Here is a 115,343-nt window from a genome sequence, read left to right on the forward strand (position 1 = left end):
GAATCGCATCACGCGGCGACGATACACTGGTGTATCGAAGCTGGGTACCCCGGGGTCACAAGTGTGGCGGGGGTGACGCCTGCGCTCCGCGGTCCGGTTCAGGAGGGCAGGTCCACCACCCAGGCCCGTCGGCGGAGGCCGGCCGGGTCCCAGCGCGAGAGCACGTCCGCCGCGGTGCGACAGCCCGTGAGCCCGAGCGAGTCCCCGATCCGCTCCACCACGTCTGCCGCGCTCTCGCCGCGCGCCAGACGGTCCCTCAGCGTCACCGCCCCGTCGCGCTTGGCCAGGCGCGCACCGGCCGTGTTCAGCGCCAGCGGGACGTGCGCGTAGGACGGCTCGGCCAGCCCCAGCAGTGCGGCGAGATGGGCCTGTCGTGGAGCGGAGCTGAGCAGGTCGTCGCCGCGGACCACCTGGTCCACACCCGCCGCCGCGTCGTCGACCACGACGGCGAGGTTGTAGGCGACCACGCCGTCGCCGCGGCGCAGCACGAGATCGTCGACCGCGCCGATGACCTCCCCGGCCCACAGGTCCTGCACCCGCCAGGAGCCCACCTCGGCCCGCAGGCGCAGCGCCGGCTCGCGGCGCAGCTGCCGCATCCGCTCGCGTCCCGCCTCGCGCTCGGCGGGGGAGAGGTCGCGGCAGGTGCCGGGATACGCGCCGGGCGGGGCGTGCGGGGCGCTCGGCGCCTCGAGGATCTCGCGCCGGGTGCAGTAGCACTCGTAGACGAGGCCGCGCTCGCCGAGCGCGGTGATCGCGGCGGCGTGCTCCTCGCCTCGCTCCGACTGGTGCACGACCTCTCCGTCCCAGTCCAGGCCCAGGGCCGCGAGGTCCTCGAGCTGACGCTCCGCGGCGCCCTCCTGGACCCGGTCCAGGTCCTCGATGCGCAGATGGAAGGCGCGCCCGGTGCGCCGAGCGAGGGCCCAGGCGAGCAGCGCGGTGCGGAGGTTCCCCAGGTGCAGGTCGCCGCTCGGGGACGGGGCGTAGCGGCCCGCTCCGGGGTCGGGCGTGGCAGCGGGCATGGGCGTCAGTCTAGGGAGCCCGGGGCCGACGGGGGCAGCAGCAGGAGCACGTCGCCCTGCCTGCCGCCGGGCACCGGGCGCTCGGGAGGTGCGGGCCGGAAGCCGAGCCGTGCGGCGAGCGCGAGGGAGGGCTGGTTGGTGCCCGCCGTGATCGCGACGATCTCGGGAGGGCCGGAGGCATCGGGTCGGGCCTGTGCGAGCACCGCGCGCATCGCCTCGGTCGCGATGCCGAGCCCGGTCGCGGCGGGGGAGAGGCGCCAGTAGGCGCTGAGCACGGGGGGCTGGTCGCCCTCCCCGTCCGAGAGCGGGACGAGGCCCACCACGCCCAGCAGCCCGACCGGCAGGTCGGCACCGCCATCGCCCGCCGGGTCCTGCTGCGCCCGGACCGTGAGATGTCCGAGGCCGTGCCGTGCCCAGCTCTCCCGCCACTGCGCGAGCACCCAGCGCATCTGCGCCGGATCGGTCAGCGGCTCGGTCGAGTCCTCGGCGAAGGCGCGCGGGTCCGAGTGCAGGGCGAACAGATCGGCCTCGTCGGTCTCGGAGACCGGGGCGAGCCGCAGCCGCTCCGTCAGGAGCCCGGCCGGCCCGGTGCACGCAGTCCAGTCCATCAGCGGCTCATCCTCGGGCTCGCACGAGTCGCCCCGGGACGGAACTCGTTCCTCGGGGCCTGGACCCTGGGGGATGTGCGAACGGCGCGGCCCCCGGGCATGCGTACGGCGCGGCCCCCGCCGTCCGAGGACGGGAGGGCCGCGCCGTGCTGCACCGGGGCCGGGAGGCTCAGGCGTCGCCGCGGTGGCTGCCGCGCTTCTCCTCGTCGGCCGAGGAGGCCTCGGGATCCGAGTCGACCTTGACCTCCTTGGGCTCCACGTCGGAGGAGCGGTCCTCGCCCTTCAGGGCGGAGGCGACGTCGCCGGCGTCGGCCGAGCCGACGGTGTCCGAGACGGTCGAGGAGTCCGAGTCGGTGCCGGCGGAGGCCGGGTAGTGCGCGCGGGCGAAGTCCGCCGGCGGGGCCCACGGATCCTCCACCGGGCGGGTCTTCTGCCAGGCGATGTAGCCCGCGGCGGCACCGGCCGCGGCCAGGCCCAGGATGAGCAGCACCTTGCCGGCGCGGCCCTTCTTCTGCGGGGTCGGCTCGACGATGGCGGCGCGGATGTCGCCCTGGCCCTTGTCGAACTCCTTGCGCGCCGCCTCGACGGCGGCCTTGAGCACCGTGCCGGTGGTCTCGGCGGTCTTGCGCGCGCGGGGGAGGTAGTCGTCCTCGAGGTCGTGGCGGAGCTTGTCCGCCCGGGGGCCGAGGTTCTGGGACAGCTTGTCGCCCTGCTCGCGCAGCTTCTGCTGCGCCTCGGGGACGTACTGGTCGTACAGGTCGGTCGCCTTGGAGCGCGCCTCGCGGGCGCCCTCGGACACCACCGGGCCCACCTGGGCGGCGAGCTTCTGCAGCTCGTCGACGGCCTTCTGGGCGTTCTGGCTGGTCGCGCCGGCGGCCTCGTCGAGGGCCTTCGAGGCCTTCTTGGAAGCCTTCTTCGAGGCCTTCTTCGCCTCGCGCTTCGTCGTGAGCGCCATGGGGTTTCCCCTTTCGGTCGAATCCGTCGGGTCGGGCCGACGGTGGTCCCTGGGCCGGAGCAGTCGAGGGCTGCCGCGGACCCGTGTGGCACAACTCTAACGCGATCGCTCCGGGACGCTCACAGCCGATGCGGAGGTGTTGACGGCGCGCGCGAGGGTCCCTGACGCACGCGGACCGCGGGCGAGCCGCGTCCTGCGCCGGGACGGGCGGGCTGGGCGGTCTGTGCGAGGATTGCGCCATGTTCGCAACTCTTCACACCAACCACGGGGACATCCGCGTCGAGCTGTTCCCCCACCACGCCCCCAAGACCGTCGAGAACTTCGTGGGCCTCGCCGAGGGCACCAAGGAGTTCACCGATCCGGAGTCCGGCGAGAAGGTCACCCGCCCGTTCTACGACGGCGTCGTCTTCCACCGCATCATCTCCGGCTTCATGATCCAGGGCGGCGACCCGCTGGGCACCGGCACCGGCGGCCCCGGCTACACCTTCGACGACGAGATCTCGGAGAAGAACTTCAACGAGCCCTACGTCCTGGCCATGGCCAACGCGGGCAAGCGCCGCAACGCCCTGACCGGCCGTCCCTCGGGCACCAACGGCTCGCAGTTCTTCATCACCGTGGGCCCCACCCCGCACCTGCAGGGCAAGCACACCGTGTTCGGCGAGGTCGCCGACGAGGACTCGAAGAAGGTCGTCGACGAGATCGCCGCGGTCAAGACCGACATGCGCGACCGTCCCCTCGAGGACGTCGTCATCGAGAAGGTCTCGATCGAGAAGTGACCCCGCGGGTGCGCCGAGCACCCCGCGCACGACGCCGCCGGCGTCGCCGTCCCGAGCGGCGACCCGGCGGCGTCGTGCTGTCCGGGCAGGAAGCGGTCCGCCCGTCGGGCGGACCCCCTACGCTCGCTCCATGACACCGCGACACCTCGCCGGCGCCCGGATCCTCGCCCAGGGGCTCGCCGGTGCTCCCCGCACCGACAGCCCCGTCGAGGCCGCGCGTGCCTTCGCGGCGAGCCAGGGCCAGGACCTGCCGGGAGTCCTCTCCTCCCTCGCCCTGCGCAGCGGCGGACGGATCGAGCCCGTCCTGGCCGCGCTCGATGACGGGCAGATCGTGCGCGGCTATCCGATGCGCGGCACGGTCTTCGCGGTCGCCGCCGACACCCTCGCCTGGCTCACCGAGCTGTGCGCCGACGGCCCGCTGCGCGCCGCGATCGCGCGCCGAGGCCGGCTGGGCCTCGACGAGGCGCAGGTCGAACGCGCCCGGGAGGTGCTCGAGGTGGCCGCCGCTCCGCACTCCCGCCGAGGCGGCCGCGGGATCCTGCGCGCCGAGCTGCGCGCGGCGTGGGAGGAGGCGGGCCTCGCCTGGGAGGGAGGGCGCGGCTACCACCTGCTCGCCGAGCTGATCACGATGGGCCACGCCTGCTACGGACCGTGGCGCGAGGGGGAGACCGCCGTGGTGCTCGCCCGCACCTGGCTCCCGACCGGCACCGACCTCGACGGAGCCTTCAACGGCGACCGCACCGCCGCCGCGACCGAGCTCGCCCGGCGCTACTTCACCTCCCGCGGCCCGGCGGGGGAGCGGGACCTCGCCTGGTTCTCGAAGCTGCCCCTCGGCCTCCTGCGCGAGGCGCTGCCGCAGGTGGAGGCCGAGCTCGAGAGCGGCTTCGCGGACGCCGACGGCAGGCTCCACAGCACCGCCGAGGCCGCCCGCGGCGGGGACGGCGAACGCCTGTTCTGGCGGCCGGGCCTGCTCGAGGACTACGCAGCGGCGGAGACGGAGTCGATGAAGGAGCTGCTGCTGCCCGGCTTCGACGAGCTCGTGCTCGGCTACCGCGATCGGCTCTACCTGATGGACGCGGCGCGCCACCGCGCGATCACGCCGGGCAACAACGGCGTCTTCCGCCGCACCGCGCTGCGCCGCGGCGAGGTGGTGGGGACCTGGGCGCCCGCCGGGTCCGGGAAGCGGCGCCACCTCGAGCTGACCGCCCTGCGCCCCGTGAGCGAAGCCCAGCGGCACCGCTTCGACCGGCTCTTCGAGGCCTTCCCCGTCCCGCGCTGATCCTGCCCGGCCCCGGTCGCGCGGAACTCGCCGCCGCGCTCCGTGCCGCCCCGCCGCCCGCGAACGCCCCGGCCCGGCCCAGGCGCCCATGGTGGAATGAGGCCCATGGACAGACCCAGCTACGGCTACAGCGCCGCCGACGCCCCTCCGCCGCAGGGCCCGACGGGCGGACCGTCCGAGCAGCCGGTGTGCCCGCGGCACCCCGACCGGGTGAGCTACGTGCGGTGCAAGCGCTGCGACCGCCCCGCCTGCCCCGACTGCCAGCGTCCCACCGACGTGGGCGTGCTCTGCGTGGACTGCGAGCGGGAGCTCGCCCGACAGCAGGCCTCGACCCGGCCCCGCACCGCCATGGGCGGACGCATGGGCCGCGGCGCCCCCGTGGTCACCTACACGCTGATCGCGCTGAACGTCCTGGTCTTCGTGGGGCAGACCCTCGCCCCGCAGATCGTCGAGCAGCTGGGGATCTTCGCCCCCTTCCGCGCCCTGGCGATGCCGTGGACCTTCCTCACCGCGGGCTTCCTCCACGGCGGCGTGCTCCACCTCGCGCTGAACATGTACGCGCTGTGGATCATGGGGCAGTACCTCGAGCGCACCCTCGGCCCCGCGCGCTACGCGGCCCTGTTCCTGGTCTCCGTGCTCGGCGGCCACACCGCGGTGTACGTCATCGCCGACCCGATGGGGTACTCCTGGCTCACCGGCACCGTCGGCGCGAGCGGCGGCGTGTTCGGGCTGTTCGCCGCGGCGTTCATCGTGGGCCGACGCATGGGCGGGCAGGTCGCCCAGATCGGCGTGCTCATCGCGCTGAACCTGCTGATCACCTTCACCGTCCCGAACATCTCCTGGCAGGGGCACCTGGGCGGGCTCGTGCTCGGCGCGGCGCTCACCGCCGGGATGTACGCGCTGCGCCCGAAGGCGAGTCCCGGCGCGGACCGGCAGGCCCTCGCCCGCCGTTCCGCGCTCGTGCACGGCGCGCTCGTCGTGGCCGCCGTGCTCCTGTGCGCGGTGCTCGTGGCGGTCAAGACCCTCCTCGTGCTGGGCGGCTGAGCCCCGAGCCGCCGTCGAGGGGCCCCGACGGCGCAGGAGGGTGCACGAGGCTCGCTGACTCGCCGAGGGACTCCGGTGGAGCTGAGCTGAGCGGGGCGGGCGCGCGGCTCGCCGGGTCGCCACGGGGAACTACACCGATGTGGTTTTCCCCAGCTGTGGACGGCGATGTGCATAACCCGCCCCCGGGTTGGGGACGACGCGCTCTGACTGTGGACAACTGCCGAAGCGCTGTGGACGGACGGTGGGGACGGAGGGCCCCGATACACCCTCCTCGAGCCCCGCGCATCGGTTCCCAGCGGCCGGTTACGGCGCGTGACACCCCGCGCATGAGTGGAATGTCCGATTCGCCGCTCTGCGGTGCGAGCTTGTGACCTGCAGCGATGCGGAGATTCTCGCGTGCTTCCGGGGGATCGTCGCACTGTGGACCGAGCGAACCGGCGAGAGGTCCGGGATGTCGTCGACACGCCCGGGACGACGCTCGCACGTGCGGAACTACAAGACTGTCATTCTCCACCGATGTGGAGAACATTGTGGATAACTCGGTTGTGGGCGTGGACGAGCGGGATGTGGACGGCCTGCCGGGCGTGAGTTTCCACCGGGTCACAGGCGGGGCGGGGCGTGACGAGCGCACGGCGCTCGGGCGCGGAGGGGGACCTGGCCGCGGTCAGTGCTCGGCACCGCCGGGCAGGCGCGCGTCGGCGGTCGTCGTGAGCGCCACCTCGACCATCCGCGCCAGCGCACGGGCGGCGGTGGGGGCGTCGATGACGTCGGCCGCGGGCACGTGCACGAACCCTCCCCGGATTCCCTCGAGCGCCGGCTCGGTCGCGAGCAGGTGCTGCAGGGCGTAGAACACGTCGTTGCAGACGTAGGTGCCGGCGGTCTGGGAGACCGCGGCCGGCACCCCGTCGGCCGCGAGCGCCGCGACCATCGCCTTGATCGGCAGGGTGGAGAAGCGGCCGACGGGAGCACCGGGCACCACCGGCTCATCCACCGGGCTCGCCCCCGCGTTGTCCGGGATCCGTGCATCGCGGAGGTTGATCGCGACCCGCTCCGGGGTGATCGCCGAGCGCCCCGCCGCGAGGCCGACGGCGACCACGAGCGAGGGGCGCAGCGCCCGCACCGCCTCCGCCAGCAGCGCCGAGCCGGCGCCGAACTCCACCGGCAGCTCGACCGCCTCCGCATCGACGCCGCGGGCGACCAGGGCCGGGACGGACTCCCGCACCGCCTCCCAGGACTCGTTGAGCTCGGCCCCGTCGAAGGGGGCGAATCCGCTCAGCAGCACATCGATGCTCATGGCCGCACAGCCTATGCAGGCCCGAGGCGCGCGCGGGGTGTCCAGCGGCAGGCGGGCGCCGGACGCAGCGGGTGACCGGCTGACGGGCATGGATGCGCTGGCTACCCTTGCCCGATGAGCACACGTCCCAGCCCGCAGACCCCCGCCGCCCTGCCCTCGCTCGGCGAGCTGTTCCCGCCCCTCGGCCTCGTCGTCCGCGCCGGGGAGCTCACCCTGCGACCGCTCGCCGACCAGGACCTGCCCGAGTACGCGGCGCTGATCCGTCGGCCGATCTTCGAGGACCCGGACTCCCCGCAGGTGTTCCCCTGGTACCGCGCCGAACCGGAGGTGCGCGTGCGTGAGGCGCTGCGCTTCCAGTGGCGGCTGCGCTGCGGCATCAGCCCGGAGTCGTGGACCCTGCCCTTCGGGGTGTGGGCGGGCGGGCGACTGATCGGCGCCCAGGACGTCTCCGCCGTGCGCTTCGCCGAGCGTCGCACCGTCACCTCGGGCTCCTGGCTGACCCTCGACGCCCACGGCAACGGCTGCGGGAAGCTCATGCGCCAGGCGATGCTCGTGCTCGCCTTCGACCACCTCGGCGCACTGCGGGCGGAGTCCGCCGCCGTGATCGGCAATGCGCCCTCGTACGGGGTCTCCCGCGCCTGCGGCTACGTCGACAACGGCACCGAGATCTCCACGATGCCCGGCTCGAACGAGGAGCAGCAGCGCTTCCTGGTCACCCCCGAGCTCTTCCGCCGGCCCGATGTGCCGGTGGACGTCGAGGGGCTCACGCCGGCGCTGCGGGAGATGCTCGGCGCCTGAGGGGGCGTCCCTCAGGTGCTCGCGCCGTGGTGGCGGGCGTAGCGCCGCGGCGTCTCGCCCACGTGCTCCTTGAACACACGCCCGAAGGCGCTCACGTTCGCGTAGCCCACCCGGGCGGCGACCGCCGGGATGCCGATGCCCTCGCGCAGCAGGCGGGTCGCGGCCAGCATCCGGCCCGTGATCCGCCACTGGTGCAGCGTCATGCCGGTCTCCTGCAGGAACGCCCGCTCGAGGGTGCGATAGGAGACGTGCACGCTCGCGGCGAGGACCTGGGCGGTGCGGGGATCCGCGGGGTTCCGCCGCAGCGCCTCGGCGATGCTCCGCGCCGGCTCGCTCACCGGCAGCGGCAGGGCGGAGCGGGACCGGATCAGGTCCATGAGCTGCGCCTCGAGCTGCTCGCGCGCCTCCGGGGTGCAGATGATCGAGGTCTGGTACTGCACCGACAGCATCAGCAGCGGGCGCAGCTCCTCGGGGATCGGCAGCACCGTGCAGCCCGCGGCGGGGGAGCGCGTGGCGGCGGCATCGAACAGGAGCGGCAGCACCACGGAGTCCGTGCGCACCGCGAGGGAGTGCACCACCCCGGCCGGGATCCAGCAGGCGGAGCCCGCGGGGAGCATCACGATCTCCCCGTCCAGCACCAGATCGGCCGCCCCGTGCACCTGCCACAGCAGCAGATGCTCGGCCTCGTGCATGCGGGCCCGCACCGACACGGCCGGGGCTCGCACCATGGCCGGTACGGGCCGCGCGGGGGCAGGGGGAGCGGCCGGGGCCGAGGGGCGGCTGCGGACAGCGGTGGCGGACGGCGGGGTCACCGGGTCCTCCTGACAGGGATCGGGCGCGGGCCGGGACCGCCCGCGCGGGAGCGCCCACCGTCCGGAACGCGAGGATCGTCAGGATCGGCACCGAAGGCGACCGGATCTGCACAGCCGGAGAGGTTAGGCATGCCTAATCTACTCGGTCGGGGCCGGATCCCACCGCCCCGTCCCGCCTGCCGATCATCGGCGCTGTTCCCCCGAGGTGCCCCCACCGTGACCGCCATCCCCCGCCATCGTCCCGTCGGCCCGCACATCAGCCGCGCCGCCTTCCTCGCCGCAGGCGGCCTCGCCGGGATGCTGACCCTGGTGGCCTGCTCGGGCGTCTCCGGCGGCGAGAGCGCCTCCGACGGGGGCGGCAGGTCCGACGGCACTGCGGCCGAGGGCGAGCTGCCCGCCGCCGAGGGCGCCACCAGCTACCCGCTCGCGCTCACCACCGCCTGGGGCGAGACCGAGCTGCCCGAGCGCCCGGTGCGCATCGCGGCCGTGAGCCCCACCGGGCGCGACAGCGAGCTGCTCGGCCTGCTCGGCATCACCCCGGTGATCGCCCCGGAGACGGTCGAGCGCGCGATCTGGACCCTCGAGGCCCTGCCCGGCGAGATCCCCGAGATCTTCCCCGCCGACAGCGAGGGCATCACCCCGTACGAGACCGTCGCCGCGGCGGAGCCCGATCTCATCGTCGTGTTCGGCAAGAGCCTCTCCGGCGAGTTCGAGCAGCTCTCCGCGATCGCGCCGGTGCTCGCGGCGAGCAGCGACGACGCCGCGCTCGAGGCGGACTGGCACACAGAGCTCGCCGCGCTCGGGGAGGCCCTGGACCTCTCCTCCGCAGCGGAGAGGGCGATCGCGGAGCACGGCAGCTGGTTCGAGACCGCTCGCGAGGAGAACCCCGGGTTCGAGGGGCTCACCGCGACCTACGCGGTCCAGTACGCCGAGGAGTGGGGGCTGGCGTACTTCTCGACGACCGGCTCCGATGCGGAGCAGATCTTCCTCGACCTCGGCTTCTCCCCGAACCCCCTCGCGGAGCAGTTCGTGGACGACGACCTCGTCAGCGCCGAGCTGATCTCCCAGCTCGACGCCGACGTGCTGGTCATCGCGAACAACACCGAGGACGAGACGGAGTTCGAGCGCCTCCTGACCGACCAGGAGCTGTTCGGGAAGCTCCAGGCCGCACGGGACGGCCATGTCGCCGTCCTGCACATGTCCGACGACGGCTACCGCTTCGACGGCGAGGAGCACACGGGGAACCTCGCCTGGGCGCTCGCCCAGGGCGGACCGCTCGGCAAGCAGTGGGCCGCCGAGCAGCTGATCCCGATCCTGCGCACGACGCTCGCGCGCTGACCCCGCCGCACCGCACCACGCTCCGCCGCGTCCGACCTCGACGTCCCCTCGCCCCCACCGGAAGGACATGCCCATGACCGCGTCCTCGCTGCCCGTCCCCTCCGCACGACGCCTGCGCCCCTCCCGCGCCGCATTCCTCGCCGGCGGCGGCCTCGCCGTGCTCGGCGCGCTCGTCGCCTGCTCGGACGGCGATGCGGGCGGGTCCGGGGGAGGATCCGACAGCGGCGGGGACGCACAGGTCGAGGGGGAGGGCACGACCGCGTACCCCCTCACCCTCGTCAGCCCCCTACGGCGAGACCGTCCTCGACGGGGTGCCCCAGCGGATCGCGGTGGTCGGCGGGCTCGGGGATCTCGAGACCGTGGTCGCCCTGGGCCTCGCGCCCGTGCTGACCCCCTGGACCGTCGAGGACATGGGCTGGCTGGTGGGTCGTGAGGAGCAGATGGCGCGGGCCGAGAAGATCGACGTCTGGGCCGACGCCTTCCCCTACGAGGTGCTCGCCGCCGCCGAGCCGGACCTCATCGTCGCCCAGACGCTCGATGCCGTGGGCGACCGCTTCGAGCGGCTCTCCGCGATCGCGCCCGTGCTCGTCCGCGACTCCGAGGAGGAGTACGGGCAGACCTCCAAGGACTGGCGAGCCCTGGTGCGCAGCCTGGCCGTCGCCGTGGACCGGGCCGCGGCCGGCGAGCAGGTCATCGCCGACGCCGAGCAGCACATCTCCGACGTCGCCGCGGCTCACCCCGAGTACGAGGGGCGCACTGTCTCGATCCTCATCAACCGCGGTCAGGAGTACGGCATCGAGCTGGTCAACCTCGCCGGCACCACCACCGAGGAGCTGCTCACCACCCTCGGCTTCGCCCCGCATCCGCACGCGGACGAGGTCACCGAGGCGCTGAGCCTGGAGAACCTCAGCCTCGCCGATGCCGACGTGCTGGTCATCCACCAGCACGGCGGCGAGGACGATCCGGAGGTCGCCGCCGAATGGCTCGAGTCCAGCGATCTCTACCAGCGCCTCGAGGCGGTGCAGGCAGGGGTCGTCGGCCACACCGACGTCGAGAGCACCTACGGCTGGTGCCTGCCCTGGGGGCTGAGCTGGCCGGACCCGCTGGGCCTGCCCTACATCGTCGACCAGCTCGAGTCCGTCCTCGACGGGGTCCTCGAGGCATGAGCGCGCGCGACCGGCTCGCCCGGCAGATGCCGGAGCCCATCCGTCCATGACCGCCCCCGCTCCCGCCTCCGCGGCGACGACCGCCACCGCGAGCGCCACGACACCCGCACCCGGCCGGCCCCCGCGCCTGCGCCGTGCCCTGGGCCTGCTCGCGGTGATCGCCGGGCTCGCCGTGACGTCCCTGGCGAGCTTCATGATCGGCGCGAACCCGCTGCCGCTGGACGCGGTGTGGTCCGGGCTCTGGCGGCCCGACGGCTCCGAGGCCTCGATCATCGTGCACACCCTCCGGATCCCGCGCACCGTCGTCGGCATCCTGGTCGGCGCCGCGTTCGGGGTGTCGGGCGCCGTGATCCAGGCCCTCACCCGCAACCCGCTCGCGGACCCGGGGATCCTGGGCGTGAACGCCGGGGCCGGCTTCGCCGTCACCCTCGGGGTGGGGCTGCTGGGCATCTCCGGCATCACCGGCTACATCTGGCTCGCCTTCCTCGGCGCGGCCGGGGCGACCGTGCTGGTGTTCATGATCGGCTCCGCGGGTCGCGGCAGCGCCTCCCCGGTCACCCTCGTGCTCGCCGGGGTCGCGCTCGGCGCGGTGCTGACGGGCTTCTCGACCTTCCTCACCCTCATCGACCCCGACACCTTCGACGCGCTGCGGAACTGGGGCGTCGGCTCCATCGCCCGCACCGGCCTCGCCGACACGATGCAGGTGGTCCCCTTCCTCATGGGCTGCTGCTCGCCCTGCTGCTCTCGGGATCCCTCAACGCGATCGCGCTCGGCGACGACCTCGCCGCCGCCCTCGGCACCAGCATCCTGCGCACGCGCATGCTCGGCGTGCTCGCCGTGACCCTGCTCGCCGGGGCCGGCACCGCCCTGACCGGCGGAATCGGCTTCATCGGCCTGATGGTCCCGCACGTCGTGCGCTGGATCGTCGGCCCCGACCAGCGCTGGATCATCGCGTACTCGGCGCTCACGGCGCCGGTGATCGTGCTCGCGGCCGACGTCCTCGGCCGCGTCCTCGGCCGCCCGGGCGAGATCGAGGTGGGGATCATGACCGCCGTGATCGGCGCACCGGTGCTGATCGCGCTCGTGCGACGCAGGAGGGCGAGCGGTCTGTGACCACCGAGAAGCGTGCCCCGCGGACCGAGGAGGGGCGGGTGGACCTCGGCTACCCCTCCCTCACCCTGCGCACCCCGCTGCTGTCCCAGCGGATGCCGCTGAGGCTCGTGCTGCTCTCGGCCGCGCTGCTGCTCGGCGCGGCGGCGGTCGCGACCGCGGCGATCACCTTCGGGGACTTCCCGCTCACCGTCGGCGACGTGCTCGGCGCCTTCACCGGCGCCGCCGAGCGCTTCCACCGGGTGATCGTGCTCGAGTGGCGCTCCCCGGTCGCGCTCGCCGCGGTGGTGTTCGGCGCGCTGCTCGGCATCGGCGGGGCGATCTTCCAGTCCCTGACCCGCAATCCGCTGGGCTCGCCCGACGTGATCGGCTTCGACGCCGGCTCCTACACCGCGGTGGTGGTGACGATCCTGCTCGTCGGCGCGACCAGCTACTGGGCGATCGCGGCCGCCGCGCTGCTGGGCGGCCTGCTCACCGCCACGGCGGTGTACCTCCTCGCCCATCGGCAGGGCATCTCGGGCTTCCGCCTGATCATCGTGGGGATCGGGGTCTCGGCGCTGCTGGGCTCGCTCAACACCTATCTCATCACCCGTGCGGAGCTCGCCGACGCCATGACCGTCGGCTTCTGGGGCGCCGGCTCGATCGCCCGCGTCTCCTGGGGCTCGATGACGCCCTCCCTCGCGATCGCGGCCGTGATCGTGGTGGCCGCCGTGCTGCTGCACCCCGCGCTGCGCGCCCTGGAGCTCGGGGACGACGCCGCGATCACCCAGGGCACCAGTCCCCACCGCGCGCGCCTCGCGCTGCTGGTGACCGGGGTGGCGACCGTCGCGCTGGTCACCGCCGCCGCAGGACCGATCGGCTTCATCGCGCTGGTCGCCCCGCAGCTCGCCCGACGCCTCACCCGCTCCCCGGGGGTGAGCCTGCTGTCCTCCGCCGCGATGGGGGCCGCCCTGCTCGCCGCCGCCCACCTGCTGTCCCTGCTGATCGCGCAGGCGTACCGCCCCGTGCCCGTCGGGCTGATCACCGTGTGCCTGGGCGGGATCTACCTGATCCACCTGCTGATCCGCGAGTCCCGCGCCCAGTACGGAGGCCCCCGATGACCCGTGCCCTGCCCTCCTCCGGAGCGCGAGTGCGCACCGAGGACGTCACCATCGGCTACGACCGAAGGATCATCTCCCGCCACCTCGACGTGGAGATCCCGGACCGCTCCTTCACCGCGATCATCGGCCCCAACGGCTGCGGGAAGTCCACGCTGCTGCGGGCGCTCGCGCGCGTGCTCACCCCCGTCGAGGGACGGGTGCTGCTGGACGGGAAGGCGATCGGCGCCTACCGCTCCAAGGAGGTCGCGCGCCGGCTGGGCCTGCTCCCGCAGACCTCGCTCGCCCCCGATGGGATCCGCGTGGCGGACCTCGTCTCCCGCGGCCGCGCCCCGCACCAGTCGCTGATCCAGCAGTGGCGCGAGAGCGACGAGACGGCCGTGGCCAGCGCGCTCGAGGCCACCCGGCTCACGGAGCTGTCGGGCCGGCTGGTCGACGAGCTCTCCGGAGGGCAGCGCCAGCGGGTGTGGGTCGCGATGCTGCTCGCCCAGCAGACCCCGATCATGCTGCTGGACGAGCCGACGACCTTCCTGGACATCGCCCACCAGTACGAGCTGATGGAGCTGCTGCGCACCCTCCACGAGGAGGGGAAGACCGTGGTCACGGTGCTGCACGACCTCAACCAGGCCGCCCGCTACGCCGACGAGCTGATCGTGATGCGCGACGGCGAGGTGGTGGCCACCGGTGCACCGGTCGAGGTGGTCACCGCCGAGATGATCCAGGAGGTGTTCGGTCTGCGCGCCCTGGTGGTCCCCGATCCCGTCACCGGCACCCCCGCCGTCGTCCCCCTGGATCCCTGCACCGCGGCACCCGCTCCGGCGGAGCCGACCTGATCCGTCCCGACCCCGTCCCGTCCACCACCCCCGAACCGCCCCTCAGGAGGACCCCATGGCACGCAGCCTGCGACCGCTCGACGTCTACCCGATCACCGTCCGCGAGCTGGAGGTGCTGCGCGTCGCCGACGTCACCTCGGGCATGCGCCGCGTGACTCTCGGCGGCGAGCAGCTGCGCGCCCACATCGCCGCCAACGGCTTCCCCGTCAACGCCTTCCGCTCCGACGCCTTCGACGACGAGGGCAAGCTGATCCTGCACCACCCCGAGGCGCCCGAGCCCGTCGCGCCCACCCAGGCCGACGGCGTGCTGAACTGGCCCCGCGCCCACCCCCACCTGCTGTTCCGCACCTACACGGTGCGCCGCTGGGACCCGACGGCCGGGGAGCACGGCGAGGTCGACCTCGACTTCGTGCGCCACGGCGTGGGCCCGGCGACCCGCTGGGCGTATCGCGTCCAGCCGGGGGAGCGCGTGCACTGGGCCGGCCCGAAGTCCTCCGCCCCGCATCCCCAGGGCGTGGACTGGACCCTCGTGGCCGGGGACGAGACCGCCCTGCCCGCGATCGGCCGCTGGCTCGAGGAATGGCCCGCCGGCGCACGCGGCCAGGTGTTCATCGAGGTCGCCGACAAGGAGCACGTGCAGGAGCTCGTGGTCCCGCGCGGGGTGGAGGTGACCTGGTTCAGCCGCGACGGCGCCGAGGCCGGCACCACCAGCACCCTCTTCGATGCGATCCGGGCCGCGGACTGGTGGGAGGGGAAGGTCTTCGCCTGGGTCGCCGGGGAGACCCTCACCCTCGTGCCGATCCGTCGCTGGCTGCGGCGCGAGAAGGGCCTGCCCAAGGAGCAGGTCGAGGTCACCGGCTACTGGCGCCGCCAGGAGGTCGCCGTCGACGACGCCACGGGCGAGCAGGACCTCGAGGCCACCGAGGACCGCGGCGAGCAGTTCCACGAGCTCTCCGAGCTGCTGCCCGGCGTCGCCCTGCGCGTCGCGGCCACCGTCGGCCTCGCGGGAGCCTTCGACGGCGGGGCCCGCACGATCACCGAGCTCGCCGAGGCCAGCGGCGCCGACCGGGCCGGGCTCGGCAAGCTCGTGCGCTATCTCGAGGCGATCGGGATCATCGAGCGGGACGAGGACGAGCGGCACCGGCTCACGGACCTCGGGCGCGAGCTCGAGGACGACCACGTCGAGGAGCACCTCGACCTCGAGGGCCACGACGCGCTCGCCGAGATCGCGGGGCTGGCGTCGTTGCTCGATGCCGTGCGCGGCACCGGCACCTCCGAGGTCGCCGCTGCCGCCCGCTCCCGCCTGCACCGCGATCCGGCGCTGCGCCGGGCCCGGCTCGAGGACGAGGCCGAGGTGGCCGGCTACGTCGCCGGCGCCCTCGCCCAGTCTCCGGCGATCGCCGGCCTGGAGCGGGTGCTCGTGACCGGGCAGGGCGCGAGCACCGTCGCCCATGCGCTCACCTCCGCGCACGTCCGGCTGCAGGCGCGGATCCTCGCCGCCCCGGAGGAGGCGGAGGTGCACCGCGAGCTCGCACGGACCCTCGAGCGCACCGACGTGGTCGAGGGGCGGCTCGAGGCTGAGGACCGGATCGAGGCCGGCGGAGCCGAGGCCGTGCTGCTCGTCGAGCACCTCGCCCGCCTGGGCGACGACGCGGCGACCGAGGCGCTGCGCACCGCGGCCGGTGCGCTCCCCGCGGGAGGCCGGGTCCTCGTCCTCACCGAGCTGCTCGAGCCCGAGCTCGCCCACGAGCACGACTACGAGCAGGACCTGCTCGATTTCGCCCTCCACGGCGGCGGGATGCGCACCCACGAGGAGAACCTGGCCCTGTTCGCGCAGGCCGGTCTCCCCGTGCCGGAGCGCTCCACCGTCGGGTGGGGCCTGACGGTGTACCGCGCAGCGGTGCGCTGAGAGGAGCCAGGGGTGGTGCGGAGAAGACGGTCGGCGGGGGAGTCGGCCGCAGGACCGGCGGGGGAGCCGGTCCCGGGGACGGCGGGGGCCGGGGAGCCGCAGGGGCCGCAGCGCCGTCACGGTCTGCTGGACCCTCCGGCCTCCCCGCCGCTCGATCGCCCGCTGCACGTGGACCCGAGCTGGTCCCCGGCACGGCTGAGCGCGCAGATCGTCCGCAGCGCCCTGCGCTTCGTCGCACCGGGCTCCGCGCTGCTGATCCTCTACAACACCGCGCTCATGCTGCAGCCGGTGGTGATCGGTCGCCTCGTCGACGAGGTGATCGCCCCCGCCGCGGCGGGCACCGGTCTCAGCGCCCTCGCCGAGACCCTCGCACTGTGGGCCGCAGCGCTCGCGGGCCTGTATCTCGCGATGAACATCGGCTACCGCTTCGGCGGGCGCATGGGCTGGTTCGGGGTGCAGCGCTCCCACTACGAGCTGTCCCGCACGGTGCTCGAACGGCTCCTGGACGAGCGCGGCACCGCCGACCCGGCCCGGGCGCCGGGGGCGCTGCTGTCGATCGCGACGGCCGACGTGCACCGCGCCTGCCTCGTGCTGTACGCGACGATCTACCCGCCCGGCGAGGTCGTCGGCCTCGTCCTCGCGGCCGGCCTGTTGGTGGCGGTGCACCCCGCGCTCGGGATCGGCACGATCCTGGCCCTGCCGCTGGTGCTGCTGCTGATGCACCTCGCCGCCCGTCCGCTGCGACGGCGCAGCCTCGCCGAGCAGGAGGGGATGGCCGACGCCGCCGCAGCCGCCGCGGACCTCATGGGCGGCTACCGGGTGCTGAGAGGGCTGCACGCCCAGTCCGTCGCTGCGGACCGCTACCGGGCGGTGAGCCGCTCGACCCTGCGCGCGACCCTCGCGGCCCGCTCCGCCCAGGCGGCCTTCACCGGGCTCAGCACCGCCGCCGCCCAGCTGTTCGCGGTGCTCGTGGCCGTGGCCGCGGCGCTGATGGCCTTCGCGGGCACGATCACCCCGGGGCAGCTGGTCACCGTCGCCGGGATCGCCGTGAACCTGGTGCGCCCGCTGGATGCGCTCGTGGGCACCCTCGGATCGCTCTGGGCGATCTCGCAGGCCTCGGCCCGCCGATTGCTGGATCTGCTCGCCGTCCCGCCGCACCCGGCCGCGCTCGGCCACGTCCAGGGCGCGGGTCCCGATCGGGAGGCGGCCGACGGGACGGGGGCCACGACGGGGTCGCGCGGCACCGGGCTCGTGTTCGAGGACCTGCAGCTCCCCAGCGGGAGCCGGCTGACCGGCCAGATCGGCCCCGACGAGCTGGTGGTGCTGGACCTGCCACGCGAGGACCGCGCCGCGCTGCGGGACCTGCTGACCCTCCACGCCGTCCCCGACCACGGGGCAGTGCGCGCGGGCGGGGAGCGGCTGCATCGCTGGCGACCCTCGGCGCTGCGCCGGCACCTGCTCGTCGCGCCCTCGGTCCCGGGCCTGTTCACGGGCACCGTCCTCGAGAACGTGCGCGCCACCGGCGAGGATCCCGTCCCTCCCGAGCGTGCACGGGCCGCGCTCGAGCTCGCGGCGCTGGCCGGCCACGAGCTGCCCGTCGGGGAGCGGACCGCGATCGGCGACGGCGGCTGGGAGCTCTCGGGAGGGCAGCGACAGCGCCTCGGCCTCGCCCGCGCCGTCGCGGCGGACCCCGCGGTGCTCGTGCTCATCGACCCCACCACCTCCGTCGACGCGGTCACCGAGGCGCGCATCGCCCACGCCCTGCAGGCGGGCCGGACCGGGCGCGCCACCCTCGTGATGAGCTCCTCGCCCGTCTACCGCGCCGTCGCCGACCGCGTCCTCACCCCCGCACCCGCACAAGGACTGAGCACATGACATCGCCTGCCACGTCCGCGAGCGCGACGCTGCCGGTCGCCTCGGGCCGCACCGTCGCCCGCCACCTGTGGGCGCACCTGCGGGGGCGGCGCCTGCACCTGGCCGGGATCCTGGGGCTGTTCCTGCTCGAGTCCGCGACCGCGATCGTCTTCCCGCTGGTGATCGGCTGGTTCGTCGACACCGTGCTCGACGGCGGCCTGAACGGCGAGGGGATCCCGCCCGCGTTCGTGCTGCAGGCGGGGCTGCTGGTCGCGGCGGCGCTCGCCGCCGGACTGCTGGCATGGGCCGGAGCGGTGTCCCTCGCGCGCCTCGCCGAGACCGTCATCGCCGAGCTGCGGGAAGCGTTCGTCGACGCGGCGCTGCGCCTGCCCCGAGCCCGCATCGAGGCGGCCGGGACCGGGGACGTGGTCACCCGCGCCGGGGACGACATCGCCCAGATCTCGGAGACCCTCCCCGAGGTGCTGCCCCGCATCGCGGTCTCGGTGTTCACGCTCGTGCTCGTGGGGGCGAGCCTGCTCTCCCTGGACCTGCGCTATCTCGCGGTCATCGCGCTCACCCTGCCCTTCTACGCGCACACCCTGCGCTGGTACCTGCGCACCGCCCCGCCCGTCTACGCCGCCGGACGCCGGGCCGAGTCACGCCGCGGCGCCGAGGTGCTCGCCACCCTGACGCAGCTGCCCACCGTGACCGCGCACCGGCTCGAACTGCGGCAGCTGCGCCGCACCGAGGCCGCCACCTGGCAGACCGTGCGCTGGTCGATGCGCTCCCGGATCGTGCAGAACCGTCTCTTCGGCCGGCTGAACCTCATCGAGGCGCTCGGCCTCGGCGCCGTCCTCGCCCTCGGCATCGCGCTCGCCGTCACCTCGCAGGGCAGCCCCGGCGCGGTCACCGCCGCGACGATCCTGTACCTGCGCGCGATGGGGCCGCTCGCCGGGCTGCTCATGGTGATGGACGATCTGCAGGCGGCGCTCGCCTCGCTCGGACGCGTCATCGGTATCGGCGAGAGCCCTTCCGCAGGGACGCCCGGGCGCGGCGGCTCTCCCGCGGGAACGCCGCCGTCGACCGGTCGTCCGGAGATCGACCCGTCCCCGTCGGACTCCCTGGTCGCGCTCGAGGGCGTCGGCTTCTCCTACGACGGCCGCGCCCCCGTGCTCGAGGGCGTCGACCTGCACCTGCGGGAGGGGGAGCGCGTGGCCGTGGTGGGCGAGACCGGCTCGGGGAAGTCGACACTCGCCGCGCTCATCGCCGGAGTGCACCGCGCCGGGGCGGGGCAGGTGCACCGCGGCGTGCGTGAGGAGCGGATCATGACCGCCGCCCAGGAATCCCATCTCTTCGACGGGAGCGTGCGCGCGAACCTCACCCTCGCCGCCCCGGACGCGAGCGACGAGCAGCTGCGCGCCGCCCTGGACCGGCTCGGCGGCGCCGAGCTGCTCGACGAGCTGCCCGACGGGCTGGACACCGCCGTCGGACCCGGCGGTCACCCGCTGGGGCCCGCGGCCGTGCAGCATCTCGCGCTGTGCCGGCTCGATCTCGCCGATCCCGCGCTGATCGTCCTGGACGAGGCCACGGCCCACGGGGACGGGGACCGGGGCCTGGACGTCGCCGCCTCCGCACTGGTCCGGGACCGGTCCGCGCTCGTCATCGCGCACCGGCTCTCCCAAGCCGTGGAGTGCGACCGGATCCTCGTGATGGAGTCGGGCCGGATCGTCGAGAGCGGCACGCCCGAGGAGCTCATCGCCGCGGGCGGAGCCTTCGCTCGTCTGTGGGAGGCGTGGAGCGCAGGGCGACATCCGCTCCCCCTGGACACGGCGCGAGCAGCGACTCAGCCGAGCAGCGACTGATCGCAGGGGGCGTCGTCGGTCTCGACCTGCGCGCTCCACCAGAGGCGCAGCGTGGCCCGGCCCGGCCGGGACTCGATCACCACCCGCATCGCGCCGCCCTGGTCGTCCCTGGCCACGAGGCTCTCCATGGGCGCCGGGTCGTCGTCCTCGGAGGCGAGCGGAGCGAAGTCGTGCTGCGTGAGCACCGAGTCCGCGACCTCGGTGACCTGCTCGGCCGTCGGGGCGCCCGGGCCCTGGTCTCCCAGGAGGTCCGAGCTCTCGAACGTGGCGCCGACGACCCTGCACCCCGCGGAGTCCGCGCCGACCTGGGGAGCGTTCTCGTCCGAGGTGAGCGGCGCGACCTGCTCCCCGAGGGCGTCGGCGACCTCCTCCGCGATCGCGGGGTACCTCTCCGCGGCTGCTGGAGCGGTCAGAGCCTCGCCGCCGCAGCCGGCGAGCGCCAGGAGAAGGCCGAGGCCGAGGCCGGCGCGCGCCAGGCGGCGAGGACGCAATGCCCGTGCGGTCGTCCTGGCCATCTCGATACCCCCGGATCGGCTCCCCTGTCCACAGGGGAGAAGTGCCCATGGCGCGGGCGGTGGCTCCGCCGTAGTCTCGCCGCACAGAACTCTACAGACGGCGGAGACCGTTCGCGATGCGATGGGGATGACGGGGAGAAGCATGTTCCTGGGGGCGGTCACGGGCACGATGCGGGATCACGCAGCCGTGCTGCGGCGGGGAGCGGTCGGCATCGATGAGCTGTCGCGATCTGTGGGGACCGCCGTGGAAGCGGTCGAGTGGATCGGATCGGACCGTGAACGCTTCGGCGAGCGTGCGGTCGCGGCTGTCGACCTTCTCGTCGACTGCGCGAGGCAGCTGGAGACGCTTGCCGATGGGCTCGCTGCCGAGGCCGATCAGCAGGATGCCGCCTCGGAGCACGATGCTGCGGTGACGGGCAGGGCGTCTCACGGCAGCGAAGCGCGGGACCAGGACGATCCGTCGATCCTGCCTGACATGGCGGAACCCGAGCCGTACGACGCCGCGGAAGGGGACGCCGAGGAGAACATCGGCTCCCGAGGCGTGGAGCAGGGAAGGATCGGCGACTGCTGGTTCCTCGCCGCCCTGATGGGCATCGCCGAGAGGGATCCCGACTACATCCGCGAGCACCTGTGGAAGAACGGCGACGGCAGCTGGACCGTCAGGATGTACAAGGACGGGGAGCCCGTGGAGATCATCGTCGACTCCGAGTTCTCGGCCGATGCCGCCAACCACCGAGTGCCGGTGCGGGACGAGAACGGCGAGGTGATGCTCGACGACGACGGAGTGCCGATCATGGAGTCGGTCTCGGGTGGATGGCCCGCCATCTACGAGAAGGCGGCCGTCGAGCACCGCAGCCGCTACGGCGATCCCGACTACGAGCACATCGAAACGGGGTGGGGCGACGAGGGATACGAGATGCTCACCCCGAACGGGTCCGAGAAGACGGGCGAGGCGAGTTTCGAGGAGATCCAGGAGCGTCTGGACAGGGGGCCCGTGAGCGTGGCCAGCGAGCATCCCGAGGACGCGAAGCTCTACCCGTGGTGGGAAGGGGCGATCGACGACAGCACCGTCGTGCCGCGTCATGAGTACAACGTCGCCGGCTTCGTCCCGGCAGGGGAGGAGGCTCCGGACGGGAGCGTGTCGACGGAGGACCGGATCCACCTCGAGAACCCCTGGGGACCTGACGGGGGCACCTATGACGGAGTCGAGCGGTCAGGAGATCTCTACCTGACGGAGACGCAGTACAAGGACAGCTTCCGCAATGTCTCCTCCGTGGAGATGGAGGGATGAGCATGGCAGTCGAGGAGATCACCCTCTCCCAGGGGTCGCAGTGGCGCATCGGCGAGGTGCGCGTCGGCATCGTCCGCGTGGGCGTGTACGAGGAGTCCGACGCCGCGGAGCTCCTGCTCCGCGACGGCTCGGAAGTTCATCATGCCCTCGTGACCGTCGACGGGCGGGAGGAGGAGTTCGCGGGCTGGACGTTCTCGCTTCTCTGGACCGTTCGACCGGTGGATCGCACTGAGCGCGAGACGGTCCGGCTCAGGGCCCGTCGCAGCGACTACCACTGGGCGGGGTGATGGGCGCTCAGCAGAAGGCGGTCGTGGTGGTGCTGCGGACGTAGCCCTTCGAGGCCTTCTTCCGCACGCCCTTGTACTTGCAGGACTCCAGCAGCTTGCCCTTGTCGTTGTAGAGCCGCGCCGTGTCGCCGGTGTTGTTCCAGATGTAGCTGGACTTGTTCCAGTACTTGGTCTTCGTGGTGTTCTTGCCCTTGCCGGAGCGGATCGTGAGGGTCTTGCCGGGGGCGAGCTTCGTGCCCTTGGGGAAGGTGAACTTCTGCGGGCCGTTGTCGCGGATGACGTAGCCGGTCAGCGTGAGGGTCTTCTTCCCGGTGTTCTTGACCTGGATGTACTCCTTCACATATCCGGAGTTCTTCGCGTGGTCCTTGCCCGGCGGGTCGTAGTACACCTTCACGATGTCCAACGGCTTCTTCACCGCGGCCTCCGCGGCCGGAGGCGCGATCGCGAGCGGAATGGCGACGACGAGCGCGGCGAGCAGCAGGGCCAGGAATCGGGCGCGCGAGTACAGGTGCAGGTTCATGATGACCTCTGAGGAGCACAGGGATCCGCGGGTGACTGCCGACTCTCGTCGGCTCTCCTCAGGATCGGGTCCGATGGGGATGAGGGGAATATAGCCCGCCCCCGCCCCGACGGGTAGAGATTCCCGACACCTGCCCGGCGGTGTGCGTCACAACCCGGTCACGACCGTGCCGTCCCAGGTCAGCGCCGGGACCGAAGTCCCGGCGCCGAGTCGCTACATCGACTCCTGCCACGCCTGGTACAGCGCGGCGAAGCGGCCGCCCGCGGCGACGAGCTCCGTCGGCGAGCCGTCCTCGACCACCTTCCCGTCGTGCACCACGAGCACGCGGTCGGCGATCATCACGGTGGTCAGCCGGTGGGCGATGATCAGCGAGGTGCGGCGGCCGAGGAGCTTGGTCAGCCCCTCCTGCACCATCCGCTCGGAGGGGATGTCCAGCGAGCTGGTCGCCTCGTCGAGGATCAGCACCCGCGGATCGGCGAGGAAGGCGCGCGCGAAGGAGATCAGCTGACGCTGTCCCGCGCTGACCCGGCCGCCGCGCTTGTTCACGTCGGTGTCGTAGCCGTAGGGGAGCTTCTCGATGAACTCGTCGGCCCCGATCGCGCGGGCCGCCGCCTCGATCTCCTCACGGCTCGCGCCGGGCCTGCCCAGCGCGATGTTGTCCGCGACGGTGCCCGAGAACAGATACGCCTCCTGCGTGACCATGACGATGTTGCGGGTGAGGTCCTCCATGGAGATGTCCCGCAGGTCCACGCCGTCGAGCCTGACCGCGCCCTCGGTCGCGTCGTAGAAGCGGGCGATGAGCTTCGCGACCGTGGACTTCCCGGCCCCCGTCTGTCCCACCAGCGCGATCGTCTGACCGGCGGGGATGTGGAGGTCCATCGGCTGCAGCACGAGCGGCCCGTCCTCGGTGTACCGGAAGGACACGTCCTCGAAGTCGACCTGGCCGTCCGAGGCCGGCAGCGGCGTCGGCTCCGGCGACTCCTTGACATGGGGCTGGACGGCCAGGAGGTTCGCGATCTTCTCGAGCGCCGCGACCGCGGACTGGAAGGCGTTGTAGAAGTTCGCGATCTCGTCGACCGGCTGGAAGAAGCGCCGGGAGTAGAGCACCAGCGCGACCAGCACGCCCACCTGCAGATCGCCGTGCAGCACCCGGAAGCCGCCGACGACGAGCACCGCGGCGATGGTGACGTTGGCGAGCACGCGCAGCGCCGGCTGGTAGATGCCGAACACGTTGATCGAGCGCATCGACGCGTCGCGGTAGTCCTGGGCGAGGCGATCGAACTCGGCCTGGTTGCGGTCCTCCTTGCGGAAGGCCTTCACGGCGCGGATCCCGGCCAGTGCCTCCACGAAGTGCACGATCAGCCGCGCCGAATGGGTGCGGATCGCGCGGTACTCGATGCTCGAGCGCTTCTGGAACCACACCGTCAGCACCACGCACGGGATCAGCATCAGCAGCATGACCAGGCCCGTCACCGGGTCCATCCCCACGATCAGCACGATCGTGAAGACCATCGACAGCGAGGCGCCGACCATCACGTTCACGCCCGAGTCCAGCAGCTCCCGCAACGCCTCCATGTCGGAGGTCTGCCGCGAGACGATGCGGCCGGAGGTGTAGGACTCGTGGAACTCGAGGTCCTGCTTCTGGGTGAAGCGGAAGACCTTCCGCCGCAGCGCCAGCAGCATCCGCTGGCCGACGACGACGGACTGGCGCACGTACCCGAAGGTCAGAACGCCGCCGACGATCGCGGCGCCGACGGCGAGGACCGCCGCCTGGAAGGCCGGCCACGGATCCCCCTCCAGCAGGGAGGGAAGGCCGTGGTCGATGCCCCAGGCGATGATCGCCGGGCCCGCGACGACGGCGAGCTGGGCCACCACGACCATCACGGCCATGATCGCGAACTGGCCCTTGACCGGGGCGATCAGCTCGCCCAGCAGGGCGAAGGAGCGCTTGCGGGAGGCCTTGGCCTCCGCGGGGGTGAGGGCTCCGCCGCCGTCGGCGTCGTCGCGGTCGGTGGGTGCGGTGGTGGTCATCGGCCCTCCTCCTGGATGGCGCGCAGCTCGAGCTCTCCGGTGAGCGTCTCGATGTCCTGGTCGCGGCGGCGCTCCTCCTCCTGGTTCGCGATCACCCAGCGGTAACGGGCGGAGCGCGCCATCAGCTCGGTGTGGGTGCCGACGGCGACCACCCGCCCCTCGTCCAGCAGCGCGACCCGGTCGGCGAGAGCGACGGTCGAGGTGCGGTGGGCGACGATCAGGGTGGTGGTGCCCTCGAGCACCTCCCGCAGGCGCGCGGTGACGGTCTCCTCGGTCTTGGTGTCGAGGGCGGAGAGGGGATCGTCCAGCAGCAGCACGGCCGGCTTCGCGGCGATCGCACGGGCGAGCGCGAGGCGCTGGCGCTGCCCGCCCGACAGGCTCATGCCCTCCTCGCCGATCCGGGTGTCGACCCCGTCGGGCAGCTCGTAGGCGTAGGTCGCATCGGCCGTGCGCAGCGCGAGATGCAGCAGCTCGTCGGCCTGCTCCTCGGCGAGCGCGGGGTCGGCGCCCAGCAGCACGTTGTCCCGCACGGAGTCGGAGAACAGCGTCGCGTCCTCGAAGGCGACGGCGGTGAGGGTGCGCAGCGTGGTGAGGTCCATGTCGCGGATGTCGACGCCGTCGATCATGATCGTGCCCGAGTCGATGTCGTACAGGCGTGGCACCAGCTGCAGCAGCGTGGACTTCCCGCTGCCGGTGACGCCCACCAGCGCCATCGTCTCGCCGGGGCGGATGTCCAGATCCACCCCGTCGAGCACGTCGCCGACGTGGTCCGGGGCGTCGGCGTAGCGGAAGTGCACATCGCTCAGGTACACGGCCCCGGTCGCGGCGGCGGGGTCGACGGGGACCGGATCGGCGGGGGAGACGATCGTGTTCTCGGTGTCCATCACCTCGTAGTGGCGGTCCAGCGCCGTGGAGGCGTTCACGGCCTGGCCCAGCAGCATGCCGAGCATCCGCACGGGGCCGACGACGAGCGTCGCGGTCGCGAAGTAGGAGGCCAGCTGGCCGGTGGTGATGTTCCCGCTCGCGGTCAGGTGCAGCCCCACCAGCAGCGCCACGCCGAGCGCGGCCTCGGGGAGCATGAACATGAACATGTCGAAGCGGGCGATGGCGGTCGCCTTGCGCACCTCGGTGCGGCGCAGCTCCTCGGCCTGCTCGGTGAAGCCCTGCAGCGCGGTGGGGCCGCGGCCGAACGCCTTCAGCACCCGGATGCCCTGCACGGACTGCTCGATGGTGGTGGCCAGATCGCCGTTCTGGTCCTGCGAGAGACGGGAGAGGACGGAGAACGAGCGGTTGAAGCGGTAGGCGATGACGGTGACGGGGACCGCGGCGACGAAGAAGATCAGCGCCAGGACCGCGCTGGAGCGGATCAGCAGCGTCATGCCCACGATGATCGTCACCGCGTTGGTGACCGCCATGATCATGCCGAACGCGATCCAGCGGCGGATCTGGTTGATGTCGCTCATCATGCGCGAGAGCAGCTGGCCCGAGCCCCAGCCGTCGTGGAAGGTGACGGGCAGGTGCTGGACCTTCTCGTAGAAGCTCACGCGGATCTGCTTCTCGACGGTGGTCGAGGGAGCGACGGCGAAGGTGCGGCGCAGCCAGATCAGGGTGGCCTCGACGATGCCGAGGCCCAGCACGATCGCGCCGCCGGTCCAGATGGTGATGGCGGTGGCGTCGCTGCCGAGCCGGTTGACGATGAACTCGAGGACCTGCGGGATCATCAGCGCCACGATCGACGCGGTCATGGCGCTGAGCAGGCCGAGGAAGAGGCGGATTCGGATGGGGCGGACCGTCTGCCAGAGGCGGCTCATGGTGCCGAGCATGGGGAAAGGGATCCTCAGGGGTGTGCGGCCCCGGCGGTCGGGGACAAGGACGAGGACTTAGCCTAGTCAACTATCCCGACGGACGACAGCGGATTATGCGCTTTCCGGCGTGGCGTCCCCGCCCCACGGCGAGCCCATCCCATGAGAGGTGTCGGAATGCGGGGCCATTCCGACACCTCTCATCGGACGGGCTCCGGAGGAGCGGACGAGGCTCAGCTCTCGCCGTCGGCCGGGACCCAGTCGCTGTAGGCGGCGTCGGAGAGCAGGGCCGAGGCGGCCGCGGAGGCGGCGGTGACCGTGAGCACCGCCGGCCAGGCCCCGATCTTCTTCGCGAGCGGGTGCGAGAGACCGAAGCCGAGCACGTAGGTGGCGCCGAGCACGGCCGTGGTGGCGGGGCCGCGGCGGGCCAGCCAGGTGCGCCCCGCGTAGATCCCGGCGGCGGCGAGCACCACGCCGCCGAGCGGGCGGATCCCCGTCTCGCGCGCGGTCAGCCAGCCGCCGATCAGCCCAGCGGCGACGACGGGGGCGGTCTTCACGGACTCGGCGGGCTTGATCGCGATGCTCATGGGGCGAGCCTACGACGCGCGACTCGCCGGCGGCTGGGACCGTCGCGGGGCCGCTGCTCAGCGCACCACGGCGATGCCGTGCGCCGGCACGGTCCCGTCCGGCGCAGGGCCGACGGCGTCGAGCATGTCCGCGCCGCTGACCGCCTCGAGCACCTCGCCCGGTGCGGGCCGCGCCTCGTCGCCGAGGTTCAGCACGAGGACGAGCGGGGCGGGGCGCTCGCCGTCGACGGCGGCCGCGCCGTCGTCGGCCGACGGGGTCAGCAGGATCTGCGCCCACGTGTTGGTCAGCGTCGCCTCGTCCACGGCGACGGACGCGGTGGTGAGCCACCGCTCGCGGCGGCGCAGGGAGAGCAGCCGGCGGTGGACCTCGAGGATCCTCCCCGCCGCCTCGGGGGCGAGCAGCTGCAGGGAGCGCGGGGCGCTGCCGCCGGCGTCGGATGCCTCGTGCGCGGCGACCACCTCCTCCGGCGATCCGGGGAACCAGGGGCGGATCGCGTCGTCGCCGCCCGCGCGGTCCTCCTTCACGCCGACGGCCCCGAACTCGTCCCCGGCGTAGAGCGCGGGGATGCCGGGCAGCAGCGCGAGCAGGCCGATCGCGGCGGCGAGATCCCGCCCGTCGGCCAGCTGGGAGGCGATGCGGGTGGTGTCGTGGTTGCCCACGAAGGTCAGCGGCAGGGCGCCGGCGCCCGCGACCCGGAAAAGATCGAGGAAGCCCTGGTGGCGGCCGAGCGCGTGGGCGAGCTCGAAGAGGTTCTTCTCGCGCAGCGAGGACCAGATCGCCTTCCACAGCTCGTACTGGGTGATCGAGTCCGCGCCGGAGGCGGCGGCGACGGCGGGGTAGTCGCCGTGGATCACCTCGCCCAGCAGCCACGCCTCGGGGTGCGCGGCGCGGACCCGCTCGAGGATCGGCGCCCAGGCCTCGGCGCCCGCGGCGTACATCGCATCCAGCCGCCACCCGTCGGCCCCGCGCTCGAGCCAGCGGCCCATGATCTCCACGACCCGGTCCTGGACGACGGGATCGGCGAGATCCACCTCGACCAGGTCGTCGTTGCCCTCGAAGCCGTAGGGGCTGGTCCCCGACCAGCGGATCCGGTCGCCCTCCTCGGTGCCGGGGCCGGCGGCGACGGCGCGCCGCGCGGTGGGGTGGAGGCGGGAGATGTGGTTGAAGACGCCGTCGAGGACCACCCGGATCCCGCGTTCGCGGCAGGCCGCGACGAGCGCGTCGAAGTCCGCCTCGTCGCCGAGGCGCGGGTCGAGCCGACGGTGCTCGAGGGTGTCGTAGCCGTGGGAGACCGAGTCGAAGACCGGGTTCAGCAGCAGCACGTTCGCGCCGAGGGAGACGAGGTGGTCGAGCCAGCCGTCCAGCCGGGGGAGGCGGTGGACCACGTTCTCCCCGTCGGCCCCGCCGTACCCCTCGCCGGTGAGGTCCTCGCGGTGCCGTGGCGCGCCGCAGAAGCCCAGCGGGTACACCTGCCAGCAGATCGCGTCGCGGATCCAGGCGGGGGCGGCGGGAGCGGTGGGGGCGGTCTCGGTCATGCCGCCATCGTAGGCATCCGCCCTGCGCCCTGCGCCCTGCGCCCTGCCGGCCCTGCGGCCCCGCGGCCCCGCGGCCTGCCGGCCCCGCGGCCCGCCGGCCGCGAAGATCTGCTGCCGCCACGACTCATGTGCGGGCCGACGTGAGTCGTGGCGGCACAGAAGGCGTCGAGACGGGTGCGATGCTGGGATCCCGACGATCGAGGAGAGACATGATCCGCCTGCGCACCGACTTCTTCGCCGAATCCCTCGGCATGGGCACCTCGATGGTGGTGCTGATGCCCCAGGCCGCCTCCGGGATCGGCATGGAGGGCGCCGACGCGCCGGGCACGGGGACGTCGGTCGATGGTCCCGCCGTGCCCGTGCTCTACCTCCTGCACGGGCTCAGCGACGACTGCACCATCTGGGAGCGCCGCACCTCGATCGAGCGCTACGCGACCGAGAAGGGGATCGCCGTGGTGATGCCCGAGGTGCGCCGCTCCTTCTACACCGACGAGGCGGTGGGCGAGGCGTACTGGACCTTCGTCGCCGAGGAGCTGCCGCAGCTGGTCGCGGGCACCTTCCGCGTCTCCACCGCCCGGGAGGACACCTTCGTCGCGGGCCTGTCGATGGGCGGCTTCGGCGCGTTCAAGCTGGCGCTGAACCATCCGGAGCGTTTCGCGGCCGCCGCGAGCCTGTCCGGGGCGGTCGACCTCACCTCGATGGATCTCGACTGGACCGGCACCCTCGCCCAGCGTGTCTGGGACGGGCGCGAGATCGCCGACACCGCCGACGACCTCCTCGGCCTGCTCGGCCGGCGCGACCCCGCCGAGCTGCCGGCTCTGTTCCTGGACTGCGGCACCGAGGACCAGCTCATCACCCAGAACGAACGCTTCCTCGCCGCGGCCGAGGATGCGGGGGTCGACGTCACCTCCCGCCTCCGCCCCGGCGCGCACACCTGGGACTTCTGGGACGAGGGCGTCCAGGACGTGCTGGACTGGCTGCCCATCCGGGGCTGAGGCGGGGTGCTCCGGGCGGAGCAGTCGACCATCGCAGGGAGATGACGAATATGCCTGCCGGGGTGGAGCGGACGCCGACGGCTCGAGCCGTCAACCCACCCGGGCCCCGGACGTCCCGTCGGTCGCAGCGCACGGTGCGGCAGGATGGGCGGACGATCATCGGCCGGCATCGCCGTCGGCCGCCGCGCACCGAGGGGATCCCATGGCCGTCTTCGCCGTCCAGTACACCTACACCGACGACGCCCAGCGGGTGGCGACGTTCCGGCCCGAGCATCGCGAGCACCTCGCCGAGCTGCATCGCGAGGGCACGCTGCTGCTGTCCGGGCCGCTGGACGACGGGTCCACGGCGCTGCTGATCGTGGTCGCGGACTCGGCCGAGGACGCCCTCGCGAAGCTCGACGGGGACCCCTTCAAGCGCGAGCGGGTGATCGTGGACCGCTCCGCCCGCGAGTGGACCGTCGTGATCGGCGAGATCCCCGGCGCCTGATCCGGCCGGCCCGCCGAGCGGTCAGGGGCGCGGGTCGCCCGGTTCTCCGTCGGCCGGGAAGTCCGGTGCCGCGCCGTCGCCGGGCGAGCCGGGCCGACGCGCCTCATCCTGGAAGGCGAAGAGCTCGCTCACGTTGTCGATGTGCGCGGCGTCCTCGCCCTGGAGCGCGAGGGGGAGCATCCGCTCGCCGCCATAGCGAGTCAGCAGCTCGTGCGCCGCAGGATCCTTGAACACGTTCACCCACACCAGGTCCTCGCGCGGGCTGCGGATCGCCGCCTGCAGACGGGCCGAGCCCGGATCGCCCGGCGCCCACAGCACGATCGTCACGTGCTTCCCGGCGGCCTCCCGTGCCCGGGCCTGCGCCGCGGCGAGCGGAACATGGGGGCCGGAGCGCAGCGGACTCGTCCAGTACGCCATGAACAGGCTGAACACGCCGATCGCCAGAGCGGCGAGGTGCTGGTCGACCTGGACGAACAGCAATGCCGCCAGCGCTCCTCCGAGCAGCATCAGCGCCGGGCGGAGCCATGCCCGCGCGGGGACGCGGGGCTTCGAGGCAGGAGCGGTGCTGGTCACCCGACCAGGGTACGGCCGCCAGCCGGGCAAGGTGATCTGCACGAAGAGGCGTCCAGCGGCACGCGCTGGAGCTGAGCGTCGCGGCGTGCCGCTGGACGCCCCCTTGTGCAGGCGACCTTCACTGCGGAGGGAAGGTCGCCCGCAGTGAAGCGGGGCGTCGACGCGGAGGTGGCGCGTCAGATCATCGCGGCGGTGGCGAGTCGCTCGGTGGTCTGGGCGACCAGGGCGTCCTTCAGTGCGGCGACGGCCGGGATCGACAGCGCACCACGACGGTTGATCAGCCCGATCATGCGGTCGTCCAGGTCGGGCAGGTGCCGCACGACGAGGTCGTCCCGGGGCGGCGCCGCCTCGAGGGTCGTCTCCGGCATCAGCGCGACGCCGCCGCCGTGGGTGATCAGGCGCTGCACCACGATCGTGTCGTCGGTCGAGTGGCGCACGTGCGGCGTGAACCCGGCTCGACGCGCGCTCGAGAGCAGGTTCGCCCGGCACCGCTCGCAGCCCGCGATCCACGGCTCCTCGGCGAGGTCGCCGAGCGTGAGATCCGGATCCTGGGCGCGGGGATGGCCCGCCGGGAGCACCACCATCACGCGGTCCTCCACCAGCGGGGTCCATTCCAGAGCGCCTTCGTCGCCGATGTCGCTGCACGGATAGCGGAACACCAGCGCGAGATCGAGCTCGCCCTCGCGCACGGCCGGGACCGCGTCCGGCGGCTCGAGCTCGTCGAAGGTCACGTCGAGCTCCGGGGCCGTCTCGGTCAGGCGCGCGAGCACCGGGGGCAGCAGCACCGCCGCGGCCGACGGGAAGGTCCCGAACTTCACGGTCCCGCGGCGCAGGGCGGTGATGTCGGCGAGCTCCTCCTCCGCGGCGTGCAGCTGCGCGGCGATCGCCTCGGCGTGCAGCGCGAGCCGCGAGCCGGCCTCCGTGGGCGAGATGCCGGAGGAGGAGCGCAGCAGCAGCTGCGTGCCCACCTCCTTCTCGAGCGCGGCGAGGTGCTGGGAGACGGCGGGCTGGGTCCAGCCCAGCTCGCGCGCACCGGCGCCGATCGAGCCGTTGCGCACCACGGTCCGGAAGATGAGCAGCCTGCGGGGGTCCATGACGTCCATGGTAGTCGCCGGTGGCAAGCCTGACTTATGACTTCGCGCTCGGCGATCAGCGAGGTGCGCGTCGCGGGGTGGTGGGGCGCGGGGCGCGGGGCGTGAGGCGCGGCGGGGCGCGGGGCGTGAGGTCGGCGGGGCGCGGCGGCTGTGGGGTCGGCGGGGCGCGGGCAGTTACCCGGGGGTATCCAGTGTGGAGTGTCGGAAAGAGCAGACATTCCAGCACTTCTCATGGGATACCCCCGGGTAACCGGGCTGCGCCGGGCAGCGGGCCCCGCCGCGCTGCGGACCCCGCCGGGCTGCGGACCCCGCCGTGCTGCCCGGCCACACTGGGCTGCCCAGCCCGCCCCCGCTCAGACCGGGGGGAGGCCCAGGTTCTCGCGCAGCGTCGAGCCGGCGTACTCGGTCGGGTAGACGCCCCGCTCCTGCAGGCGCGGGATCAGGTGGTCGACGATGTCGTCGAGCCCCGAGGGGATCAGCCACGGGGTGATGTTCAGCCCGTCGATCGCCCCGAGCCGCGCGAACTCCACCAGACGGTCGGCGACCGCGTCGTAGCTGCCGGTGAAGGCGCCGCGGCGCGAGCCCGACTTCGCACGGGCGAACTCCAGGATCGACTGACCCTTCTGCGCGGCCTCCTCGCGCCACTGTCGGGTGAGCTCCTCCGCCTTGGCGAACTGGAAGCCGCTGCCGCGGGTCACGCCGGACTCCACGACCTCCGGGGGCACGTCCGGCAGCGGGCCCTCCGGATCGAACTCGGAGAGGTCCCGCCCCCAGTACTGCTCGAGCAGGGCGATGGCCTGCTCGGGGCCGATCTGCAGGTCGCGGACCCAGCGGATCTTCTCCTCGGCCTCGGCCTCGGTGGGTGCGAGCACGATCTCGGCGCCCGGCAGGATCTTGACGCTGCCCGGGTCGCGGCCCGCGGCGACGGTGCGCTCGACGATGCTGCGACGGAACTCGACCGCCGCGGCGAGGGATCCGTGGGGGGAGAAGATGACGTCGGCCGTGCGGGCGGCGAAGTCCTGCCCGGCGGGGGAGGCCCCGGCCTGGAAGAGCACGGGCCGACCCTGTGCGGAGCGGGGCAGGTCGCCCTGCGCGCGCACCGAGTAGTGGGCACCGTCGTGCGCGACCTGCTCACCGCGCCAGTACTGCTCGGCGACCTGCACGAACGCCTCTGCGTGGGTGTAGCGGTCGGCGTGGTCGAGATAGCCGCCGCGGCGGAAGTTCTCCCCGGTCCAGGCGTTGTCGGTGGTGACGATGTTCCAGCCGGCGCGGCCCGCGGAGAGCAGGTCCAGGGTCTGCAGGCGCCGCGCGAGGTCGACGGGGTCGTTGTAGGTGGTGTTCTGCGTGGCGACCAGGCCGATGTCCTTCGTCACCGCGGCGAGGGCGGCGAGCAGGGTCTGCGCGTCGGGCCGCCCGGCGACGTCGAGCTCGAAGGGCACACCGCGGTGCTCGCGCAGCCGCAGCCCCTCCCCGAGGAAGAAGGCCGCGAACTTCCCGCGCTCGGCGGTGCGGATGAGCGTCTCGAAGGATTCCCAGGCGACCTGGTCGCCGCTGGAGGGCAGGCGCCAGATCGTCGAGGAGTTCACCCCCTGGAAGAACACGCCGAAGGCGAGCTGCCCGGTGGGGGTGTGCTCGGGGTGGATGGGGTGCTCGTCGGGGCCGGTGACGAGCTCCGCGGCCTCGGGCGAGAGCCCGGACTCGGCGAGGGTGGGGAACTGGGCGGTGGTCATGCGGACTCCTCGCGGGTGAGACGGGCGCGGTCGGCGCGCCGGGCGGGATCGAGGTCGAAGGGGGCCTCGGGCAGGCCCAGCAGCTCGCGGAGGGTGCGGCCGGGGGCGGACGTGCCGGAGACGAGATCGCGGGCGCGCAGCTCGGCGGCCAGCTCGCGGGCGGTGCCCAGCGGGTCGGCCTCGAGGTCCAGCCCCACCAGGCGCACCAGTCGCACGACGGTCGACGCGGAGCCCGTCGCCCCTTCGTCACGGGCCGAGGCGATCCGGGCGGCGAGCTGCTCGGCGCGGGCGCCGCCGGAGACGTCGAGGTCCAGCACTCGTCCGTCGACCAGCTCGGTGCTCGCGCGCTCGCCGACGGCCCCGCGGTCGGTGTCCGCGACGAGCACGGGCAGCAGGCCCTGCGGGGAGCGGGGTGTGATCGCGGGGCCGCGCACGGAAAAGGTCTCCGCCTCGACGTCGGCGTACTGCAGGCGCGAGGCGTCGACGTACACACCGCGCTCGGTGTCGCGCACCACGGCGTCCGGGGCCCAGGAGTCCCACACGCGGCGCGCGGCCACGAGCACGTCGGCCGCCTCGCGCGCGGTCGCCTCCAGCCCCAGCAGGTCCCGGCCCACCGCGGCGGCGGCCGACGGGTCGGTCTCCGCCTGCAGCAGCCACCCGGCCCGGCCGTGGCTGATGTGATCCAGGCTCATCAGCTGCGTGGCCAGGTGGAACGGCTCGACGTAGACCGCGTCGGTGCGCGGCAGCAGGCCGAGCCCGCGGGTCAGCGGGGCGAGGTGCGCGGCGACGTGGATCGGATGGAGCCCGCCGTCGCTGAGGGTCAGCGCGCCGATCCCGGCCTCCTCGAGCCCGCGGGCGAGCGGGGCGAGGCCGTCCAGCAGCGGCGGCGCGGTGACGAGGTCCACCGCGAGGACGGGCAGGACGCCTGCTCCTGCGTCCCCGGTCGGGGAGGTGCCGGGCGCGGCGCCCGCTCGGGTGCTCTCGAAGGTCGGGGCGGTGGTGCTCACGGGTTCTCCTGGGTGTGGGCTCGGGATTCGGTCAGGGCTTCCTCGGACAGCTGCCAGCGCTCGAGGACCTGGGCGTAGGTGCCGTCGGCGATCAGGGCGTTCAGCGCGGCGGCGTAGGGCTCGGCGAGCCCGCTGCCGGCGGGGAAGGTGCCGGCCACGAGGGTCTCGTCGGGCCAGCCGGCGTTGATGCGTCCCTGCAGCTCGACGTCATCGCGACGGGAGGCGACGAAGCTCAGCGAGGCGAAGGGGGCGATGTAGCCGTCCACCCGGCCGGAGCCGAGGGCGAGGAGGGTGTCGGCCTCGGTGGAGTAGTTCTTCAGCTCCGCCGGCTCCTTCCCGGCCGCCTCGAGCTCGGCGTTCCAGTCGATGAGGATCCGCTCCTGGTTGGTCGCGGCGCCGACGGCGATGATCTTCCCGGAGAGGGACTCAGCGTCCTCGAGCCAGCCCTCCGCCCCCTTCTTCACGAGGAAGGACATGAACGCGGCGCGATAGGAGGCGAAGTCGAACTTCTGCAGCCGCTCGGCGTTGATGCCGACGTTCGCGTGGACCACGTCGAACTCCCCGGCCTCGAGCTTGAGCGGCCAGTTCTCCCAGGTGGTGAGCTTCAGCTCGAACTCCAGTCCGAGCTTGTCGGCGACGATCCGGGCGATGTCGATCTCGGAGCCGATGTAGGTCTGGTTGTCGTCGGCCAGGAACGACAGCGGTGCCGAGGAGGTGCCGTTGATGCCCACGCGCAGCACGCCGGACTCGGCGATCTCGGCCGGCAGCAGCGCGGCGACCTCCTCGTCGGCCTCGGCGCGGATCGGCTCCTGGGTGCCGGAGGTGTCGATCGCGGGGGCGCCGCCGCCGTCGGAGGCCGCGGAGCCGGTGCCGGAGTCGGAGTCGGCGGCCGCACCGGTCGCGGCGGGCACGGGATCGGAGCAGGCGGCGAGCAGCCCGAGCGGCAGCAGCAGACCGCCCGCGGCGACCGTGCGACGGGAGGGGCGGAGCCGGTGCGGTGCGGACGCGGGGGCCGACGGGACACCGGGCGGGGCGGAGAGGTGACGGGTCATCGGAGGTCCTCCGGGGAGTGGGAGCGGGGGTGGTCTGCGGGAGATGCGTCAGGACCAGCGGGGCCGCTGGGGTCGGCGGGTCCGGCAGGCTCTGCGTCGACGGGCGCGTCGGCGCCGGTGCGGACCCGCTGCAGGAAGGTGCGGGTGCGCTCATGGGCGGGGTGGTCGATGACCTGGGCGGGCGGGCCCTGTTCGACGATCCGTCCCTGGTCCATGAACACGACCGTGTCGGCCACGTCGCGGGCGAAGGAGATCTCGTGGGTCACGATCACGAGGGTGGTCCCGGCGCTGGCCAGGGAGCGGATCACCGAGAGCACCTCCTCGACCAGCTCGGGGTCCAGGGCGCTGGTGGGCTCGTCGAAGAGCAGCACCTTCGGGCGCAGCGCGAGAGCGCGGGCGATCGCGACGCGCTGCTGCTGGCCCCCGGAGAGCTGGCGCGGGTAGGCGCCCTCCTTCTCGGAGAGCCCCACCAGCGCGAGCAGCTCGCGGGCCTGTGCCTCGGCCTCCTTCCGGTTCACGCCGAGGGCGCGACGGGGCGCTTCGGCCACGTTCGCGAGCGCGGTCATGTGGGCGAAGAGGTTGAAGCTCTGGAACACCATCCCGATCGCGGTGCGCTGGCGCAGCACCTCGGGCTCGCGCAGCTCGTGCAGCAGGTCGCCGTCGCGCCGGTAGCCGATCACCTCGCCGTCCACGCTGATCAGGCCGCTGGTGACGGGTTCGAGGTGGTTGATCGCGCGCAGCAGGGTGGACTTGCCCGAGCCCGAGGGGCCCAGGATCACGGTCACCTCGCCGGGCTCGATCGTGAGGTCGATCCCGCGCAGCACCTCGAGGTCGCCGAAGGCCTTGTGCACGCCGCGGATCTCGACGAGGCCGCCGCGGGAGGGGGCGTCGGCCGACGGGAGGGTCGCGCCGGCCGACGGAGCGGCCGCGCCGGGCGCGCCCGCTCTCGCCGGGGTGCGACGGAGCAGGGAGGTCAGGGGGCTCATGCGGGGGCTCCTGCGGTGACGGGGCGGCGGCCGAAACGGGCGCGGAGTCGCTGCAGCGGGGTGGGCGGCAGAGTGCGCACCGCGCCCTTGGAGTAGTGGCGCTCGATGTAGTACTGCCCGATCGACAGCGCCGAGGTGATCACGACGTACCAGACCGTGGCGACCAGCAGCATCGGCAGCACCTGCTGGGTGCGGCCGTAGATCAGCTGCACCGTGAAGAACAGCTCGGCGTGCGCGAGGACGTACACGATCGAGGTGCCCTTGACCAGGCCGATGATCTCGTTGAACGCGGTGGGCAGGATCGCGCGCATCGCCTGGGGCAGCACGATCCGCAGCGAGCGGTCGCGGGCGGGGATGCCGAGCGCGCTCGCGGCTTCGAGCTGCCCCTGGTCGACCGAGAGGATCCCGCCGCGGATGAGCTCGGCGGCGTAGGCGGCCTGGTGCAGGCCCAGGCCCAGGATCGCGGCGAGCATCGGGGTCATCAGGTCGCTGGTGCGCGTGTCGACGAGGGTCACGTCGGTCAGCGGCACCCCGAGCGTGATGCGCTCGTAGAGGTAGCCGAGGTTGTACCACAGCAGCAGCTGCACCAGCAGCGGCGTGGAGCGGAAGATCCAGGAGAACGTCCAGCTCACGCTCGAGATCAAGGACGACTTCGATAGGCGCATGAGGGCGAGCACGAGGCCCAGGCCGAAGCCGAGGGCGCCCGCGAGGACGGTGAGCTTCAGCGTCTCCAGCAGGCCGCGGATGATCGACTCCGCGAAGAACCACTGCGCCACGACGCCCCACTCCCAGCGCGGGTTGGTCACGAAGGACCACAGCACTGCGGCGGCGAGCAGGCCCACCAGGACCGCGAGCACGATCCTGCCCGGGTGCCGGGCGGGGACCACCCTCAGGCGGGCCAGCTCCTCGTCGCTCACGACGCCGAGGGAGGCGCGGGCTCCGCGACCGGGCCGGTCGCCGTCGGAGGGCGCCCCCTCGGGGGCGTCGAGCGGAGCGGTCCCGGGCGGGCACGACATGACGTCGGCCCCCGAGGCGGCGCCGGATGCCGGGGCGCGGCGGGCGGAGTCGTGGGTGACGACGGAGGAGGTCATGGTGTGCCTTCCGTGACGGAACGTGAACCGCAGGGCGGTCGAGGCTTGCGAGCCCCGACGCTATAAGCGACTCTAATGAAGATGCAAGGTGGCGACTATGACCCGTCATCCTGTGACACAGAAGCACCTCAGAAGGGATCCGCACGGATGAACTCCCGGCACAGCGCACAGTCCGCCACCGGCGCGGACGTCGCCTCCCGCGACGTCCCCAGCCGCCTGGTGATGGTCGGCGGCGGGCCGCGCGCGATCGGCGTGCTCGAGCGGCTCGGCGCGAACGCCTCCCTGCCCGGCACGGCCGACCGCCTCGCCGCCGCGCCCTTGCAGGTGGACGTGATCGATCCGCACATGCCCGGCGCCGGCCGCATCTGGCGCGCCGAGGAGAGCCCGCTGCTGCTGATGAACTCCCGCGCCGCCGACGTCTCGATCTTCACCGACGAGACCGTCGAGGCCGACGGGCCCGTCGTCGCCGGTCCGTCGCTGGCCGAATGGGCCGACGGGATCCGCCGCGGCACCATCGCCGCGCCCACCGCGGGCACCGCCCGCCTCGCCGAGATCCACGCGCTGCAGCCCACCGACTTCGCCTCCCGCCGCGTCCAGGCCCTCTACCTCGAGTGGTTCTTCGGGCAGGTCCTCGCGGCGCTGCCCGGCACGGTCTCGGTGACCGTGCACCGCACCACGGCGACCGCGGTGCGCGCGCTCGGCGGGGACGCCTGGCAGATCGAGCTCGAGGACCGCGCCCCGCTCACCGCCGACCTGCTGCTGCTCGCCGCCGGCCACACCGACGCCCGCCCCTCCGCGGCGCGTCACGAGCTGGCCTCCTTCGCCCGTCGTCACGGCGGCACCTATCTCGCCCCCTCCCAGGCCTCCGACGCGCAGCTCGACCTGCTCGGCGGCGGTCAGGACGTGATCGTGCGCGGCATGGGGCTCGCCTTCGTGGACCTCATGGCGCTGCTGACCGAAGGGCGTGGCGGGCGCTTCGTGCCCTCCGACGGGACCGGCGAGACGGCGGCGCCCGGGCGCCTGGACTACCTCCCCTCCGGGCGCGAGCCGCGGCTCTGGGTCGGCTCCCGCCGCGGTGTGCCGTACCACTCGAAGGTGCGCGACGAGGGAGCCCCGACCGGCCTGACCGAGCTCGTGCACGTCACCGCCGAGAACCTCCGCGCCCGCGAGGACGAGCACGGCCTGCTCGACTTCCGCGCCGACGTGGTGCCGCTGATCGCCGCCGAGATCGCCCACCAGGTCCCGGGCGCCCCCGCTCCGCAGCCCGGGGAGGAGCCGCTGGCCTGGCTCGACGAGCCTCTCGCCGGCCTCGGCGCGACGGTCCTGCCGCAGTACGCCGAGCAGGCGACGCGCGACGCCGTCGTCGGCCACATCGAGGCGGACCTGCGCGAGCGCACCGAGGGTGACGTCACCGCCGCCCGCACCCTGTTCCAGCTGCTGCTGCGCCTGCACGGCGTGCTCGTGGACCAGCTGCCCGCCACCCGCCTCCGCGGCGGCGCGGCCAGCGGCTACCCCCGCTGGTGGCACTCGCTGTTCAGCTTCGTCGACTCCGGCCCGCCGCCGCACCGCCTGCACCAGCTGCTCGCCCTCGAGCGCGCCGGCGTGGTCAGCTTCCTCGGCCCCGGCGTCTCGATCACGGCCGACGAGGAGGCCGGACGCTTCCGTGCCCGCGGCGCCACCGGGATCGAGATCACCGCCGACGCCCTCGTCGACGCCTTCCTGCCCGAGCCGTCCCTGGCCGAGTCGACCAACCCGCTGCTGCGCGACCTCGTCGCCGGCGATGCCGAGGCAGCCGGCGGGCGGGAGGCCGTGGGTCGGGAGTCCGCCTCCTCGCCCGGGACACTCGACGTCGACGCGCGCCACCGGGTGCTCGGCCCCGACGGGACCCCGCGCGAGCGGCTGTGGGCCGTCGGCCCCTGGACCTCCGAGCTGCCCATCGGCGCCTTCGCCCGCCCGCGCACCAACGCGCCCTGCCACCGCCGCAACGACGCCCTCGCCCGCGATCTGCTCGAGGCGGCGCTGAGCCGGCGCGCGGCCCGGCCCGAGGCCGGGGACGCTGCGGCCGCGCCCGTCGACACCCTGCCTGCCGTGCCGGTCGACGCCCTGCCCGTCCGCCGTCCCACGGACCTCGCCGTGCGCGTCCCGCACAGCCCGCGGCTCGGCCTGCTCGGCCCGGGCAAGATCGGCTCCGCCCTCACCCGCGCGGCGCTGCGTCGCGGGCTCGAGGTCTCCATCACCGGTCGGGCCGCCCCGACCGAGCTCGCCGCGAAGCTCCCCGGTGCACGCCCCGTCGGGCTCCCCGAGCTGGTCGCGAGCAGCGACGTCGTCGCCGTGACCGTGCCGCTGCATGTCGCGCTCTCCCTCGATCCGGGCACCCTGCACGGCACCGTCGTGATGGATGCGACCAATCCCTGGGGCGAGGCCGACGCAGCGGCCGTCGACGCCGTCCGCGCCGAGCTCGGCGACCACGCCGGCGAGCTGTCCACGAGCGAGCTGCTCGCCGCGCGTCTGCCCGGCGCGCACGTGGTGAAGACGCTGAATCACATCGGCTATCACGATGTCGAGGAGCTCGGCCGCGACCAGGGCGACCCGTCCCGGCGGGCGATCGCGCTCGCGGCCGACGACGACCGGGCCGCGGAGCTCGTCGGCGCCCTGCTGCACCGCATCGGCTACGAGCCCGTGCACCTCGGTGCGCTCGCCGAGGGTCGCGACCTCGAGCCCGGGGAGGCGCTGTTCAGCGGCTGGAGCACCAGCGAGGAGCTCGGCCTGCGCCGCGCCTCCCAGGTCCGCGCGGCCTGAGGGGCGCGCGATGTGAGGCGCGCGGGCACGCCGGCGGCCCGCTGCACACGCCGGTTACCCCTAGGTATCCAGTGTGGAGTGCTGGAATGGCGAGCTGTTCCGGCACCCCACACTGGATACCGGTGGGTAACGCGAGCGCGGGAGAGGCGCAGACGGTTCACGCCTCGATGCTGCGTCGGGCCCGCTCCACGTGCGAGCGGGCGTGTTCGAGCGCGCTGTCGAAGTCGACGAAGAGGTGCTTGTGGTGGCGCAGCGCGGCGAGCACGCCGACGCGTCGGAAGAGCGGCTCGTGCACGGTCTGCACCCCCTTGATCAGCACCGTCACCCCGCGTCGTTCGAGGCCGCGGACGATCTCGGCGAGGACCTGAGCGCCGCTGGCGTCGACCCGTTCGAGGCGGGCGAGGCGCAGGATCACGACCGTCGGCCGGCCCACGTCCATCACGGTCTCGAACACCCGCTCGGCCGAGACGAAGAACAGCGGCCCCTGGAAGCGGACCGCGACGATCGCGTCGTCGAGCTCGCTGGGCTCGTCGGCCTCGATCCGCTCGAGGCTCACGCCGGTCGAGCGGGAGGCGGCGCGCAGCGCGACCACCGCGGCGAGCACCACCCCGATCAGCACCGCCCAGATCAGGTCGAAGGACACCGTGATCAGCGCCGTGACCGCGAAGATCCAGGCGTCCGAGCGGGTCGAGGTCATGATCGAGCGCACGGTCGCGACCCGCACCATCCGGATCGCGGTCATGAACAGCACCCCGGCGAGCGCCGCGAGCGGGATCATCCCCACCACTCCGGCGGCGACGTAGACGACGGCGAGCAGCACCAGCGCGTGCACGATCGAGGCCAGGCGCGTGCGGGCCCCGGCCCGGATCGAGACCGAGGTGCGGGCGATCGCACCGGTCGCGGGCATCCCGCCGAACATCGACGCGCCGATCGAGGCGATGCCCTGGCCCACCAGCTCCCGGTCCGGGTCGAAGGCGCCGGTATCGGCCATGGAGCCGGCCACGCGCGCCGAGAGCAGCGACTCGATCGCCGCGAGCGCTGCGACGGTGGCTGCGGCCGGGAGCAGCACGGTCAGCAGCTCCGGGTCGATCGTGGGCAGGGACGGCGCGGGCAGCGAGGCGGGGATCGCGCCGATCGTGGCCAGCGGCGTCGGCAGCAGCGCGGCGAGCACCGCGACGACGCCGATCCCGATGAGCGAGCCGGGCACCGAGGGGTGGATCCGCGGGGCGAGCACCATCACCGCGGCGACGATCAGCACCGCGCCGACCGCCCACGCCAGGTGCGCGGCGTCGGCCCGGGCCAGCGACTGCACCGCCGCGATCAGCGCGTTCGAGCTCAGCTCGCCCGGGGCGGCCGGGGAGGCGGAGGTGATCTGGGGGACCTGCTGCAGGAAGATGATGCAGGCGATGCCGAGGGTGAACCCCTCGATCACCGGCCAGGGGATGATCGAGACGACCTTCCCCAGTCGCAGCAGCCCGGTGACCAGCACGATGACTCCGGCGAGCAGGGTCACGGCGGCGATCGCGCCGACGCCGTAGTTCGCGACGATCGGCACCAGCACCACGACCATCGCGCCGGTGGGCCCGGAGACCTGCACGTTCGAGCCGCCGAACACGGCCGCGAGCAGCCCGGCGACGATCGCGGTGATCAGGCCCTGCTCGGCGGTGAGCCCGGAGCTGACGCCGAAGCCGAGAGCGAGCGGGAGCGCGACGATGCCCACGGTCACGCCGGCGAGGAGGTCTTTCCGCCAGGTCTTCGGCGTGAGGCGGTAGTCCTCGCGCGCGGGCCAGAGGTCGCGGGAGCGCACGAGCGCCCGTCGGGCCCGCTGCGCGAGCGACGGGGTGGGCACCGCGGCCGACGGGGGAGCGGTCGGGGCGGGGCTCAACCGTGCACCCCCTGGATCTCTGGGAGGGACCGGGCCTCGGAGAGGCGATCGGTGTCCTCGCTGAGCATCGTCAGCAGCAGGGCGCGCGCGACGGCGAGCAGCTCGCGGATCCGGGGATCGGCGAGGCGGTAGAAGACATGGCTGCCGCGACGCTCGGAGACCACGAGGTGGTGCCGGCGCAGCACGGACAGGTGCTGGGAGAGGTGGGAGGCCTCGAGCTCGGTCTCGGCCTGGAGGGCGGAGACCGGCAGCTCCGGGGAGTCCGAGAGCAGCTCGAGCAGACGGATGCGGACCGGGTGAGCGAGGCCCTTGAAGAGGTTCGCCTTGACCTCGTAGAGGGGACGCTGAGACTGGGATAGCGGCATGATGAAATCATCATATGGGGCGTGGTCAGGGAAGTCACGGCGTCGATCGCAGCAGCTGCACCCCGGTGGACGGGGTCGGGGACGGGCTCAGGTGTGCCGGGCGCGCCCCGTCGAGGAGTGCATGACCTCGCCGGACAGGAGCGAGAGCCCGAGCAGGACGATCGCGAGGACGAGATACGTCCAGGTGTCCACCGCGTTCAGCGGCAGGAAGTTCGCCATCGACGTCGGAGCGACGAGCAGGCCGAAGATCCACAGCACCGCGCAGAGACCGCCGGCCAGCCGCAGGTACATCCGCGCCGAGAGGGAGGACCTCACCATCGCGACGCAGGCCCCGCCTAGGAGCAGGTGGATGACGTTGTGCAGCACGGAGACCTGGAAGATCCCCAGCACCATCGCCTCCGAGCCGTAGCCCATCTCGAGCGAGTTGAAGTTCTGCGTCAGCCCGGGGAAGAACCCGGCGAAGCCGATCGCGAGAAAGAACATCCCGCTGATGGTCGCGGCCCATCGCACCGGAGAGCGTTCGAGGTGGTCGTCCGCCCGCGTCAGCGGCGGGTTGAGGTGGTCGTCGATGAGCATGTCGGTTCCTCCGTTCGCCAGCTCCTCCAAGGAGCGTGGACGGGCCTGTCGGCACGGTGCTCGCACCGACCGCACGGCAGAGGGGCGGGGATTCCGCTCGACGTCGTGGCTCTCAGGTTACGCCCACCCCGTAGAGGGCGGAAGGGGGCCGACGGGGCGGGCGGAGGGTCAGGCCCCGGCGGCGCGGGCGACCTCGTCGGCGAGCACCACGTCCGCGAGGCCCGAGCCGAGGTTCTGGGCGACGACCAGCCCGTCCGGACGGCCTGCGCGCAGCAGGTCGCCGGTCGCGCAGGTCGCCCGGGGGTAGCCCTCGCCGTGCTTGAGGGGGCGCAGAGACTCGAACTGCTCGACGTCGTCGGCCACGACCGTGCCGGTGCGGGAGATCGCTGCCCCCGCGACCGCGGCGTAGTCGATCGGCAGCAGCGTCACGTCGGCCGGGACCTCCCCGGGAGCGAGCTCGAGGCCGCGCAGGCCCACGGGCAGGCCGCTGATCACGACGCCCGCGCCGGCGAGCGCACGACCACGATCCGCAGTGATGCGCAGCTCGAGATCGGGCACGTGCGCGGCGCACCAGGCGGCGAGCTCCTCGAGCGCCTCCTGCCGTCTGCCCCAGACGGTCAGCGGCCCCCGGCCGAGCGCCGCGATCATGCGGGCGTGCGAGCGGGCCTGCACGCCCGTCCCCAGAAAGGTGATCGGCCGGTCGTCGAGGGCGAGGGAGGCGCCGGTGACCGCGGCGGTGCGCTGGGCGGTGAGCTCGGCGGCGTCCATCGTGGCGCGCGTCGATCCGTCGGCCGCGGAGAGCACCATGAGCCCGCCGATCATCTCCTTGCCGTGCTCGCGGTTCGAGGGCGTGACCGTCACCCACTTCATGCCGAGCAGGCCGCGCTCCGGCCACGCGGCGGGCATCGCGTTCGCGAACCCGCCCTCCTCGTGGGAGACCTGGGACTTCGGTGTCACCGAGGCGGAGCCGTCGGCGAGGGCGAGCAGCGTCTCGCGCATCAGCGCGGCCTGCTCGGTCGGGGTGGGGAGGAGGGTGCTGACCTGGGCGTCGTCGAGATGGATCACGCGGCGACGGTATCCCGGGGCGCCCGGGGGACGGGAGGGGCGGGGCGGTGCGGGTGTTCGGGGCCTCGGCGAGACCGGAATGCGGTGCCGGGCGACGGGTGTGCCGGAGATGTCTACTCTGGGAGGATGATGAATCGGTGGGGGAGCGGCGAGAGCGGCCCGGGCGGCGAACCGTCCTGGCTGGGCGGCAAGGACCGCGGAGGCCAGGGCGCGGTGCCCGGCTCCGGGAGCGACGGGCAGGACGGCGCGGGGGCGGGCCGCAACGATCCGCTCCCGAACGGCGAGAGCGGATGGTCCTCGGACTTCGGCCCGGGCAGCTCCGGTCGGCGGGCTGACCAGGACTTCGGCCCCTCCTCGAGTCCGAGCGACGCCCCGCAGCACACCGGGCCGCGCTTCGGGAGCTTCGGCGAGGATGGCACCGCCGACGGCTCCGACCGTGGGCGAGGGCCCGACGGCCAGGACTCCTCGAGCGCGCCGACGCTGAGGCAGGTCCTCGGCGGCGTGCTGCCGATGATCGTCTTCGTCATCGTGGCGGTGGCGTTCTTCCGCGCGGACTTCAACCTCTGGTGGGTCGCCTTCGTGATCATCCTGCCGACGATCCGGCGCTTCAGCAGGATGTTCGGCGGCAACCGTCGGCGGTAGCGCTCAGAGCCCGGCTCACAGGGCGAGGCGGTACTCGGAGCCGTCGGCCGAACGCTCCAGCACCCCGGCGTCGACCGCATCGCGGCGCACCAGCGCGACGTCGGCCGCGAACATCGCGATCGCGGCGTTCAGCTCCGGCTCGCTGAGGCGTCGCTCCCGGCCGACCCGCTCGAAGACCAGGCGCGCGATCCGGCCGCTGACCTCGCGGGACTCCTCGGTCTTCACCGGGATCCCATCGAGCCGCGGCACCTCGAGGATCGCCCGGTCCGAGCGCATCAGTGCGAGGGACTCCGAGATCCGGCGCAGCGCCTGGACGTCGACATCGCCGTCGCTGCTGAGCCAGTCCAGGCGTGAGAGCGGGCCGTCCGTCGGCGGCTTCTCCGCGGCCTGATGCGTCTCAGCGTTGTCCCCGGCCAGCAGCTGCCCGAGTCCGCGGCGGAGCTTCGGCGCGGCGAGCAGGGAGAAGAGCATGCGGGCGTGGCCGAGCTCGGCCGCGTGATCAGGGACGACGGACATCAGGACTCCTTCGGGCGGGTGGCCTCCAGGGTCGCATGGCGCGGTGTGATGTCCCGGACAGATCCTCGTTCCGGGGTCGATGCTCGTCACTGGGAGGTGATGCTTCCATTTCTGGGTGTGTTTCGTCGGGGAGGGCGATGTCGGTGGTCATGGGCGTGTTCGACGGTTCACGGAGCGGTCGACGGGCGGCCGGGCTCGGCAGCGGTCCGCAGCGGGGGAGGGGCCTGGCGCTGGTGCTCGGCGCCGTGCTCGCGGGGAGCCTGCTCGCCGGCTGCGATGACGGCAGCGGCACCGGCACGGTGGTGCGGGTCGTCGACGGCGACACCCTCGTCGCCGTGATCGCCGGGGAGGAGACGACGGTTCGCCTGCTGAACATCGACACCCCGGAGACCAAGCACCCGGACCTGCCCGTGCAGTGCCTCGGCCCCGAGGCGACGGAGTTCCTCGCCGAGCGTCTGCCCGCCGGGACCGAGATCGAGCTCGAGTACGACGAGGAGCGACTGGATCGCTACGACCGGACCCTCGCCGGGGTGTACGAGTCGGGATCCCTGGTCAACGCGGAGATCGCCGCCGAGGGTCTCGGCGTGCCGGTCTACTTCGAACCCAACGACCGCTTCCTGCCCGAGGTCGAGGAGGCCGCCGCGACGGCCGAGGCCGAGGGGCTCGGACTGTTCTCGGCCGCGATCGAGTGCACCGTCCCCGCACAGATCAAGCAGCTCGGCGCCGCGGCAGATCAGATTCCTGCGGCCGTCGACGGCGACCCGGCCGACGCGCTCGCCGAGGCGACGGCGCTGGTCGAGGATGCGGAGTCGCTCGTCGAGTCGCTCGAGGCGGAGATGCTCGGGACCGGCACGAATGCGGTGCTGGCGCTGCCGCTCGCCGTGACGTTCGCCGACGGTCAGCGCGAGGCCGCCGAGGAGGTGCGCGGCCGGGCCGTCGAGGGCCGCGACCGGCTCCAGGGGCTCAAGGACGACTGGGACGAGGAGCAGGAGCGGCTGCGCGAGGAGCAGGAGCGCCTCGAGCGCGAGCAGCGGGAGCGGGAGGAGCGCGAACGGCTCGAGCGCGAGGAGCGCGAACGCGAGGAGGAGGAGCAGCAGGAGCGCGAGGAGCGCGAGGAGCGGGAGAGGCGCGAGCGGGAGGCTGCTCCGGCGGCGACGGATCAGGGCGGATCGGAGCGGAGCAATGGGTCGAGTTCGAGCTCCGGGTCAGGATCGGGCTCGGAGAAGGAGAGCTCCGGCGGCACGGGCGGAAGGGCTTCGGGTGGAGCCGGCCAGGGCGGCTCCGGTGGCGAGAAGTCGGGGTCCGGTGGCGGGAAGTCCGGGTCGGGCGGCTCCGGCGGCGGATCGTCCAGCTGCGTGCCCTATGGCCCGGAGATCTCCTACTCGGACGACGGCGGCTACACGGGCAAGCGCTACGGCATGCCCGGAGGCAAGACCTTCCGCAAGTGCCGCTGACGGACGCAGGACCCGGCGGGGCGCTCGTCGCCCCTGGGGGAGCGCGTGGTGGATGCCGAGCGACGGGGCAGGACGGATCGCGCTGCGGTCGATCAGCGTCCGCACCCCGTCTCGTCAGAAGTCCCAGTCGTCGTCGCTGGTGTGCTCGGCCTTGCCGATGACGTAGCTGGAGCCGGAGCCGCTGAAGAAGTCATGGTTCTCGTCGGAGCCGGGGGCGAGGGCAGCAAGGATCTCGGGGCGGACCGTCGTCTCGTCGGCGGTGAAGCGTGCTGGGTAGCCGAGATTCATGAGGGCCTTGTTCGCGTTGTAGCGCACGAAGGCGGAGACGTCCTCCAGGAGCCCGAGGGGCTCGTAGAGCTCCCCGGAGTACTCGAGCTCGAGCTGGTAGAGCTCGTCCAGCAGGACGTACGTGAATCCTTCCATCTCGTCGCGGCGGTCCGGGTGTGCCTCGAGGCCCCGCTGGTACTTGTAGCCCGAGTAGTAGCCGTGCACGGCCTTGTCGCGCAGGATGAGTCGGATCATGTCGGCGGTGTTGGTCAGGGTGGCGCGCACGGAGAAGTGCAGCGGCAGGTAGAAACCTGCGTACAGCAGCAGGCTGGAGAGGAGGGTGGAGGAGACCTTCCGCTTCAAGGGGTCGGGCCCGTAGTAGTGCTGCAGCACCTTCTTGCATCGTGCCTGCAGCAGGTCGTTGCCGATGGCCCACCGGTAGGCCTCGTCGATCTCCCGGGTGCTGGTCAGCGTCGAGAACACCGATGAGTACGAGCGTGCATGCACGGACTGCATGAAGGCGATGTTGGTGTAGACGGCCTCTTCGTGCTCGGTGCGAGCGTCCTGGATCTGGCAGATCTCCCCGACGGTCGCCTGCACGGTGTCGAGCATGGTGAGTCCGGTGAAGACTCGCATGGTGAGCGTGCGCTCATGCGGTGCGAGCGCCTGCCAGGCCGACTGGTCGTTGGACAGCGGCACCTTCTCGGGCAGCCAGAAGTTGGCGGTCAGCCGGTTCCAGATCTCGAGGTCCTTCTCGTCCTCCACGCGGTTCCAGTTGATGGGGCGCAGCCGGGCGGTGGGCTGGTGCCGGTACCCGGGAGGCGTGATGGAGCCTCGGTCGGTCGGGATCGTGCTGGTCATGCGGTTCTGCTCCTCATGTCGTTCATGTCGTTCATGTCGTTCCTGCCGTTCGTGTCGCTCGTCGGGCCTGCCATCTCCGTCGGTGCCTCCGGTGTCGACGGCGCTGCTCGCCTCCAGAAGAGGTCGAGCCCCGCATTCACCCGTTCCACGTCGCGCCGGGTGCCCAGGAGCTCGAAGCGATAGAGCTCGGGCACGGCGCACTTGCGGGAGATGACGGGACCGGCGAGGCAGTAGTGCTCGCCGAAGTTGGTGTTCCCTGCGGTGATCACGCCGCGGAGCAGCCCTCTGTTCACCGGGTCGTTCAGGAAGGCGATCACCTGCTTCGGCACGGCCCCGGCGTGCTCCCCACCGCCGTACGTCGGGACGACCAGGACGAACGGGCGGCACACGCGGATCATCCCCTCGAGCCGAGGGCGGAGCGGGATCCGCACCGCGGGACGGTCCAGGCGCTCGATGAAGCGCAGCGTGTTCTCCGAGACGCTCGAGAAGAACACGAGGTCCGGTGATTCCTCCGGTGTCAGTTCTCGTGGTGCATGCCCGGGCGATGGGCGCTGGGCAGTCATGCTCGTGAGCTCCTCCTTCGTTCGTGGCGGTGGTGATGGCAGAACTCCCCAGAATGACTAGATGTTGTGTCCTCGGACTCTGGGGCCACTACATGTACTGATATCAGGGCTTGCGGCTCGCAGTGGTGAGCCACGCCGACGTTAGAAGTTCGGCGTGGCGAACTACCAGACCGATGTGACCGGGACGACTGCTTCGCCGCAGTCCTCAGCGCTGCCTCGTCCGCTCCGTGATCGGGATACGCCTCCCCTGCGTGGCCGACGCCTCGTCGTCACCCAGGGGTGCCCTGACAGGTCCTCCCACCTCGGGGTGGCGTGGGCGAGCATGGTGCCGTCGGGCCCGCAGGGTCCTGCCGGGCGAGCATCGCCCGCACCATCACCGCAGGAGGAGGACCTCATGGAGTACGTGAAGCTGGGCCGCACCGGGCTGGACGTCTCACGGCTGTGCCTGGGCACGATGGGCTTCGGAAACGCAGAGCGCTGGATCCATCCGTGGGTGCTCGAGGAGGACGACTCCCGTCCCGTGATCAAGCACGCCCTGGACGCGGGCATCAACTTCTTCGACACCGCCAACGTCTACTCGATCGGCCGCAGCGAGGAGATCGTGGGCAAGGCCCTGGTCGACTACGCGAACCGCGAGGAGATCGTGCTGGCCACCAAGGTGCACGGCCAGATGCACGAGGGCCCCAACGGCGGCGGGCTCTCCCGCAAGTCGATCCTCGCCGAGGCGGAGGCGAGCCTGCGCCGGCTCGGCACCGACTACATCGACCTGTACATCATCCACCGCTGGGACCACACCGTCCCGATCGAGGAGACGATGCGGACGCTGGACGACCTGGTCCGCTCCGGGAAGGTCCGCTACATCGGGGCGTCGGCCATGTTCGCCTGGCAGTTCCTGCAGGCTCAGCACGTCGCCGAGGTGAACGGCTGGACGAAGTTCGTCTCGATGCAGAACCACTACAACCTCCTCTACCGCGAGGAGGAGCGCGAGATGATGCCGCTGCTGCGCGAGCTCGGCGTCGCCTCGACGCCGTACAGTCCGCTCGCCGCGGGCCGGCTCACCCGCGACTGGGACGCGGACACCGAGCGTGCCCGCACGGACCGGACCGCGAAGTCGAAGTACGACGCCACCGAGGACACCGACCGCGCGATCGTCGAGCAGGTTGCGAGGATCGCGCAGGATCGGGGCGTGGAGCGGGTGCACGTGGCGCTGGCCTGGCTGCTCGCGAAGGACCCCGTCGTCTCCCCGATCATCGGCGCGACCAAGACCTCGCACATCGACGGTGCGCTCGGTGCGCTCGACCTCGAGCTCACGGCCGACGAGATCGCCGCGCTCGAGGCGCCGTACGTCCCGCACAGGGTCGTGGGCGCGCTCGCGCCGGGCGAGTCGACCCTCGGCGAGGGAGGCAAGAGCCGCTGAGCCCGAACCTCAGGGGGCTCTCGGACCTGCCCTGTGGTGTCAGGTCCTGCCATTCCATACGGGCTATAAAGCGAGTCCTCGTCCCGTCCCTCCTTCACGAGGGGCAGGGGCGAGGCCGCGCCGTGAGGTCAGCGCCGCACCGAGGGTTTATCCCTTCGCCGCAGTGTGACGACAGCCGCCGCCACATAGAGCGCACCGGCCACTGCTATTGCTGCACCGAGCAACGGATTCCCAGGCACTGAAATATCGCCGAGGGGGATATCCGCGAAGATGAGCGCAATGCCGGCCAATGTGACTGCGGCACCCGCGATCATCTTCTGGATGCATCGCGATCGAAATGCTCCATAAGTGCTCGGCGCGAAGTGACCTTTCTCGGGGGATCTTGGCGGACTGCGTAGATCCGCTGAAGGACCGGGTGCAGGTGATCAGAGTCCGCAGGCCATCAGGCCACCGACTCCGCTTGCTGCGAGGGCGAAATCCTTGATCTCCTGCTCGGCGGTCCGACCTGCGATTCCGCGAGCACCCATGAAGATCCGCGCGACAGTGCGGGCACCGTACTTGGCGACGAGCCCGCCGAGGCGGACGGCGAGGTTCGCGAGGCGCACCGTGGGGAAGACGGTCTGTGCAGCGAACCATGCGATCGCGGCGATGCACGCGGCGACGTTCGTGGCGCCAGCAGGCTGGATTTGGGGCGAATCGGCCTTCACGGCGGTGTCGATCTCGGCGGACGACGCGTTCAGCTCCTTCAGCTTCGGCTCTTCGAGGGTGAAACCCACTCGCTGGCCATTCGCCGCGCAGCATCCGCTCCATCTCGCGGTAGTGGGTCTCGGGGCCGACGGCGGCGAGGGCGGAAGGGAGGCGCATCTGCGGGGAAGGTGCGTCGGGGCTGGTGCGGCAGGCATGGACGGGAGGCTATCGGCGCCGCGGTGACGGGGCACGAGGATATCCGGCACGCGGGGGCAGTCGGGAAGGAGGCAGCGGTCAGCGCGTCGACGGCGCCACGGCCGACGGGATCCGCACCCGGATCTCGAGCGTCGCCGCGACCGGATCGTGCACGGCGGAGACCGTGCCGCCGAGCCCGGCGACCAGCACCTGCACGATCGAGAGGCCGAGTCCGCTGGTGCGTCCCGAGCGGGAGGCGTCGGCCGTGAAGAAGCGGTCGAACAGGCGCGAGGTGTCGATCTCGGCGCCCGGCGAGACCCCGTTGCGGAACCGCAGCTCCATCCCCGTGCCCACCCCCGCGACCTCGACGGCGAGCGTGCCGCGGCCGTGCTGGACGGCGTTGCGGGCCAGGTTCTGCACGATGCGGGTGAGCATCTCCCGGTCGGTGGCGAGCACGAGACCCGTCGGTGGGTCGAGCTCCACCTCGAGGCCCGCGCCCTCGATCTCGCCCGTCATCCCCAGCAGCACCTCGCCCACCAGCAGACCGACGTCCAGCGAATCGATCTCCTGGCGCGGCTCGACGTCCAGCAGGTACGCGTACTCGTACAGCCGGTCCACGAGCGCGCCGAGCTCGACGGTCTGCCGGTGCGCGGCGGCGAGGCGCTCGCGCTGGACGGCGTCCAGCTCGGTGCGCTCCAGCAGCTGCAGATAGCCGCGCACCGACGTCAGCGGGGTGCGCAGGTCGTGGGAGACGTCCGCGATGAAGGAGCGGATGCGGCGCTCCTCGGCGCGGGTGCGCGTCGAGGCCTGACGCGCCCGCTCCACGGTCTCGTTGACCCGGGCGGTGAGCAGCTCGAGCTGCGGGACCACGAGCGCGAGGGTCACGGCCGACGGGGCCTCCTGCCCGGCGCGCTGCTCGAGCCGGCGCCGCACCGCGCTGATCTGCCGCAGCACCACCACGAGATATCCGAAGGTCGCCGCCCACAGCACGGCCAGGACCACGAGCAGGACCGTCATCGGGCCTCCCGGAGTCGGCGGGGCGGGTCCGGCCATGATCGCAGACCTGCTCCTCGCGTCTCAGCCCGCGTCGGTCCTCACTTCACGTCGGCCCGGCGGAACAGCAGCCAGGCCAGCAGACCCATCAGGGCGATGAACACGAGCGAGACCGCGACGGTGCCGAGGAGCTCGCCGCCGGTGGACTCGAGCGAGGGCAGGTGCTCGGAGGAGAACGGGGTCAGGCGCACGAGCGGCGCGAGCCCGTCCACGTCGGCCGCGGTCGTGCCGATCAGGTCCGCGAGGAAGCCCCACACGAAGCCGATCGCCATCACCACCAGCGGCCTCCGCAGACGGAACGCGAGCGGGAGGCACACGGCGAGCTTCGCCGTCAGCAGCACCGCCGCGGTCACGGTCACGGCGAGGACCGACCGGACGTCCGACCCGGTCAGCTCGACGCCGGAGGCGAGCATCTGCGAGAACGAGGTCGGGACCGCGGGCGCGAACTGCGCTCCCGTGGCCAGGCCGATCAGCGTCGCGATCCCGTAGGGCAGCGACAGCGCGGTCACCGCGGCGGCGGTGATCAGCGTCTTCGCGCCGACGAAGGCGCCGCGGCCGGAGGCGAGCAGGGAGTTGTGCACGGACTTCGTCTCGAAGGGCTGGGCGACGAGCGCCCCGAACAGCAGCGGACCCATCAGCGAGACCATCAGCACGTCGCTGAGCACCTGCACGCCGCTGGCCGCTTCGGGGCCGAGGTCGCCGGCCGCGAGACTGTGCTGCAGCACGGTGTACAGCGCCGCGGCGAGCAGGCTGGCCGCGAGGCAGATCAGGACGGGGCCGCTGTGGCGGATGGCGTAGAGGTCCCCGCGCAGCTGGTTGATCATGATCTCTCTCCTCCGACGACGGACAGGAAGAACGATTCGAGGCTCTCGCCCTCGCGGGCCAGGCGCGTGGGCCACACGTCCGCGGCGACGAGGGCGCGCAGCACCTCCTCGGCCTTCTCGGCGTGGTGGGGCAGGCGCACCCTCCCGCCGGGCATGACGCGGGGCTCGGCCTCCGGCCAGGTCTCCTCGATCGCGGTGAGCAGGGCGGCGGTGTCCGAAGCTGCGACCTCGAGGTACTGCTGGGTCTGCGCCTCGAGCTCGTCGAGGGTGAGGGTCAGGCGCAGCTCCCCGGACTCGACGATGAGGTAGTCGGTGGCGGTCTGGAACAGCTCGGGCAGGTTGTGGCTCGAGATCAGCACGGTCATGCCGCGCTCCTCGGCCAGCGAGCGGACCAGGCGCCGCACCTCGACCACGCCCTGCGGGTCCAGGCCGTTGACGGGCTCGTCGAGGATCAGCAGCTCGGGGTCGGCGATCAGGGCGAGCGCGATCCCGAGGCGCTGGCGCATGCCGAGGGAGAAGTCGCGGACCTTCTTCCGGGCGGTGCCGGCGAGGCCCACGAGCTCGAGCAGGCGCTCCTCGACGCCGGGATCGGGCACGCCCCGCAGCAGCCGGTGCAGGTGCATGTTCTGCCGCGCGGTCATCCCGCCGTGCAGTGACGGGGACTCGATGAGGGTGCCGATCCGGGCGAGGTCCTCGGTGCGGGGCTGCTCGGTGCCGGAGCCGAACAGCTCGATGCTGCCCGAGCTCGGGACCGACAGCCCCGAGATCAGACGCATCAGCGTGGTCTTCCCGGCGCCGTTCCGGCCGATCAGTCCGTAGATCCGGCCGCGCTCGAGACGGATGCTCATCGCCTGCACCGCGGCGTGCTCGCCGTAGCGCTTGGTGAGGTCCCGGGTTCTCAGGACGGTCTCGCTCATGCCGGGCTCCCTTCTGTCTCGTCGTGTCGAGGACGACGCTACGGAGCAGAGGTCGAGCAGAGGTGGGGCGCGGGCGCGGAGAGGTCAGGAAAGTGTGGGGATCCGGCCGCGGCGGCGATCCCGCTCAGAGCGCCCGCAGCCGGTACCCCAGCCCCCACACGGTCTCGATCGGGTCCAGATCCGGCGCGGCCTCGCGCAGCTTCGTGCGCAGGTTCGAGACGTGGGTCTTCACCGCCGCGTCGTCGCCAACGAACGGCTCCTCCCACACCGCCTCGTAGATCCGGGGCCGGGAGAACACCTGCCCGGGGGAGGCCAGCAGCAGGTGCAGCAGCCGCAGCTCCGTCGCGGTGAGCGCGACCTCGACGCCGTCGAGGTGGACGCGCGCGGTGCCGGGATCGAGCGTGAGGGGCCCGTGCGCGAGCGGCTCGGGCGCCGAGGCGGCCGACGGGCCGGAGCGCCGCAGCAGCGCCTCGATCCGGGCGGTGAGCTCGGCGAGGTCGAAGGGCTTGGTGACGTAGTCGTCGGCGCCCAGGCGCAGCATGTCGACCTTCGTGTACACGGCGTCCTTCGCCGACAGCACCAGCACCGGCAGGTCGCCGCCGCGGCGGATCTCGGCCAGGAGCACGGAGCCGTCGACGTGGGGGAGCATCAGGTCCAGCACCACCAGGTCGACGTCTGCGGCGGCGCCGCCCGGGGCGAGGTCCCGACGGGCGGCGAGCCCGTCGGCGGCGGTGAGGACCGCGTGGCCCTCGCCGCGCAGGGTCTCGGCGAGCAGGGCGCGGACGTCAGAGGAGTCCTCGACCACGAGGAGGCGGGCCATGGGCAGCTCCGAGCGGATGGCGACGGTCGGCGCGGATGCGCGCCGAGGGGCGCCGTCACCGTACCCCGGCCGCATCGCTGGCCGCGCTGTGCGGCGGGGTGCCGGCCGTTGCCGGGCGACGCGACGGAGCCGTCGGCGCTGGGCTAGGATTCATGACATCGACGCTGGTGAGCAGGGAGAAAGAACGTGACGACGCCGATCATGGCGCAGGGCGCCCAGGGGGAACGATGAGCACGGCGACCATGGTGCTGGCGATCCTCGCGGGGATCCTGTGGTTCGCCACGATCATCTCGATCTACATCACGAACGTCACCGTGAAGCCGGGCGGGATCCCGCGCTGGGTGATCGTGCTGGGGGCGGTGGCGCTGCTCGTCTCGATCCTCGTCCCGATCACGGCGCTCTGAGGCGCTGAACAGCAACAGCGCGCGAGTGCTCAGCCGCCCAGCTCGAGGACCCGGATCGCGAGCTGCACCCGGTTCGTGACCTGCAGCTTCTGGTAGAGGCGCCCCAGGTGGGTCTTCACCGTCGCGACCGACATGAACAGGCTCTCGCCGATCTCCTGATTCGCCAGACCCTTCGCGACCAGGTGCGCGACCTCCCACTCCCGCTCGGTGATGCCCTCCGGCGCGGGCGCGGAGGACGCAGTCCCCGGCCCTGCGGCCGGGAGCACCGGCTCGCCGCCGTCGGCCGCGAGCCGCACCAGGCGGCGCAGCACCTCGGCCGAGAAGCGGGGACGGTCCGCGGCGGCGTCGAGCACCGCCTCGACCACCTCCTCGGGCGGGGAGTCCTTGAGCAGGAAGCCCGCCGCCCCTCCCCGCAGCGCCTCGAGCAGGAACTCGTCGGTGTCGAAGGCGGTCAGCATCACCACCCGTGCTCTGTCGCCCCGCTCGCGCAGCGCGGCCAGCGTCTCGAGCCCGGTCATCCGCGGCATGCGGACGTCCAGCAGCACCACCTCGGGGGCGAGCGCCGTGATCTGCTCGAGGGCGTCCAGGCCGTCGCGGGCCTCGCCCACCACCTCGATGCCGCGCGCCCCGTCGAGCATGAGCCGCAGCCCCGAGCGCATCAGCGCCTCGTCGTCCACGAGCAGCACGCGGATGCGTCCGGCGCCGGCCCCGTCGGCCGCGTCGGTCCTGATGCTCGCCCCTGCGCCGTCGTTCACCATGGCATCCATGCTTCCAGCTCGAAGGCGTGCCCGGTGCGCGACCAGCGGGCGCTGCCGCCCAGCAGCCGGGCTCGCTCCTCGACGCCCACGAGCCCGTGCCCGGTCGAGAGCACCGTCTGCGCCGGCGCGCGCTCAGCGTCCGCGCCGGTCAGCGGATTGCGGACGGTGAGGACCACCTGCTCCTCCCGGCGGGCGAGGACCACGGAGACCGGGGCCCCGGGGGAGTGCTTGGCGGCGTTGGCCAGCCCCTCGGTGAGGATCCGGGCGAGGGCGACGACGGTGCCGCGGCCGAGCTGCTGGAGCTCCTCCGGGGTGAGGCCCGCGAGCTCGAGATCGACCTGCTGCCCGCCCTCGCGCGCCCGCTCGATCGTCTCCTGCAGGGTGGGCAGGCTCGCGAGCGGAGCGGCGTCGGCCGTGGTGCGCAGTGCGACCAGCACCTCCCGCAGCTCCCGGTTGGCCTGCTGGGCGGCGTCGCGCACCGTCGTCGCGGTGCGGCGCAGCGTCTCGGGGTCGAGGTCCTCGCGGTAGGCGATGGCACCGGCGTGCATCGCGATCGCGGAGAGGTGGTGGGAGACGCTGTCGTGCATGTCGCGGGCCAGCGCCGCCCGCTCCTCCGCCCGCACCCGTGCGGCCTCGGCGTCCCGGCCCAGTCGCAGCGCGTCGGCCTCGCGCTGGGCCGAGGCGCGCTCGCGGTCCGCGGAGGCGCGCTCCCGCTCGGCCGACGCCGCCCGCTCCCGCAGCGTCCGGATCAGCTCATGACGGGTGCCGACCACGCGCCCCACCAGCAGCGGCACCAGGGCGAGGGCGAGCATCACCCCGAGCGTGGCGAAGTACAGGCGGGGGTCGCTCGTGCCGCGCAGGCGGGAGTCCAGGCTCGACCACCCGGCGACCACGGCGGTCAGCAGGATCAGCGCCGCCGCGTCCAGCAGCAGCCGGCGGTGCAGCCCGATCCGGTACAGCGCGATCACGGCGGCCGGCAGGCTCCATGCGCTCAGGCCGCCCGCCGCGACGATCACCAGGTGCACCGCGGCCTGCGCACGTCCCGGGCGCTGGAACCGCAGCGGGCCGATCGCGAGGCTCAGCACCAGCCCGACCAGGGCATCGCCTCCCGACAGGGTGAGCAGCCCCGCCGGCGGGTCGTCGTCGAACTCGAGCAGCAGGTCGCCGAGCGCGACGAGGAAGATGAACAGCCCGATCCCCAAGCAGAGCAGAGACTGCCCGGCGGCGATCGCCCAGGCTCGCGCGCTGCGCACCGAGGGCGCCGAGGCTCCCGCGGGCAGGGCGGGACCGGCATGCGGGGACGCCTCCGCCGTCGGGGAGGCGCCGACGGGAAAGGAGGGGCCCGGGGCCGGGGAGGTGCTCATGGTGACTCAGCCTAGGGACGCGGGCAGGGCCGCGGATCGGCCGGACGGGCGAGGCCGCGCGGTCGATGCCGGAGCGCCCGGGTGTCGACCCTCACGGCGCTCCCGGGCGGCCCGCTCTACAGTGGAGTGGCCATGTGCCGACTCCTCGCCCTGCATTCCGACCAGCCCATCACCGCCGACTTCTGGCTCCTGGACGCGCCCTACTCCCTGCTCCGCCAGTCCCGCTTCAACGCCGACGGGACCGGGCTGGGCTGGATCGACGAGCACGGCACGCCGCAGGTCGCCAAGAAGCCCGTCGCCGCCTACGCCTCCGAGCGCTTCGGCCGGATCGCGACCGCGCTGCGCTCCCGCGCGATGATCGCGCACGTGAGGCTGTCCTCCGGCACGGGGCACTGCGAGGAGAACACCCACCCCTTCCTGCAGGACGGGATCCTCAGCGCCCACAACGGGGTGCTCGAGGTGACCGACCAGATGCGCCGCCGGGTGCGGGAGCTCGGCGCCGCGCACCACGTGCAGGGCACCACCGACAGCGAGTGGATGGCCGCGCTGATCACCGGCGAGGTCGCCGCGCACGACGGGGACCTGCGCGACGGGGTCGTCGCCGCGCTCGACTGGATCGCGCGGAACGTCCCGGTGTACTCGGTGAACGTGCTGGTGCTGAAGGGCGAGGAGCTGATCGCGGTGCGTCTGCCCGCCACCAACGAGCTGTGGGTGCTCGAACGGGAGGCCGCCGCGGCGCAGCCCCGAGAGGCGCTCGAGCAGTCCTCGGCGACGCTCCGCACCCGCAGCGAGGACCTCGCCGGCATCGGCTCGGTGGTGATCGCGAGCGAGCCGATGGACGACGACCCCGCCTGGCGCCTCATGGACTCCGGCGAGCTGCTGCACCTCACGACCGACGGGGCCATCACGAGCGAGCGGCCCTTCGGAGCGCTCGCCCAGCCCCTCGCGCTCGAGGACCTCGGCCTCTCCGCCGCCGCGTCCCAGGCCCACGCCGCCCAGGACCGCGCGCAGCAGGAGCGTCGCCGCCGACTCGCCGAGCGCGCCGCATGAGCACCGACCCCGCAGGCACGCCCGACGCCGCGAGCACGCTCGACAGCATCCCGGCGACGCCCTACCACCGCCTGGCGACGCTCCGCCCCGCCTGGGCCCGTCCCTCCAAGGCGCTGCTCAGCCTCGGCGCGGCCTTCCTCGCCTACATGGTGCTGAGCTCCGTGGTGCTGGTCCTGGCGGTGCTGATGCTCGCGGTGCTGCCCGGCGTGAACAGCGCGGGAGGCGTCACCAGCGGAGACCCCACCAGCCCGCTCGACGTCGGCCTCGCCCTGGTCATGGGCGCGATGTGGCTGCCGGCCGGCATCGTCGGCGTGCGCGTGGGCGGCTGGCGACCGCTCGGCACCGCCTGGTCGGTCGCGGCGAGGCTGCGCCGGGACCGCGCCCCGCTGCTCGCCGGCGTCGGGGCCGGGCTCGTCACGGTCGTCGTCGCCGCGCTCGCCGGGGTGCTCAGCGGCGGGGCCGACGCCACGGCCGCCGCCGACGCGGCGTCCGCAGTGACCGGACCGGCCGCGTCGATGCCGCAGCTGCTTCTCGTGGTGCTGCTGGTCGTGGTCCTGGCGCCGCTGCAGGCGGTCGGGCTCGAGCTCGCGCTGCGCGGCGTGGTGCTGCAGGCCGTCGGCACCTGGCTGCGCAGCCCCGTCCTGCCCGTCCTCGCCGGGACTGCGGTGATGCTCGTCGGCCGAGAGCTCACCGCGGCCGTCGTGCTGCCCGCGCTGGCCCTCGGACTGTGCGCCGGGGTCCTCGCCTGGAAGTCCGGCGGGCTCGAGCTGCCGATCGCCCTGGCCGCCATGGCCACCGTCGGCGCGCATCTCGTCGCCGCGCTCGGTGCCGGCACCGGCGCGGGAGCCGGCGCCGGTGCGCTCGGCGCAGCGGTCGCCGCCCCGGGCACCTCCGCCGCGGCGCTGGCCGCCCCGGCCGCCGCAGCGCCGGAGGCCGCACTCGCCGGGGGGATCGGTGCCGCGATCGCGCTGCTGCTGGTCACCGCGGCGCTGAGCCTCTGGATCGGCCGACGGGCGGGCGTGCGGCTGCTCGAGCCCGTCACCCGCCCCGCCGGGGAGGACGTTCCCGCTCACGTGCACGTCTGAGCGAGCGGGCGGGCAGTGTCCAGCACGTCTGCCCGCCCGCGCCGTGTCGTCGCCAGGCCCATAGCGACAAGAGGTGGCTATTTGGCCACCTCTTGTCGCTATGAGCCCGGCGGCGACGAGCGGGACGGCGGCAGCGGCGCGGGCGAGTCGCTGGCGCACCGCCCTCACGCCCGGATCGCGTCTATCACCCGGATGCGGGTCGCGATGAGGGCGGGCAGCGCACCGGCCAGGACCCCCACCAGCGTCGCCGCGCCGAGGCCCACCAGCACCGCGTCCACGGGGAACGGCGGCACGTCCACCAGGCCGATCCGCTGGAACGCCGAGGTCACGAAGGGTGCCTTGACCAGGGCGACCGCGGCCGTGACCCCGACGGCGCCGGCGAGCACGGTCGCGACCACCGACTCCATCAGCACGCCCACGAAGATCCGCCCGCCGGTCGCGCCGTAGGAGCGGCGGATCCCGATCTCCCGCACCCGGAACCGCACGGTGACCAGGGAGATGTTCACCAGACCCAGCGCGCCCAGCAGCAGGATCACCAGCGCCACGCCGATCACCGCCCAGGCGAGGGCCTCGAAGCCGAGGTCGTCAGCGCTCATCGACCCGACCTGCACGTCGAAGGACCCGGCCGGGGTGTTCGACAGCGCGCTGGCGAGGCGGGAGCGGATCTCGTCGGCCTGCTCCGGCGGGACCCACACCTGGTAGTCCGAGGTCCAGGCCGCCTCCGTCCGGCCGGGCAGCGAGGCGAGCGAGGAGGCGTGGATGAAGGCGGTCGGCCCCCAGTCCAGATCGGGATCCGCGGGCAGCACCCCCACCACGACCGCCTGCTCGGCCTCCGCCGCACCGCTCGGGCCGTAGACGGTCACGGGCTCGCGACCCAGCTCGGGGCTGCCCAGCTGCTCGTACAGCACCTGGTTCACCACCAGAGCGGGGGAGAGGCGGCGGGCGTCGGAATCGGCGAGCCAGCGACCCTGCTCCACGCGGGTGCGGAAGATCGTCGCATAGGACGGATCCACGCCGGTGAGCTCGGTGGTGACGACCCCCTGGTGGGTCTGCAGCCGCAGCGAGTCGTAGACGCGGCGGGTGCGCTGGTCGATGCCGAGCCGGTCGACCTGCTCGAGCACGGCCTCGTCCTGCTGCGCGGGCTCGCCCCCGGACGCGGGCGCCATCGGCATGATCATCAACGTCGTGTCCCGCCCGCCCCAGGTCTCGCTGGACTGGGTGAGGGAGCTGGTGAGCATCCCGCCGCCGCCCATCACCGCGGTCAGCGCGAAGACGGAGAACGCCACGCCGATCAGCGAGAGCAGGATCCGGCCCTTGTGGACGCGCAGCTCACCGTAGGCCTCGACGATCGAGGCGAGCAGCGCGGTCATCGCACCGCCTCGCGTCCGGCGCGGATCCCGCCGGTCGCCGCGAGAGCGTCGCGGGCCCCGGCGTCGCCGATGTCGTGGAGCACCCCGTCGTCCAGCAGGAAGGAGCGCCGCGAGAGCGCTGCGACCTGCAGGTCGTGGGTGATGGTCACGAGCGCCGCCGCGGAGTCGCGGGCGATCTCGTCCAGCAGCGCCATCACCGCCTCGCCGGTGGTGACGTCGAGGGCGCCGGTGGGCTCGTCGGCGAGGATCAGGCGGGGCCGACGCACCAGTGCCCGCGCCACCGCGACCCGCTGCTGCTCGCCGCCGGAGAGGCGCGAGGGGAGCTGATCGGCGCGGTCGGCCAGACCCACCCGGTCCAGCATCTCCCGCGCGAGCCGTTCGCGGCGCCAGAACTGCCCGGCGGTCCCGTACATCAGCGGCATCATCACGTTCTCGAGCGCGGTGCGTCCGTCGAGCAGGTTGAACTGCTGGAACACGAAGCCGATCGAGGCACCGCGCAGCCGGGCCCGGCGCCGCTCCCCGAGGCGGGAGACGTCCCTCCCGTCGAAGAGCAGCTCCCCGCCGCTCTGCCGGTCGATGAGCCCCAGCAGGTTCAGCAGGGTCGTCTTGCCCGAGCCGGAGCGGCCCACGATCGCGACATGGTCGCCGGCCTCCACGCTCAGGTCCACGCCGCGCAGGATGTGCAGGTCCTCGCCGGAGGGCAGGCGCACGGAGCGGCGCAGGTCGCGCAGCTCGAGCAGGGCGTCGCTCACCAGGCCATCCCCTCGTCCTGGTTCGGCGCGTCGACGCCGGGCACGAACTCGAGGATCTCCTGGCCCTCCTCGAGCCCGTCGGTGATCTCGACCCTGCCGTCCTGGCGCAGGCCCAGCTCCACCTCGGCCGGGGCCGGCTCGCCGGTCTCCTCGTCCAGCACGTACACGGTGCCGGTGCTCGCCTCGCCCTCGACCGCCGTGGTGGGCACGGTGAGCACGTCGCTGCGGGAGCCGAGCGCGACGGACACCGCGACCTCGAGCCCGGGCACGACCTTCACGTCTGCGGGGACGGGGCAGGTCAGCTGCGCGAGGGAAGTGCCGCCGCCGGTCTCGGCGGGTTCCCCTTCGTCGTAGAGGCCCTCCTCGGCCGGGTCCACGGGCGCCTCGGCGGCAGGCTGCTCGTCCCCAGTGCCGGGCTCGTCCTCGTCGATGCTCGGGGCGGTGCAGGCGACGGGGTCCTGCGTGGTGGGCACCGTCGCGGTCGCCTCGAGCTCGACGTCCAGCAGGGACAGCTGCTGCTCGGGGGTGAGACCGGCGCGGATCGAGTACGTGCCGGGGGAGAGGGTCGCGACGACGTCGCCCTCGGTCAGCTCGTCCTGCTCCTGCACCTCCATGTCGGTGAGGGTGCCGCTCGCAGAGGCCACGAGATCCACGTAGCGGTACTCGGTCGCGGTGCTCGTCGGCGCGGGCTGCTGCGCGGCGGCGTCCGCACCGTCCGCACCGGCTGCCGGTTCCGCCGCGGTCTCCGGCAGCGGATCGGGCTCGACCGGATAGCGCACCTGCAGCACCCGCTCGCCCTCGGTCACCGTGTCCCCGTCGTGGCGCCAGATCCTGTCGACCTCTCCGCTGGTGGTCGCCTTCAGCGGGGCGCCCTCGTCGGCCTCGACCGTGCCGGACAGCTCGAGGGTGGAGGAGATGTCCCCGCTCTCGGCGGCGACCAGCGCGTACTCGTCGAACTCGGCGCCGGGGATGACCGGATCCTGCGTCGCGCTCGCATCGGCGGAGGGGAAGAACGCCATCTTCACCAGCGCCAGGGCGATCACGCCCAGCAGAAGCATCCAGATCACGGGGACGACAAAACGGCGCAGGACGGCCATCGGCGGCCTTTCGGGGAAGTCGGCGCGGGCCGAACAGGGCGGTGGATGGCGCGGCCGGGAGATCGCGCGAGGACCCTCCCGGGCGCCCCTGACGCGGCGCCCCCTGCGCGCCCAGGACATTCCATCACGCCAGGCGGCCCTGTGACAGCTGTCGTCCATGCTCGGGCGAGGGCTGGACGGTAGCGTCATGCCCATGAGCGAGAAGGCCTCACGAGTTCCCGACCCCCTCCTCCTGCTGCCGCTGCGCCAGCGGATCACCGAGCAGCGCCTCGGCGTGCGGGCCCTGCACCTGCACCGCGAGGGTCACGAGGAGCTCTCCCACCGCTTCGTGGAGGACACCGCCGAGAACGTCTACTCCGTCTCCAAGACCGTCACCGCGCTCGCCGTCGGCATCGCGCAGGCCGAGGGGCTGCTGGACGTCGAGGACCTGCTGGTCGACCACCTGCCCGCCCCCGCCGGCGGGTACGGGCACGGTGTGGACGGGGTGCGTCTGCGGCACCTGCTGACCATGACCTCCGGCTCCCCGGTGCTGGGCTTCCTCGACGCCGAGCGGGAGCACGAGGACCTCGCCGCCCATATCCTCGGCACCGATCTCGTCGCCGCGCCGGGCGAGCGGTGGGAGTACTCCAACGGCTCGATCTTCCTGCTCTCGCGCGTGATCGGCGAGCGCACCGGGCAGACGCTGCGCGACTGGCTGCTGCCGCGCCTGTTCGCGCCGCTGGGGATCCTGAACCCGCAGTGGTTCACGACCCGCGACGGACACACCTGGGGCGCGACCGGCCTGCACCTCAAGAGCGGTCAGCTCGCCCGGATCGGCCGGCTCCTCCTGCGGCGCGGCGCGCACGACGGGGCGCAGCTGGTGCCCGCGGAGTGGATCGACGCGATGCACGCCGGCACCTCCTGGGTCCCGACGGGGGACGCGGAGCCCGAGGCCGCCCGCTACGGCTACGGGGTGTGGGACTGCACGGCCGACGGCGCCTGGCGGGCCGACGGCGCCTACGGCCAGTTCCTGCTGGTCCTGCCCGAGCAGGAGGCGGTCCTGACCATCACGTCCCACCTCGAGGGACGCCCCGGCGCGGAGATCCTCCGCGCCGTGTGGCAGGAGCTGCTGCCGCTGCTGTGAGAGGCGGGGCCTCGACAGCGGTAGGTTCTACCCATGGATCCCTCCGTGTTCGTGAACATCGCCCTGGTGCTGCTCTTCGTGCTGATCGGCGGCGTGTTCGCAGGCACCGAGATGGCGATCGTGAACCTCCGCGAGTCGCAGATCGACCAGCTCGAGGAGAGCGGGGACCGCGGCGCGAGGACCGCCGAGATGGTCCGCGACCCGAACCAGTTCCTCTCCGCCGTGCAGATCGGCGTGACCGTCGCCGGGTTCCTCTCCTCCGCCTACGGCGCCTCCACCATCGCGCCCTCGGTGGTGCCGCTGCTGACGAACCTGGGCCTGCCCGAGCGCACCGCCGGCACCGCCGCGCTGATCGGGATGACGCTGGTCATCGCCTATCTCTCCCTTGTCTTCGGCGAGCTCGTGCCCAAGCGCCTCGCGATGCAGAACGCGCTGGGGATGACGAGGATCGTCGGCCCGCCGCTGCAGCTGTTCGGGCAGCTGATGCGCCCGGTGATCTGGCTGCTGTCCGTCTCGACGAACCTCGTGGTGCGGCTGCTGGGCGGTGACCCGAGCGCGAACCGCGAGGCGGTCTCCGCCGAGGAGATCAAGGCGATGGTCCGCGACTCCGACGCGCTGGACCAGGCCGAGTCGCGGGTGCTCGCCGACGTCTTCGACGCCTCCGAGCGCACCGTCGTGGAGGTCATGCAGCCCCGCCACCAGGTGCACTTCCTGGACGGGCAGCAGAGCGTCGCCGAGACCCGTGCGGAGATCCGCGACACCGGCTTCTCCCGCTACCCGGTCACCGGCGAGGACCTCGACGACGTGCTCGGCTTCGTGCACGTGCGCGACATGCTGCTGGTCGAGGACCCGGAGGCGACGCGCATGGCCGAGCTGGTGCGCCCGATCGAGCACATCCCCGGCACCGTCCAGGTGCTCTCGGCGCTGAACCGGATGCGAGCCCACGCCCAGCAGATCGCCGTGGTGGTGGACGAGTACGGCGGCACCGACGGGATCGTCACCCTCGAGGACCTGCTCGAGGAGCTGGTCGGTGAGATCTACGACGAGTTCGACGCCGACACCTGGCCCGCCCCCGGCGGTCTGGACAGCATCCTGAACGCCGACGGCACCGTCGAGGGCGGCCTCATCCTGCAGGAGTTCGAGGCCGCGACCGGCATCGCCCTGCCGGACACGGGCGGCTACGAGACCGTGGGCGGCTTCCTCATGGCGTCGCTGGGCCGCATCCCCGAGGCCGGCGACGTCGTCGCGATCGACGGCGGCACCCTCGAGGTGGTCGAGGTCGACGAGCGCCGCGTGCAGACGGTGCGCTTCACCCCGGTGCGGCCCGCCGGCAGCGGGGCGATGGCCGAGGAGGACGCCGCGAGCAGCTGAAGGTGCTCTGCAGATGGGGGAGACTCAGCCGGCGCCGAGGTCCTCCACCCGGAGGTCGTCGAGGGTGAGGTTCGCCTGGCGGCCGCCGCCGAGCTTCTCCACCCCGATCCAGGTGACGTCCGCGTCCTCCGGGGCGGTGAACTCGAGCACGGCCTGCTCGGTGGCGCGCGCCTCGGGCAGGTCCTGGGTCTGCACGATCCCCGAGCTCAGCTCCCCGTCGGCAGCATCCTCACCCACCACGTCTTCACCCACCACGAGCCGGTACGTGTCCGCGAAGGCGGTCTGGTGGTCGACCGTGACCCGGTAGCGGTGCCCCGGCGTGAACGGCATCGAGGCCTGCGTGGTGCGCAGGATCAGCCCCTCGTTCTCCTCGTTCGCCATCAGCGACCAGTCGCCGTGCAGCACGTTGTCGGTGAGCTTGCCGCCCTCGACGGCCTTGCCGTCCTGGTCCACGCCGTACCAGCCCTGCTGGGAGTACGGCTCGTGCCGCTCCTGCAGCTGGGTGCGGGCGTCGCCGCCGATGTTGTCCTCCCCGGTGACGAAGGGCCAGTAGCCGACATCCACGTGCTCGAAGTCGGTGAACAGCACCGTCTCCTCGGTCTCGGCGGGATCGGCCGACGGGGTGAAGGGCACCACGCGCACGTCGTCCACGCGCACCTCCGCCTCGCCCTTCCCGGCCGAGATCGCGAGCTCGACCGGCTTCCCGGTCGACTCGAAGGTCACGCGCACGCGCTGGAAGTGCCGCCCGTGCTTGGTGTCCGAGGCGGTCGCGTTGATCGCCGTGGAGGCGGTGACGGTGCTCGCCACGCCCCGGCCCTCGGCCTCCTGGTGCTCGACGGGGGTGACGCCGCCGCCGGTCGCGGAGACGGTGACCTCGCGGGTCTGGCCCGGCTCGATCTCGACCCACGCCCAGGCGGACCAGGTGCCCGCGGGGAGGTGGCGCGAGGGGCGCGCGGGATCGTGCAGGTGCTGCGCGATCGACGCGGCACCGGGACCCTCGAGCACGGCCTGGCGGCCCCGGAACTCGTCGGTCTCCACCGACGCCTTCCCCTGCACCCGCCACTCGTCCAGCGTGCCGGAGTAGAAGCCGGGGTCGGCGACCGAGGTGCCGAGGCCCCAGTCCGGTTCCACCGGCTCCGGCAGGGCGTCGGCCGGGTGCAGCACGTAGGCGCTGCCGGCCTCGGCCTCGAGGGTGACCTGCCCGTCGACGACGGGGATCCGCTGCTCGTCCACCCGGCCGTCGTCGGTCAGGCGGTGCATGACCAGCTCGGACTGGTCCGACCAGCGATCGGTGAGGGTCCAGGTGGTGGTGCCGCCCTCGGGGTTCCAGTGGTAGAGCCGCTGACCGCCGAGGGCGCCGCCCGCCGCGGGCTCCTCGTCCTCGCCCCAGGGCAGCAGGTAGGCGCCGTCCTCGTAGACGGTCGCGCCATCCGTCGTGATGGTGCGGTCGGTGGGGATCTCGGTGCCGGAGACGGCGGTGACCGGGGAGGTGACCTCGGTGCCGTCGGCCAGCAGGATCCGACCCTCGGCGCCGTCCGTCGCCGGGGTCCAGGAGACGATGTCGGAGCGCTGCAGGAACTTGGTGGGCAGGTTCCGCTCCCACACCGTCTCGAAGAACGCGTTCGCGTCCTGCTGCCCCGACCAGCCCTCGAACTCCTGCACGTTCGCGTTCGACAGCAGCGGGTCCGGGTTCCACACATCCTTGCGGGAGTTGTCCAGGAACCGGATCACCTGCGAGTTCAGGCCCTTGTTGCTCGAGCCGCCGTAGTTCTCGTCGTTCGCCCAGTGGGACCACACGGAGCTGCGGGGCATCTTGTCCGCCCACTCGGTGGAGACCGTCCAGCCCTGCGCCTCGAGCTCGGTCGACAGCCGCTGCCCCTCCCAGCCGTTGGGGTAGTACACGTCCACGTACAGGAAGCTGAGGTTCTCCGGGGCCTCGTCGCGGAAGTCCTGGAAGCGCTCCAGCACCGCGCCGGTGCCGAGGTCCTTCGGACCGTCGATCATGTAGGACTGGTTCATCCAGCCCCAGCCCGGCTCGATCGGGGAGCGCAGCAGGTCCTCGGAGAAGGCATGCGCCTCGGAGTAGGACTCCGTCGCGTTCACGTGCACGCCGAAGGTCGCGTTCCAGTCCTCGCCCTCGGTGACCAGGGTGTCGAGGTCCTCCTTGCCGCCGGCGCGCTCGTTGTAGTGCCCGGCGTAGTCCGGATGGGCGGCGTCGTGGCCCTCGGCCTGGTAGCCCTTGAGCATCACGGACTGCCCCAGGCCGTCGGTCGCCTGGGCGATCCGCTTGGTGTCGTCCAGGGTGCGCAGGAAGGGGTGCGTGGCCTGGGAGACGATGTTGAACGGGATCCGCTTGATCACGTCGGTGCTGACCCGCTCGGCGCCGTTGATCGGCTCGGCGATGTCCCGGGCCGCGATCGCGGCGTCCTGCCAGTCCAGCGACCCGTCGCCGTTCGCGTCGGCCGCGAGGCGCACCCGCACGAAGGGATCCTCGTCCGGGCCGATGCCCTGGTCGGCGGTGGAGCCGCGCACCACGAAGGTGCCGGGGGAGACGGTGCCGTAGATCGCGCCGTCGCCCTGGGCGAGGGTCGCGACGTAGCGGGAGTTGTCGTTCTGGACGCGGCCGGCGGTCTCGCCGCCGGCGGTGTTGTCCTCGACCGCGTTCGTCTCGAAGCCGGCGGCGAGCTCCGCCCCGGCCAGCAGCGCCGCATGCGCCCGGTCGGTGACGGCGGTGCCGGGCTGCTGGGAGGCGAGATCGTAGAACTGGTCGCCGCTGACCGTGCGGTCCACGCTCAGGTCCGCGGCGACCAGCTGCGCGCCGGGCTCGGTGCCGTTGGCGGAGGCGAGGTCCAGGCGCGGCACGGCGATGCGGTGCACCGCCCCGTCGGGGTCGACGACGTCGGTCAGCCGCCAGGTGAACGCGCCGTCCTCGACCGAGAGCACTGCGTCCAGCGACACCCCGGGCAGGGAGGGGGCGGTCAGGTGGTAGGTCGCCGAGGCGCCGTCGGCGGAGACCTCGGGGGCGGAGACCTCCACGTCCCGGGCCACCTCGTCGATCTCGAGGCTCGTGAGGGCGGCGCCGTAGCGGCCGGCGAGGCTCGCCCCGCCGAGCGTGTAGTCCACGACCTGCGGGAAGTCGGGGTGCAGGCGCACGGAGAGGTCGCCGTCGGTGATCTCGACGGCACCCTCCGGCGGGTCCACCACGATCGGGTCCGGATCCGCCGGCTCGCCGACGACGTCCACGTTCAGCTCGGCGAGGGAGGCGACCTCCTCGGGCGGGGAGGTGACCGGGTCGTCGGCGCGGCCGCCCCAGGAGCTCAGCCACACCACCTTCAGGCAGCTCGCCTCGACGGGCTCGTCCAGGGTGACCACTCGCTCGGTCGTCGCCTCGGCGAGCTCCCCGCCGAAGGAGCCCTCCGCGACCTTCTCGAAGGCGTCGTCGGCGCATTCGGCGTCGGTCGAGGCGTGGATCTCGTAGTCGCCGATGCGGCCGGAGCCGCTGGAGTCCTGGCGCGGCTGGAGCCGCACCCGCGCCATCTCGACGGGCTCGTCGGCGAGCTGCACCGAGAGGTGGTGGGGGAGGGGATCCTTCCCGTCGCTCCAGGCCGTGTGCCAGATCGTGTCGGGGGAGCCGTCGAGCACGTTCGCGGGGACCTGCTCGCCCTCGACGGAGTCCGCCTCGACGATGCTCATCCCTGACTGCGGCAGCGGAACGGTGCTCACCGGCTCGGCGGAGGCGGGACCGATCAGCGCGGGCGCGAGCAGCGCGAGCGGGGCGATCAGCGCGCCGACGCCGAGGGAGCCGAGCAGCCGCGTCCCCCGCGAGCGGCGGGGGCTGTCGGAGCGGGAGGAGGAGCGGTGCGGGCTGCGCGCGGGGGAGCGGTCGCGCAGACCGGCGACCGTAGATCGATTAACTCGCGGAGCGTGCGGAGGGTGGGCCTGATGAGGGGACATCGTTGCCTTCCGGCGGCGGTGCGGGGGACGGGCGGGTCGGCCCCGGCTCCACGACGAGCCGGCCGGTCGACCGCATGTGACCCACACCCTAGCGGGGTCGGCCGCTGCGCAGGGCAGAACCGGGAAAGGGGACTCTCTGCGCCGTCTCCCGTGCCCCGCACAGGACTAGTGTGGAGACGACGGGCGCCGCGCCCCGTGCGCCGGCGCCCTCCCGATGAGCCACACCAGGAGGCATCACATGGCCCGCACAAGCTTCGCCCAGCTCCTCGTCACCCAGCTCCGCGATCTCGGCGTCGAGCGCATCTACGGGGTGGTCGGCGACTCGCTGAACCCCGTCGTCGACGCCGTGCGCACCACCGACGGGATCGAGTGGGTGCACGTGCGCAACGAGGAGGCCGGCGCCTTCGCCGCGGGCGCCGAGGCGCGGCTGACCGGGAAGCTCGCCGTGTGCGCCGGCTCCTGCGGACCCGGCAACACCCACATGATCCAGGGGCTCTACGACGCGCACCGCGACGGCGCCCCCGTGCTCGCCATCGCCTCCCACATCCCCTCCGCCAAGATCGGCACCGGCTTCTTCCAGGAGACCCATCCCGAGCGGCTGTTCCAGGAGTGCTCCCACTTCTGCGAGATGGTCAACTCCGGTGCCCACGGCGCGACGATGCTGCACATCGCGATCCAGACCGCGATCGCGAAGAGCGGCGTGTCGGTGCTCGTGCTGCCCGGCGACGTCGCCGACCAGGAGGTCGACGGCCCGCTCACCCGCGATCTCGCGACCGAGCTCGGCGCGGTCCAGCCCGCCGCCGGGCCCGTGGGTCGACTCGCCGAGCTGATCGACGAGGCCGACACCGTGATGCTGTTCGTCGGCGCGGGCGTGCGCGGTGCCCGCGAGGAGGTGCTCGCGCTCGCCGAACGCGTCAAGGCGCCGATCGGCCACGCCTTCGGCGGCAAGGAGTGGATCCAGTACGACAACCCCTACGACGTGGGGATGAGCGGACTGCTCGGCTACGGCGCCTGCTACGACGCGATGCAGGAGGCGGACCTCGTGATCCTGCTGGGCACCGACTTCCCCTACAGCGAGTTCCTGCCCCGCGAGGACGGCAGGAGCGCCCGCAGGATCGTGCAGATCGACGCCGACGCCTCCCGCCTGGGCCGGCGCGTGGGCCTCGACCTCGCCGTGCACGGCGACGTGGCCCTCACCCTCCAGGCGGTGCTGCCGCTGCTGAGCTCCACCAAGGGCCACCGCTACCTGCACCGCCAGCTGAAGGCCCATCACAAGGCGCTCTCCGGCGCCGTTGCCGCCTACACGAAGAACGTCGAGCGGATGAAGCCCATCCACCCCGAGTTCGTCGCCGCGACACTCGACGAGCTCGCCGACGACGACGCCGTGTTCACCGTGGACACCGGCATGTGCAATGTGTGGGGCGCCCGCTACATCACCCCCAACGGGAAGCGGCGCGTGTTCGGGTCCTGGCACCACGGCACCATGGCCAACGCCCTCCCGCAGGCGATCGGCGCGTCGAAGGCCTTCCCGGAGAGGCAGGTGATCTCCATGAGCGGCGACGGCGGGCTCGGCATGCTGATGGGGGAGCTGCTCACCGTGAAGCTCCACGACCTGAACACCAAGATCCTCGTGTTCAACAACTCGAGCCTGGGAATGGTGAAGCTCGAGATGCTGGTCGAGGGCCTGCCCGACCACGGCACCGACCACGAGGCGGTGGACTACGCCGCGATCGCCGAGGGCGTGGGCATCGGCGCGGTGCGCATCACCGAGCCGAAGAAGCTCAGGAAGCAGCTCGCCGCCGCGCTCGCGACCCCCGGCCCGATGCTCATCGACGTGGTCACCAACCCCGACGCCCTCTCCATGCCGCCGAAGATCACCGCCCAGCAGATCCGCGGCTTCGCCACCGCCTCGACGAAGATCGTCCTCGGCGGCGGCGTGGGGAAGATGCTCGACATGGCCGCGAGCAACCTGCGCAACATGCCGCGGTGACGGCGGGCCGGCACCGCACCCGGCGACGGCACCGCAGGCCTCCCGAGATGTGCTCCCGCACGTCTCCCCTTGGGCGAGTCCCGCGTGTGGAATGCTGAGCGCCGGATTCCATCGGCCGACGTGGAGGATTGCACCATGGCGTTGATTCATCCGCACAGCCTCGAGCGCTGGCAGGAATGGCGTGACACGCGCCGGCCCGCTGCGGCGCTGCGCGGCGCCGCATCCCGGCTGCTGCGACGCCCGGACCCCGCGCAGGCCGCCGCGCCCGGATTCACACTGCACACCCGCGAGGGGACAGGGACCTCCCGTGTCCTCCTCGGGATCGACGCCGCGGGGCCGACGGGACAGGAGAGCCTGCTGGCGGTGCTGCCCTACCTCCACGGCACCGTGGAGGTGCTCACTCCGGCGGATCTCGACCTCTCGCTGCCGGGCGATGCGGACTGGACGCACCATCCCGTGATCGAGCCGAGGGCCGCGCTCGCCGGGCGAGGCATCACGGCAGTGCTCACGACCGGCTGGGAGCACCCGGTGGGACGCGAGGTCCACGCCTGGGCCATGCGCGCCGACGTGCCCAACGCCGTCCTCCAGGACGGGACGGTCACCCCGTTCAGCGCCCCTCTGCCCCCGCGCACGACCCTGCTGGCCTGGACCGAGGCCGACGGGGAGTTCCGCCGCTCGGGTCGGCGAGAGATCGAGGTTCGCGCTGTCGGGTCCCAGCGGCTCTGGGAGGCCTCGCACGGCGACCCGGTCGAGGACGTCGACCCGGAGGCGACGCCGCTGTTCCTGGGCGAGCTCGCCGCGGTCGAGCTCCCCCGGCGACTCGCGGCCTCCGCCGCGCACTCCTTCTGCCGCTCCACCGGCGCTCGCTACCAGCCGGGCCCCGCGGACGGCGACCGGCTCTCGCGCGCCACGCACTCCCTCCTGCGCCGGCGCGGGATCACCGTCCAGGACCCGCCCCTCGCCCCGAGCGAGTTCCGCGGCCCCGTCGTCTCGATCATGTCCGCCGACCTCCTCGAGGCGGCGGTGCGCGGGCTGCCCGCGTGGGTGCACTGTCCCCACGCCCCGGACTGGCTCCACGAGTACTGGGAGCGCTACGGCCTGCGCCCCCACGGCGCGCCGGCGACCGCTGCGCCGCCGATCGGGGCGGACGAGCCCGCACGGCTGATCGCGCAGATCCTCGAGGGCGACGCCTGAGCATGCTCGAGCTGGCCGGGCACCCGCAGCACTACGACTGGGGCTCGACGACCGCGATCCCCGAGCTCCTGGGCCGCGCGGCCGACGGCACACCCTGGGCGGAGCTCTGGTTCGGAGCCCACCCGCTCGGCCCAGCGACCGTGCCCGACGGCACCCGCCTGGACGATCTGATCGCCTCGGCCCCGCTCGAGATGCTGGGGGAGGGGGTGGGTCGAGCCTTCCAGGAGCGGCTCCCCTTCCTCCTGAAGGTGATCTCGGCGGAGAGGCCTCTGTCGCTGCAGGTCCACCCCACCCGGGAGGAGGCGCTGGAGTCCTTCGCGGCGGAGAACGCGGCCGGGATCCCCGTGGACTCCCCCCGGCGCACCTTCCGCGACCCGAACCACAAGCCGGAGCTGCTGTACGCGCTCACCGGTTTCACGGCGCTGTGCGGCTTCCGCACGCCCCGACGGGCGGCGGTCATCGTCGAGGGGCTCGGCACCGACCTGACCGATCGGCTGCACCGGCTGCTGGTCGCGAACCCCACCGCCCACGGGATGCGGGCGGCGTTCCGCACGCTGGTCTCCACGTCGATGCGCCCCTCCGAGGCCGAGGTGGCTGAGGTGGTCGCGGCCTGCCGGGCACGTTCCGAGGCGGGCTCCTCGCCCTCGCCCCGCATCGACGCCTTCCTCTCCCTGCTCGCCGAGCACCATCCAGGCGACCCGGGCGTGGTGGCCGCGCTGCTCCTGAACCCCGTGACGCTGCGGCCGGGCGAGTCGCTGTTCATCCCGGCCGGGGCCCTGCACGCCTATCTGCACGGGACGGGACTGGAGGTCATGGCCTCCGGGGACAACGTGCTGCGTGCCGGCCTGACCTCGAAGACGGTCCACGCGGACGAGGTGCTGCAGAGCGTGAGCGTCACGGCGGCGCCCCCGCTCCGGGTCGCCCCCGAACGACAGAGCGCGGCGTCTGTCGCCTACTACGCGCCCGTGGACGACTTCGAGCTCGCGATCACGCAGCTGTCCGGCGACGGCGCGCCGTCCGGGCACGCCCAGCCGGTGCCCGTGCCGGGGACCGGGCCGAGGATCCTGCTCGGGCTCGAGGGGGAGCTCGTCCTGACGACGGCCTCGGGCACGCATCCGCTGCGGCCGGGCCGTGCCGTCTTCGTCCCGGCCGCGGACGGTGCGCTCCAGGCCCAGGGCAGAGGCAGGTTCGCGCAGGCGAGCGTGCCCTGAGCCGTACCCGCGCGGGGCCTGCGCGGAGCTCAGTCGACCTGCGCGGGCAGCTCCCCGCCGGCCCGTGCCTCCGCCAGCTGCTCCCGGATCTCCTCCACGAACTCGATCACGGCGGTGCCACCGGCCACGGGGCCGCCGGCGAGCTGCCCGTCGGCCCCCAGCAGCACCGCGCTCGGGGCGCTCCTCCCGCCGAGCACGGTGCGGGCGGTGAACTGCGGATCGTGCAGCGCGTGTCCCTGGACCCGGTCGGTGGTGCGCTCGCGCAGCTGGTCCAGCGGGCGGGAGAACACGAAGCGCACCTGGAGGGTGTCCTCGAGCGCGCCGATCCACTCCTCCGCGTGGTCCAGCACCCGCTCGCAGGGCCCGCAGCCCTCGGAGACGAAGATCAGCAGCGCCGCCCGATGCGCGGTGAGCTGGGTGAGGGTGATCAGCCGCCCGTCCGTCTGCTGCAGCACCGCCGCCGGGATCGGGGTGCGCTCGTAGTCCAGCAGCTCGTCCTCGGCGTCCGCGCCCTCGTCGGGGGCGGTGGTCGTGGCGGGGGAGGGGGCGGAGGAACCGCTGCCGGCCGCCTCCTCGTCGGCCGCTTCGTCGGCGGAGCTGCCGCCGATCGTCAGCGCTGTCAGCACGATCGTGATCAGCAGGGCCGCGCCGAAGCTCACGATCGTCAGCGGCGCCTGCACCAGCACCGTCGTCATGATGCCGCTGCCGGCCGCGACGACCGTGAGCAGCCCCAGCGCGCTCAGCACGATGTTCCGCCCCAGCGTGGCGCGGGAGACGGTGGGGGAGGCGAGGGTGCCGAAGCACGAGCAGCGCACCTGCTCCTCGAAGGTCAGCGCCCGGGCGATGATCACGAGATAGGCGAGCATCAGCAGCGCCGCCAGAGCGGCGAGCAGCACCTGGATCGGCGGCGCCGGGAGCCACAGCCCGAGCGCGAGCACGATCTCCGCCACGGGCAGGACCGAGGCGACCGAGGCGTGCATCGTCGGCAGCGGTAGGCGCAGCGAGCGCATCGCATCCTGCGTGCCCTCGCGCGCACCGAGCTTCGCGAGCCCGGAGATCAGCAGGGTGATCGACAGCAGGATCGGTGCCGCCAGCAGCACAGCCATCGTGGAGCCTCTCCCGCCGGCCCGGCCCTCGGGACGACGTCGCCGTCCATTGTCCGGTATCAGCCCCTGCCGGGTCAGGGCACGCCCATCCGTTCGCCCACGGCGCACCCGCCCCGTCGGTCCTACCCTGGGTCCATGCCGACCGACGCGCATCAGGCCGCTCCCGCCCCTCTCGACGCCGTCCGGCGCGGCGAGGTCCTCGCCGACGTCGCCGCGCTGCGGGACTCCTTCGAGGCCGGGACCACCCGCCCGCTCGAGGCGCGGCTCGCGCAGCTCGACGCCCTCGCCCGCGGGCTCCGCGCCGAGCGTCCCCGCCTGCTGAAGGCCCTCGAGCAGGACCTCGGCAAGTCCCGCACCGAGTCCCTGCTGACCGAGCTCGGTGTGGTCGGCCAGGAGATCGCGCACCTGCGCAGGAACCTCCGCTCCTGGCTGCGTCCGAGGAGCTTCGGGCCCGGCATGCTGCTAGCCCCCGCGAGCGGGCAGATCCGCCGCGAGCCCCTCGGGACCACGCTGATCATCTCGCCGTGGAACTACCCCGTGAACCTCGCCCTCGCCCCGCTGATCGGGGCGATCGCCGGCGGGAACACCGCGCTGCTCAAGCCCAGCGAGGTCGCTCCCGCCACGTCGGCCGCCCTCGCCCACCTCGTGCGCGCCCACCTCGACCCGGCCTGGGTGCGGGTGGTCGAGGGCGCCGTCCCTGAGACCACGCTCCTGCTCGAGCAGCGCTTCGACCTGATCTTCTACACCGGCAACGGCGCCGTCGGCCGCATCGTCGCCCGCGCCGCGGCCGAGCACCTCACTCCCACCGTGCTCGAGCTCGGCGGGAAGTCCCCGGTGTTCGTCGACGAGGGCACCGACCTCGCCGCGACCGCGCGCCGCATCGTGTGGGGGAAGTTCACCAACGCCGGGCAGACCTGCGTCGCCCCCGACCACCTCATGGCCGCCCCCGCCACGATCGACCGGCTCGTGCCCCACCTGCGCCAGGCGACGACCGCGCTCTACGGCAGGGATCCGCGCCGCTCCCGCGACTACGGTCGGATGGTGAACGAGCGGCACTTCGACCGCGTGCTCGCGCTGATCGACGACGACAAGACCGTGCTCGGCGGCACCGCGGGCGCGGACCGCGAGACCCGCTACCTCCCGCCCACGATCATGACCGGCGTGGACTGGAACGACCCGGTGATGGGCGAGGAGATCTTCGGACCGGTGCTGCCGCTCCTCGCCGTCGCCGGCCCGGACGAGGCGATCGCCCGGATCCGGGCGGGCGAGAAGCCGCTGACCGCCTACGTGTTCAGCCCCCGGCCCGAGATCGAGGAGCGCTTCGCCGAGGAGACCTCCTCGGGCTCCCTCGCCCTCGGCCACACCCTCGCCCACCTCGGCTCGCAGACCATGCCCTTCGGCGGCGTGGGGGGATCCGGCACCGGCGCGTACCACGGCCGGGCGAGCCTCGAGGCGTTCACCCACGCGAAGCCCGTCGTGAGGAAGCCGCTGCGCCCCGACACGCTGCGCCTGGTCACCCCGCCGTACACGACCTGGAAGCGCGGACTGCTCGGGCGGCTGTTCCGCTGAACGGCACGGCGCCCGACCCTGCCCCTCGGGTGCGGAGCGCCTTGCCTGCCGGTCGACCTCCGACGGCCGGTCGACCCCCGTCGGCCGGTCGACCCCCGTCGGCCGTTCGTCGGATCCCACCGCGACGAACGCCCACGGACCCACCTCCCTGCGTCCATGATCGGTCGTGACCAGTGCGATCGGTGATGCACGTCGGCGGCTGCGGGTCTACGGTCGGTCCATGGCCCGTACGGGCCTGCCGATCCGACCCCCATGAGCCCCGCGCTCGAGGAGCCCCTCATGACCGTCCCGCCCCCTGCTGCGCCCTCACCCCCCGTGCCGCCGCGGAAGCCGTCGCTCGTCAACGGCGCCACCACCCACGGCCTCCTCGGCCGCCGCCGCATCCGCCACCCCTGGGAGCTGCCCCTGCTGGGAGTGGGTGTGGCCGCGACGCTGCTGAGCTATCTCGCCTGGGGCGGGGCGATCGCCGGAGCGATCTGGCTCTACGCCGCCGAGGGCGAGGCCGCGGTGACGAAGGTGTGGGACTACGTCTCCGTGCTCCCGCTCGTGGTCCAGCTGGTGTTCCTGCTGCCCCTGCTGCCGCTGATCATCTGGTGGGTGCGTGCGATCCTGTACGCCCAGCTGCGCGCCACCTCCGTGCGGATGAGCCCCACCCAGTTCCCCGAGGGGTACCGGATGGTGGCCGAGGCCGCCGCGCGGTTCGGGATGCGCAACGTCCCCGACGCCTACGTGACCATGGGCAGCGGCGTGGTCAACGCCTTCGCCTCGGGCCACGGCTTCCGCCGCTTCGTGGTGGTGCACTCGGACCTGTTCGAGATCGGCGGCCAGGGCCGCGACCGGGACGCGCTGAAGTTCGTGATCGGCCACGAGGTGGGTCACCTCGCCGCCGGTCACGTCTCCTACTTCCGACTGCTGTTCAGCAACATGCTCTCTCTGATCCCGCTGCTGGGCCCGGCCTTCTCCCGCTCCCAGGAGTACACCGCCGACAACTTCGGCTACAGCTTCGCCCCCGAGGGCTCCGCGGGCGTGATGGGCCTCCTCTCCGGAGGGAAGTACCTGAACGCCGAGGTCAACGTGCACGAGCTCGCCGACCGTGCCGCGACCGACCCGAGCCTCTTCGTGCACTGGGTCAACTGGGGCTCCTCCCACCCGATCACCACCTGGCGCGCCCATGCCCTGCGCGACCGCTCCAAGCCCGGCGCGCTGTGGATCCGCCCCAAGGGGCATCTCTACGACTCGCCGCTGCCGGCCGGGCACCGCTGGTCCTCGCAGTACCCGAGCCCCGGTGAGGCGCTCGCCCTGCTGGACCGGGCGAGCCGGATCCGGCCCGCCGGCTACGGCGAGCAGTTCGGCCGCTTCACGGGCGTGCCGACCCCCCAGCGGCCGACGGCGCGGGCCGTCCAGACCGCGACGCCGCTGCTCAGCGGGCGCTCCGGCTACGTCATCCCGCCCGGCCCGTACAGCGATGACGCCCGCGGTCCGCGGGCAGGCGCGCAGGCGAGCTCCTTCGCCCCGCCCGCGCCGCCCGCCCCGTCCGCACAGCAGGGACCGCACGGGCCCGGTGCCGACGGCTCAGGCCAGAGCCCGTCGCAGCCGTCCTGACCCGCACCGGCCGGGCGGCTCCCCGTCGGCGGGGGATGCCCGTCCGCCTCGGTGTCCCACCGGTCACCTCGCCCTCCACAAACCTGCACTGAGTGCATATGGTGTCGAGGTGATCCCCGACTACAGCGCGCCGGCCCCTGCGGTGCGTCGCAAGCCCCTGCTCGCCGTCCTCCTCGCTCCCCTGTTCATGGCCCTGATCGCCGTGAGCGTCATCAACGTCGCCCTCACCGCGATCGGCGAGGGACTCGAGGCGGACACCGGCTCGCTCCAGTGGGTCATCTCCGGCTACGCCCTCTCCTTCGCGATCCTGCTCGTCCCCGCCGGGCGGGCGGGCGATGCGACCGGGCGGCGACGCATGTTCGTGATCGGCGTCGGGATCTTCACCCTCGGCTCCCTGCTCTCCGGCCTCGCCCCGTCCGTCGAGATCCTGAACCTCGCCCGCATCCTCCAGGGCATCGGCTCGGGGCTGCTGAACCCGCAGACCGTCGCCCTGATCCAGCAGCACTTCCGCGGACAGGACCGCGCCCGGGCCTTCGCACTGCTCGCGACGACCGTCGCCGTGGCCACCGCGATCGGCCCCGTGATCGGCGGGCTCCTGATCCAGCTGCTCGGCCCGAACTGGGGCTGGCGCTGGATGTTCCTGATGAACGTCCCCATCGGGATCGTCGCCGTCCTCGGCGCCCTCCGCTTCATCCCCGACGACCGCGCCCGCGGCAGGACCCGCCCCGATCTCGATCCGGTGGGCACGATCCTGCTGTGCCTGGCGATCCTCGGGATCATGCTGCCCTTCCTCGAGCGGGGCGTGAGCGCCCTGGTGTGGCTGTCCTTCCCCGCCGGCCTGCTGGTGCTGGGCCTGTGGTGGACCTGGGAGCGGAGCTACAAGGGCCGCGGACGCGCCCCGATGGTCGACACCGCGATCTTCGCCAACAAGGCGTTCCGCAACGGCATCCTCATCGTCTCGGTGTACTTCCTCGGCGCGACGAGCATCTGGATCATCGTGCCGCTGTACCTGCAGATGCACCTCGGCCACACCGCCTTCGAGGCCTCCCTGCTGGGGCTGCCCTCCTCGATCGCCGCCGCGATCAGCTCCCAGGTCGCGGGCCGCTACGTGCTCACCCTGGGCAGGCGCATGGTGATCGCCGGATTCGGCGTCGCCTTCGTGGGACTGCTGGGCACGACGCTGCTGGCCGGCTTCGTGGAGTCCGGCGCGCTCGCGTTCTGGTGGCTCGCCGCGCCGCTGACCTTCATGGGCCTCAGCCAGGGAATGACCATCTCCCCGAACCAGACCCTCACCCTGAACTCCGTGGACCCGCGCTTCGGCGGGGTCGCCGGCGGCATCCTGCAGCTCGGCCAGCGCCTCGGCGCCGCGATCGGCACCGCGATGATCCCCGGCATCATCTTCTCCCTCACCGTGGGCGGGACCGAATGGCTCGAGGCGTTCACGATCGCGCTGGTGATCATCATGGCGCTCACCCTCGCCGCGATGGGCGTGAGCTTCGCCGACCGCGCCCGCGAGAAGTCGGCCCCCGGGGCGCTCTGAGCCACCTCGCCGGGCGCCGCTCGGAGCCCCTGGTCGACGCCGCGGGGTGGGCGTAGCCTGAACCGCACCACCGGCGGCCGACGGTCCTTCCCGGGCCAGCGCCGCCGGGACCGGGAGCCATGGTGCACCGCTCGCAGCGCTCACGCCCAGGACGCCCCCTCAGCACCGGCTGGGGAGACGGCGCCCAGGGCACGGTCGTGCATTCGACGCTCGAATGGTCCGGCATCCCGGCCGGCGGCCCCGCGCGGCCGCCCGACGTGCCGAGAGCCGCAGGGCCCGACGAGGCCCCGGCCGACGCTCCCCGGCACGTGCGCGGCGTCCTCGCCGAGATCGCGCTCCTGCTCGTGCTGGTCCTCGCCCTGCCGCCGCTGCTCGTGGGCGGCGCTCCCGCCGAGACGACCGCCCGCCGCGTGCTGCAGGCCCTCGTGGACGGCGACATCGCCACCCTCCAGGAGCACCTCGCTCCCGCCGGGGACGCACTCGACATCGCGCTCGCGCCGGAGGTCATCGCCGCGACCGCGGCGAGGATCGACCGCTTCGCCGTCCTCGAGGTCCGCACCGGCCAGGGCCACGCCGAGGTCGATGCCCGGCTGCGCGTCGGCGGCCGCTCCCTGACCACCACGCTCCACCTCGTGCAGGAGGGGCAGGGCCCTTGGCCGTTCCGCACCTGGAGGCTCGAGCCGCTGACCCTCCCCACCGTGCAGGTCGCGATCCCCGTCGGCGCCGCGCAGCTGCGCGTGAACGGTCAGCTGCTCACCGTGCCGGACGCGGCTCGTCCCCGCGGGGCGGAGGGGCTCGGCGTCATCACCCTGCGCGTCCTGCCCGGGCTCTACGAGATCGAGGCCCCGAGCCTCGGGGACCTGCTGGACCCGATCCCCGTGCGCGTGAACGTGCCGCCGCTGCTCAGCCCGTGGACGTCCGTGCTGCTGCAGGCCGGGTACGCCCTGACCGACAGCGGCGAGCGGGAGCTGGCCGAGCGGATCCGCGCCTCCCTCGAGACCTGCCTGACCAGCACCTCGGCACGTCCTCTCGGCTGCCCGATCGCGGCGCCCGGTGCGGGTGCTCGACAGGGGGACTGGAGGCTCGTCGCTCCGCCCGAGATCAGCGCCCCCGGCGGATGGATGGGCACCTACACGGCCTACGCCCGCGGCGGCGTCGCCGAGTTCACCGTCCCCGCCGCCGCGCCGGGGGAGGAGCCGCGCCGATATCGGATCGCCGTGGACGCCCGCGCCGTCAGCACGCTCGATCGTGGAGGAGAGCTCGTGACCTCGTGGGAGCGGTGAGCCGAGGGCGGCCCGGCCGCTGCGGGGTAGCCTTCCGGCAGGCATCGACGCGGTCAGGGGGCGCAGTGGGGCGCAGCAGAGGGCGGGGAACCGGCCGGATCATCGCCGCCGGATGGGACGGTGCCGAGGACGAGGACGTGCCGTACGACGCGCGGAGGGAGTCATCGGCCCCCTCGCCCGCCCGCGACGGGCGCGCCGGGACCCCGACCCGCCGTCGGCGCTGGTGGCCGGCCGGGGGGATCGCAGCTCTGCTGGTGCTGGTGCTCGTGCTGCCGTCGGTGCTGGTGGGGCAGCGCTCGCCGGAGACCGAGGCGCGCAGCTTCCTGCAGGCGATCCTCGACGCCGACACCGACACGGTGCGCGAGCACATGGCGCCGCCCGAGGACGGCGCACTCGACGTGGGTCTCACCGACCAGGTCCTGCTCGCCGCCACGGCCCGGGCGGACAGCTTCACCCTCGAGGGGGCGCAGATCCGGGGCGACCATGCGGAGGTCACCGCCTCGCTCGGCCTCGGTCGTCGCACCGAGGAGGTCACCCTGCACCTCACCCGGCACGGCACCGGGGTGCTGCGCCGCCCGGTCTGGGAGCTGGACCCCGTGGCCGTGCCCATCCTGCGCGTGCTGCTGCCCGTCAGTGCCACCTCCGTGCTCCTCAACGGCGTCGAGGTCGACCTGCCTCCCGGAGCGCGGAGCGACGAGTTCCTCGGCACGGGCGAGGTGCGTCTCGCGCTCCTCCCCGGCGTCTACGAGGTCAGCGCCCCCGAGGGCGGCCCGGCCGTCACGCCCGTCACGACCCGGGCGAGCCTTCCTCCGCTCCTGGACGCCTGGACCACCGGCCCGATCGACCTGTCCTACGAGCTCACCGAGGAAGGTGTGGAGCAGGTCGACGCCCTGGCGAGCGAGCTGCTCGCCGACTGCGTGCAGAGCACCTCGCCGCATCCGGAGAGCTGCCCCTTCACCGCCCCCGAGCACGTCACGGCGAACGGGGAGTGGGAGGTCCTCACCCCGCCGTCCCTCCACGCCCTCTCCGGGCAGATGGGGACCTACGAGTTCGTGGCCCTCGACGGCGTCGCCGAGTTCACCGTCCGGGGCGGGGGCGGGGAGGAGGCCGTGCACCGTGTCCCCGTCGAGGGGACGGGGTTCGCGATGATGAGGCACGACGAGCAGATGGTCGGCGGCTGGTTCCAGGAAGGGGGCGGCGTCGTCTTCTGACGAGCGGCCGACGCGCTGCGCACGCCCTGCTCAGCCGGGGACGACCCTGTCCTCCGACCCCGTCGGCCCGGCCTCCACCGGCTCCTCCCCGGCGTCGGCCGGATTGCGGCGGATGAACAGCGCGATCACCACGGTGACCAGGCCGAGCGCCGCGGAGATCGTGAACGACGCCGAGGTGCCCGCGGAGATCCCCTCGAGCTCCGAGGCGCCGCCGGTCGTGGTGCCCGCCGCGATCCGCGCCATCACCGAGACCATCAGCGCGGCGCCCGCCGCTCCCGCGACCTGCTGCACCGTGCCCACGATCGCCGAGCCGTGCGGGTACAGCGGCCTGGGCAGCGAGCCCATCGCCGTGGTCATCAGGGGCGTGAACACGAAGGCGAGCCCCAGCGACATCACCACGTGACCCACCACGATCAGCCACGACTGCTCCGGCACGCGCGACATGATCCCGATGCCCACCACCACGGCCAGCAGGCCCGGGACCAGCAGGGGCCGCGGCCCCACCCGGTCGAACAGGCGTCCCACGAACGGGGCGAGCAGCCCCATCGCCAGACCTCCCGGCAGCATCATCAGCCCCACCGAGAGGGTGGACAGCTCCAGCACCCGCTGCAGGAAGATCGGCAGCAGCACCACGACCCCGAACATCGAGCCCATCATCACCACCATCAGCCCCACCGCGACGGAGAAGTTGCGGCTCGCGAAGGTGCGCAGATCCAGCAGCGCCCGCTCACGACGCTGCAGCACCAGCTGCCGCCACACGAACAGCGCGAGCGCCACCGCCCCGACCCCGAGCGCGACCAGCGCCGCGAGCGGCGGACCGGCCGGAGCCTCCGCCGCCCCGCCGTGCCCGCCGCCGCTGATCCCGGTCAGCCCGTACACGAGCGGGCCGAAGCCGACCGCCGACAGCACCACCGAGAGCACGTCCGCGGGCTTCGGATCCGCCTCGGAGACGTTCTGGATGCGGCGCAGCCCGATCCCCAGCGCCAGCAGCGCGATCGGCAGCACCAGCACGAACAGGAACCGCCACGAGGCGAGGGAGAGGATCAGGCCGGACAGGGTGGGGCCGAGCGCCGGCGCGACCGAGATGACGATCGAGATGTTGCCCATGACCTGGCCGTGCCGCGAGGGCGGGACCAGGTTCATCACCGTGGTCATCAGCAGCGGCATCATGATCGCCGTGCCCGAGGCCTGCACGATCCGACCCAGGAGCAGCGGCAGGAACGTCGGCGAGACCGCGCAGACGAGCGTGCCCGCGGCGAAGGTCGTCATCGCGATGGCGAACACCTGGCGGGTCGAGAAGCGCCCCATCAAGAAGCCCGTGATCGGGATGACCACCGCCATGGTGAGCATGAACCCTGTGGTGAGCCACTGCGCGGTGGTCTCGGACAGGTCGAGGTCGTCCATGATCGGCGGCAGCGCGACCGACAGGATCGTCTCGTTGAGGATCACCACGAAGGCACTGATCAGGAGCAGGACGATGACGCTGCGGTCACGCGGGGAGAGCGCGGCGGCGGGAGGCGCGGCAGGGGCGGGGGAGCGGGTCACCGAGGGAGTGTAGGACGGGGCGGGGCCGACGGTGAAGGGAATACCCGCCGCAGCCGGGCCGGGCGGCAGGCTTGTGCTCGATAAATACATCCGCGTCATTCTCGAATGTCCCGAGAATCCCCAGATCTCGGTAAAGAGATCCCCTGCGGCGGGGAATCTTTCGGGTGCGAGCGCTTCCCCGCGCCCCGAGCCGCGTCACTGTGGAGACGTGCCCGCAGCGGGCGCGCAGGTCAGCGGGATCCCCGTCGGCCTCGGAACCCGCCGCACGGCCATCCCTCGACGCATTCCCCTCCGTATTTCCCCGTCCAGCCGCGTCGACTTCCCCGACCACGAGGAGCCTTCGATGTCTGCCACCCGCACCCCCACCCACCGCGCCCCCGGCCGGGCCGTCGCCTTCCGCGGCGTGCGCCTGGCCCCCAAGGTCGCGGCCGCCGCCGGAGGCGCCGCGGTCGTCGCCGGGCTGGGCCTGGCCGGCACCGAGAGCGCCACCGCCGCAGGCACCGTCTGGGACGAGGTCGCCCAGTGCGAGTCCGGCGGGAACTGGTCGATCAACACCGGCAACGGCTACTACGGCGGGCTCCAGTTCTCGAGCTCCACCTGGAAGGCCTTCGGTGGGGGCGAGTACGCGAGCACCGCGAACCAGGCCACCAAGGCCGAGCAGATCGCCGTCGCCCAGCGCACCCTGCACGCCCAGGGCCCCGGCGCCTGGCCCACCTGCGGCAAGAAGGCCGGTCTCACCAAGGCCAACGGCGGCGCCGACCCCAACGCGCAGCCCGGCGGCTCCTCCGCCCCGGCCCCCGAGAAGCCCGGCACCGGCGCCGGCCTCGTGGTCGACGGCAAGTTCGGTCCCGCCACCACCCGCGCCCTCGAAGGATGGGTGGGCGTGAAGCAGGACGGCTCCCTGTCCACCAGCGACATCAAGGCCCTGCAGAAGAAGGTCGGCGCCGTGCAGGACGGCAAGATCGGCGCCGAGACCACCCGCAAGCTCCGCGCCGCGATCGGCTACGGCGACAACGGGGTGTGGGACTTCCGCACCAACTACGCCACCGTCAAGGCGCTCCAGCAGTACCTCAACGGCTGAGCGCCGGGGGCGGGGTCAGCTGCTGCGGATCGGGTGCTCCGCGAGCTCCCCGCCGTCCAGCCAGCGGTTGCCCTGCAGGTAGTCCGCCACGCCCCAGCGACGTCGCACCTGCGTGTACCGCCCCTTGCGCCGCACGTGCACCGCGGGCAGGAACTCGATGAAGGTCGACTGGTAGCTCATCGTGTACGCGCCCACCGTGGACAGCACCAGGCGGTCGCCGACGGCGAGGGCCGGCGCGTCGTGCAGGCGCGTGATCCTGTCCTCCTCCATGCAGGTGAACCCCGCGATGATCTGCTCGGGCAGGGTGTCGCTCGAGGCGGCGGACACGCGCTCGTCGTAGCCGCGCCGACGCCGGAACAGCGGATCGACGTCGGTGCGGCTCGCGTCGGTGATCACGAAGCGGCTCGCGCCGACGTCCTTCACGTCCAGCACGCTCGCATGGAACTCGACCGGCACCGCGATCAGCGAGCCGCCCGGCTCGACGATCAGCTGGGTGCGCTCAGGGTCGACCACCCCGGCCACCGCCTCGCGGATCGTGCGCACGTAGTCGGCGAAGGTGGGGGAGCCGTCGACGCTGCCGAAGAAGCCGCCGCCGATGTCCAGCCAGTCCAGGTCCAGCCCGCGCGAGGAGGCGATCCCCGCCGCGACGCTCGCCGCCGCCTCGTACACCCCCAGCGACTGGGTCGCGGAGTTGCGATGCATGTGCAGGCCTGCGATGCGCACCCCGGCGGCGGTGAGCTCCTCGATCGCGGCGTCGAGCTCGCCGTTGTCGGCGTTGAAGCCGAAACGGCTGCCCTCCTCGCCGGTGGTGGACTCCCCGGGGCGCAGCGCCTCCAGGTCCCAGTTCACGCGCAGCCCCACCGCGAGCGGGGCGCTGCCCGGCGCACCGGCCAAGTCCCCGTCGGCCGCGCCGCCGGCCGAGCCGCCCGCCAGCTCGCGGGCGAGCTCCGCCGTCCAGGTCACCTCGCGCTTCGCATCGAGGTTGATGATCGAGCCCGCCCGCAGCGCCGCCCGCAGCCGGCCACGGCCCTTGATCGGCCCGTTGTACACGATGCGGTCCGGCGCGTAGCCGAGCGCGAGCGCGAGCTCGTATTCCGCATCGGAGACCACCTCCGCCCACACATCCCGCGCCCGCATGTACGAGATCAGCCAGGGCAGCGAGTTGGTCTTGAAGGAGTAGGAGAGGATCGAGCGCGGCCAGTGCTGCGCGAGCGCGTCCGCGAAACGGTCCACGAAGCCGTCGAGCACCTCCCCGTCGATGACGAAGGCGGGCGTCTGCGGCGCCGGCTCGCTCTCGGACTCCCATGCGGTCATCAGGGCGCTCCTCGTCCTTCTCTCTCGGGGGTTCGCTCGTCGGCGCGCCGCTGGGGCGGGGAGACGAGGCGGGGTCTCAGACCACACTAGCTGGGAGCGTGCTGGATGCGACAGGCGTCCAGTGAAATCCGATATGCGGTGGAATGTCCGATCCGGGGCGGAACGGTGCATGATGGGTGCGGGCGGGCGGAGCGACCGCGCGCCCTCGTGTGCGGAGGGACCGCACACCGCGGGGGAGGGGCGCTGCGGCCCGCCCTGCTCGGAGCGCGAGGAGGAACGGGCTGTGGACTCAGACCCCACGATGATCATCGGTTCGGCGGGACGGCGTCTCTACCTCATCGACTGGTTCCGCGAGGCCTTCGCGGACCTCGGCCTCGAGGGGCGCGTGGTCGTCACCGAGAACGACCCCACCAGCGCCGCCGCGAGCTACGGTGACATCGGCCGGAGCCTCCCGCGCTACGCCGACCCCGCCTACGGCCCGGCCCTGCTCGAGCTCGTCGATGAGCTGCGACCGAGCCTGTTCCTCTCCGTGAACGACTACGAGCTCATGCACCTCCATGTCGCCACCGATCTCGCCGAGCAGCTGCGCGAGCGCGGCGTCCTCGTGCCCGGCGTGGACCGCGCCTGGCAGCTCGGCTGCGCCGACAAGCTCCGCATGGCACAGCTGCTCGAGGGGATCGGCGTGCCCACCCCGCGCACCGTCACCGGCGACGACGAGGCGGGCATCGCCGAGATCGCCGCCACCTCCGAGGGGCTCGTGGTCAAGCACCGCCTGGGCAGCGCCTCCTCCGGGCTCGCGCTGGTCACTGCCGACGGGGTCCGCGCCGCGGTCGACGCCGCGATCGCCTCCGCCCCCGCCCCGGCCGACGGTTCCGCGCCCAGCGGGCAGGACGTCGTGGTCCAGTCGCGCCTGCCCGGCCGCGAGCACGGCGTCGACATCGTCGGCGACCTCCACGAGCCTGGGGCGCTGCGCGCCGTGCTCGCCCGACGCAAGGTGCGCATGCGCGCCGGCGAGACGGACAAGGCGGTCACGGTCGACCCCACGCCCTTCATCGGCAATGCCGAGCGGATCGCACGCGCCGCACGGCTGACGGGGCTGGTCGACGTCGACATGTTCCTCGCCGAGGGCGGGGAGCCCTCCGTCATCGATATCAACCCCCGCTTCGGCGGCGGTTACCCCTTCGTGCACCTCGCCGGCGCCGACGTGCCCCGCTACTACCTCGCCCGCGCCCTCGGCCTCGAGATCGGCGAGGACTGGCGCGAGTACTCCCCCGGCGTCGTCTCCGCCAAGCACGAGAGCGTGCGACTGACCGCCGCCGGCATCTGACGGCGCCCGTCGCCCGGTCCACGACGCGCCGTCCCCTCCAGGGGGCGGCGCGTCGTGCTGTCCGCGAGCTCGCGACGGACCGTCCTGCGGGTCACCTGTCGGACTTTTCCGGATCCGACTTCCCAAGCGAGCGAAACTGACGTACGGTACGAACCGTCACAAGGCGGGCAAAACGGACATTCGCGACGACAGCGCAGGTCCGAACGGTTCGCACCACCGGAAGAGGGGGAGTCGTGTCCATCATCTCTCTGCACGCCGTCCTGCGGCCCGCAGGTCCCAGCACTCGTCGAGGCGCCCACGAGGGCGACCCGGACGCCGAGCGGGACTCGCTCGTGGACCGGGACCTCCACCCCGCGCCGGTGCCGTTCATCGTCATCGACTCGGTGATGTGGTTCCTGGGCCTCTGGGCGGCCTCTGCGCTGCGCCTCGAGACCCCTTCCCTCTCCTTCGGCCTGGCCCTCGACGGCGCCGGCACGCCCCTGTTCGGGCTGCTCGTGCTCACCGCGATCGCCGTCGCCGTCTACACGCTCCTGGCCCGCGCCGTGCGCCTCCACCAGGGCCGCCACCTCGTGGGCAGCTTCGAGGAGATGCCGCCGCTGGCGATGGTCGCCACCGCCTCCGCCCTCGTCGTCACCGTCGCCAACGCCGTGTGGCCCGAGCAGATGCTCCCGCTGACCGCGCCGGTCATCGCCGCGCCGCTGGTGATCCTGGCCGCCGCGACCGTGCGCTACCTGGTGCGGGTCCTGGCGCTGCGCACCCTGCGCGCCCTTCGCGAAGCCGAGCCCTCCCGCGCCCTCATCGTCGGCGCCGGCGACATCGGCCGCGCCCTGGCCGACTCGATGCTGCGCGACCCCTCCTCCACCTGGGACCCCGTCGGCTTCCTCGACGACGACCCGCGCAAGCGCCACCTGCGCCATGCGGGCGTGAGCGTGGCCGGCACCACCGACCAGCTCCGCTCCGCTCTCGAGCGCACCGGCGCCGACATCCTGATCATCGCCACCACTCACATCACCGCCGAGACCATGGCCGGCCTGACCGGCGTGGCCAAGGAGCTGGACCTGCCGGTGAAGATCGTGCCGCCGCTCGGCGAGATGATCGACGGAGTCCACCACCGCGACCTGCGCGAGATCCAGCCGGCCGACCTCCTGGGCCGTCGCCCCGTGACGACCGACCTCTCCACCATCTCCGAGATGCTGCAGGGCAAGACGGTGCTGGTCACCGGCGCCGGCGGCTCCATCGGCTCCGAGCTGTGCCGCCAGATCGCGGACTTCGGGCCCTCCGAGCTCGTGATGCTCGACCGCGATGAGTCGGCCCTGCACGCGCTGCTGCTGTCGATGAGCGGCACCGCCGACCTCGGCAGCGACAACATGGAGCTCGCCGACATCCGGGACGCCGAGCGGCTCGACGCCGTCTTCGCCCGGCACCGGCCGGACGTCGTCTTCCACACCGCCGCGCTCAAGCACGTCAACATGCTCGAGAAGGCGCCTGACGAGGCCTTCAAGACCAACGTCATGGGCACCCACAACGTGCTCGAGGCCGCGGACCGCCACGGCGTGGAGCACTTCGTGAACATCTCCACCGACAAGGCGGCGGACCCGCACAACGTGCTCGGCTACTCCAAGCGCATCGCCGAGGGGCTCACCGCCCACAAGGGCCGCACCGCCGGCCACGGCACCTGGCTCAGCGTCCGCTTCGGCAACGTGCTCGCCACCCGCGGCTCCGTCATCCACACCTTCATCGCCCAGATCGAGCGCGGCGGCCCCGTCACCGTCACCGACCCCGAGGTCACCCGCTACTTCATGACCGTCTCCGAGGCCGTCCAGCTCGTTCTCCAGGCCGCGGTGGTGGGCGAGAGCGGCAAGGCCCTCGTGCTGGACATGGGCGATCCGGTCCCGATCGTGCAGCTCGCCCAGCAGCTCATCCACGCCTCGGGCAAGGACGTCGAGATCGTCTTCTCCGGCCTCCGACCCGGGGAGAAGCTCCACGAGGACCTCTTCGCCCCCGGCGAGGACTCCGCGCTGACCTCCCACCACCTCATCCGCGGCGTGCCCGTCGTCCCGGTCGCCGCCGAGGAGCTGCCCGCGCAGCGCTCGCTGCTCAGCGACGCCCAGCTCCTGGAGGCCATGACCGCCGTGTGCGGCGCGATGGAGACCCACGAGCCCGCCGCCGCCCCCGCGGCCACCCCGATGGCGGTGGGGTTCTGACCATGGCACGCATCCTCATGTCCGGCCCGGACGTCACCGACCTCGAGCGCGAGGCCGTCGCCGAGGCCTTCGCCTCCGGGTGGATCGCCCCGCTCGGCCCCGCCGTCGACGCCTTCGAGGCCGCGATGGCGGAGCGGATCGGCCGCAGCCACGCCGTCGCCCTCGCCTCCGGCACCAGCGCCCTGCACCTGGGCCTGCTCGCCTGGGGCGTCGGCCCCGGGGACGTGGTCCCCACCTCGACGATGACCTTCGCCGCGACCGCGAACGCGATCAGCTACACCGGCGCGACCCCGTACTTCGTCGACTCCGACCCCGAGACCGGGCAGATGGATCCCGAGCTGCTCGGGCGGGTGCTCGCGCGCCTCGGCGAGGAGGGCGTGCCCGTCCCCGCCGTGGTCCCCGTGGACCTCCTGGGCAGCTGCGCCGACCACACCCGCATCGTCGAGATCGCCCACGCCGCCGGTGCGAAGGTGCTCGTGGACTCCGCCGAGTCCCTCGGCGCCCACCACGCCGGGCTGCCTGCGGGCAAGCACGGCGACGCGGCGATCTTCTCCTTCAACGGCAACAAGGTCATGACCACCTCCGGCGGAGGGATGTACCTCACCGACGACGAGGCCGCCGCCGCCCGGGTCCGCCACCTCGCCACCCAGGCACGCGAGCCCGCCGTGCACTACGAGCACCGCGACATCGGGTTCAACTACCGCCTCTCGAACCTGCTGGCCGCGATGGGCAACGCCCAGCTGCGCCGGCTCGACGGGATGATCGCCCGCCGCCGTGTGCGCCGCGAGGCCTACGCCAGGATCGTCGAGGACGTGCCCGGCGTGGAGGTCTTCCAGCGCGACGGCGACGAGCAGGACAACTGCTGGCTCACCGCGCTCGTGGTCGACCCCGAGCTCGCCGGGACGGACGCCGCCGCGCTGAGCACCGCCCTGACCGCGGCGGGCATCGAGAGCCGGCCCCTGTGGAAGCCGATGCACCTCCAGCCCGTCTTCGCCGGAATCCCCGCCGAGGTCACCGGCGCCTCCGAGCGGCTCTTCCGCACCGGCCTCACCCTGCCCAGCGGCTCCGCGCTCAGCGAGGAGGAGTGCGCGCGGATCGACGCCACGCTCCGCGCCGCCCTCGCCGCCCACGAGATCGCCCCGCCCCTGACGGAGGCCGCGACATGACTGCTCCGGGCGCACCGGGCCGGGGCCGGAGGGCTCGCGCGATCGTGGGCCCGATCCAGCACCTGAGCCCGATCCGTCTCTCCCCGGCGCAGCGGGGCTACCTCCGTCGCCGTCGCCGGGCCGATGCGGTCCTCGGCGGCATCGGGCTCGCGGTCTCCGCGCTGCCCATGCTCGCGATCTCCGTCGGCGTGCTGGCGACCATGGGCCGCCCCGTGCTGTTCACCCAGGAGCGCATGACCCAGGACGGGCGCATCTTCCACCTGCGGAAGTTCCGCTCGATGCGACACGTCGCCCCGGACGGCTCTGACGACGACGCCGCACGCCTCGTCCCGTTCGGGCGCCTGCTGCGCGAGACCAGCCTCGACGAGCTGCCGAGCCTGTGGAACGTGGTGCGAGGGGACATGAGCCTCGTCGGCCCCCGCCCGCTGACCACCGACTACTTCGGCCGCTACAGCGCCGAGCAGTTCGCCCGCCATACCGTCCCCGCAGGGCTGACCGGCTACGCCCAGGTCCATGGCCGCAACTCCCTGGCCTGGGACGACCGCCTCACGATGGACCAGGAGTACGTGCGCCGGGTCGGGCTCGTGCTCGATCTGCGGATCCTCGCCGCGACTCTCGGCGCGGTGCTGCGCCGACACGGCGTGACCGACGAGGGCGGCGTGTCCATGGCCGACTTCCCCGGCCCTCAGTCCACGACCGACCTCGAGCTCGAGGGTCCGGACGTCGAGGGCGCCTGGACCTGCCGCGACCGCGACGACCGCAGCATCCTCGAGGGCACTGCGACGCTCCTCGAGCCCGGGCTCGTCCAGCTGCGGATCCGCCCGGGGGCGGGAGCCGTCAGCGCCGAGGCGCAGCTCCTGGACGAGGCACTGCTGCTGCTGGCGAGCCGCCTGCGGGCGGTGCACCGGGCGGAATGGGCCTGCCTCGCGCCCGGCGAGGAGCCGCCCCCGGCGCTGGCCGCCTCGCTCGCCCGCAGCGGGTACGCCGCCCCCGGCGCACCCGTCCGCTATCCCACCGCCGACCTCCCGCCCGTCGCGGTCCCCGACGGGGCGCCTGCCCTGATCGCCTTCCTCGGCCTGCCCGAGGAAGGGTTCGCCCGCCCCTATCCCCTGTCGACCGACTCAGAGGTGAGCCCCGAATGAGCATCTCCACGAGCATCTTCGAGAGCATCGTCTGCGACTTCGGCCCCGAGGCCGCCCACGCGGCCGGCCGGATCCTGGAGGATCCGCCGGACGTCGTCTTCGAGGTGCTCGACGGTGCTGATCCCGTCGAGCGCCGCCGCTGGACGGAGGCGTGGGAGCGAGCCGGCCAGTGCGACCTGTTCACCCACCCCGACTACATCGAGGCCGTCGCCGGCGAGGGCGAGCGGCCGATGTGCGCGGTGATGACGATGTCCGACGGCATCGAGGTGTACTACGCCTTCATCGTCCGCCCGATCACCCACGACGCGGCCGGGAACCCCCTGGACGAGGAGCTGCACGACCTCTACACGCCCCTGGTCTACGGCGGCCCGCTCGGCTCCGGCGTGGACGAGGCGGCGATGGCGACCTTCTGGGCCGCGATGCGCGAATGGGCGCACGAGCACGGGATCGTCAGCGAGATCATCCGCTTCACCCCCGTCGAGAGGCACCGCCTGCCCTATCCGGGCACGCTGCGCGAGCAGGCACCGCACATCGTCGTCGACCTCGACGGGTTCAGCGAGGAGGACGTCATCGCCGCGCTCCACAAGAGCGTGCGCCGCCGCTACCGCAAGGCGCTCGCGGAAGGCATGACCCTGCGCGTGGTGCGCGACGAGTCCGGGATCGCCGACTTCCTGCCGATCCACGCCGAGACGATGCAGCGCCGCGGCGCGCACGAGAAGTTCCACGTCAGCGCCGACTTCCTGCGCATGATCCATCGTGCGGTGCCCGGCCAGGTCGCCTACGTCTTCGCCGACGTGGACGGCGTGCCGCAGTCCGCGGAGATGATCGTCTTCCGCGACGATTCCAGCTATGCCTACATCGCGGGGACCCTCACCGAGGCTCTCGCGGGGAACGCGACCACCCTCGCCGCCGTCGGCGCGATGCTCGTCGCCCGCGAGGCCGGCAGTCGGGAGCACAACCTCGCCGGCGGCATCACCAACACCGTCGACGACAGCCTGCTGCACTTCAAGCGAGGCTTCACCCGGGACGGCGACCGCGCCTACTTCACCGGTGAGCAGGTCTTCCTGCCCGAGACCTATGAGCGCCTGTGCGCCCCCGCCCAGGAGCATCGCGAGCAGTGCACGTTCTTCCCCTTCTACCGCGCCTACTCGCGCCGGGACGACGGTCACGCAGTCCCTGACCAGGGCGCGCGGCCCACCGCCACCGCCGGGGACGCGGACTGAGGAACCGGGCCGTGCGCGCCGCCGCCCCGACGAGGGGCGCCCGCACCACCGTGCGGAGCATCGACGAGAAAACCTACTGGGACTACCTCGGCGCCTCCCCCCACGCGGGCTACCAGCAGAGCCCGCAGTGGGGGAGGGCCCGCAGCCGGGAATGGCACCCCGAGCTCGTGGGCTGGTACCGCCAGGACGGGACGTTGACCGGGGTCGCCCTGATCCGCACCCGCGACCTCCCGTTGCTCCACCGCAGCTTCGCGATCGTGCCCCAGGGGCCCGTGCTCGACTGGGAGCACGGGGACCTCCCCGAGCTGCTCGAGGCCCTCCGCGCCTACGCCCGGACGCGGCACATCTTCACGCTCGTCGTCGTGCCCCCGCTGTCCCTGCGCGGTTGGGGCCCGGCGACCGTCAAGGCCGCGCTCGCCGAGCCGGGGACGACCCTCTGGTCGCAGGTCGCACCGGACCGGGAGGACCCCATCGGCCGCCGCGCGAGCGAGGCCCTGGCCCAAGCGGGATGGCACCACCTGCCCCAGGGCGGGGTGCTCGACTCCACCCAGCCGCTGTTCAATGTGTGGATCCCGCTGCGCGGCCGCACCGAGGAGCAGGTGCTCGCCGGCATGACCCGCGCCTGGCGCAAGAACATCCGCAAGGCCGAGCGGGACGGCGTCGTCGTGGTGAAGGGGACGCGCGAGGACCTCCCCGCCGTGCAGCGCCTGTACACCGAGACCGCCGAGCGGCAGGGCTTCGAGACCCACCCGCTGGAGTACTTCGAGGCGATGTGGGACGCGCTGGCCGGCGAGCAGCCCGGACGCTTCCACCTCCACCTCGCCCTCCACGACGGGGACCTCCTGGCAGCCAACGGCACCGCCCAGGCGGGCGGCCATGCGCAGGGGATCTTCGCCGCGAACGGCAGCCTCAAGCGCCGGATCAAGGCCTCCAACGCTGTCTACGCCGAGATCATCCGCCAGGCCCGGGCCGACGGCGCCGACGACCTCGACATCGGCGGGGTCGCGGAGTCGCTCGAGGCCGATGGGCCCGAGGCCGGCCTGCTGCTGTTCAAAGCGGACATGGGCGGGGAGGTGCGCGAGTACGTCGGAGGCTGGGAGCTCGTGCTCTCCCCGCTGCTCCATGCGGTCTTCACGCGGCTCCTGTCGCTGTACTCCCGAGCACGGCACCTCACGGATCGGGTGCCACGGACCATCAGAGGAAGGAAGTGGTGGTGAACACCCTTCGACGCCCTGCCTACGCGGGCCCCGTCCAGCGCGTGCGCCCCGTGCGCCTGACCCGCAGGCAGCTGGCCTATCTCCGCCTGCGCCGCAGGATCGACGTGGTGCTCGCCCTGGGCGGACTCGTCCTCGCGGCGATCCCGATGGCGCTGGTCGCGATCGGCGTGCGGCTCACCATGGGGCGGCCCGTGCTCTTCGCCCAGGAGCGCATGACCCAGAGCGGCAGGATCTTCACCCTGTGGAAGTTCCGCTCGATGCGCCATGCAGGGGCGCCGGGGAGCGACGAGGACGAGGACCGCCTGGTGCCCTTCGGCCGGTTCATCCGCAACACCAGCCTCGACGAGCTGCCGAGCCTGTGGAACATCGTGCGCGGAGACATGGCCCTGGTCGGTCCGCGCCCGCTGCCCACCTACTACCTGGGCCGCTTCGGCGGAGAGCAGTTCGCCCGGCACACCGTCCCTGCGGGCCTGACCGGCCACGCGCAGGTCCACGGCCGCAACGAGGTCGAGTGGGACGCGCGGATGCAGCTGGACCAGGAGTACGTCCAGCGGCTCGGCCCGCTCCTGGACCTGCAGATCCTCCGCGACACCGTCGGCGTCGTGCTCGGGCGTCGCGGCGTCCAGTACGAGGGAGGGCTGACCGCGAGCACGGACTTCCCCGGCCCGCAGTCCACTGCCGACCTCGAGCTCGAGGGGCTCGGTCCCGACGGGAGCTGGCAGTGCCGCGACCGGCAGGGACGGGTGCTGGTGCAGGGTACGGTGCAGGTGCTCGGCGGCGGTCTGGTGCTGATCGCCATGATCGCGCTCGGCGTCGAGGCGGTCACCGGCGGGGTGCTGCTCGAGGAGTCGATCCTCCTGCTGATCAGCCGATTGCGCGCCCGCGAACGGGTCACCTGGGTCGGTCTCGCGCCGGAGGTCGAGCCGGCCGCCCCGTTGCGCGAGGCCCTCGAGCGCAACGGCTTCGTCGCGCCGGGCTCGGGGAGCCGCTTCCCCACCGACGAGCACCCGCCCGTGCTGATGGACGGCCGGGCCCCGGCGCTGCTCGCCTTCGTCGAGCGGCCCCAGGCAGGGTTCCCGCCGCCGGCGCCGCTGGTGTCGATGTGGCCCGGAGGGGACCCTTCCGCGCCGCCCCTGGACCATCTAGAGTGGAACACCCGCGAACTGGACAAAACGGACATCGGGCTGATCGGGTCGGAAGCGCCGCCGCTCAGCTCCTGTGGAGAAGGAGACCTGACGTGACTGGAAGCGCCGTGACAGGAAGCGCGGAGCCGAAGCCCCAGGCGGCGCCGTCCTCGTCGGACCCGAGGGTCGATGCCCCCGTGATCGGCCTGCTCACCTCCGTGGGGGAGACGCTCGATGCGTTCTTCCTCGAGATCGCCGAGCGGTGGCGGGAGCAAGGTGCGGTCGTGGAGAGCGCCGCCGGCTCCCTCGCGGAGACCTTCGAGGACGCTGCGGTGCTCCCCTCCGTCACCCGCAGGCCGGCCCTGCGCAACCGGCGCGCCGGCGCCGAGCTGCGCGAGTGGGTGCGCGCCAAGGGGATCGACGTCGTCATCACCAACACCGCGACCGCCTCGATGCTGGTGCGCACCGCCGGGGTGGGGGTGCCGGTGGTGTACTTCTGCCACGGTCTGCACTGGAACGGGGACCGCCTCGCGGATCTCCCCTTCCGGCTCGTCGAACGCGCCCTCGTGCGCCGCACCGACGGCATCGTGTGCATCAACTCCGCTGATCAGGAATGGTTCGACCACCACGCCGCGAGCACGCCGCGCCTGCGCCTGCTGGGCGGGGTGGGCCTGGACACCGAGCGCTTCGTGCGTCGGCAGGACGGTGCCTGGCGCGAGGGGGAGGAGCCGCTGCGCCTGGTGTGGTGCGGGGAGTTCTCCCTCCGCAAGAACCCGGCGGCCGCTGTGGAGCTGGTCCACCACCTGCGCGATCGCTGCGTCGATGTCACCCTCGACATGCTCGGCACGGGCGAGCTGTTCGACGATCCGAGCTCGCGCAGCGAGATCGAGGGGCTCGTGCGCCGCCACGGCGTCGCCGATCCGGTGCCGCACTTCGAGCGCTCGCACGTGCTGGTGCAGACGTCCCGGTGGGAGGGCCTGCCTCGGGTGGGCCTCGAGGCGATCGCGATCGGGCTGCCCACCGTGGGCTTCGATGTGAAGGGCGTGCGGGACCTGCCCGCCGTGCAGCTCGCCCCGGAGGACGACATCGCGGCGCTCGCCGATCGGGTGCTCAGCGCCGCGCGCGGCGAGGGGCCGACGCTCCCGGATGCCGCCACGCTCTCCTACGTCCACGCCGCGGACGCCCTGCTGGAGTTCGCGCAGTCCGTGCGCTCCGGTCGCTTCCCCCGCGGCCGGGTCTACGCCGCCTGAGACCCGGGCCTGCCGGTTCGCCGGAGGTGGGCCGGGCCGGCGGCTCACAGCGACCGGCGGGGGGGCGGACGACGAAGTCCGCTCCCGCCGCCGGTGTGCTCGTGCCGGTGACTGCGCCGGTGTCGGCGGCTGCGCCCTCAGGCGGCCTGCGGGTCGGCCACGCGTTCGTCGGCGGTGGTCTCCGCGCGGTCGGAGTCGCGGGCCACCTCCTCGCCGCGGCGCAGGATCCACAGCCCGGCCGCGAGCAGCTCCGCGAGGGCGGCGGACCAGATCACGGCGCCTGCGCCGAACAGGATCACGCCGCCCGCCGTCACGCCGAGCACGATCACGGTGTTGGCGAGGCGCCTGCCGAGCAGGCGCCGCCCGTCCAGTCGCCCGCGCCCCACGAACTGCACGAAGGAAGACACCGCCATGGTGAGGATCCAGGCGCCGACGGCGAGGGCGTGGGGTGCCAGCGCGTCCACGATCGTGTCGCCGCCCAGGATCCCCCAGGAGCCGAGGACCACCAGGCCGCCGCCCACGCCGGAGCCCGCGAGCAGCCCGATCACGGCGATCGCGCCGACCGCCCGGAGCCCGCCGCCGATCGCGCCGGAGATGATCCTCGCCCGCAGCATCTCGAGCACCAGGCGCACCGGATACGTCAGCGAGGACGCCGCCCGGTGCAGGGCCAGCGGCAGGGCTCCGCCGGCCGCGCCCACGAGGTAGGGCGTGCCCACGGTCTCGACGGTCTTGATCGCTGCCTCGGCCGAGAGCAGCGCGATGTCCCCCCGGTTCCCGGAGAACCAGCGCACGGCCGCGCGCACGTCCGCGACCGGGGCGATCCGTGCCAGCACCGAGGCGCCCAGCGAGGCCAGCGCCCAGCAGGCCAGCGCGACCGTGGTCGAGAAGTGCCCCGTGGCGATCAGGCCGAGCGAGACGATCCCCGCGATCGAGGCACCGAGCAGGTCTGTGACGCCCGCGAAGCGGATCCTGTCCTCGGCGATGAGTCGGTAGGCGATGCCGCTGCGGTACATCGAGACGGCGGTGGCGAGACCGCCGGCGAGGGCGAAGAGCACGTCGCCCGTGAACAGCAGCGCGACCAGCCCCAGGGTCAGGCCGCTCAGCGAGGTCAGCGCTGTCAGCGAGGCCTGGTAATCGCGCAGCTGCACCGTGACGCCCCCCGCGCGGCGCAGCAGGCGCGCCCACACGTCGCAGATCGTCGCGTACTGCAGGGCGAGGAAGCCGGCGAAGGCGAGGTACACGATCGCGAAGCGCGCATAGCCCTGGACGGACAGGGTCAGCATCGGGAGCACCTGGATGACCGCGGTGGTCGCGATCTGCCCGGCGATCATCCAGAGGTAGGCCGTGTTCTTCATGGGGTCCTCACGCGGTCGGCAGTGGTCGGGGCCGCCGGAGTCGCCACGCCGTGCGCGGCCGCGGCCTCCAGGTAGTACTCCAGGAAGCGCTCCCGCACGGCGTCCTGGGCGAAGCTCGCGCGCGCCCAGTCACGCCCCGCGGCGCCGAGGGCGCTGCGGCGCTGCGGGTCGCGCAGCAGCCCGAGGAGCGCCTCGGCGAGGGCGTCGGGATCACGGACCGGTACGAGCAGCCCCGTCACCCCGTCCTGGACCGCATCGCGCACCCCGGGCACGTCGCTGCCCACCGTGGGCACGCCCATCGCGGAGCCCTCGAGCAGGGTCTGCGGGAACCCCTCGCGGTAGGAGGGCAGTGCGAGCACCGACATCGCGGCGAGATACGGGCGCACGTCCGGACGGTGACCGGCGAGGTGCACACGAGCGTCCGCCGCCAGGGCCGCCATGACGTCGGGGGCGACCGGGTCGGTCTCCTCCGGGCCGCCGAGCAGCAGCAGGTGCGTCTCCGGCTGCTCCTGCCGCACGCGGCCCCAGGCCGCGGCGAGCTCGGCGAGGCCCTTGTCCGCGGCGAGGCGGCCTACGAAGCCGACCACAGGCGCGTCGGCCGGGATTCCGAGCTCCTCCCGGGCCGCGGCGGCCTCCTCCTGCAGCGGCGCGGGGTCGAAGGCGCGCAGGTCCACGCCGTTGATCGTGCCGGCGCCGAGCACCGCACCCTTGCCCCGGTGGATCACGTGCTCCTCCTCGGCCAGGGCGAGCACCGAGGGGCTCACGCAGAGCACTCGGTGGGCGGCGGCGGTCGAGATCCGCTCGGTCGCCTTCAGGATCCTGCGCTGCAGGCCCGAGGTGGTGAGGAAGCGCAGGCCGTGGATCTGATAGATGCACAGCGGCACGCGCGCGAGCCGGGCCGCGAGCGTGACCAGCAGGCCGGCCTTCGGCGTGTGGGTGTGGACGATGTCCGGAGCCTCCCGGCGGAGGATGCCCACCAGCTGCCACAGCGTCCGCAGGTCCGCGCCGACGGAGAAACCTCGGTGCATCGGCACGGAGAGCGCGCGGGCGCCCTCCTCCTCCGCGATCGACTCGAGCTCCGCGCCGGGCGAGGACAGGAGCGTGACCTCGATGCCGCGCGCGGCCAGATGCGCGGGCTGGGAGCGCAGGAAGTTCAGCGTCGTGGGCACCGTCGTGGCGTGAAGGAGCTTCATCGTGGGCCTCCGGGGCTCGGGAAGGGCTCGAAGCGGCGCGCGGACGGCGAGGCGGAGGCCGACGGCGGGGACGACCTCGTCGGGGCAGACGGTGCGGCGGTGCCCGTGTCCGTCGTGGACGGTGCCCGGCGGGTCGCGGCGGCGAGCTGCCTGCCCAGCGGCTGCGTCGCGATGGCCGCGGACCGCTCCTCGTCGGCTCCTGCCCGCTCCGTGCCGCGACGCCGCGACGGGGAGAGCATGTGGGTCGCGGCGGTGATGCCGAGGAGGAACCAGAACAGGCGCGAGTTGTTCAGCGACAGGCCCACCGAGCCGACCATCAGCACCAGGAAGGCGGTCGAGCTCGTGGCCCACACGGCGCGGTGGGCGGTGCCGCCGGGCTTCAGGAGGGTCGCCCGCGCCGCCCAGATCAGGAAGATCATCGCGAGGGGCAGACCCCACTCGGCCATGATCTGCAGATAGGTGTTGTGCGCGAGGACCTCGTGGCCCGTGGTCTCGACCGCGACCGTGAGATAGGTGCCCATCCCCACCCCGAGCAGTGGCGAGAACAGGATCAGTGCGACCGCCGTCGCCCAGGCGGCCGAGCGCTCCGAGCCGTTGCCCGCGATGGCGGAGTCGAAGCTGACCAGCAGGGTCGAGAGCCGGTCCAGGGCCGGGACGTCGTCGGTGAGCTCCGCGAGATCCCCGCCGAGGCCGGTGCTCGGCGCGATCAGCACCACGGAGACGACGATCCCGATCGTGCAGATCGCTGCCAGCGCGCGACGGGCGCGGGAGACGTGGTCCTCCCCGCCGGGGGAGCGCAGGCCCATCGCGCGCCACATCACCAGCAGCGCGAGGGTGATCGCCCCGGTCTTCGAGGCCGACAGCAGCACGCCGCTGATGAGGATCGCGGAGGCAGCGACGCTGACGCCGAGGCGGACGTCGCGGTCGTACCAGAGCACGGCCAGGGCCGCGATCGACATCACCGCGTAGTTGTTGGGATCGTTGGTCAGCCCCTGGAAGCGGAAGCCCCCGTAGTACAGCGACTCCGTGCCCGGCAGCGGCACGACCTGGGTGATCACCGCGATCGCGGCGACCACGACGGCGCCGACCACGAAGGCCCGCAGCGCCAGCCGTGCATGGCCCATGCGCACCGCCTGCACCCCGAGCACGAGGCACAGGAAGGAGACGGCGAGCTTGACCAGATCCAGCACGGTGTCCGAGGCGGGGACGGGCAGAGTGGTCCAGGAGGGGACCAGGACCACGGTCACGGCCAGCAGCTGCAGCGTGAGGACCAGGAAGAACACCAGGGGAGCGACCGGGATCCACAGCTTCCGTCCCAGGGCGAGCACCGCCACGAGCGCTGCCACCACGGGATCGGCGAGCGAGAGGTTCAGCCCGAGGATCACGCTGGAGTGGTTCAGCGTCAGGCCCAGCACTACGAGGACCGCCATGACCAGCAGCTCGAAGGGCTCCCGGTACATCAGCGGGATCCGTGCAGGGCGCTCCGGCGGCACGGCGGCGCGGGGCATCGGCGTCCGTGCGCCTCGTGCGGGAACGGCTGTGCTCATGCTGACCTCCGAGTCGGTCCCCGGTCGGGGTGGCGAACCGCCCGACGGCCCGATGTGCTCCGGGAAGCGAGAATCGGACACATCGGACGGAACGGGCACAGTGTAGCCCGACGGTCGGAGCTCCGGGGAAGATCGTGATCCGCGCGATATGTCCGATTTAGGGTGATTTCAGTATAGTCTGTCCCTCAGGCATCCCGGGGCCCGGCCCCGTGGTGCGGATCATCCCTTGAGGAACTGGAGCGAGGCCGCTGTGGAACTGCATCACTACCTGCTGAACCTCCGAGAGCGCTGGCGCTCCGGACTCGTCGCCGCCCTGATCGTCGCCCTGGCCGTCGCCGGCCTGACCGCGCTGCAGACCCCCGTCTACCGTGCGACGAACCAGGTGTTCGTCCAGGCGCGGACCGGTGCCGGGGTCGCGGACCTCAACAGCGGGGCGAGCTTCGCCCAGCAGCAGATCATGAGCTACTCCGAGCTCGCGACGACCCCCTACGTGCTCGACGAGGTCATCGACGACCTCGACCTCGAGATCACCCCCGCCCGCCTCGCCCGGGACATCAAGGTCTCCGTGGAGGAGGGGTCCTTCCTCATCAGGATCAGCGCCTCCGCCACCGACCCGCAGATGGCAGCGCGCATCGCGGACTCGACCGCGGAGAACCTCCGAGACGCAGTCGCCTCGCTCAGCCCCCAGGACACCGCGAACTCCGTGGAGCTGAGCGTCGTGGCCCAGGCGGTCGTGCCGACGCAGCCCGCCTCCCCGAACATCATCCGCAACGCGCTGCTCGGGGTCGCGCTCGCACTCCTGGCCGGTGTCGCGACCGCCCTCGTGCGCTCCCTGCTCAACACCCGGGTGCGGACCATCGCGGACCTCCAGGGCAGCACCGACCGGATCGTGCTCGGAGCGATCCCCGCCAGCCGCGGCAGCGAGAACGCCTCGCGGATCCTCGTCCAGAACCCGTACAGCGTGGCCTCCGAGGCCTATCGCGAGCTGCGCACGAACCTCCAGTTCGTCAAGCTCGTCGAGAACCGTCGCAGCGTGCTGGTCACCTCCTCCCTCCCCGGCGAGGGCAAGTCCACCGCGACCGTCAACCTCGCCCACGTCCTGGCGATGTCCGGGGCGCGGGTGCTGCTGGTCGACGCCGACCTCCGCTCGCCGTCCGTGCACCGCATCCTCGGCCTCGAGGGCGATGCGGGACTGACCACCGTGCTCATCGGACAGGCCGAGCTCGAGGAGGTCACCCAGTACGCCGGGATCGACGGCCTCGACGTGATCACCGCCGGCGCCATTCCGCCCAACCCCAGCGAGCTGCTCGGCAGCCCCGCGATGGAGGACATGCTCGAAGAGGCCGCGCGCCACTACGACGTCGTCCTCGTCGACGCACCCCCGCTGCTCGCAGTCACCGACGCCGCCGTGCTCTCCCAGGCCGTCGGCGGCGTGCTCGTCGTCGCCCAGAGCGAGCGCGTGCGCCGCGCGGAGTTCGAGCGGGCGCTGGCCAAGCTCGAGACGGTCGACGCGAACGTCGTGGGCCTGGTGCTGAACCGGGTCCGGGGGGTCTCCGGCTCCCAGTACGCCTACGCCTCGCCCGAGGCACGTGCGGTCCTCGCCGCCGAGGCGGAGGACATGGGCCGTCCGGAGCCGGGCTCCATCACCCCGACGGCGAGGGACCACGCCGAGCAGGCCGCCGCCACGGCCGGACAGGACAGCGCGGGCGTCGACTCGGAGGAGCCTGCGACCGAGGAGCTCGCCACCTTCTCCGACGTGCTCGCCGACACCGACGCGCAGGAGGAGTGCGTCTTCCCCCAGGCCGAGGGCGACGAGGCCAGGGGCGAGGAGCATGCCGGGGCACCCGGGCCCGCCGCGCCCCGCCGCCCCGGGCGCCGCAAGGCCGTCCGCCGTCCGGGCTCCGAGCGCCCGGCGGAGCACTTCGCCTCCCGTGAGCTCGAGCGACTCGCCGGCCGCCACGGCGAGCGCTGAGCGACCATGATCTCGACCCGCCTTGCCGAGGGGGCTCGCGCACGCTCGCTCCTTGTCGTGTGCACGGCGAACATCTGCCGCTCGCCGCTCGCCGAGGGACTGCTCCAGGTGCAGGTGGCGGAGCTCGGGCTCACGGTGCGCAGCGCCGGGACGCGCGCCCTGGTCGGCCACCCGCCGGTCCCGGAGTCCGTGGACTACCTGCGCCGCCGCACGGGCCTCACCCTGCAGCACCGTGGCGTTCCGCTGACTCCCCAGCTCATCCAGGACTCCGGGGCGATTCTCACGATGACCGAGCGTCAGCGGGCCGAGGTGGTGCGCCTCGCCCCGGGGGCGCTGCGCCGGGTGTTCACCCTGCGCCAGTTCGTGCGCCTCGCCCCGCACCTGCCGGGTGCGGCCAGCTACCGCAGCGTGGACGAGCTCGCCGAGGCCGTGGCCCGGTGCAGGGCCCTCGCGGGACCGGCCGTGGACGGCGAGGACGACGTCGTGGACCCCTACGGCGGTTCCCCCGAGCAGTACGAGCACAGCTTCGCGCTGATCGCCCGCTCGTGCTCGCGCGTCGCCGGCGTGCTGCGCCTCCGGCTCGTCTGCGGGGATCCCGAGCCGATTCCACCCCCGCAGTGACGAGGGTTCTGCGGCGCGGCGGCACCGGTCCGGGGTGCCGACCGGGGGCCTCGGTCCCGGCGGGGAGGGCCGGAGAAGGAGCGGAACCGGCGCGTCCGGGGCGTGGTCCTCACGCGCTGGACCTGCTCTTCCTCGCCGCTCTCGCCCTCTGGGCGCTGTGGGCGGGGGCCGTGACCGTGCTGGGCGGACGGGAGCTGGCCGAGGCGGGCCGGTATCTCGCGGCCCCGACCCTCCTCGCCGGGGGAGTGCTGCTGGGGCGGCTCGCCGGCCACGGGGTCGAGGTGCGCTCCGGAGCGGTCCGTGCGGCGTCCGTGCTGCTGCTCCCGGCGTGGCTGTGCCTGCTCGCTGCAGGCGTGCTTGGCAGCTCCCTCTATGCGAACGCTCAGGCGGCTGTCGGGCTGCAGATCGTGGCGCTCGCGGCGCTGCTGCTCACCGCAGTCCTGCACCGGGGACCGGGCGAGCGGTCGCCAGGGCTCCTGCTCGCCGGCTCGGTCCTGCTCGCCGTGCTCGCCGCGCTGCTCGGGATGGTGCTTGCGGGCCGTGCCCAGGCGGCGTTCCTGCTGGTGATCGTCATGGTCGTGCTGGCCGTGCTCGCCCTGGCACGGCCCGCTCTCGTGCGGCGCCGGGTCTCCGCCGGGCTCGGCGCGGCCGCGATCGGTGCCGCCCTCGCCGTGGTGCTCGCGCTGGCGAGCCTGACCGCCTGGCCGCGCTGGCTCGGGGACCAGCACAGCCTGAGCTTCGCACGGCAGCTGCTGTGGAAGGACGCGCTCGAGCTGTGGGGGAGCCATCCCCTCGTCGGAGGCGGGCCCGGATCCTTCTACGACAGCTCGCCGATCGCCCGCTCCGAGCCGCACCTCTACGCGGCGCACTCCTCCGTCCTGCAGGCCGGCTCCGAGCTCGGCACACCGGCGGCGCTCCTGCTCCTGGCCGTGCTCGTGCTCGGCGTGCTGCTCGCCGTGCGGGCCGACCGCACCCGCGCGCTGATCGGCGTCGCCGCGTGGAGCGCCCTGGCCGTCCACTCGATGATCGACCACCTCTACGAGTTCCCGATGGTGGTGCTGCTGGCCGGGATCGTGATCGGCTGGGCGGGGGCGCGTCCGGTCCGTCGCGCCGGATCGGCTCACGGTCCCGAAGCGCGGCCCGACCGCTGAGCGGTCCCGCGACCTCTGGCACCCTGGCCCCATGACCTCCCTTCCCGCCGGGCTCCCCGCCGACAGCCACGTGCACAGCGAGTTCTCCTGGGACACCGGCGGCCCGGACTCCGCCGCGCGCGGCACCATGCGCGCGACCTGCGCACGGGCCGTCGAGATCGGGCTGCCCGCGCTGTTCTTCACCGAGCACCTCGACCTCGAGGACGCCTGGTTCACGGACCTGGAGGACTTCGCCGACCACGAGCGGCACCTCGTCGGCGAGGACGGTGTCGTCGTCGTGCCGCGCTTCGACGTGGAGGGCTATCTCGAGGAGATCGACCGCTGCCGCGCCGCGTTCCCGGAGCTCGCGATCGGGACGGGGCTCGAGTTCGGCCAGCCCGGGCTGCGTGCCGAGGCGGCTCGCAGCCTGCTCGACCTCACCGCCTTCGACCGGATCATCGGCTCGCTGCACACCCTCGAGCTCGGCGACCGGCGCGCCGAGCCGAACACGATGTTCCGCCGCCTGCCGGCCGATGAGGTGATCCGGCAGTACCTCGCCGAGGTCCCCGCCCAGGTCGCCTCCGACGGGCCGCACGAGGTCGTCACCCACCTCGACTACGCGGTCCGCTGCTGGCCCGAGGAAGCGGAGGGCCCCTTCGACCCGCGTGCTTTCGAGGAGGAGCTGCGCGGGGCGATGCGCGCGATCGCCGCGAGCGGGCGGGCGCTCGAGATCAACACCCGGCGCCTGCGCCCCTGGATCCCGCAGTGGTGGGCCGAGGAGGGCGGGCGCGCCGTCAGCTTCGGCAGCGACTCCCACACGCCGCTCGCCCTCGCCGCGAACTTCCCCGAGGCCACCGCGATGCTCGAGGCGCTCGGCTTCCGCCCCGGGAGCGACCCGCGCGAGCTCTGGCGGCGCTGAGGCACGGCCCGGCCCGGCAGCACGATCAGACGGAGAGCACCCGCCCGGTCTCGACGCCCTCGATGCCGCGCAGCAGCGCCGCGAGCGCCGTGAGCATCTCCGGCTGCCACCATGCCCAGTCGTGCCCGCCGGAGCACAGCTCGAGCCGCGCCTCGAGCGGCACCTGCTCCCGCTCCGCCGCGTCCAGCACCGTCTCCAGCAGCGCGGCGGCCTGTGCGTGCATCGTCCCTTCGAACCGGCCGGCCTGCAGCGTCAGTCGCAGCGAGGTGCCCTCGGCGGCGGCGCGCCGCGCCGCCGCGAGCAGCGGCGCGGCGAGCGCCCCCTCGGGATACCGCCACAGCGACACGGACTGCGCGATCGCCGCACCCACCCGGTGCGGGGCCCTCGCCGCGGTGAACAGGGCGGTCAGTCCCCCGAAACTGGAGCCGGCGACGACGACCCGCGAGGGGTCGGCGGTGATCGGCACCGGACCGTCCGGATGGGCGAGCCCCTCCGCCTGGAGGCACGGGACGAGCGTCTCGGCGATCCAGCGGGCGTGCCCGCCCGGCACGCCGAGCATCTCGCCGCGCTGCGGCCCGGAGTCGACGAACACCGCGGCCAGCGGCGGCAGCAGGCCCGAGGCGACACCGCGGCGCAGACGCTGCGGGGTGCCCAGCAGATCCGCGTGCTGCGCGCCGTCGGTGAGGATCAGCAGCGGCAGCGCCTCGTCGCCGCGCAGCTGCTCGCACCCGGGATCGCCGGGCCGGGCGACCCACCCGCGCACCGGCTCGTCGATCCCGGGGGAGTCCAGGCGGTGCAGGGCCGGCGCGGGCTCTCCCGTCGGGGGCCCGCAGCCGAAGGGTCCGTCCTCCGGCAGGGCGATCACCGAGCGTGCTGCCCCGCCGCGCGCCGCCCGATGGCCGCGGCGCGCCCCCGCATCGGCCACCACCGCGGCGCCGGGCTGCTTCAGCCCGGCCTCCCACCACGGCGGGTCCCCGGGCCCGTCGTGGACGGCGAAGCCGTAGCTCGCCCGCCAGTCCGAGGGCACCTCGAAGGTGCCCTCCCACCAGCCCCCGCCCGTCGGCCGCAGATCGCAGGCGTCGGCCGGTTCGGGCCGCCACCAGCCGCTCGCGTGCAGCGCGACGGCGCTCGCCGACGGGGCATGGTGGCGGAAGCGCACCAGCGCCGTCGCGCCCGTGCGGGAGAGGACCTCGGGGCCGGCCCGCGAGCGGTCCGGAGCCGGTACCCCGTCCACCCGGTGCACGGGGACGGATGCCTCGGCGTCCGTCGGGCGCGGCAGCGGCTCCCAGCGCTCCGGGGCGAGCAGCGCCTCGAGATCGTCGACCGGGCTCTCCCCGCCGCTGCCGGCCATGACCCTGCTCGCCGCGCTCACACCGGCACCACCAGCGGCCGGCCCGTCGCCGGATGCGGGATCACCACGACCTCCTGGCCGTAGACCTCCTCGATCCGCGCGGCGGTGAGCACCTCGTCGGGCGCCCCCAGCGCCGTGAGCTCCCCGGCGGAGAACACCGCGACCCGGTCGCACCAGCGAGCCGCGAGCGAGAGGTCGTGCAGCACCACGAGCACGCAGCGTCCCTCGTCGGCCAAGGTCCGGGCCCGGCGCAGCAGACTCTCCTGATGGCGCAGGTCCAGCGGGGCGGTCGGCTCGTCCAGCAGCACGATCCCCGCCTGCTGCGCGAGGGTGCGTGCGAACACGGTGCGGGCCAGCTCGCCGCCCGAGAGCGTGGTGACGTCGCGGCCCTCGAGATGCTCCACCTCGGCGTCGACCAGCGCCGCGTCGATGATCGCGGGATCCTCCTCGCTCGCCTCGTGCGGGGCCCGCCCCATCTCCACCAGCTCCCGCACCGTGAAGGAGAAGGTCTGGGAATGGGACTGGGTCATCACGGAGCGCTCGCGGGCCAGCTCCCGCGGAGCCCACCGGTGCGGCGCGGTGCCGGCCAGCGAGATGCTCCCGTCCGTCGGCGCCAGGTCACCCGCGAGCAGGGAGAGCATGGTGGACTTCCCCGCGCCGTTCGGCCCGACGAGCGCGACGAGCTCCCCGCGCGAGGCGGTGAAGGAGACGCCCCGCAGCAGCTGCGCGCCGTCGATCGTGAACCCGACGGACTCGACCCGCACGCACGGCTCCCCCGCGCTCATCCGTGCACCGCCCGCGACCGCATCACCAGCATCAGGAAGAACGGCGCGCCCATCAGCGCCGTGAACAGCCCGATCGGCACCTCGGCAGGCGGGGCGACGATGCGGGAGAGGGTGTCCGCCACCACGATCAGCAGCGCCCCCACCGCCGCGGAGACCGGCAGCAGGCTGCGGTGCGCGGGCCCGCAGACCAGGCGCACGATGTGCGGGACCACCAGGCCGATGAACCCGATCGTGCCCGCGAAGGCGACGCTCGCCCCGGTCAGCAGCGCGGTCGTGACGATCATCGTGCGACGGGTCCGCTCGACGTCGAGGCCCAGGTGCTTGGCCTGGCGCTCACCGAGGGTGAGCAGGTCCAGCCGCCTCGCGAGGAGGATCAGCAGCCCCACGCCGGCCGTCACCGGGACCACGGCGATCGCGAGCTTCAGCCAGGTGATCGCGCCGAGGGAGCCCATCTGCCAGAACACCACCGACTGCAGCTCGTCGTCGTCGGCCGCGAAGGTGAAGAACCCGGTCAGCGCCGCGAAGCCGGCCCCGATCGCGATGCCCACCAGCAGCAGCCGCGAGGTGCCGCCGCCTGCGGAGGGGCGCGCCAGCAGGTAGATCATCCCGGTCGCGAGCAGCCCGCCGGCGAAGGCCGCGGCCGGCACCGCCCAGGCGGTCAGCGCGGTCGCCAGCGGCGGCAGCAGCACGATCGCACCGACCGCCCCGGTCGAGGCGCCGGCGCTCACGCCGATGATCCCCGGATCGGCGAGCGGGTTGCGGAACAGGCTCTGCAGCGCCGCGCCGGAGACCGCGAGCGCGGCCCCGGACAGCGCCCCGAACAGCACCCGCGGCATCCGCAGGGTCATCACCACCGTGGTCTCCAGCGCCGGGGCGCCCTCCCCGATGCCGAGGATCTCGTGACCGGCGACGGCGAGCACCGTGCGCGGGCCGAGCTCGATCGGCCCCAGCCCGATGCCGAGCACCACCGCGACCACGAGCGCCGCGAGCGCGACCGGGAGTGCGAGGGCGAGCGGGACCCGTCGGAGGCGCTCGGTGCGGACGCGGCTCACTCCGCCAGGTCCGCCAGCGCGGTGGCCAGCGCGAGCGCCCCGGCGCCGACGGCGGAGCCCGAGACCTTGATCTGCTCGCTCGGCATGAGCACGAAGTTCGAGGCCTCGCCGGCGGGGGTCCGGGCGAGGGTCGGGAAGGCGGTGAGGAAGCCCTCGAGCCCGCCCCACTCCTCCACGTCGCCGGTGCCGGTGATGATCACGTCGGGGCGCAGGCCCAGCAGGCCCTCGTCGCTGTACTCGACGGAATAGCCGCGCAGCCCGGCCTCGAGCCCGCAGTTCACGGCGCCGACGGCGTCGAGGATGTCCGCGGCGGCGGTGCCGGAGCCGACCACGGCGTTCGCGCCGCCCGCCCCGGAGGACGTCACCACCAGCACGCGCAGCTCGGAGACGGCGTCGCCTGCGGTCTCGCTCGCCCGGGCGAGCTGGTCCTCGACGGCGGCGGCGAGCTCCTCTCCGGCATCCGGGTCGCCGATCAGCGCGGCGACGGCGCGGATCTTGTCCGCCACGGACTGCTGGTCGTCGATCACCGCGGCGGAGACCCCGGCCTGGCGGAACTGCGCGGCGACGTCGCCGTGGCGCTTGGTGTTGTTGCCCAGGAAGAACGTGCCGTCCACGGACAGCAGGCCCTCGACCCCGGTCTGCTGGGAGAACTCGAACTGCTCCGGCGCCGCGAGCGCGGCCGGGGCGACGGAGTTCGTGGGAGCGGCGTAGATGTCCTCCTGCAGGCCCATCGCGGCGAGCATGTCGGCCACGTCCTCGCCGCCGACGATGGTGCGGGAGATGTCCTCGACCGTGACCTCGCTGCCGGTCCCGTCGGTCAGCGTGACGGGAAGCGCGGGTGTGGCCGCGGCCGAGGGGACGTCGGCGCCCTCCACCCAGGTCCAGCCCTCCGGCAGGTCGGCGGGAGAGCCGGCCCCGGCCTCGCCGCCACCGGCTTCCGACGCACCGGAGCCGCCGTCCGAGCCGCCGGAGCCGCCGTCCGACGTGCCGGAGTCCGTGTCGGACCCGCCGCAGGCGGCGAGGCCCACGAGGGCGGCGAGAGCGGCGGAGGTGGTCAGGGCGGTTCGGCGGGTCAGTCGCACGATGGTGATCCTTGTCGGTCGAGATAGGTGAGCCTCACCTTAGAGGGCGGGGCGAGGGCGTGACCGGCGCGAGGAGGTCTGAGACGGACGTCACCGGGTGGGTGACCCCGTATCCTCGACCCGACGGTCCCCACCCCGGACCGTCGGCCCGCCGCCCCGCGACGCCCACCCCCGCGCCGCGCGATCGGCAGAGCCACGGGACGCTCCCGCGCGGAGCAGGACGAGGAGGTCTGATGCGCGCACTGCGCAAGGTCGCGCCCGGTGCCGGCCTGGAATGGACGAACGCCCCGGAGCCCGGCTGCGGGCCCTGGGACGTGAAGGTGCGCGTGCTGCGCACCGGGATCTGCGGCACCGATCTGCACATCCTCGCCTGGGACTCCTCCGCCGAGGCGATGTGCGACACCGTCCCCTTCACCCCCGGTCACGAGTTCTACGGCGAGATCGTCGAGGTCGGCGCCGAGGTCCCGGACGTGCGCGTCGGCGACCGGGTCTCCGGCGAGGGGCACGTGGTGTGCGGGACCTGCCGCAACTGCCGCGCCGGTCGCCGCCAGATGTGCAACCGCGTGCGCTCCGTCGGCGTGCAGCGCGACGGCGCGTTCGCCGAGTACGTCAGCGTCCCGCACGAGAACGTGTGGGTCCACGAGCACGACGGCGGGCAGGAGCTGATCACCCCCGAGCTCGGCGCCGCCTTCGACCCGCTCGGCAACGCCGTCCACACCGCGCTGAAGTTCCCGCTCGTGGGCGAGGACGTGCTCATCACCGGCGCGGGTCCGATCGGCCAGATGGCCGCCGCCGTGGCGCGCCACGCCGGTGCCCGCTACATCACCATCACCGACATCTCCCCGGACCGCCTCGCCATGGCGGAGGACTGCGGCGCCGACGTGGTGCTCGACGTGTCCACCATGCGGGTGCGCGATGCACAGCGCCGCCTGGGGATGCGCGAGGGCTTCGACGTGGGCCTGGAGATCACCGGCCAGGCCCGCGCGCTGCAGGAGATGATCGAGAACATCAACCACGGCGGGAAGATCGCCCTGCTGGGCCTGCCCGCCGCGCCGTTCGAGATCGACTGGACGACGGTGGTCACCCGCATGCTCACCCTCCAGGGCATCTACGGTCGCGAGATGTACGAGACCTGGAACGCGATGTCCGCGATGCTCTCCACCTCCCCGACCCTGCGCGCCGCGATCCAGCGCACCATCACCCACGTGCTGCCCGCCGAACAGTGGGAGGACGGCTTCGCCCTCGCCCGCGAGGCGAAGGCAGGGAAGGTCCTGCTGGACTGGACCGACGTCGGCGGCTGACCCGTCGGCCCCGCCGCCGGGTGGGGCCGCCCCGCCCGCCGGCCCGCCCGACAGCTCGACCGCCCCGCCCCCGAGCCCCCTCCGCACCCGTCCCGACCGAGAGGACCCCATGTACACCGACCTCAAGGACCAGCTGACCGCCGAGCTCGCCGAGATCGAGCAGGCCGGCACCTTCAAGCACGAGCGCGTCATCTCCACCGCGCAGTCCGGCCGCATCACCGCCGGACCCGTCGGCCGCGAGGGCGCCGAGGTGCTGAACTTCTGCGCCAACAACTACCTGGGCCTCGCCGACGACCAGCGGCTCATCGACGCCGCCAAGCGAGCCCTGGACGAGCGCGGCTTCGGCATGGCCTCGGTGCGCTTCATCTGCGGCACCCAGGATCTCCATCTCGAGCTCGAACAGCGGCTCTCCGCGTTCCTCGGCACCGAGGACACGATCCTGTTCTCCTCCTGCTTCGACGCGAACGGGGCTGTGTTCGAGCCGCTGTTCGGCACGGAGGACGCGATCATCTCCGACGCCCTGAACCACGCCTCCCTCATCGACGGGATCCGCCTGTCCAAGGCCGCGCGCTTCCGCTACCGCAACGCCGACCTCGCCGATCTGCGCACCCAGCTCGAGGCCGCCGCCGCGCTGCACGACGGCAAGGGCGCCCGCCGCACCGTCATCGTCACCGACGGCGTGTTCTCGATGGACGGCTATCTCGCCCCGCTGCCCGGCATCTGCGATCTCGCCGAAGAGTTCGGCGCGCTGGTGATGGTCGACGACTCCCATGCCGTCGGATTCATGGGGGACACCGGCGCCGGCACCCCCGAGCACTTCGGGGTCTCCGACCGGGTGGACCTCTACACCGGCACCTTCGGCAAGGCGCTCGGCGGCGCGAGCGGCGGCTACGTCTCCGGCAGGCGCGAGATCGTGGCGATGCTGCGCCAGAAGGGCCGCCCCTACCTGTTCTCCAACTCCCTGGCCCCCTCGATCGTCGCCGCGACCCTGACCGCGCTCGACCTCGTCGCCGGCAGCGCCGAGCTGCGTGCGAGCCTGTTCCGCAATGCCGAGCTGTTCCGGTCCCGGATGGGCGAGGAGGGCTTCGAGCTGCTCGACGGCGAGCACGCCATCGTGCCGGTCATGTTCGGGGACGCGGCGCTCGCCGCCCGGATCGCCGACGTGATGCTCGAACAGGGCGTGTACGTCACCGCCTTCTCCTACCCGGTGGTGCCGCAGGGTCAGGCCCGGATCCGCGTGCAGCTCTCCGCCGCGCACACCGAGCAGGACGTCGAGGCGGCCGTGCGCGCCTTCGTCGCCGCCCGGGACGCCGTCCAGCAGGGCTGATCCGACGGGCGCTGCGAGGACTGGCGCTCAGCCCAGCCGCATCCAGGCGTCGGTGCGCACGCGCAGGCCGAGGGTGATCGCGCGCAGCACCATGAACAGGAAGTTGCAGGCCAGCCACAGCAGCGCGAGGCCGAGCGGGCCGTGGGGCGCCCACAGCGCCACGGCGATCGCGCCGGGAAGGGTCGCGATGGCGACGAAGGAGCCGGCCTTCGCCAGATACGGTGCGTCCCCGGCCCCCATCAGCACGCCGTCGAGCACGAAGACGTACCCGGCGATCGGCTGGGCGATCACGAGCACCCACAGCGCCGTCTGCAGGTTCTCCTGCACCGCGACGTCCGGGGTGAACAGCGAGGGCACCACGTAGCTCGCCGCGAGCAGGCCCACCGCGACCACCGCACCGCCTCCCACGCCCCAGACCATCAGCCGCCTGGTCACCGCGTGGACGGTCCGCGGGTCCGAGGCGCCGAGATACCGGCCGGTCAGGGCCTGGCCGGCGATCGCGAGGGAGTCCAGCGCGAGCGACAGCACCGTGAACACGGTCGTGGCCAGCTGGTGCGCGGCGAGCTGCACGTCCCCCAGCCCGGTCGCGACCACCGTCGAGGCGATCAGCACGACGCGCAGGGAGAGGGTGCGCACGAACATCGGCACCGCATCGCGGCCGACGGCGACGAGATGCGCCGGCTGCAGCCCGAGCCCGATGCCCTCGCGCCGTGCCCGGCGCACGATCACCGCCAGCAGCACCAGCGCCATCCCCCACTGCGCGATGACCGTGCCGATCGCGGAGCCCGCGATGCCGAGCTCGAGACCGAAGATCAGCAGCGCGTTCAGCGGGATGTTCACCAGCGCCCCGCCCACGGCGACCACGAGCGGCAGCGTCGCGTCCTGCAGCCCCCGCACCAGGCCGGTCGCCGCCTGCACAGCGAGCATCGCGGGCAGTCCCAGCGCGCTCAGGCGCAGGTAGATCGTCGCCTCGGCGAGCACCTCGGGGGAGGGGCCGAACAGGGCCAGCAGCGGTTCCCCGGCGACCACCAGCACGAGGGCGACCGCGGCGCCGACGATCAGCGCGAGCCAGCACGCGTCGATGCCGCGGGAGATCGCCTCCTTCCGTCGCCCCGCGCCGAAGGAGCGGGCGACCGCGGCGGTGGTCGAGTAGGCGAGGAACAGGGCGAGGCCCACGACGGTGGTGAGCACCGTCGAGGCGACGCCCAGCCCGGCCAGCGAGGTGGTCGAGACGCGGGCGATGAACGCTGAGTCGGCGAGGACGAACAGCGGCTCGGCGACCAGCGCGCCGAAGCTCGGCACGGCCAGGCGCAGGATGTCGCGGTCGACGGCACGCCGGGCCCGCTCCTCGCGGGGCTCACCAGGGGAGGAGGGGACGGAGAAGGGCACCCCACCATTGTGCGACGGGTGTCCGACCATCGTCGGGTCCACCGTCACAGGTGCGCGTGAGAGAGTTCCCGCGGAGCATCCGTCCCTGTGCGCCGGCCTGCAGTGCATCGGCCCCTGTGCTCCGCCGCGGCGACGACGCCGTCGTCCCCACGCCCGTCCGCGTCCCGAGGAGCAGGATGAACCGCCTGGCCCGTCTGAGCCTGAACAACAGGTCCTTCATCGCGCTGGTCTGCATCGCCGTGTCGATCATCGGCGCCTTCATCATGACCACGATGCGCCAGGAGCTGATCCCCTCGGTCTCCCTGCCGCAGATCCAGGTGATGACCACCGCCCCCGGCTCCTCCTCCGAGCAGGTGCGGGACCGGATCACGAGCCCCGTCGAGCAGTCCCTGTCGGGGCTCGAGAACGTCGAGAGCACCTCCTCGACCTCGCAGGCGGGCATGTCGATGGTCACCGTCGAGCTCACCTACGGCACCGATGTGGCCCGCTCCTCCAACCAGGTCGACGCGGCGCTCTCGCGCATCGAGGACCAGCTCCCGTCGGACGCGGACCCGCAGGTCATCTCCGGCGGCACGAGCGATCTGCCGGCCGTGGTGCTCTCGGTCTCCTCCGACCTCGACCCCTCCGAGCTGGCCACGCGGCTCGAGTCCTCGGTGACCCCGGAGCTCGAGCGCGTCGACGGCGTCTCCTCCGTCGCCGTGATCGGCGCGCCCGAGCAGATCGTGCGGATCACCCCCGACGAGGACGCGCTGGCCGAGCACGGCCTGACCGACGACGACATCTCCACCGCCCTGGACGCGAGCGGCCTGTCCCTGCCCGGCGGCTCCGTGACCGACGACGACCGCACCATGGACGTGGTGCTGGGGCAGAGCATCGACAGCATCGAGAGCCTCGAGGGCATCGTGCTGATGCCCTCGGACAGCTCCGCGGTCGGCGACGGGCAGCAGGGCCAGGGCGCGGACCAGGACGCCCAGCAGGGTGCCGACGCCCAGCAGGGCGCGGGCGATGCGCAGACCCAGCCCGGCACCACCCCGGGCGAGCCCGCCGAGCCGGTCACCCTCGACGAGGTCGCCGAGGTCGAGCGGACCACCGAGGACCCCACCTCGATCTCCCGCACCAACGGCCGCGAGTCGCTGGTCGTCATGGTCACCGCGACGGTCGACGGCAATGTCGTGGACATCTCCGACGGCGTCGACTCGGTGCTGGACGACACCCTCTCCGGCGTGGGCGGGGACGCCGACGCGGACATCGTCTTCGACCAGGCGCCGTTCATCCAGGAGTCGATCCTCGCGCTCGCCGAGGAGGGCCTGCTCGGTCTGCTCTTCGCCGTCGGCGTGATCCTGCTGTTCCTGCGGCGAGTGCGCCCCACCGTCGTCACCGCGATCTCGATCCCGACCTCGCTGCTGATCGCCTTCATCGGCATGTACGTCACCGGCTACACGCTGAACATGCTCACCCTGGCGGCGCTGACCATCTCGATCGGCCGCGTGGTCGACGACTCGATCGTGGTGATCGAGAACATCACGAGGCATCTCGCCTACGGCAAGACCAAGCGCCGCGCGATCCTCGACGCCGTCGGCGAGGTCGCCGGCGCCATCACCGCCTCCACCCTCGCCACCGTCGTGGTGTTCCTGCCGATCGCCGTGGTCGCCGGGATGGCCGGCGAGCTGTTCCGGCCCTTCGCCCTCACCGTCGGCATCGCGATGCTGTCCTCGCTGCTGGTGGCGCTGACCATCGTGCCGGTGCTCGCGTACTGGTTCCTGAAGCCCCCGAAGGGGCACGAGGACGTCGACCCGGACGACGCCGCGCAGGTCGCCGCGATCCGCGAGGAGGCCGAGGGCGAGGAGGAGCGCACCTGGCTGCACCGCCTCTACGCCCCTGTGCTCCGCGCGACGCTGGACTCGCTGCCGCGCCGCCTGATCACCCTCGTCGCCTCCGTCGCGGTGCTGGTCGGGACCGTCTTCCTGATCCCGCTGGTGAACATCAACTTCCTCGGTGACTCGGGGCAGAACATCGCCTCGATCACCCAGACCCTCCCGGCCGGGACCAGCCTCGAGCAGTCCTCCTCCAAGGCCTCCGAGAGCGAGGACGCGCTGCTGGACGTCGACGGCGTCCAGACCGTCCAGACCACGATCGGCGGCGGCCAGTTCGGCATGGGCGGGGGCGGCGAGAACGAGGTCAGTTTCTCGATCACCACCGACCCCGACGCCGACCAGGAGGCGCTGCTGGACTCGATGCTCGCCGCGCTCGAGGACCTGCCGGACCACGGGGACGTCGAGGCGGCCGACATCGCCTCGCCCACCGGCTCGAGCTCCGTGGACATCCTCGTCACCGGCCCCACCGCGGCGGACCGCGAGGACGCGAACGACGCGATCCTCGCCGAGCTCGACCCGCTGCCCGAGGGCGTCTCCGAGGTCGTCAGCGACCTCGAGGCCGACCAGCCCACCG

95 protein-coding genes and 2 pseudogenes (2 of these 97 running past the window's edge) are annotated in these 115,343 nt (G+C 73.1%); 49 read left to right on the forward strand and 48 right to left on the reverse strand.

Annotation, left to right across the window (positions count from 1 at the left end):
- The 4 genes from D1648_RS01975 to D1648_RS01990 form a co-directional block, all read right to left on the reverse strand.
- Positions 1-9 carry the 5' end (the start) of a YhgE/Pip domain-containing protein gene (locus tag D1648_RS01975; protein ID WP_122939358.1) on the reverse strand. The gene continues 3,234 nt to the left of window position 1, outside the view, so only the first 9 of its 3,243 coding nucleotides appear in the window; its start codon is at positions 7-9; its stop codon lies off the left edge, out of view.
- Positions 10-98: 89 nt separating this feature from the next.
- Complete coding sequence (gluQRS, locus tag D1648_RS01980; protein ID WP_164518541.1) at positions 99-1,019, reverse strand: tRNA glutamyl-Q(34) synthetase GluQRS; 921 nt, start codon at positions 1,017-1,019, stop codon at positions 99-101.
- 5 nt (positions 1,020-1,024) lie between these two features.
- On the reverse strand, positions 1,025-1,627 hold the full coding sequence (locus tag D1648_RS01985; RefSeq protein WP_122939139.1) for a GNAT family N-acetyltransferase: 603 nt from the start codon (positions 1,625-1,627) through the stop codon (positions 1,025-1,027).
- A 169-nt stretch (positions 1,628-1,796) separates the two neighbouring features.
- Entirely contained in the window at positions 1,797-2,582 is a 786-nt protein-coding gene (locus tag D1648_RS01990) for a hypothetical protein (protein WP_122939140.1), read from the reverse strand.
- A gap of 239 nt (positions 2,583-2,821) precedes the next feature.
- Between D1648_RS01990 and D1648_RS01995 the strand changes: the two genes are divergently transcribed.
- From D1648_RS01995 to D1648_RS02005, 3 genes are all read left to right on the forward strand, one after another.
- On the forward strand, positions 2,822-3,358 hold the full coding sequence (locus D1648_RS01995; RefSeq protein WP_164518542.1) for a peptidylprolyl isomerase: 537 nt from the start codon (positions 2,822-2,824) through the stop codon (positions 3,356-3,358).
- Between the two features lie 130 nt (positions 3,359-3,488).
- On the forward strand, positions 3,489-4,637 hold the full coding sequence (locus D1648_RS02000) for a DNA glycosylase AlkZ-like family protein (protein WP_122939142.1): 1,149 nt from the start codon (positions 3,489-3,491) through the stop codon (positions 4,635-4,637).
- 105 nt (positions 4,638-4,742) lie between these two features.
- Positions 4,743-5,681 (forward strand): rhomboid family intramembrane serine protease, encoded by a 939-nt coding sequence (locus D1648_RS02005; protein WP_122939143.1) that lies wholly within the window; start codon positions 4,743-4,745, stop codon positions 5,679-5,681.
- Positions 5,682-6,345: 664 nt separating this feature from the next.
- Here the strand turns inward: D1648_RS02005 and D1648_RS02010 are convergent.
- A complete protein-coding gene (locus D1648_RS02010; protein WP_122939144.1) occupies positions 6,346-6,975 on the reverse strand; it encodes a pyroglutamyl-peptidase I in 630 nt (209 codons plus the stop codon).
- 114 nt (positions 6,976-7,089) lie between these two features.
- Between D1648_RS02010 and D1648_RS02015 the strand changes: the two genes are divergently transcribed.
- The gene (locus D1648_RS02015) at positions 7,090-7,773 is read left to right on the forward strand and encodes a GNAT family N-acetyltransferase (protein WP_122939145.1); all 684 of its coding nucleotides are present in this window, start codon (positions 7,090-7,092) and stop codon (positions 7,771-7,773) included.
- 11 nt (positions 7,774-7,784) lie between these two features.
- Here the strand turns inward: D1648_RS02015 and D1648_RS02020 are convergent, their stop codons facing one another.
- Entirely contained in the window at positions 7,785-8,585 is an 801-nt protein-coding gene (locus D1648_RS02020) for an AraC family transcriptional regulator (RefSeq protein WP_126281961.1), read from the reverse strand.
- Positions 8,586-8,801: 216 nt separating this feature from the next.
- Here D1648_RS02020 and D1648_RS02025 point away from each other — a divergent pair, with 216 nt between their 5' ends.
- The 8 genes and pseudogenes from D1648_RS02025 (at position 8,802) to D1648_RS02060 (ending at position 19,754) form a co-directional block, all read left to right on the forward strand.
- Complete coding sequence (locus D1648_RS02025) at positions 8,802-9,923, forward strand: ABC transporter substrate-binding protein (RefSeq protein ID WP_122939147.1); 1,122 nt, start codon at positions 8,802-8,804, stop codon at positions 9,921-9,923.
- 311 nt (positions 9,924-10,234) lie between these two features.
- A complete protein-coding gene (locus D1648_RS02030) occupies positions 10,235-11,089 on the forward strand; it encodes an ABC transporter substrate-binding protein (protein ID WP_164518543.1) in 855 nt (284 codons plus the stop codon).
- 46 nt (positions 11,090-11,135) lie between these two features.
- Positions 11,136-12,202 (forward strand): annotated as a pseudogene (locus tag D1648_RS02035) (FecCD family ABC transporter permease).
- Positions 12,199-13,299, forward strand: coding sequence for an iron chelate uptake ABC transporter family permease subunit (locus D1648_RS02040; protein WP_241155320.1), 1,101 nt, complete (start codon positions 12,199-12,201; stop codon positions 13,297-13,299). Before D1648_RS02035 ends, D1648_RS02040 begins: the two are co-directional and overlap by 4 nt.
- A complete protein-coding gene (locus D1648_RS02045; protein WP_122939149.1) occupies positions 13,296-14,129 on the forward strand; it encodes an ABC transporter ATP-binding protein in 834 nt (277 codons plus the stop codon). The genes D1648_RS02040 and D1648_RS02045 overlap by 4 nt, the downstream gene beginning before the upstream one ends.
- 55 nt (positions 14,130-14,184) lie before the next feature.
- Complete coding sequence (locus tag D1648_RS02050) at positions 14,185-16,038, forward strand: SIP domain-containing protein (RefSeq protein WP_122939150.1); 1,854 nt, start codon at positions 14,185-14,187, stop codon at positions 16,036-16,038.
- Positions 16,039-16,053: 15 nt separating this feature from the next.
- Positions 16,054-17,913: an ABC transporter ATP-binding protein gene (locus tag D1648_RS02055; RefSeq protein WP_126281962.1), complete on the forward strand. Its 1,860-nt coding sequence runs from the start codon at positions 16,054-16,056 to the stop codon at positions 17,911-17,913.
- Entirely contained in the window at positions 17,910-19,754 is a 1,845-nt protein-coding gene (locus D1648_RS02060; RefSeq protein ID WP_122939152.1) for an ABC transporter ATP-binding protein, read from the forward strand. Before D1648_RS02055 ends, D1648_RS02060 begins: the two co-directional genes overlap by 4 nt.
- Here D1648_RS02060 and D1648_RS17820 read toward each other — a convergent pair.
- Positions 19,736-20,269, reverse strand: coding sequence for a hypothetical protein (locus D1648_RS17820; protein ID WP_164518544.1), 534 nt, complete (start codon positions 20,267-20,269; stop codon positions 19,736-19,738). The two genes, D1648_RS02060 and D1648_RS17820, sit on opposite strands and share 19 nt — an antisense overlap.
- 475 nt (positions 20,270-20,744) lie before the next feature.
- Here D1648_RS17820 and D1648_RS17825 point away from each other — a divergent pair, with 475 nt between their 5' ends.
- Together D1648_RS17825 and D1648_RS02075 are read left to right on the forward strand one after the other, a co-directional pair.
- Positions 20,745-21,560, forward strand: coding sequence for a C2 family cysteine protease (locus D1648_RS17825; RefSeq protein ID WP_164518545.1), 816 nt, complete (start codon positions 20,745-20,747; stop codon positions 21,558-21,560).
- On the forward strand, positions 21,557-21,847 hold the full coding sequence (locus tag D1648_RS02075; RefSeq protein ID WP_126281963.1) for a hypothetical protein: 291 nt from the start codon (positions 21,557-21,559) through the stop codon (positions 21,845-21,847). The genes D1648_RS17825 and D1648_RS02075 overlap by 4 nt, the downstream gene beginning before the upstream one ends.
- Before the next feature lie 7 nt (positions 21,848-21,854).
- Here D1648_RS02075 and D1648_RS02080 read toward each other — a convergent pair whose 3' ends face one another.
- From D1648_RS02080 to D1648_RS02100, 5 genes are all read right to left on the reverse strand, one after another.
- The gene (locus D1648_RS02080; protein ID WP_122939156.1) at positions 21,855-22,367 is read right to left on the reverse strand and encodes a lamin tail domain-containing protein; all 513 of its coding nucleotides are present in this window, start codon (positions 22,365-22,367) and stop codon (positions 21,855-21,857) included.
- Positions 22,368-22,580: 213 nt separating this feature from the next.
- Positions 22,581-24,398 carry an ABC transporter ATP-binding protein gene (locus tag D1648_RS02085; protein WP_122939157.1) on the reverse strand — a complete coding sequence of 606 codons (1,818 nt, stop codon included), beginning with the start codon at positions 24,396-24,398 and terminating at the stop codon, positions 22,581-22,583.
- Positions 24,395-26,221 (reverse strand): ABC transporter ATP-binding protein, encoded by a 1,827-nt coding sequence (locus D1648_RS02090; protein ID WP_122939158.1) that lies wholly within the window; start codon positions 26,219-26,221, stop codon positions 24,395-24,397. Before D1648_RS02090 ends, D1648_RS02085 begins: the two co-directional genes overlap by 4 nt.
- A 212-nt stretch (positions 26,222-26,433) precedes the next feature.
- Entirely contained in the window at positions 26,434-26,787 is a 354-nt protein-coding gene (locus D1648_RS02095; RefSeq protein ID WP_122939159.1) for a hypothetical protein, read from the reverse strand.
- A 57-nt stretch (positions 26,788-26,844) separates the two neighbouring features.
- Positions 26,845-28,323, reverse strand: coding sequence for an alpha-amylase family glycosyl hydrolase (locus D1648_RS02100; protein ID WP_122939160.1), 1,479 nt, complete (start codon positions 28,321-28,323; stop codon positions 26,845-26,847).
- A 209-nt stretch (positions 28,324-28,532) separates the two neighbouring features.
- On the opposite strand from D1648_RS02100, the gene D1648_RS02105 reads away from it, so the two are divergent.
- Positions 28,533-29,318 (forward strand): alpha/beta hydrolase family protein, encoded by a 786-nt coding sequence (locus tag D1648_RS02105; protein WP_122939161.1) that lies wholly within the window; start codon positions 28,533-28,535, stop codon positions 29,316-29,318.
- A gap of 202 nt (positions 29,319-29,520) precedes the next feature.
- A complete protein-coding gene (locus tag D1648_RS02110) occupies positions 29,521-29,805 on the forward strand; it encodes a YciI family protein (protein WP_122939162.1) in 285 nt (94 codons plus the stop codon).
- Between the two features lie 21 nt (positions 29,806-29,826).
- Here the strand turns inward: D1648_RS02110 and D1648_RS02115 are convergent, their stop codons facing one another.
- From D1648_RS02115 to D1648_RS02145, 7 genes are all read right to left on the reverse strand, one after another.
- Positions 29,827-30,378 (reverse strand): hypothetical protein, encoded by a 552-nt coding sequence (locus tag D1648_RS02115; protein ID WP_241155321.1) that lies wholly within the window; start codon positions 30,376-30,378, stop codon positions 29,827-29,829.
- 176 nt (positions 30,379-30,554) lie between these two features.
- Positions 30,555-31,472: a LysR family transcriptional regulator gene (locus tag D1648_RS02120; protein WP_122939163.1), complete on the reverse strand. Its 918-nt coding sequence runs from the start codon at positions 31,470-31,472 to the stop codon at positions 30,555-30,557.
- 353 nt (positions 31,473-31,825) lie between these two features.
- Positions 31,826-33,202: an LLM class flavin-dependent oxidoreductase gene (locus tag D1648_RS02125; protein ID WP_122939164.1), complete on the reverse strand. Its 1,377-nt coding sequence runs from the start codon at positions 33,200-33,202 to the stop codon at positions 31,826-31,828.
- The gene (locus tag D1648_RS02130; RefSeq protein ID WP_122939165.1) at positions 33,199-34,209 is read right to left on the reverse strand and encodes an LLM class flavin-dependent oxidoreductase; all 1,011 of its coding nucleotides are present in this window, start codon (positions 34,207-34,209) and stop codon (positions 33,199-33,201) included. The genes D1648_RS02125 and D1648_RS02130 overlap by 4 nt, the downstream gene beginning before the upstream one ends.
- The gene (locus D1648_RS02135) at positions 34,206-35,261 is read right to left on the reverse strand and encodes a transporter substrate-binding domain-containing protein (RefSeq protein ID WP_122939166.1); all 1,056 of its coding nucleotides are present in this window, start codon (positions 35,259-35,261) and stop codon (positions 34,206-34,208) included. The genes D1648_RS02130 and D1648_RS02135 overlap by 4 nt, the downstream gene beginning before the upstream one ends.
- Positions 35,258-36,247: an amino acid ABC transporter ATP-binding protein gene (locus D1648_RS02140; protein ID WP_122939167.1), complete on the reverse strand. Its 990-nt coding sequence runs from the start codon at positions 36,245-36,247 to the stop codon at positions 35,258-35,260. Before D1648_RS02140 ends, D1648_RS02135 begins: the two co-directional genes overlap by 4 nt.
- Positions 36,244-37,338, reverse strand: a complete 1,095-nt coding sequence (locus D1648_RS02145; protein ID WP_122939168.1) for an amino acid ABC transporter permease — start codon at positions 37,336-37,338, stop codon at positions 36,244-36,246. The genes D1648_RS02140 and D1648_RS02145 overlap by 4 nt, the downstream gene beginning before the upstream one ends.
- Positions 37,339-37,485: 147 nt before the next feature.
- On the opposite strand from D1648_RS02145, the gene D1648_RS02150 reads away from it, so the two are divergent.
- The gene (locus D1648_RS02150) at positions 37,486-40,137 is read left to right on the forward strand and encodes an FAD/NAD(P)-binding protein (protein ID WP_122939169.1); all 2,652 of its coding nucleotides are present in this window, start codon (positions 37,486-37,488) and stop codon (positions 40,135-40,137) included.
- Positions 40,138-40,294: 157 nt separating this feature from the next.
- Here the strand turns inward: D1648_RS02150 and D1648_RS02155 are convergent, their stop codons facing one another.
- The 4 genes from D1648_RS02155 to D1648_RS02170 form a co-directional block, all read right to left on the reverse strand.
- A complete protein-coding gene (locus D1648_RS02155; RefSeq protein WP_122939170.1) occupies positions 40,295-41,986 on the reverse strand; it encodes a SulP family inorganic anion transporter in 1,692 nt (563 codons plus the stop codon).
- A 32-nt stretch (positions 41,987-42,018) separates the two neighbouring features.
- Positions 42,019-42,387, reverse strand: coding sequence for a helix-turn-helix transcriptional regulator (locus D1648_RS02160; protein ID WP_122939171.1), 369 nt, complete (start codon positions 42,385-42,387; stop codon positions 42,019-42,021).
- An 87-nt stretch (positions 42,388-42,474) separates the two neighbouring features.
- Entirely contained in the window at positions 42,475-42,963 is a 489-nt protein-coding gene (locus tag D1648_RS02165) for a DUF4383 domain-containing protein (protein ID WP_122939172.1), read from the reverse strand.
- Positions 42,964-43,131: 168 nt separating this feature from the next.
- Complete coding sequence (locus D1648_RS02170; RefSeq protein ID WP_122939173.1) at positions 43,132-44,028, reverse strand: ornithine cyclodeaminase; 897 nt, start codon at positions 44,026-44,028, stop codon at positions 43,132-43,134.
- 126 nt (positions 44,029-44,154) lie between these two features.
- On the opposite strand from D1648_RS02170, the gene D1648_RS02175 reads away from it, so the two are divergent.
- A complete protein-coding gene (locus D1648_RS02175) occupies positions 44,155-44,670 on the forward strand; it encodes a hypothetical protein (RefSeq protein ID WP_126281964.1) in 516 nt (171 codons plus the stop codon).
- Positions 44,671-44,685: 15 nt separating this feature from the next.
- On the opposite strand, the gene D1648_RS02180 is transcribed toward D1648_RS02175, so the two are convergent.
- Positions 44,686-45,186, reverse strand: coding sequence for a DUF2087 domain-containing protein (locus D1648_RS02180; protein WP_122939175.1), 501 nt, complete (start codon positions 45,184-45,186; stop codon positions 44,686-44,688).
- Positions 45,187-45,323: 137 nt separating this feature from the next.
- On the opposite strand from D1648_RS02180, the gene D1648_RS02185 reads away from it, so the two are divergent.
- Positions 45,324-46,640 carry a thermonuclease family protein gene (locus D1648_RS02185; protein ID WP_122939176.1) on the forward strand — a complete coding sequence of 439 codons (1,317 nt, stop codon included), beginning with the start codon at positions 45,324-45,326 and terminating at the stop codon, positions 46,638-46,640.
- A 114-nt stretch (positions 46,641-46,754) separates the two neighbouring features.
- Here the strand turns inward: D1648_RS02185 and nrdF are convergent, their stop codons facing one another.
- Together nrdF and nrdI are read right to left on the reverse strand one after the other, a co-directional pair.
- Positions 46,755-47,768: a class 1b ribonucleoside-diphosphate reductase subunit beta gene (gene nrdF, locus D1648_RS02190; protein ID WP_122939177.1), complete on the reverse strand. Its 1,014-nt coding sequence runs from the start codon at positions 47,766-47,768 to the stop codon at positions 46,755-46,757.
- A 107-nt stretch (positions 47,769-47,875) separates the two neighbouring features.
- Positions 47,876-48,331, reverse strand: a pseudogene (nrdI, locus tag D1648_RS02195) (class Ib ribonucleoside-diphosphate reductase assembly flavoprotein NrdI); the annotation flags it as partial.
- Between the two features lie 394 nt (positions 48,332-48,725).
- Between nrdI and D1648_RS02200 the strand changes: the two are divergent.
- Entirely contained in the window at positions 48,726-49,748 is a 1,023-nt protein-coding gene (locus tag D1648_RS02200) for an aldo/keto reductase (RefSeq protein ID WP_122939179.1), read from the forward strand.
- A gap of 425 nt (positions 49,749-50,173) precedes the next feature.
- On the opposite strand, the gene D1648_RS02205 is transcribed toward D1648_RS02200, so the two are convergent.
- From D1648_RS02205 to D1648_RS02225, 5 genes are all read right to left on the reverse strand, one after another.
- Complete coding sequence (locus D1648_RS02205; RefSeq protein ID WP_122939180.1) at positions 50,174-50,524, reverse strand: hypothetical protein; 351 nt, start codon at positions 50,522-50,524, stop codon at positions 50,174-50,176.
- 205 nt (positions 50,525-50,729) lie between these two features.
- The gene (locus D1648_RS02210) at positions 50,730-51,647 is read right to left on the reverse strand and encodes a HAMP domain-containing sensor histidine kinase (protein WP_164518546.1); all 918 of its coding nucleotides are present in this window, start codon (positions 51,645-51,647) and stop codon (positions 50,730-50,732) included.
- A 77-nt stretch (positions 51,648-51,724) separates the two neighbouring features.
- Positions 51,725-52,507 carry a hypothetical protein gene (locus D1648_RS02215; protein WP_122939182.1) on the reverse strand — a complete coding sequence of 261 codons (783 nt, stop codon included), beginning with the start codon at positions 52,505-52,507 and terminating at the stop codon, positions 51,725-51,727.
- Complete coding sequence (locus D1648_RS02220) at positions 52,504-53,424, reverse strand: ATP-binding cassette domain-containing protein (RefSeq protein ID WP_122939183.1); 921 nt, start codon at positions 53,422-53,424, stop codon at positions 52,504-52,506. The genes D1648_RS02215 and D1648_RS02220 overlap by 4 nt, the downstream gene beginning before the upstream one ends.
- A 124-nt stretch (positions 53,425-53,548) precedes the next feature.
- Complete coding sequence (locus tag D1648_RS02225; RefSeq protein ID WP_122939184.1) at positions 53,549-54,244, reverse strand: response regulator transcription factor; 696 nt, start codon at positions 54,242-54,244, stop codon at positions 53,549-53,551.
- A gap of 227 nt (positions 54,245-54,471) precedes the next feature.
- Here D1648_RS02225 and D1648_RS17830 point away from each other — a divergent pair, with 227 nt between their 5' ends.
- On the forward strand, positions 54,472-54,648 hold the full coding sequence (locus D1648_RS17830) for a hypothetical protein (protein WP_164518547.1): 177 nt from the start codon (positions 54,472-54,474) through the stop codon (positions 54,646-54,648).
- 29 nt (positions 54,649-54,677) lie between these two features.
- Here D1648_RS17830 and D1648_RS02230 read toward each other — a convergent pair whose 3' ends face one another.
- Together D1648_RS02230 and D1648_RS02235 are read right to left on the reverse strand one after the other, a co-directional pair.
- Positions 54,678-55,406, reverse strand: a complete 729-nt coding sequence (locus D1648_RS02230; protein WP_122939185.1) for a response regulator transcription factor — start codon at positions 55,404-55,406, stop codon at positions 54,678-54,680.
- The gene (locus D1648_RS02235; protein ID WP_122939186.1) at positions 55,400-56,770 is read right to left on the reverse strand and encodes a histidine kinase; all 1,371 of its coding nucleotides are present in this window, start codon (positions 56,768-56,770) and stop codon (positions 55,400-55,402) included. The genes D1648_RS02230 and D1648_RS02235 overlap by 7 nt, the downstream gene beginning before the upstream one ends.
- A 132-nt stretch (positions 56,771-56,902) precedes the next feature.
- Between D1648_RS02235 and D1648_RS02240 the strand changes: the two genes are divergently transcribed.
- Both D1648_RS02240 and D1648_RS02245 read left to right on the forward strand, forming a co-directional pair.
- Complete coding sequence (locus D1648_RS02240; protein ID WP_122939187.1) at positions 56,903-57,820, forward strand: class II glutamine amidotransferase; 918 nt, start codon at positions 56,903-56,905, stop codon at positions 57,818-57,820.
- Positions 57,817-58,905 carry a CAAX protease gene (locus tag D1648_RS02245; RefSeq protein ID WP_122939188.1) on the forward strand — a complete coding sequence of 363 codons (1,089 nt, stop codon included), beginning with the start codon at positions 57,817-57,819 and terminating at the stop codon, positions 58,903-58,905. The genes D1648_RS02240 and D1648_RS02245 overlap by 4 nt, the downstream gene beginning before the upstream one ends.
- A gap of 164 nt (positions 58,906-59,069) precedes the next feature.
- Here the strand turns inward: D1648_RS02245 and D1648_RS02250 are convergent, their stop codons facing one another.
- The 3 genes from D1648_RS02250 to D1648_RS02260 are packed head-to-tail and all read right to left on the reverse strand — an operon-like array spanning position 59,070 to position 62,124.
- Entirely contained in the window at positions 59,070-60,275 is a 1,206-nt protein-coding gene (locus D1648_RS02250; RefSeq protein ID WP_122939189.1) for an ABC transporter permease, read from the reverse strand.
- Complete coding sequence (locus tag D1648_RS02255) at positions 60,272-61,027, reverse strand: ABC transporter ATP-binding protein (RefSeq protein WP_370239745.1); 756 nt, start codon at positions 61,025-61,027, stop codon at positions 60,272-60,274. The genes D1648_RS02250 and D1648_RS02255 overlap by 4 nt, the downstream gene beginning before the upstream one ends.
- Positions 61,024-62,124 carry an efflux RND transporter periplasmic adaptor subunit gene (locus D1648_RS02260; protein WP_122939191.1) on the reverse strand — a complete coding sequence of 367 codons (1,101 nt, stop codon included), beginning with the start codon at positions 62,122-62,124 and terminating at the stop codon, positions 61,024-61,026. The genes D1648_RS02255 and D1648_RS02260 overlap by 4 nt, the downstream gene beginning before the upstream one ends.
- A gap of 193 nt (positions 62,125-62,317) precedes the next feature.
- On the opposite strand from D1648_RS02260, the gene D1648_RS02265 reads away from it, so the two are divergent.
- Both D1648_RS02265 and D1648_RS02270 read left to right on the forward strand, forming a co-directional pair.
- Positions 62,318-63,247: a beta-lactamase family protein gene (locus tag D1648_RS02265; protein ID WP_241155322.1), complete on the forward strand. Its 930-nt coding sequence runs from the start codon at positions 62,318-62,320 to the stop codon at positions 63,245-63,247.
- A gap of 33 nt (positions 63,248-63,280) precedes the next feature.
- Positions 63,281-64,618 (forward strand): hemolysin family protein, encoded by a 1,338-nt coding sequence (locus D1648_RS02270; protein ID WP_122939193.1) that lies wholly within the window; start codon positions 63,281-63,283, stop codon positions 64,616-64,618.
- A 24-nt stretch (positions 64,619-64,642) separates the two neighbouring features.
- Here D1648_RS02270 and D1648_RS02275 read toward each other — a convergent pair whose 3' ends face one another.
- Positions 64,643-68,572 carry an endo-alpha-N-acetylgalactosaminidase family protein gene (locus D1648_RS02275; protein ID WP_164518548.1) on the reverse strand — a complete coding sequence of 1,310 codons (3,930 nt, stop codon included), beginning with the start codon at positions 68,570-68,572 and terminating at the stop codon, positions 64,643-64,645.
- A gap of 238 nt (positions 68,573-68,810) precedes the next feature.
- Here D1648_RS02275 and D1648_RS02285 point away from each other — a divergent pair, with 238 nt between their 5' ends.
- The 3 genes from D1648_RS02285 to manA all read left to right on the forward strand — a co-directional run bounded on the left by D1648_RS02285 (position 68,811) and on the right by manA (position 72,967).
- The gene (locus D1648_RS02285) at positions 68,811-70,562 is read left to right on the forward strand and encodes a pyruvate dehydrogenase (RefSeq protein ID WP_122939196.1); all 1,752 of its coding nucleotides are present in this window, start codon (positions 68,811-68,813) and stop codon (positions 70,560-70,562) included.
- Positions 70,563-70,697: 135 nt separating this feature from the next.
- Positions 70,698-71,756, forward strand: a complete 1,059-nt coding sequence (locus D1648_RS02290) for a hypothetical protein (protein ID WP_122939197.1) — start codon at positions 70,698-70,700, stop codon at positions 71,754-71,756.
- Between the two features lie 2 nt (positions 71,757-71,758).
- Positions 71,759-72,967: a mannose-6-phosphate isomerase, class I gene (gene manA, locus D1648_RS02295; RefSeq protein ID WP_122939198.1), complete on the forward strand. Its 1,209-nt coding sequence runs from the start codon at positions 71,759-71,761 to the stop codon at positions 72,965-72,967.
- A gap of 29 nt (positions 72,968-72,996) precedes the next feature.
- Here the strand turns inward: manA and D1648_RS02300 are convergent, their stop codons facing one another.
- Positions 72,997-74,073, reverse strand: a complete 1,077-nt coding sequence (locus tag D1648_RS02300) for a MauE/DoxX family redox-associated membrane protein (protein WP_122939199.1) — start codon at positions 74,071-74,073, stop codon at positions 72,997-72,999.
- A 135-nt stretch (positions 74,074-74,208) separates the two neighbouring features.
- On the opposite strand from D1648_RS02300, the gene D1648_RS02305 reads away from it, so the two are divergent.
- The 5 genes from D1648_RS02305 to D1648_RS02325 all read left to right on the forward strand — a co-directional run bounded on the left by D1648_RS02305 (position 74,209) and on the right by D1648_RS02325 (position 81,278).
- A complete protein-coding gene (locus D1648_RS02305) occupies positions 74,209-75,642 on the forward strand; it encodes an aldehyde dehydrogenase family protein (protein ID WP_122939200.1) in 1,434 nt (477 codons plus the stop codon).
- 279 nt (positions 75,643-75,921) lie between these two features.
- A complete protein-coding gene (locus tag D1648_RS02310) occupies positions 75,922-77,244 on the forward strand; it encodes a M48 family metallopeptidase (protein WP_122939201.1) in 1,323 nt (440 codons plus the stop codon).
- Between the two features lie 109 nt (positions 77,245-77,353).
- Positions 77,354-78,784: an MFS transporter gene (locus tag D1648_RS02315; RefSeq protein WP_122939202.1), complete on the forward strand. Its 1,431-nt coding sequence runs from the start codon at positions 77,354-77,356 to the stop codon at positions 78,782-78,784.
- Positions 78,785-78,903: 119 nt separating this feature from the next.
- Positions 78,904-80,067, forward strand: coding sequence for a hypothetical protein (locus D1648_RS02320; RefSeq protein ID WP_122939203.1), 1,164 nt, complete (start codon positions 78,904-78,906; stop codon positions 80,065-80,067).
- 137 nt (positions 80,068-80,204) lie between these two features.
- On the forward strand, positions 80,205-81,278 hold the full coding sequence (locus D1648_RS02325) for a hypothetical protein (protein WP_122939204.1): 1,074 nt from the start codon (positions 80,205-80,207) through the stop codon (positions 81,276-81,278).
- 30 nt (positions 81,279-81,308) lie between these two features.
- Here D1648_RS02325 and D1648_RS02330 read toward each other — a convergent pair whose 3' ends face one another.
- Positions 81,309-82,823 carry an MDR family MFS transporter gene (locus D1648_RS02330; RefSeq protein WP_122939205.1) on the reverse strand — a complete coding sequence of 505 codons (1,515 nt, stop codon included), beginning with the start codon at positions 82,821-82,823 and terminating at the stop codon, positions 81,309-81,311.
- Positions 82,824-83,166: 343 nt separating this feature from the next.
- Between D1648_RS02330 and D1648_RS02335 the strand changes: the two genes are divergently transcribed.
- A complete protein-coding gene (locus tag D1648_RS02335) occupies positions 83,167-83,904 on the forward strand; it encodes a transglycosylase family protein (RefSeq protein WP_122939206.1) in 738 nt (245 codons plus the stop codon).
- A gap of 15 nt (positions 83,905-83,919) precedes the next feature.
- On the opposite strand, the gene D1648_RS02340 is transcribed toward D1648_RS02335, so the two are convergent.
- Positions 83,920-85,218 carry a hypothetical protein gene (locus tag D1648_RS02340; protein WP_122939207.1) on the reverse strand — a complete coding sequence of 433 codons (1,299 nt, stop codon included), beginning with the start codon at positions 85,216-85,218 and terminating at the stop codon, positions 83,920-83,922.
- Positions 85,219-85,501: 283 nt separating this feature from the next.
- Between D1648_RS02340 and D1648_RS02345 the strand changes: the two genes are divergently transcribed.
- The 8 genes from D1648_RS02345 (at position 85,502) to D1648_RS02380 (ending at position 95,871) form a co-directional block, all read left to right on the forward strand.
- Positions 85,502-86,545 (forward strand): ATP-grasp domain-containing protein, encoded by a 1,044-nt coding sequence (locus tag D1648_RS02345; RefSeq protein ID WP_164518549.1) that lies wholly within the window; start codon positions 85,502-85,504, stop codon positions 86,543-86,545.
- 233 nt (positions 86,546-86,778) lie between these two features.
- Positions 86,779-88,749, forward strand: a complete 1,971-nt coding sequence (locus tag D1648_RS02350) for a nucleoside-diphosphate sugar epimerase/dehydratase (protein WP_122939208.1) — start codon at positions 86,779-86,781, stop codon at positions 88,747-88,749.
- A gap of 2 nt (positions 88,750-88,751) precedes the next feature.
- Positions 88,752-89,915 carry a DegT/DnrJ/EryC1/StrS aminotransferase family protein gene (locus D1648_RS02355; protein WP_122939209.1) on the forward strand — a complete coding sequence of 388 codons (1,164 nt, stop codon included), beginning with the start codon at positions 88,752-88,754 and terminating at the stop codon, positions 89,913-89,915.
- Positions 89,912-91,057 (forward strand): sugar transferase, encoded by a 1,146-nt coding sequence (locus tag D1648_RS02360; RefSeq protein WP_122939210.1) that lies wholly within the window; start codon positions 89,912-89,914, stop codon positions 91,055-91,057. Before D1648_RS02355 ends, D1648_RS02360 begins: the two co-directional genes overlap by 4 nt.
- Positions 91,054-92,280: a GNAT family N-acetyltransferase gene (locus D1648_RS02365; RefSeq protein WP_164518550.1), complete on the forward strand. Its 1,227-nt coding sequence runs from the start codon at positions 91,054-91,056 to the stop codon at positions 92,278-92,280. The genes D1648_RS02360 and D1648_RS02365 overlap by 4 nt, the downstream gene beginning before the upstream one ends.
- An 11-nt stretch (positions 92,281-92,291) precedes the next feature.
- On the forward strand, positions 92,292-93,497 hold the full coding sequence (locus tag D1648_RS02370) for a peptidoglycan bridge formation glycyltransferase FemA/FemB family protein (RefSeq protein ID WP_164518551.1): 1,206 nt from the start codon (positions 92,292-92,294) through the stop codon (positions 93,495-93,497).
- Positions 93,494-94,738 (forward strand): sugar transferase, encoded by a 1,245-nt coding sequence (locus tag D1648_RS18005; protein WP_241155323.1) that lies wholly within the window; start codon positions 93,494-93,496, stop codon positions 94,736-94,738. The genes D1648_RS02370 and D1648_RS18005 overlap by 4 nt, the downstream gene beginning before the upstream one ends.
- Positions 94,735-95,871 (forward strand): glycosyltransferase, encoded by a 1,137-nt coding sequence (locus D1648_RS02380; RefSeq protein WP_164518552.1) that lies wholly within the window; start codon positions 94,735-94,737, stop codon positions 95,869-95,871. Before D1648_RS18005 ends, D1648_RS02380 begins: the two co-directional genes overlap by 4 nt.
- Positions 95,872-96,008: 137 nt before the next feature.
- Here the strand turns inward: D1648_RS02380 and D1648_RS02385 are convergent, their stop codons facing one another.
- The 3 genes from D1648_RS02385 to D1648_RS02395 are packed head-to-tail and all read right to left on the reverse strand — an operon-like array spanning position 96,009 to position 99,966.
- Complete coding sequence (locus tag D1648_RS02385) at positions 96,009-97,226, reverse strand: hypothetical protein (protein WP_122939214.1); 1,218 nt, start codon at positions 97,224-97,226, stop codon at positions 96,009-96,011.
- Entirely contained in the window at positions 97,223-98,419 is a 1,197-nt protein-coding gene (locus tag D1648_RS02390; protein ID WP_122939215.1) for a glycosyltransferase family 4 protein, read from the reverse strand. The genes D1648_RS02385 and D1648_RS02390 overlap by 4 nt, the downstream gene beginning before the upstream one ends.
- Positions 98,416-99,966: an O-antigen ligase gene (locus D1648_RS02395; RefSeq protein ID WP_122939216.1), complete on the reverse strand. Its 1,551-nt coding sequence runs from the start codon at positions 99,964-99,966 to the stop codon at positions 98,416-98,418. Before D1648_RS02395 ends, D1648_RS02390 begins: the two co-directional genes overlap by 4 nt.
- A gap of 250 nt (positions 99,967-100,216) precedes the next feature.
- On the opposite strand from D1648_RS02395, the gene D1648_RS02400 reads away from it, so the two are divergent.
- From D1648_RS02400 to D1648_RS02415, 4 genes are all read left to right on the forward strand, one after another.
- Positions 100,217-101,938, forward strand: a complete 1,722-nt coding sequence (locus tag D1648_RS02400) for a polysaccharide biosynthesis tyrosine autokinase (RefSeq protein ID WP_126281965.1) — start codon at positions 100,217-100,219, stop codon at positions 101,936-101,938.
- A gap of 6 nt (positions 101,939-101,944) precedes the next feature.
- Positions 101,945-102,559, forward strand: a complete 615-nt coding sequence (locus tag D1648_RS02405) for a low molecular weight phosphatase family protein (protein ID WP_122939218.1) — start codon at positions 101,945-101,947, stop codon at positions 102,557-102,559.
- 170 nt (positions 102,560-102,729) lie between these two features.
- Positions 102,730-103,710 carry an O-antigen ligase gene (locus tag D1648_RS02410; RefSeq protein WP_122939219.1) on the forward strand — a complete coding sequence of 327 codons (981 nt, stop codon included), beginning with the start codon at positions 102,730-102,732 and terminating at the stop codon, positions 103,708-103,710.
- A gap of 31 nt (positions 103,711-103,741) precedes the next feature.
- Entirely contained in the window at positions 103,742-104,608 is an 867-nt protein-coding gene (locus D1648_RS02415; protein WP_122939220.1) for a PHP domain-containing protein, read from the forward strand.
- A gap of 25 nt (positions 104,609-104,633) precedes the next feature.
- Here D1648_RS02415 and D1648_RS18010 read toward each other — a convergent pair whose 3' ends face one another.
- From D1648_RS18010 to D1648_RS02435, 4 genes are read right to left on the reverse strand one after another with little or no spacing between them, the layout of a single operon-like run.
- The gene (locus D1648_RS18010) at positions 104,634-105,980 is read right to left on the reverse strand and encodes an esterase family protein (protein ID WP_206424760.1); all 1,347 of its coding nucleotides are present in this window, start codon (positions 105,978-105,980) and stop codon (positions 104,634-104,636) included.
- Positions 105,977-106,723, reverse strand: a complete 747-nt coding sequence (locus D1648_RS02425; protein WP_241155324.1) for a heme ABC transporter ATP-binding protein — start codon at positions 106,721-106,723, stop codon at positions 105,977-105,979. Before D1648_RS02425 ends, D1648_RS18010 begins: the two co-directional genes overlap by 4 nt.
- A 17-nt stretch (positions 106,724-106,740) precedes the next feature.
- Positions 106,741-107,796 carry an iron ABC transporter permease gene (locus D1648_RS02430; RefSeq protein WP_122939223.1) on the reverse strand — a complete coding sequence of 352 codons (1,056 nt, stop codon included), beginning with the start codon at positions 107,794-107,796 and terminating at the stop codon, positions 106,741-106,743.
- Positions 107,793-108,878: an ABC transporter substrate-binding protein gene (locus D1648_RS02435; RefSeq protein ID WP_241155325.1), complete on the reverse strand. Its 1,086-nt coding sequence runs from the start codon at positions 108,876-108,878 to the stop codon at positions 107,793-107,795. Before D1648_RS02435 ends, D1648_RS02430 begins: the two co-directional genes overlap by 4 nt.
- Positions 108,879-109,111: 233 nt before the next feature.
- Here D1648_RS02435 and tdh point away from each other — a divergent pair, with 233 nt between their 5' ends.
- Complete coding sequence (gene tdh, locus D1648_RS02440) at positions 109,112-110,179, forward strand: L-threonine 3-dehydrogenase (RefSeq protein WP_122939224.1); 1,068 nt, start codon at positions 109,112-109,114, stop codon at positions 110,177-110,179.
- A gap of 109 nt (positions 110,180-110,288) precedes the next feature.
- Positions 110,289-111,506, forward strand: coding sequence for a glycine C-acetyltransferase (locus tag D1648_RS02445; protein ID WP_122939225.1), 1,218 nt, complete (start codon positions 110,289-110,291; stop codon positions 111,504-111,506).
- 27 nt (positions 111,507-111,533) lie between these two features.
- On the opposite strand, the gene D1648_RS02450 is transcribed toward D1648_RS02445, so the two are convergent.
- Complete coding sequence (locus D1648_RS02450; RefSeq protein ID WP_122939226.1) at positions 111,534-112,895, reverse strand: MATE family efflux transporter; 1,362 nt, start codon at positions 112,893-112,895, stop codon at positions 111,534-111,536.
- A gap of 176 nt (positions 112,896-113,071) precedes the next feature.
- Between D1648_RS02450 and D1648_RS02455 the strand changes: the two genes are divergently transcribed.
- Positions 113,072-115,343: the 5' portion of an efflux RND transporter permease subunit gene (locus tag D1648_RS02455; protein ID WP_122939227.1), read on the forward strand. It continues 1,178 nt past the right edge of the window; the window shows 2,272 of its 3,450 coding nt (coding positions 1-2,272); its start codon is at positions 113,072-113,074; the stop codon falls past the right edge of the window.

Origin of the sequence: Brachybacterium sp. EE-P12 (genome assembly GCF_003711805.1) — a bacterium.
Classification (GTDB): Bacteria; Actinomycetota; Actinomycetes; order Actinomycetales; family Dermabacteraceae; genus Brachybacterium.

Bases quoted from the DNA above. Each gene is read 5' to 3' on its own strand.
- gluQRS (WP_164518541.1), bottom strand. From the start codon at position 1,019: ATGCCCGCTGCCACGCCCGACCCCGGAGCGGGCCGCTACGCCCCGTCC.
- D1648_RS01985 (WP_122939139.1), bottom strand. From the start codon at position 1,627: ATGGACTGGACTGCGTGCACCGGGCCGGCCGGGCTCCTGACGGAGCGG.
- D1648_RS01990 (WP_122939140.1), bottom strand. From the start codon at position 2,582: ATGGCGCTCACGACGAAGCGCGAGGCGAAGAAGGCCTCGAAGAAGGCT.
- D1648_RS01995 (WP_164518542.1), top strand. From the start codon at position 2,822: ATGTTCGCAACTCTTCACACCAACCACGGGGACATCCGCGTCGAGCTG.
- D1648_RS02000 (WP_122939142.1), top strand. From the start codon at position 3,489: ATGACACCGCGACACCTCGCCGGCGCCCGGATCCTCGCCCAGGGGCTC.
- D1648_RS02005 (WP_122939143.1), top strand. From the start codon at position 4,743: ATGGACAGACCCAGCTACGGCTACAGCGCCGCCGACGCCCCTCCGCCG.
- D1648_RS02010 (WP_122939144.1), bottom strand. From the start codon at position 6,975: ATGAGCATCGATGTGCTGCTGAGCGGATTCGCCCCCTTCGACGGGGCC.
- D1648_RS02015 (WP_122939145.1), top strand. From the start codon at position 7,090: ATGAGCACACGTCCCAGCCCGCAGACCCCCGCCGCCCTGCCCTCGCTC.
- D1648_RS02045 (WP_122939149.1), top strand. From the start codon at position 13,296: ATGACCCGTGCCCTGCCCTCCTCCGGAGCGCGAGTGCGCACCGAGGAC.
- D1648_RS02050 (WP_122939150.1), top strand. From the start codon at position 14,185: ATGGCACGCAGCCTGCGACCGCTCGACGTCTACCCGATCACCGTCCGC.
- D1648_RS02060 (WP_122939152.1), top strand. From the start codon at position 17,910: ATGACATCGCCTGCCACGTCCGCGAGCGCGACGCTGCCGGTCGCCTCG.
- D1648_RS17820 (WP_164518544.1), bottom strand. From the start codon at position 20,269: ATGGCCAGGACGACCGCACGGGCATTGCGTCCTCGCCGCCTGGCGCGC.
- D1648_RS17825 (WP_164518545.1), top strand. From the start codon at position 20,745: ATGGCGGAACCCGAGCCGTACGACGCCGCGGAAGGGGACGCCGAGGAG.
- D1648_RS02075 (WP_126281963.1), top strand. From the start codon at position 21,557: ATGAGCATGGCAGTCGAGGAGATCACCCTCTCCCAGGGGTCGCAGTGG.
- D1648_RS02080 (WP_122939156.1), bottom strand. From the start codon at position 22,367: ATGAACCTGCACCTGTACTCGCGCGCCCGATTCCTGGCCCTGCTGCTC.
- D1648_RS02085 (WP_122939157.1), bottom strand. From the start codon at position 24,398: ATGACCACCACCGCACCCACCGACCGCGACGACGCCGACGGCGGCGGA.
- D1648_RS02090 (WP_122939158.1), bottom strand. From the start codon at position 26,221: ATGCTCGGCACCATGAGCCGCCTCTGGCAGACGGTCCGCCCCATCCGA.
- D1648_RS02095 (WP_122939159.1), bottom strand. From the start codon at position 26,787: ATGAGCATCGCGATCAAGCCCGCCGAGTCCGTGAAGACCGCCCCCGTC.
- D1648_RS02100 (WP_122939160.1), bottom strand. From the start codon at position 28,323: ATGACCGAGACCGCCCCCACCGCTCCCGCCGCCCCCGCCTGGATCCGC.
- D1648_RS02105 (WP_122939161.1), top strand. From the start codon at position 28,533: ATGATCCGCCTGCGCACCGACTTCTTCGCCGAATCCCTCGGCATGGGC.
- D1648_RS02110 (WP_122939162.1), top strand. From the start codon at position 29,521: ATGGCCGTCTTCGCCGTCCAGTACACCTACACCGACGACGCCCAGCGG.
- D1648_RS02120 (WP_122939163.1), bottom strand. From the start codon at position 31,472: ATGGACCCCCGCAGGCTGCTCATCTTCCGGACCGTGGTGCGCAACGGC.
- D1648_RS02125 (WP_122939164.1), bottom strand. From the start codon at position 33,202: ATGACCACCGCCCAGTTCCCCACCCTCGCCGAGTCCGGGCTCTCGCCC.
- D1648_RS02135 (WP_122939166.1), bottom strand. From the start codon at position 35,261: ATGACCCGTCACCTCTCCGCCCCGCCCGGTGTCCCGTCGGCCCCCGCG.
- D1648_RS02140 (WP_122939167.1), bottom strand. From the start codon at position 36,247: ATGAGCCCCCTGACCTCCCTGCTCCGTCGCACCCCGGCGAGAGCGGGC.
- D1648_RS02145 (WP_122939168.1), bottom strand. From the start codon at position 37,338: ATGACCTCCTCCGTCGTCACCCACGACTCCGCCCGCCGCGCCCCGGCA.
- D1648_RS02150 (WP_122939169.1), top strand. From the start codon at position 37,486: ATGAACTCCCGGCACAGCGCACAGTCCGCCACCGGCGCGGACGTCGCC.
- D1648_RS02160 (WP_122939171.1), bottom strand. From the start codon at position 42,387: ATGCCGCTATCCCAGTCTCAGCGTCCCCTCTACGAGGTCAAGGCGAAC.
- D1648_RS02165 (WP_122939172.1), bottom strand. From the start codon at position 42,963: ATGCTCATCGACGACCACCTCAACCCGCCGCTGACGCGGGCGGACGAC.
- D1648_RS02175 (WP_126281964.1), top strand. From the start codon at position 44,155: ATGATGAATCGGTGGGGGAGCGGCGAGAGCGGCCCGGGCGGCGAACCG.
- D1648_RS02180 (WP_122939175.1), bottom strand. From the start codon at position 45,186: ATGTCCGTCGTCCCTGATCACGCGGCCGAGCTCGGCCACGCCCGCATG.
- D1648_RS02185 (WP_122939176.1), top strand. From the start codon at position 45,324: ATGTCGGTGGTCATGGGCGTGTTCGACGGTTCACGGAGCGGTCGACGG.
- nrdF (WP_122939177.1), bottom strand. From the start codon at position 47,768: ATGACCAGCACGATCCCGACCGACCGAGGCTCCATCACGCCTCCCGGG.
- D1648_RS02200 (WP_122939179.1), top strand. From the start codon at position 48,726: ATGGAGTACGTGAAGCTGGGCCGCACCGGGCTGGACGTCTCACGGCTG.
- D1648_RS02210 (WP_164518546.1), bottom strand. From the start codon at position 51,647: ATGACGGTCCTGCTCGTGGTCCTGGCCGTGCTGTGGGCGGCGACCTTC.
- D1648_RS02215 (WP_122939182.1), bottom strand. From the start codon at position 52,507: ATGATCAACCAGCTGCGCGGGGACCTCTACGCCATCCGCCACAGCGGC.
- D1648_RS02220 (WP_122939183.1), bottom strand. From the start codon at position 53,424: ATGAGCGAGACCGTCCTGAGAACCCGGGACCTCACCAAGCGCTACGGC.
- D1648_RS02225 (WP_122939184.1), bottom strand. From the start codon at position 54,244: ATGGCCCGCCTCCTCGTGGTCGAGGACTCCTCTGACGTCCGCGCCCTG.
- D1648_RS17830 (WP_164518547.1), top strand. From the start codon at position 54,472: ATGAGCACGGCGACCATGGTGCTGGCGATCCTCGCGGGGATCCTGTGG.
- D1648_RS02230 (WP_122939185.1), bottom strand. From the start codon at position 55,406: ATGGTGAACGACGGCGCAGGGGCGAGCATCAGGACCGACGCGGCCGAC.
- D1648_RS02235 (WP_122939186.1), bottom strand. From the start codon at position 56,770: ATGAGCACCTCCCCGGCCCCGGGCCCCTCCTTTCCCGTCGGCGCCTCC.
- D1648_RS02240 (WP_122939187.1), top strand. From the start codon at position 56,903: ATGTGCCGACTCCTCGCCCTGCATTCCGACCAGCCCATCACCGCCGAC.
- D1648_RS02245 (WP_122939188.1), top strand. From the start codon at position 57,817: ATGAGCACCGACCCCGCAGGCACGCCCGACGCCGCGAGCACGCTCGAC.
- D1648_RS02250 (WP_122939189.1), bottom strand. From the start codon at position 60,275: ATGACCGCGCTGCTCGCCTCGATCGTCGAGGCCTACGGTGAGCTGCGC.
- D1648_RS02260 (WP_122939191.1), bottom strand. From the start codon at position 62,124: ATGGCCGTCCTGCGCCGTTTTGTCGTCCCCGTGATCTGGATGCTTCTG.
- D1648_RS02265 (WP_241155322.1), top strand. From the start codon at position 62,318: ATGAGCGAGAAGGCCTCACGAGTTCCCGACCCCCTCCTCCTGCTGCCG.
- D1648_RS02270 (WP_122939193.1), top strand. From the start codon at position 63,281: ATGGATCCCTCCGTGTTCGTGAACATCGCCCTGGTGCTGCTCTTCGTG.
- D1648_RS02275 (WP_164518548.1), bottom strand. From the start codon at position 68,572: ATGTCCCCTCATCAGGCCCACCCTCCGCACGCTCCGCGAGTTAATCGA.
- D1648_RS02285 (WP_122939196.1), top strand. From the start codon at position 68,811: ATGGCCCGCACAAGCTTCGCCCAGCTCCTCGTCACCCAGCTCCGCGAT.
- D1648_RS02290 (WP_122939197.1), top strand. From the start codon at position 70,698: ATGGCGTTGATTCATCCGCACAGCCTCGAGCGCTGGCAGGAATGGCGT.
- manA (WP_122939198.1), top strand. From the start codon at position 71,759: ATGCTCGAGCTGGCCGGGCACCCGCAGCACTACGACTGGGGCTCGACG.
- D1648_RS02300 (WP_122939199.1), bottom strand. From the start codon at position 74,073: ATGGCTGTGCTGCTGGCGGCACCGATCCTGCTGTCGATCACCCTGCTG.
- D1648_RS02305 (WP_122939200.1), top strand. From the start codon at position 74,209: ATGCCGACCGACGCGCATCAGGCCGCTCCCGCCCCTCTCGACGCCGTC.
- D1648_RS02310 (WP_122939201.1), top strand. From the start codon at position 75,922: ATGACCGTCCCGCCCCCTGCTGCGCCCTCACCCCCCGTGCCGCCGCGG.
- D1648_RS02320 (WP_122939203.1), top strand. From the start codon at position 78,904: ATGGTGCACCGCTCGCAGCGCTCACGCCCAGGACGCCCCCTCAGCACC.
- D1648_RS02335 (WP_122939206.1), top strand. From the start codon at position 83,167: ATGTCTGCCACCCGCACCCCCACCCACCGCGCCCCCGGCCGGGCCGTC.
- D1648_RS02340 (WP_122939207.1), bottom strand. From the start codon at position 85,218: ATGACCGCATGGGAGTCCGAGAGCGAGCCGGCGCCGCAGACGCCCGCC.
- D1648_RS02355 (WP_122939209.1), top strand. From the start codon at position 88,752: ATGGCACGCATCCTCATGTCCGGCCCGGACGTCACCGACCTCGAGCGC.
- D1648_RS02360 (WP_122939210.1), top strand. From the start codon at position 89,912: ATGACTGCTCCGGGCGCACCGGGCCGGGGCCGGAGGGCTCGCGCGATC.
- D1648_RS02365 (WP_164518550.1), top strand. From the start codon at position 91,054: ATGAGCATCTCCACGAGCATCTTCGAGAGCATCGTCTGCGACTTCGGC.
- D1648_RS02385 (WP_122939214.1), bottom strand. From the start codon at position 97,226: ATGAAGAACACGGCCTACCTCTGGATGATCGCCGGGCAGATCGCGACC.
- D1648_RS02390 (WP_122939215.1), bottom strand. From the start codon at position 98,419: ATGAAGCTCCTTCACGCCACGACGGTGCCCACGACGCTGAACTTCCTG.
- D1648_RS02395 (WP_122939216.1), bottom strand. From the start codon at position 99,966: ATGAGCACAGCCGTTCCCGCACGAGGCGCACGGACGCCGATGCCCCGC.
- D1648_RS02405 (WP_122939218.1), top strand. From the start codon at position 101,945: ATGATCTCGACCCGCCTTGCCGAGGGGGCTCGCGCACGCTCGCTCCTT.
- D1648_RS02415 (WP_122939220.1), top strand. From the start codon at position 103,742: ATGACCTCCCTTCCCGCCGGGCTCCCCGCCGACAGCCACGTGCACAGC.
- tdh (WP_122939224.1), top strand. From the start codon at position 109,112: ATGCGCGCACTGCGCAAGGTCGCGCCCGGTGCCGGCCTGGAATGGACG.
- D1648_RS02445 (WP_122939225.1), top strand. From the start codon at position 110,289: ATGTACACCGACCTCAAGGACCAGCTGACCGCCGAGCTCGCCGAGATC.